The sequence below is a fragment of the Sphingobium estronivorans genome, from assembly GCF_008692605.1.
Classification (GTDB): domain Bacteria; phylum Pseudomonadota; class Alphaproteobacteria; order Sphingomonadales; family Sphingomonadaceae; genus Sphingobium; species Sphingobium estronivorans.
Window position 1 is genome coordinate 1 of sequence record NZ_LFCT01000014.1, and the last position, 111,564, is coordinate 111,564.

Sequence of the window (111,564 nt, forward strand, 5' to 3'; positions counted from 1 at the left end):
GACCGTCACCGCGACGCAACTCGACAATTATGCCCATCATCCCGACATCACGGCCGATGACCTGGCGCAACTGGGCCATGTCGGCGTGGTCGCATCCGATCAGGATGGCGACAGCGCCACGGCGACCGTCAACCTGTCCGTTTCCGACGATGTGCCGTCACTGACGCTCGACGGCCCAACCAGCGTCGTTGAAGGCATGACGGCGACCGGCAGCTGGTCGGAGGTGATCGGCGCGGATCAGCCGGGCGCTTCAACGGAAGTCCTGTTCGGCGGCAACAGCTATGCGGTCGGTGCCGCAATCGATACGGGACTGGGCATTTTGACGGTGAAGGCCGACAATAGCTGGACCTTCGTCGCGAACAACAATCTCAACAACAGCCTCAATCCGTCGATCAGCTTCGACATCAAGGTGACGGACGCCGATGGCGACGTGGCGCAACATAGCCAGACGGTCGCGATCACGGACGGCACCGGCCCGACGGCGGGCGCGCCGCTCAGCCTCCAGATGGACGATCAGAATCTGGCGGGCGGCACGACGCAGGGCAATCCCGATTTCGTGTCGGGCAATGTCGGCTTCACCGCCGGGTCGGATGCGCTGACCGGCTTTGCCTTTGCGACGGACCTTTCCGCTCTCACCGGCGGCCTGACCTGGAACCGGGTCAGCGCCACGCTGATCGAGGGGTGGGACGGCCCGGTCGGCACCGGCACGAAGATCGTTGCGCTGACATTGTCGGCGCCTGCCTCCATCGGCGCGGGCCTTAGCGGCAATGTTCAGGTCGTCGCGACGCAACTCCACAATTATGACAGCCATCCGGGCATCAATGTGGACGACAGCGTCAATCTGGGCAGCGTCGGTGTCGTCGCATCCGATCAGGATGGCGACAGCGCCACGGCGACCGTGAACCTGTCTGTCTCCGACGACGTTCCTCACGCTGTCGACGATGGTCAGATCGCGACGGTCGACGACAATGCCGCGGGCATCGTCATCGGCACGGTGGCGGGCCTGCTCGGCAATGACAGATTCGGCGCGGACGGCGCCGGTACGCCGCCAATCGCGATCGGCACCGGCAGTCTGGGCGGCACCATCGCCATCGTCGGCGGCAACCTTGTCTATACGTCGCACCATAATATCACCGCGCCCTATGCGTCGGTGGGCGAGACGTTCACCTACACCATCAAGGATGGGGACGGCGACACCTCGTCCGCGACCTTCTCGGTCCTGCTGACCGATACGGGGCCGTCGATCGGCGCGGCGGCGGCAAGTTTCATCGTGGATGAGGACGGCCTTGCCAATGGCATGACCCAGCCAGTGACGGGCGACGTCGACGGCGCGGATACGGTGAAGACCGGCACGCTGGCCGGGCTGAACTTCGGCGTCGACGGTCCGGGCAACATCGCGCTGGGCGCGGTGGCCGACACGGGCCTGCGGACGCTGTCGGACCATGTGATCAAGACGGTGTGGGATTCGGTGAGCCATACGCTGACCGGTCAGGATGCGGTGACGGGGACGAATGTCTTCACCCTCCAGATCACCGACGTGGCGAGCGGCGCCTATCGCTTCGAACTGCTGTCGCCGATCAAGCACAGCGATCCGGCGAGCGAGGACAATAAAATCCTCTCCGTCGCGGTGACCGTCACCGACGCGGAAAATGAAAGCGCCAGCGGGACGATCACCGTCACCATCAACGACGACAGTCCGATGGTGACGGCCAGCCTGCCGACCGCAGCTTCGCTGGTGGTCGATGAAACCAACCTGGCGGCGGACACTACCGTCAGCTATGCGGGTAACTTTGCGGTGCTGTACGGTGCCGATGGCAAGGGATCGCTCAGCTATTCGCTGGGCGTCAGTGGACAGGGCGCCGCCACCAACATCCGCGACACCGCCACGGGCAACACCGTTTTCCTCTTCCTGGAATCCGGCAAGGTCGTCGGCCGCGAAGGCACCAGCTCAGCCAATGCAGCCGGCGGGCCGGTCGTGTTCCAGCTCACGGTCGATGCGCTTGGCGCGGTGACGCTGGATCAGCAGCGCGCCGTGCTGCACACGCCCGATACCGGCCCCAATCAGGCCATCGGGCTGGATGTGGGCGCCCTTATCACCCTGACCGCGACGGCGGTGGACGGCGATGGCGATGCGGTGAGCCAGCAGATCAACTTCGGCCAGACCATCAGCTTCCTGGACGATGCCGGTACGCTCGGCGCCTTCAGCAACATCACGGTGGTCAACGGCGCCAATGTCGTCGGCAACGGCACCTTCAGTTATAATCCCGGCGCCGATGGGCATGGCAATTTCACCATCACCGCCCCGACGCTGGCCGGCATCACCTACAGCACCACGCAAAACGCCACGGGCGCGCTGCTGACGGCGACCAGCGATCCCGATGGACCGGGGGGCAATCCGCCGGTCACCGTCTTCACGCTTCAGGTGAATGCGGACGGCACTTCGGTTTTCACGCTGGTCACGCCCCAGGCGGCATCGAGCGAGACGATCTCGCTGCTGGGCCTTTCTTCCGGCGGGCCGACGCCATTCCTCGAAACGCCGGATGGGCGGGTCGAATTCACCGGCAGCGGCAGCGGCGTGAACTCCTCCACCCAAGGCTTCGGCATTGCCAATCAGTTTGTCGCCAATGGCGAGAGCTTCACGATGGAGTTCCACAACCCCGGGCAGGCCGGCAATCAGGCCGCCAATGTCAATCCGGAGATGGTGAGTTCCATCGTCCTCAAGAATGACAGCATCAACGGATCGCTGAACATCAAGGTCACGGTCTATAATGACGTGACCGGCCAGTCGGAGGTGGTCTACACCAATCTTGCCGTCACAGGATCGTCGACCACCATCGATCCCGTGATGTCGGAGTTCAACCGCGTTTCCGTCGAGGGCGTGGGCGGCAGTGGGCAGGGCGTGCGCTTCACCACGCTGGTCCTCAACAAGACGATCCTGCCGGCCGATGTCGACCTGCATTTCACCGTGCAGGCGACGGACAAGGATGGCGATGTCACCACCACATCGCCGCTCAACGTCTTTGTCGATGCGACCAGCCCGACGCCGCCAGTGGCGATCGACCTGAATGGCGACGGCCTGCATTTCGTAGGTCTGGCCGCCGGAGTCAGCCATGATTATGGCAGCGGCGCGGTGGCGACGGCATGGGTGTCGTCGGATGATGGGCTGCTGGCCCACGCCACCGGCAACGGGCTCGACATCATGTTCACCGACGATGCCAAGGGCGCGACGAGCGACCTTGAGGGGCTTCGCCTTGCCTATGACAGCAATGGCGATGGCAAGCTGGATGCGGGCGACGCCGCCTTCCATGAATTCGGCGTCTGGCAGGATGCGAACGGCAATGGCGTGGTCGATCCGGGCGAATTCAAGTCGCTCACCGATCTTGGCATCGCATCGATCGATCTGACTGCCGACGGCAAAGGCTATCAGGCCGCAAATGGCGAAGTCACGGTTCTGGGCGAGGCGAGCTTCACCCGCACGGACGGCACCAAAGGCACGGTCGGGGACGTGATCTTCGCTACCGGCAGCAGCAGCGAGGCAAGCAAGACCGCGGAAAATACGTCCGCCGGTCTCAACCAGGCGCTGGTCGCGGCCAGTCTGGTCGCGGCGGTTGGCGCGGCCGAGACGGTGCAGGAAACGCAGCCTGCGTCGACCACCCAGCAAACCGCGCCGGTCGTGACGGAAACCGCTCCGGCCAGCAGCGCCACGGCGGAGCCGACGGCGGCCGAGAGCAAGGACAGCGCGCTCGCGCCGGCCGACGATCAATCGGCGCGTCAGGCTGAACAGCCCGCTCCACAGACAAGCCATGCCAGCGAGGAAGCGGCACCGGATCATGCCCGACTGTCGGGTGGCGGCGCGGCGCACACTCAGGCGGCGGATGCGGCGCAGACGGATCATCCTTCGCCGGGCGATCATCAGGGCCTGCTGGCGCAGTCGATCAACCTGCCTGCCTTTGACGGCAATGCGGCGGCGGTCCTGGCCGCTGCGGTCCATGGCCCGGCCGGACCGGCAGGCGCGAATGCGGCGGCGGAGGTCGTGAAGGAAGCGCTGGGTACCCATGACGCGCCGAATATCGATGCGCTGCTGGCGGCCTTGCCGGGCGGTGCGCATCCGGTGGCTCCAGTCTTGTTGAACCCGGTCGCCACAGAAGCGGTCGACAGCGGCCATCTGGCCGCGGCCGCAGCCATCTTCCACGCGGCGATGGCCGCGCACGAAGCCATGGCGGTCGCTCATGGCTGAGCCGGAAACGAACCTACCTCGCGGGGAATATTGGGGAGAGTGATGATGCGAAATGCGTTGGGGAAGGCGGCGGCTGCCGGGTTGGCGACCGCCATGCTGACGAGTGCGGCCTGGGCGGCGCCAGCTTCGCCCTTGCTGCAACTGGGCAAGTCCGAATTGAACGATGCGCTCAGAAGCCGTTATGACACGGCGGTCAAGGCCGCGGGCGACACGAGCGTGCGCGCCGCGCAGGACAGCCGCTGGACCTATGCGGTCGAGGCGAAGAACCAGTGCGGCATCGCCATCGGTTTCATCAAATCCGGCACGAAGGATGCGGACAGCATCAACAAGTGCGACGACTTTGTGGCCCGCCTCTCGGCGCCGCCACCGCCGCCGGTGTCGGCAGCTTCAGCCCCACCCGCGCTGGACTGTACGGCACCGGCGGTGTCCATCTTCTTCGACTGGAACATGGATACGCCGCTGCCCGAGGGCGTGAACACCGTCAACGCGCTAACGCAGACGGCGGCCCAGTGCGGCTGGAAGCGCTTCGGCGTCACCGGCTACACCGACACGTCGGGCGGCACCCGGTATAATGACGGGCTGTCGCTGCGCAGGGCGCAGAATGTGGCTGGCCTGATGAGCCAGGGCGGGGTCGCGATGGGTGCGATGACCGTCACCGGCCTGGGCGAAACCCAGCTCAAGATCGAAACCGCCGATGGTGTGCGCGAACCGATGAACCGTCGGGTCGAGATCACCGCCAGCGCGAATTAAGGGGAGGAAGGCATGACCATCATGCGCAAGACCTGCGGCAGCCTGATCGCCATTTGCGCGGCTGCCATGGTTTCGACGGGCTGGGCCCAGACCACGGATCTGAAGAGCGCCATTGCGGCGGCCATCGACAGCCACCCGGAAATCAACCAGGCGATCCAGAACAAGGAAGCCATAGAGTTCGAACGCGAGCAGGCGCAGGGCCTCTATCTGCCGCGCGTCAGTGTCGAGGGGTCTGCCGGCGTCCGCCGTCTGGATAATGCCACGCGTCGCGCCCTGAACCTGGATAATGAGACGCTCTGGCCGCTCGAAGCCAGCGTGACGGCCGAGCAAACCGTCTGGGATTCCGGCTATCGCAGCGCGGAAAAGCGGCGGCAGGCGGCGCGGACCGACGGCGCCGCGCTGCGTGTCGGCGAACGCTCGCAATTCGTGGCGCTGAACGTCACGCGCCAATATCTGGACTATATGCTCCAGCAGCGCGTCGTCGCAGCGTCGGAGGATAATATCGCCTTCCACCGCAAGCTGCTGGGCGACCTCAGCGAAGGCGTATCGAAGGGGTCGATCAGCATCGCCGACCAGCAGCAGGCCGAGGAACGGATGCAGGCGGCCCTCGTTCGCAAGAGCGAGGCGGAGCAGGACATGACCAATGCGGCCATCCAGTTCCGCACCCTGACCGGCCTGTCCATCGATCAGGTGACGATGCCCGATCCCGTCACCAATGCCGTTCCGCCGACTCTGGACGAAGCCATTGCCGCCGCGCGGACCAACAATCCGCTGGTTCGCGAGGCCGAAGCCGACGTGCAGGCGGCCCATGCGGTGGTGGATGAGGCGAAGTCGGAGCTTGGGCCGACGGTTGCGGTGGAAGGCACCGGCCGCGTGGGTCAGGACATTGACGGCTTCCGGGGCAACACCAATGATCTGCAGGGGCGGGTGGTCGTCCGCTGGCAGCTCTATAATGGCGGCATCAACCGGGCGAAGGTCCAGGAAATGAACCGCCGGACGAGCGAGGCCCGTTTCCGCCTCAGTCAGCGCCAGCGCGAGGCGGAGGAAGATGTCCGCACCGCCTGGAACCGCTGGGACACGGAAAAGAAACGCGTCAACGACCTGTCGCGGCAGGGCATGGTATCGGACAGCCTGCTGGTCTCCTATCGCGAGCAGTTCAATGTCGGGCGGCGTTCGTTGCTGGACGTGCTGGATTCGCAGAACACGCGTTTCAACACCCAAGTGCGGACGGAAACGGCCCGCTTCTCGGAGATTTTCGCGCAATATCAGATACTGGCGGCGACCAACCAGTTGCTCGACACGCTGGGGATTGCGGCGCCTTCGGATGCCAAGGCAGAGGCGCGCAAGAAATATGATGTCCCGGACCTGCCGCCCGCTGAATTGCAGCGGCGGCGCTATCCGGGTTGAGCATTTCGAAGCCGGCTGGGAACAGCCGAAGGCTCGCGAAATGCGGTGAAAGAAGCTGATCCATCTTTGGGGCTATCCGGGCGCAAGTCCGGATGGGCGGGTAAACAATGTTGGAACGAAGCACATTAAGTCTGGCCGAATGGCTGGACCATCAGGGCACGCCCAGCGACGAGTTGGTTGAGAGCATCGCCCATGCGGCGCGGCATTTCGACCGGTCGCCGGGGATCGTAAGCCTCCGCGCGGGCCTTGCCGTCGATGAATCCGGGCGTTTGCCCTTTCATCAGGCGGAATCCGCGCTCGATCAGATCGGTCTTTTGAGCGATCATGTCCGGGGTCGGCTGGACAAATGGCGGCCCGGCAATCTGCCCGCCATCCTGCCGCTGCGGGGCGGTCGCTTCCTGCTGCTGCTGGATGTGCGCGCCGGCGACGCGCTGGTGCAACTGCCCCATGCGACCGAACCGGTCTGGGCGCCGCTCAGTGATCTCGACAGCCATTTCACCGGCGAGGCGCTGGTCGTCATGGCCGATCATGGCCGCGAACGCGCCGAGGAACGCCCTTGGGATGAACGCGCCCGCCAGCACTGGTTCTGGCGTGAGGTGTGGCGGGCACGCGGCGCCTTCGGTTATGTCATGCTGGCGGCGGCGATCATCAACCTGCTCGCCTTCGCTTTGCCGCTGTTCACGATGAACGTCTATGACCGCATCATCCCGAACAAGGCGGCATCCAGCCTTTGGGTGCTGGGCGTCGGCGTGATGCTGGCCTTCAGCCTCGACTTCGCGCTGCGGATCGCCCGCGCAAGGCTGGTGGATGAGGCCGGGCGGGAGATTGACGAACGCCTGTCGCAACGGCTGTTCGAAAAGGTGATGAACACGCCACTCGCCAGCCGCGCGGGCAGCACCGGCGCTCTTGCGCGGCGGGTGTCCGAGTTCGAATCCGTGCGCGAATTCTTCACCTCGACCACAGTGGTCCTGGTGGTGGACATAGCGTTCCTCTTCTTCTTCGTCGCGATCATCGCGCTTCTGGGGGGCTGGCTGGCCATCGTACCGGTGGTCATGATGGGGATCATGGCGAGCGCGGGATTTTTCCTGCAACGGTCGATGGCCCGCCTGTCACGCGATGCGCAGGCGGACTCCAGCCTGCAAAGCTCCGCACTGGTCGAAGCCATTGGCGGCATCGAGACGCTGAAGGCGTGCCGCGCCGAGGGGCGGATGCTGGATCGCTGGCGCCGCTATGCCCGGATGAGCGCGGCGACGCAGGAAAAGCTGCGGCGGCTCTCTTCGAAGAGCGTCACGCTGGCCGCCCTGTGCCAGCAGGTGACGAGCATCGCTCTGGTCATCGGCGGTTTCTATATGTTCGCGGCGGGGGAGATTTCCATGGGCGCGATCATTGCCATCGTCATGCTGGCGGGGCGGTCGCTGGCGCCTGTGGGACAGCTGGCCTTCGTGATCGTACGGGCGCGGCAGGCAATGACAACGCTGGACAGCCTCCAGACGCTGATCGACCAGCCCGACGAGCGGCTCGACGGCGCGCGGGGCATCATACCCAAGATCCGCCAGGGCGCCATCGTCATGCAGGGGCTGGAATTCGCCTATCCCGGCGCCAGCCAGCCGAGCCTGCGCGGAATCGACCTGCGCATCGAGCCGGGCGATCGCATCGGCCTGATTGGGCGCGTCGCTTCGGGCAAGTCGACGCTGGGCCGGGTGATCTGCGGCCTCTATCCTCCGGCGGGTGGCGCGATGACCATCGACGATGTCGATAGCCGCCAATATCATCCGCACGAACTGCGCTCCGCCTTCCGCTATGTCGGGCAGGATGCCGAACTGTTCAGCGGATCGGTGCGCGAAAACCTGCTGCTCGGCGCGCGCGAAGCCGATGACGAAAAGCTGCTGGAGGCGCTCGAACGCTCGGGCGCATTCCGTTTCTTCGGACACGATGCGGCGGGGTTCGATCTGCACATCGGTGAGCGCGGCAATCGTCTGTCGGGTGGCCAGAGGAGTTTTCTGGTGCTGGCGCGCGCGCTGGTGGAACCGGCAAAGCTGCTCTTCCTCGACGAGCCGACCGGCGCAATGGACAATCAGACCGAAAATCTGTTCATCGACCATCTGGAAAAGGCGCTGGAGCCGGACCAGACGCTGATCGTGTCGACCCACCGCCATGCGTTGCTGCGGATCGTCGACCGGCTGATCGTGATCGATCAGGGCGTGGTGCTGGCCGACGGCCCGCGGGATGAGATCATCGGCCAGCTCCAGCGCGGAGCCGGGCAATGAGCGCGCTGGTTCGCAGCGTCGGTATCGCCGCGCCGGTGGCGCTGGCGGCGGCGACGGCAGCATTTTGGCATCATGCGCCGCCGCGCCCCGCCATGCACGCGAAGATCGTGGAATCCGCGCCGGCGATCCCGCGCCAATATCTGGCACTGGTTGCCCTGACGGAGCAGGCCGATCCTGCCGTGGAGGGCGATAGCATTGAAGGGGACAGGGCGCGGGAAGAAAATCAACGCCTCGGCTTTGCTGGCGGCGCGATCAGTGCGGCCAAGCCTTTTCGCGCCCTGGCGATGGCGGAGGAAGATCATGAACGCGCGCTCCAGTGCCTGACGCAGGCCATCTATTATGAAGCCGCCCGCGAACCCGAAAGCGGCCAGCGCGCCGTCGCGCAGGTGGTGTTGAACCGGGTGCGCCATCCGGCCTTCGCCAAGACGGTCTGCGGTGTCGTCTATCAGCGCTTCGATGCGTCGGTCTGCCAGTTCAGCTTCGTCTGCGACGGGTCCCTTGCACGGCACCCGCTGCCCGACCTCTGGAGTCGGGCGAAGCGGATCGCCGCCGATGCCTTGAATGGCCGGGTCGAAAAGGATGTTGGCACCGCGACCCATTATCACGCCGATTATGTCTTTCCGCGCTGGGCGCCGCATCTGGCGAAGCTGGCCCAGATCGGCGCGCATATCTTCTACCGCTGGCCGGGAGGATGGGGCCTGCCGGGCGCCTTTACCGGACGCTATGCGGGCGGTGAGCATATTCCCGCCTTCGACCCGACGCGCTTCGTCGCGGCGCCGCAGCCGATCATCGACTATCCGCCCGTCGCGGCCCTGCCGGAACGGCGGGCGGCCAATGATGTCGGCGGGCGCATGGACCCGACCAAGGGATGGAAGCTCTCCCTTCCCGATCCTTCGACAAGCGGCGGCGCGTTGAGCGAGATGCTCGCCCGCCAGCAAAAGGCCGCGCCAGTGACTCTGGCGGCCGACAACCACCATATTCAAGGGGTGCAACCATGATTTCGCGCTGGATAGGCTGGCTGCGGGGGCAACCGGGCAACAAGCAGGTGATCCTCTACAGCGGCGGCGGCATGCTGGTCTTCCTGATGTGGGCCAGCCTGGCGCCGGTGGATGAGGTGACGCGCGGGCAGGGCAAGGTGATCCCGTCCAGCAAGGCGCAGGTCATCCAGAGCGCGGAGCCGACCACTATCGAGGAAATCCTTGTCCGGTCGGGGCAGAAGGTGAGCAAGGGGCAATTGCTGGTGCGACTGGACGACGCCATCATGGCGTCGGAACTGGGGCAGCTTCAGGCGGAGACGCGTTCGTTGACGGCGCGGGCTGGCCGGCTGGAGAAGGAAGGCACCGGCGCGGGCGCGATCTGCGCGGCGGGGGCCGATGGCCGGATCGCGCCCGAATGCCAGCAGGAACAGGCACTGGCGCAGGTGCGCGAGTCAGCGCTGCGCAGCAAGCAGGACGCGCTGGCCGCGCAGGTCGACCAGCGCCGCCGCGAACTGGGCGAGGCGCAGGCGACCATCGAGAGCCTCGGCGGCAGCGTCGGCCTGGCGCGCAAGCGGGTGGAGATGTTGGAACCGCTGGCCGCCAAGTCGATCGTTCCGCAGACCGAACTGCTCGATGCCCGGCGCGAACTTGTGGATGCGCAGGGACGGTTGAACGCGGCGCAGCAACAGGCCTCGCGGGCCTCCGCCGCGATCCGCGAGGCGCAGGCGCAGCTTTCGGAGGCGAATTACCAGTTCCGGCAGGATGCGCTCAACGAACGCAGCCAGTTGGAAGCCAAGATCGCCGTGAACAGCGAGTCTCTTCGGGGCGCAAAAGGGCGGGCGCAGCGAGCGGAAATCCGTTCGCCCGTCGATGGCGTGGTGAACGATGTGCAGGTGACGACTATCGGCGGCTATGTCAGCCCCGGGCAGAAGATCATGCAGGTCGTGCCCGTCGGCGAGAAACTGTTGGTCGAAGCGCGGGTAAAGCCCAACGACATCGCCTTCATCAAGACTGGCGACCGGGCAGTAGTGAAGGTGACGGCTTACGACTTCTCCATCTATGGCGGCCTGACCGGAACGGTGCAGCAGGTGTCGGCCGACAGCGTCTATGACGAAGCGACGCGGGAGGCTTATTTCACCGTGGTCGTGGAGACCGATCGCGCCTGGCTTGGATCGGGCGCCCACAGGCTGCCGATCACGCCGGGCATGGTGTGCGACGTGGAGATTCTGACCGGGCGCAAGTCCGTGCTGGCCTATCTGTTGAAGCCGATCATGAAGGCGCGGTCGGAGGCGCTTCGGGAACGATAAGCGTCAACGCGCCGCGAACTGTACCGGCTGCGGCGTCGTTACCCGATAGCCATGGGTCCAGCGGCCAAAGGCATTGAAGCTCATGATCGGCCGATAGTCGCTGACGCTCGACGAAGGCAGCACCCGGTCGGTCATATTGTCGAGGATCATCAGCTCTCCGCCGATCCGCACCGCCAGCACGGCATGATCGGCCTGCCGGACCAGATCGCGGGCGATGACCAGGAACATGGCGCGCCGGTCGAAACCGGCCGCTTCAAGCAGCTTCATCTTGGCGACGGCATAATCCTCGCAATCGCCGGTGCCGCTTTGCAGCGTCCGGGCAGCGGAGGCCCAATCGTCGCCGCCCGCCCGGTCATCGACGAAGCGCAGCCGCCGGTTGACCCAACTGTTGATCAGCTCCACCTGCTGTTGCCCCGATCCGCTGCGAGCGGCGGTGACGATAGCGCTCCAGACACCCTTGCCGGGCAGGGCGGCCGAGACGGAAGCCCATTTGCGATCCAGCAGGCTGTGGGAAATCAGCATGGCGACCGAGCCGAACACATCGGGCTGACCGGTGCGCGGCAAGGGCTGGCCCGCGATCACGGGAAGCGGGCGAGCGGGCATGACGAAGCCGCTCGCCTGCGGGCCGCTTGCCTGCGGGCCGCTTGCCTGCGGGCCGCTTGCCTGCGGGAACGTCGTCGCCGTGGAGTCGGCGAGGAAACCGCGCATGAAGCCCGGCACCAGTTCCGGCTGGCGATAGCTGGTTATGGAGAGTTGGACACCCTGCAACTGCCAGCCTGGGAGCTTGCCGAAGACGTCGCCGAACCGCCGGTCGTTGACGATGGCATCCGGTGTGGCGGGCTGCATCATCCAGTTGGGCTGCATGGTTCCGCCCTGCTGCGCGCTGATCGCCGCCAGACGGCTCATGCCGCCGGCCAGCAGATTGGCGGAAATGCGGTCGACGGGCGCATAGGCCGTCTGCGCCACGGCATGGCCGCCGCCAGCCATGGCCAGCAGGGCGGGTGCGGCGCGATAGGCGGCAAGACGAAGGAGCGGGGCTAAGCCTGACATGCTTGCCCATATCGCGCCAAAGATTGAACATCCGGTGCGCCGCGCTGGTTAACGCGGCGCTAGGCATGAATTGGGGAAGGGGTCAGGCGTCGATGCTTTCCTCATCGACGGTCGCGGCATTTTCCTGAATGAAGGCAAAGCGATGCGCCGGATTGGTACCCATCAGCCGGTCGACCAGTTCGCGCACCTGCTGCCGGTCCTCGACATCATCGGGCAGGGTCACGCGGATCAGGCTGCGCGTTTTCGGGTCCATGGTCGTTTCGCGCAACTGGCCCGGGTTCATCTCGCCCAGCCCCTTGAAGCGGCTGACCTCGACCTTCTTGCCCTTGAACTCCTTGCGCAAAATCTGTTCGCGATGCGCATCGTCCTTGGCATAGAGGCTCTTGCCCCCCGCGACCAGCCGATAGAGCGGCGGTTGCGCCAGATAGAGATGCCCGCGCCGCACCAGTTCCGACATCTCCTGAAAGAAGAAGGTCATCAGCAGCGTCGCGATATGCGCGCCGTCCACGTCCGCGTCGGTCATGATGACGATGCGTTCGTAGCGGAGGTTGTCGGGATTGCAGTCCTTGCGCGTGCCACAGCCCAGCGCCAGGATCATGTCGGCAATCTCCTGATTGGCGAGGATCTTCGCGGTGTTGGCAGAGGCCACGTTCAATATCTTGCCGCGCAGGGGCAGGATCGCCTGCGTTTTGCGGTCGCGCGCCTGCTTGGCCGAACCGCCCGCCGAGTCGCCCTCGACCAGGAAGATTTCCGCGCCCTCCGGATCGTCGTTCGAACAGTCGGTCAGCTTGCCCGGCAGCCGCAGCTTGCGCGCGCTGGTGGCCGTCTTGCGCTTGATCTCCTTCTCCTGCTTGCGCTTCAGCCGCTCGTCCATCCGGTCGAGCACATAGGCGAGCAGCGCCTTGCCGCGCTCCATATGGTCGGACAGATAATGGTCGAAATGGTCGCGCACGGCATTCTCGACCAGCCGCGCGGCTTCCGGACTCGTGAGCCGGTCCTTGGTCTGACTCTGGAACTGCGGGTCGCGGACGAAGACCGACAGCATGACCTCCGAGGAAGTCACGATGTCATCGGCGGTGATGTCCTTCGCCTTTTTCTGCCCGACCAGTTCGCCAAAGGCGCGGATGCCCTTCACCAGCGCGGCGCGCAAACCCGCTTCATGGGTGCCGCCATCGGGCGTCGGGATGGTGTTGCAGTACCAGCTGTAGGACCCGTCCGACCAGAGCGGCCAGGCGACCGCCCATTCGACCCGGCCCGCGGAATCGGGAAAATCCTGGCTGCCGGAGAAAAAGGCGCTGGTCGCGCATTCGCGGTCGCCGACCTGTTCCTTGAGATGATCGGCCAGACCGCCGGGGAACTGGAACACGGCCTCTGCTGGCGTGTCGTCGGTGATGAGTTCGGGCGCGCATTTCCAGCGAATTTCAACGCCCGCGAACAGATAGGCTTTCGACCGCGCCAGCCGGTAAAGGCGGGAGGGCTTGAACTTCTGCTCCCCGAAAATCTCATGGTCGGGGATGAAGCTGACTGCTGTACCACGCCGGTTGGGCGCGGCGCCGACCTTCTCCAGTCCGCTGGTCGGCAGGCCCTGCGCGAAACTCTGGCGGAACAGTTCCTTGTTGCGGGCGACCTCGACCACGGTGACGATCGACAGCGCGTTCACCACGCTGATACCCACGCCATGCAGGCCGCCCGATGTGGCATAGGCCTTGCCCTCGAACTTGCCGCCCGAATGGAGCGTGGTGAGGATCACCTCCAATGCCGACTTGCCGGGGAATTTCGGGTGCGGATCGACCGGAATGCCACGGCCATTGTCCGTGATGGTGAGCTTGTTGCCCGCTTCCAAAGTCACCTCGATCCGGGTGGCGTGGCCGGCGACCGCCTCGTCCATGCTGTTGTCCAGCACTTCGGACGCGAGGTGGTGGAGAGCCCGCTCGTCCGTGCCGCCGATATACATGCCGGGGCGGCGGCGCACCGGCTCCAATCCTTCCAGCACCTCGATAGTGGAGGCATCATATTGCGGCGCGGCGGTGGTGTTGGCGGCGAACAGGTCTTCGGACATGGCGACAAGCTATAAGGGAGAGCGCGTCGGGCGCAAGCGGGGGAATCATGTCCTGCGCTTCAAAGCTGTCCGGTTCGGCCGCACGGCGTTCGGCCAGGAAAAAGGGCCGCTCCAGAAGGGGCGGCCCTTTGTCGTTTTCCTGGAGCGCGCTGCGTTAAATCGGACGCAGGTTGCGCGCTCTCAGTTTTGTTGTCGCATCCTTTATGCGGAAAAGCGGTTTCCACCTTTCCGCACGATGCTCTTGGTCAGCGAACGCGCGGCCCGCCAAAGGGCAGCGGCGGCGGCGGGCGGCGGGTGCCGCGCGGAAGCTGCGCCTGATAGGCGCGGCCGCAATGTTCGACGCAATAGGGGAAGCCGGGGTTCACCGCTTCGCCGCAGAAATGGAAGTCCGGTTCGCCCGGATGGCCCATCGGCCATTTGCAGATGCGCTCGGTCAGGTCCAGCAGCGACGTCTTGCCGGCGATTTCCGGGCTGGGCTTGGCGGGCACCAGACGGCGCGGCGGGGCAGGCGGGATCGGCGCCTGCTGGTCGCCGGGACCCTGGCGCAGAAAGCCACCGGGACCGACGGAGATGATGCGCGGCTTCGGCGCGGGGGCTTCCGTTTCCGGGGTTGCCGCGATCGGAGCCGGCGCGGGCGCGACGGGGGGCGCGGACCGAACCGGAGCGGGCGCGGCAGGATGCACGGGCGCCGCTGGCTTGGGCGCTTCCGCCTCGGGGGCAGGCTTGCGCACGGGCGGCGCGGCCTTCTTGGGCGCTTCGTTGGCTTTTACCGGGGAAGGACGCGATTGCAGGCCCAGGCGATGCGCCTTGCCGATCACCGCATTACGGCTGACCCCGCCCAGTTCGTCCGCGATCTGGCTGGCGGTCAGGCCCTTTTCCCACATTGCCTTGAGCTGGTCGATACGCTCGTCGGTCCAGGACAATGAATGACTCCTCAAAATCTTTGCATTCGCGCCCTATATGGGGGGCGCCCGCGCAGGTTCAAATCTGCGCACAACGCCCTTGCGGCACATCAGATGAGCCGATAGTCGATCTGCCCATGAACAACCAGTCCAAAATTGCCCAATCCCCCAATGCGGCCTCCGCCTCGCAGCACCCGCCCTTCCATGAGCCGGGCGAGATGGTCATCCGCAATGTGAACTGGGCCGGGACTCGCGCGCTCTACCGCAAGGAAGTGCGGCGGTTCATGAAAGTGCAGCTTCAGACCATCTGGGCGCCCGCGGTCACGACCCTGATGTTCCTGGTGATCTTCACCCTCGCGCTGGGCGGCGCGAACAAGCAGGTGCTGGGCGTGCCCTTCGCCGATTTCATCGCGCCGGGCCTGATGATCATGGGCATGATGAACAATGCCTTCGCGAACAGCAGCTTTTCCCTGCTGGCGGGCAAGATGCAGGGGACGCTGATCGATTATCTGATGCCGCCGCTGTCGGTCAGCGAATTGCTGCTGGCGCTGGTCGGCGCGGCTGTCACGCGGGCCTTCTGCGTCGGGCTGGCGTTGTGGGGCGCGATGGCGCTGTGGCCGGGCGTGCATGTGACGCCGGCGCATCCCTGGGCCATCCTGTGGTTTGGATTGATGGGCGCGGGGCTGACGGCCTTTATCGGCGTGCTAACCTCCATCTGGGCGGAAAAATTCGACCATGCCGCCGCCATCACCAATTTCGTGATCGGGCCGATGACCTTGCTGTCCGGGACCTTCTATTCCATCGACCGGCTTGCGCCCGCGTTCCGCGCGATCAGCCATGCCAACCCCTTCTTCTACGCGATTTCGGGCTTCCGCTACGGTTTCGTCGCGGCGGCCGATGGGGATGTCGTGGTGGGCAGTCTGGTGCTGCTGGCGCTGAATATCGCTCTTGGCCTGCTGTGCTACACGCTGCTCAAGCGCGGGTGGAAGCTGAAGGCGTGATCAGGTCAATCCCGCGATAACCGGCACGATCTGCGTCAGCGCGAACAAGGCGACAGCCGCGATCGCCCAATAATGCAACCGGGGAAGGGCGCGGTGATCGCGCCCTTCCGATGGTTTCAACAGCATCAGGCCTCGACGCCCGCGCTGCCGACGCGGGTGAGCGAGAAGCCCGCCGCCTCGACCTCCGCGCGGGGATAGATGTTGCGCAGGTCGATCAGCACCGGCTTGTTCATCGAGACGGCCAGCCGCTTCAGGTCCAGCGCCCGGAACGCATCCCATTCCGTCACCAGCACCAGCGCATCGGCGGCCCGCGCTGCGTCATAGGCGTCCTTCGCCATGGTCACGCCCGCCATCATCGGCGCGGCGACCTCCATGCCTTCGGGGTCATAGGCGACGATCTTCGCGCCCGCATCCTCCAGCGCCTGGACGATGGCCAGGCTGGGCGCGTCGCGCATGTCGTCGGTATTGGGCTTGAAGGTAAGGCCCAGCAGCGCGACCGTCCGGCCCCGCGCGTCGCCGCCCAGCGCCTTCACGATCTTGCGCCCCATAGCCCGCTTGCGCAGGTCGTTCACCTGCACCACGGTTTCGACGATGCGGATCGGCGCTTCATAATCCTGCCCGGTCTTGACCAGCGCCAGCGTGTCCTTCGGGAAGCAGGAGCCGCCATAACCCGGTCCGGCATGCAGGAATTTCGACCCGATGCGATTGTCCAGGCCGATGCCGCGCGACACGTCCTGCACTTCGGCGCCGACCGCTTCGCACAGGTCCGCCATTTCGTTGATGAAGGTGATCTTGGTCGCCAGGAAGGCGTTGGCGGCATATTTGATCAGTTCCGCCGTGCGCCGTCCCGTGAACATCAAAGGTGCCTGATTGAGGTTCAGCGGGCGATAGATCTGCCCCATCACAGCAATGGCCCGCTCGCTGCCGGTGGTACCGACCACGACGCGATCGGGCCGCTTGAAATCGCTGATGGCCGCACCCTCGCGCAGGAATTCGGGGTTGGACACGACTTCGATGTCGAGATCGGGGCGAACGTCCCTGACGATGCGTTCCACTTCATCGCCGGTGCCGACAGGCACGGTGGATTTGGTGACGATGACGGTGGGGCCGTCCAGCGATTCCGCGATTTCCTTCGCGGCAGCATAGACATAGCTCAGGTCCGCATGGCCGTCGCCCCGGCGGGACGGCGTGCCGACAGCGATGAAGATCGCATCCGCGCCCTTCACGCCCTGCGCCAGATCGGTGGTGAAGGTCAGTCGCCCGGCCGAGGCGTTGCTGCCGACGAGATGGTCGAGGCCGGGTTCAAAGATCGGCATCCGTCCGGATTCGATCGCGGCAATCTTGCCCGCATCCTTGTCCACGCACACCACATCATGGCCGAAATCGGCGAAGCAGGCGCCTGACACCAGCCCGACATAGCCCGTGCCGATCATCGTGATCTTCATAAAATAACTCAGCCCTTTATTGTGGGGTAGATGGTGTCCGGCCTCTAGCACAGGTCGCTGCGCCTGCGAAAGCACGCGTCTGGAGTACCCCTGTTCAGAGGATGGTTACCATTTTCTGTCAGGGGCTTATCCGGAATGGCGGCTTGCGAAGGGGAAATGATGAAGGTTGCTCTGGTGTTCGGGACGCGCCCGGAGGCGATCAAGCTGTTTCCCGTAATCCATGCGCTGCGGGCACGGGACAATGTGGAGACGCGCGTGATCGTGACCGCGCAGCATCGCGGCCTGCTGGATCAGGTGCTGGAGATTGCCGGCATCGTGCCCGACATCGACCTGGACGTGATGACGCCCAACCAGACGCTGGACGGCCTCACCGCGAAGCTGATCGTCGAACTGGGGCATGCCTTCGACGCGGAAAGGCCCGACCGCGTGGTGGTGCATGGCGACACGCTGACCACCATGGTCGCCAGCCTGGCCGCCTATTACCGCAAGATTCCGGTCGCCCATGTCGAGGCGGGTCTGCGCAGCGGCGATATTCACCATCCCTGGCCCGAGGAGGTGAACCGCCGCGTCGTCGCCTGCATCGCCGACATGAACTTTGCCCCGACTGAGGGCGCTGCCAACGCCCTGCTGGCCGAAAATCGCGCGCCGGGGAGCGTCCATGTCACCGGCAATACCGTCATCGACGCCCTGCTGGCGACGCGGCGGCGCGTGCTGGCCGAGCCTGCTCTTGCCGCCGGTCTCGACAATCTCGCCCGGCGATTCGAGGGCAAGCGCATTGTCGCCGTCACCAGCCACCGCCGCGAGAATTTCGGCGGCGGCATGGAAGCCATCGCTCGCGCCATCGCCGAGATCGCGAGCCGCCCGGATGTGGCGGTGATCTTCCCTGTCCACCCCAATCCCAATGTCCGCCCGGTGATGGACGCGGTGCTGGCGGATAAGCCCAATGTCGCGATGATCGAGCCGCTGGACTATCCCCATTTCGTCCGATTGCTCGATCTCAGCCATCTTGTTCTCACCGACAGCGGCGGCGTGCAGGAGGAAGCGCCCTCGCTCGGCAAGCCGGTTCTTGTCATGCGCGAGACGACCGAGCGACCCGAAGGCGTTTTGGCGGGAACGGCAAAGCTGGTCGGCACCGACCGCGCCGCCATCGTGCGCTCCGTGTTCGAGTTGCTCGACGACGAGGCCGCCTACACCGCCATGTCCCGCGCCCATAACCCCTTTGGCGACGGCCATGCGGCGGAGCGGATCGCGGATGTCATCGCCGCCAGCGCCAGAACGCAAAAGGATTGGCACGAGGCCGCCTGATCCCGGCCGTTACCGAAATTTTCAGCATTTCCAGTCAGAAACCGATCGAAATCATCGACTTTCCAGGATGGCCCATGCCTCTCGACAAGCTCCAGCAGAAGGTTTCCGTCATCGGCCTTGGCTATATCGGCCTGCCGACCGCCGCGCTCATCGCCCGTGGCGGGGCGCAGGTGGTGGGCGTCGACGTCAGCGCCCATGTGGTGGACACGGTCAATTCGGGCCGCGTCCATATCGAGGAAGTGGATCTCGACGGCCTGGTGCAGGGCGTGGTTTCGCGCGGTAATCTGCGTGCCAGCCTGCATGTCGAACCGAGCGACGTGTTCATCATCGCCGTCCCGACTCCGGTGGCGGAGGATCGCGCGCCCGACATCGGCTATGTCCTGAAGGCCGCCCGCACCGTTGCGGAGGTATTGAAGGCCGGCGATACGGTGATCCTTGAATCCACCTCCCCGGTAGGCACCACCGAAGCCATGCGCGACCTCTTTGCCGAACTGCGTCCGGACCTCAAAATGCCGGGGCAGGGGACTGCGGGCGACATCGCCATCGCCTATTGTCCGGAACGCGTCCTTCCCGGCCGGATATTGGTCGAACTGATCGACAATGACCGCTGCATCGGCGGTATCACGCCGCGCTGCGCCCGCAAGGCGCTGGGCTTCTACCGCCAGTTCGTGCGCGGCGCCTGCATCACCACCAGCGCCCGCGCGGCGGAAATGGTGAAGCTGGTCGAAAACAGCTTCCGCGACGTCAACATCGCCTTCGCCAACGAACTGAGCGTCATTGCCGAGCGCATGGACATCGATGTCTGGGAAGTCATTCGCCTCGCCAACCGTCACCCGCGCGTGAATATCCTGCAACCCGGCCCCGGCGTGGGCGGCCATTGCATCGCGGTCGACCCCTGGTTCATCGTCCATGGCGACCCGGAAAACAGCCGACTCATCCGCACGGCCCGCGAAGTCAATGACGGCAAGACCGACCATGTCGTCGCCAAGGCGTCCGACCTCATCGACGAATTTCCGGGCGAGGAGATCGCTTGCCTCGGCCTCGCCTTCAAGGCGAATATCGACGACTTCCGCGAAAGCCCGGCTGTGAAGGTCGCAGCCCGCCTCGCGAAGCGCTATGGCCGCCGGGTCAAACTGGTCGAACCCTACGCCCATGACCTGCCGATGGAGTTTGCCGGAACCGGTGCGGAACTGATCGATCTCGATACGGCTCTGGAACAATGTGGCGTGTTCGTCATTCTTGTCGATCATGATATGTTCAAATCGGTTCCGGTGGACGAGCGTTTCGGCAAGGCGGTCTACGACACTCGTGGTGTCTGGCCCGATCAACCGCGTCGCATCGTCCCGGATCAGGCCCGCATCGCCCTGTGACGGGTCCTGTGATGGGCCATGTGAAGGGGCAGGCCCATGCCCTACAGGTTGCCATCGCCTTTCCACGCCGTTAACCCCGGCCCGAACGGCAGGCTTTTCGCGTGCCGCCTGAAAAGTGCGGGGATTTTAACGGCATGAACCGGCCGATTGACAGCAAGAGCCCGACATTGGCCGCGATAATGGCCTGCGCGCTGCTCGGTGCCTGTTCGACCGTGGAGGATGCGCCCAAGGGGGAGGCGGCCTATGCCGCCATACCGCCAGCCCCAGCCGTTGGCATGGATTACCGCATCTCTTCCGACGACGTGCTGCGCATCCAGGTTTATCATGAGCCTGACCTGTCGCTGGAGGACGCGCAGGTGACGGCGGCGGGCATGGTCCGCATGCCGCTGATCGGGGACGTGTCGGTCGCCGGGCTTTCCGCCAGCGAGGCGTCGGACGTCATCGCCGGGCGATTGGGGGAGCGCTATCTCGTCTCGCCGCAGGTGACGGTGTTCGTGAAGAAGGCAGCCGGCCGTCGCATCACTGTGGACGGCGAGGTGCGCGAACCCGGCCTCTTCCCCATCGACGGACGCATGGGCCTGCTTCAGGCGGTCGCTCTTGCCAAGGGGCCGTCACGGCTCGCCAGCCTGGGCCAGATCGTCGTGGTGCGGCAGGCCGATGGCCAGCGCAAGGCGGCGATGTTCGACCTTTCCGCCATCCGCAAGGGGGAGGCGCCCGATCCGGAAATCCTGCCCGGCGACACCGTGATCGTCGGCCTGTCGCGGGCGAAGGCGATATTGGGCGGGGCGTTGCTGGCGATTCCGGCGGTGGGCGTGGGCTTCATCGCGCTGGACGGAGGACGGTAATGGCGGGTCCGGGCCTTCTGATCGACGCCGACAGCGCCGCCATGACGATGGAAGGGCGCGCCGCGCGCTTTGCCGCAGGGACCAGCGCGGCTTGGGTGGCGATCCGGCGGCATCGCATCATCCTGTTCGCCACCATGGCGCTCTGCCTGCTGGCGGGGGTGGTATTCATCCTGCTGTCGACCCCGGATTATCGAGCGACGGCCTCGGTCGAGGTGGAGGATGTGCCTGCCGGTGCCGCGGGCGCCCCCACCGCGCAGAGGCAGGTCACGCCGACCGACAATGAAGCGATGATGCAGACGGAACTGGAAGTGCTGCGCAGCCGCGCCCTGGCGGAGGATGTGGCGCGCGAACTGGCGCTGGTCGGCAGCCGGACTTTCTTCGACGGCATGAACGTTAGGCGGCCCGATCGCGGCTCCGGCTCGCTCAGCCAGCGACAGGTCGAAACGGAGAAGGTCGTCGGCCTGCTGCGCGACAATCTGAAGGTCGAACTGCCCGGCAAATCGCGGGTCATCCGCATCGGTTTCACCAGCGCCAATCCGGTGCTTTCGGCGCGGGTGGCCAACAGCTATGCCGACAGCCTGATTCGCGCCGATCTGAAGAGGGGCTTCGAATCCGGTGTGCAGGCGCGGCGTTTCTTGCTGGGAGAGTTGGACGGCGCGCGCAAGGATCTGGAGCGGGCGGAACGCGATCTGGCCGTCTATGCGGCCAATGCCGGGGCGATGGTCCCCTCCGAAACGAAGGAAGGCGACGGTGCTGATGCGCCGCCCGAAGGGAGTACCGTCACCCGTCTTGCCCAGCTCAACGCTTTCCGTGCCCAAGCGACCGCGGATCGGATCGCCGCGCAGAAACGCTGGGAAAGCGCGCGCATGTCCAGCGTGGAAACCCTGCCCGAAGTGCTGAACAACGGCGCGATGCAGCAGATTATGACGGACCGGGCGCAGGCCCGCGCGCAGGTCGTGCAGGAACGGCAGTTCCGCAAGGATGCCCATCCCGAAATGCGCGAGGCCCGTGCCCGGCTGGCGGCGCTGGACGATCAGGCGACGGCGATGGCGGGCACGATCCGCGCCTCGCTCAAGGAACAATATGACGTCGCCGTCCATGGCGAAAAGCAGATCCAGTCGGAAATCGCCAAGGTCGAGCGACAGGCCCAGACCGAGCGTGGGCGCGGCGTGCAGATGAGCATATTGGAGCGGCAGGTCGATACCTACCGCCTGCTGCATGACAGCCTGCTCCAGCGCTATCGCGACATGGCGTCGCAGGCCGGCTTCCAGGCCGGGCGCATCCAGCCGCTCGACCGGGCGGCGGTGCCATCGCGTCCTTCCTCGCCCAATATCGGCGTCACCATGCTGCTGGCCTCGCTGGGCGGATTGGTGCTGGGGCTGATGGCCGTGGCCGGGCGGCATATTTTCGACGATGCGGTGACGTCCGCCGATACGCTGGCGGAGCGGGTGAACCTGCCGTTGCTGGGCGCAGTCCCTGCGGGGGAGAAACCGGCGGCGGAGATTTTCGCGCCCATGGCCTCCTCGCTGCTGCTCGGATCGGCGGCGGGCCTGCCGCGCTCGATCCTTGTCACCAGCGCGCAGGAAGGCGAGGGGAAGTCCTCCACCCTGTATGCGCTGGCGAAAGCACTGGCAAAACTCGAAAAGCGGGTGTTGGTGATCGACGCGGATATGCGGCGGCCCAAACAGCACAGCCTGTTCGGCGTCGCGCCCAGCCGAGGGATCAGCGAATTGATGACCGGCCAGGCGAAGATCGACGAGGCGATCGTCGAAAGCGGCGTGCCGGGCATCTCCCTGCTCCCCTGCGGCGCGATTCCACCCAATCCGGCGGAACTGCTCGTCACTCCGGCCATGGATTCGCTGCTGGCGACGGTGCGCGAACGCTATGACACGGTGCTGATCGACGCGCCGCCCATTCTCGGCCTGTCGGACGCGTCATTGCTTGCCGCGAAGGCGCAGGTGACGCTGCTGGTGGTCGAATGGGGCCGCAACCATCATGGTGGGCTGCGCGTCGCCGTGGATCGCCTGCGCCGCGCTGGAGGCGCGATCATCGGCGCCATCCTGACCAAGCAGCAGGGCAGGGCGTTCGAATATGACTATCACCGGGGCGGATAGGACAGGGGGCCTTGCGCGATGGGTTTTGATCGCATCTGAGCGCTGCACTGCACTCCCATTCTTTGACCTTACTCCCATAAGGAAAGGGTCGAGAACCGCTGTTCCCGACCCTCAATCCTGTCAATCCTGTCAGTTCTGTCGCCCGCATCCATCGGGCGATCCGGCGGCTCAGGCGCGGGCCATCAGCCCTTCGACCAGCCCCTCGAACAGCCGCCGACCATCGGTCGTGCCATGGGCTGCCTCGATCACCCGCTCGGGATGCGGCATCATGCCCAGCACATTGCCGGCCTCGTTGAGGATGCCCGCAATGTTCCGCGCCGAACCGTTGACGCTTTCCGCATAGCGCAGCGCCACGCGGCCTTCGCCTTCCAGACGGTCCAGCGTTTCGGCGTCGGCGAAATAATTGCCGTCATGGTGCGCCACCGGGAAGCTGATCGACTCACCGGCATCATAGCGGCTGGTGAAGGCGCTCTGCGCGTTCTCGACCGTCAGCGCGACGTCGCGGCAGACGAAGTGCCCACCCGCGTTGCGCAGCAGCGCGCCGGGCAGCAGGCCGGTTTCGGTCAGCACCTGGAAGCCGTTGCAAATGCCCAGCACATAGGCACCCCGGTCGGCCGCCTTCGCCACGGCCTGCATCACGGGGGAACGGGCTGCCATCGCGCCGGAGCGCAGATAGTCGCCGTAGGAAAAGCCGCCCGGCACGCCGATCAGGTCGAGATCGTCGGGCAGTTCCGTGTCGCGGTGCCAGATCATGGCGGGCTTCGCGCCGGTCGCCGCCTCGAACGCCACGGCGAGGTCGCGGTCGCAATTGCTGCCGGGGAAGACGATGACGGCGCTCTTCATGGCTCAGGCCACCTTTTCGATGCGGTAGTTTTCGATCACCGTGTTTGCCAGCAGCTTGCGGCACATGGCGTCGATATCCTCATCGCTGGTACCGTCGGCGAGGTCGAGCTCGATCAGCTTGCCCGCGCGCACGTCATTGACGCCGCCAAAGCCAAGGCCGTCGAGCGCGTGGTGGATCGCCTTGCCCTGCGGGTCGAGGACACCGCCCTTGAGGGTGACGAAGATGCGGGCTTTCATGGGGCAGGAAACTCCGTAAACTTGCCTTTGGCGCACCCCCTAGTCCCGTGCGCGCGCTCAGGCAAGGCATTATGCTTTTCGCGGTGGTCGTCCTTCCCATGGCCGACCGGCAAAAGCCGCTCCCCTTTGCGCCGCCCATGCTTTAGGCGGGCGTCATGAACCCGGAATATCTTTATTATTTTTGCGCCATTATCGCCGTCATCCTGTCCGGTCTCGCCAAGGGCGGCTTTGCGGGCGTCGGCGCGCTCGCCATGCCGATCATGGCGCTGGGCGTCGATCCGGTGCGGGGCGCGGCGATCATGTTGCCGATCCTCATCCTTCAGGATGCCGTGAGCGTATGGGCGTTCCGGCATAGTTGGGACCGGCATGTCCTGGCCGTGATGCTGCCGGGCATGGCGATGGGGGTTGCCATCGGCTATTTCTTTGCGGCGCAGGTGCCGGAAACGGCGGTGTTGGGCGTGCTCGGGCTGATTTCGACGCTGTTCGGCCTGCAACGGCTCTGGGTCGAGCGCGGTGGGCAGATCGTGCTGCCGTCCACCTCGCCCAATTGGGTTGGCGTGCTGTTTGGCGTGGCCAGTGGCTTTACCAGCCAGATCGCCCATGCGGGATCGCCGCCCTTCCAGATGTGGGTGCTGCCCAAGCGCCTGCCCCGCGACGTTCTGGTGGGAACGACGGCGATTGCCTTTGCGGTGATGAACTGGATGAAGGTGCCCGCTTATGCTGCGCTGGGGCAATTCACGCGGGCCAATCTGCTGGCGACGGCGATGCTGGTGCCGGTGGCGGTGGCCGCGACCTTCGCGGGAGTGGTGCTGGTGCGCCGGGTCGATCCCGCGCGTTTTTACGCGCTGATCTATGTCCTGATGGTGCTGTTGGGAATCAAGCTGATGGCGGATGCGCTGCTCGCCTGAGCAGCGCATCCCGCCGGATCAGTCCTTGCCGCGCTTCTTGCGGTGGGTGTCCAGGTCGAGGACGGTCGTGTCCGCACCCTCGGGCAGCAGGCCCAGGCGACGCGCGACTTCCTGATAGGCTTCGACTTCGCCGCCCAGGTCGCGGCGGAAACGGTCCTTGTCCAGCTTCTCGCCGGTGGCCATGTCCCACAGACGGCAGCCGTCCGGGCTGATTTCGTCGGCCAGGATGATGCGGCTGTATTCGCCATCCCACAAACGGCCGAATTCCAGCTTGAAGTCGATCAGGCGGATACCGATGCCCGCGAACAGGCCGCACATGAAATCGTTGATGCGGATCGCCATGTCGGCGATGTCGTGCATCTCTTCCTGCGTCGCCCAGCCGAAGCAGGCGATATGCTCTTCGGACACCAGCGGGTCGCCCAGCGCGTCGTCCTTGTAGCAATATTCAATCAGCGTGCGGGGAAGTTGCGTGCCTTCCTCGATCCCCAGCTTCTTGCTGAGCGATCCTGCGGCGACGTTGCGCACGACGACCTCGATCGGCACGATCTCGACCTGGCGGACGAGTTGCTCGCGCATGTTGAGGCGGCGGATGAAGTGGGTCGGCACGCCGATCTGGCCGAGCAGGGTGAAGATATGCTCGGAAATCCGGTTGTTGAGCACGCCCTTGCCGGAAATCGTGCCCTTCTTCTGGGCGTTGAAGGCAGTGGCGTCATCCTTGAAATATTGGATGATCGTGCCCGGCTCGGGGCCTTCGTAAAGGATCTTTGCCTTGCCTTCGTAGATCTGGCGGCGACGGGCCATGCGCGCTTCCTGTCTTCCCAAAAAAGAAATGTGCCCCGGCAAACGCGAATCGGAAAGGATCAGCGGGTGCCGGGGCTGCTTGGGCTGGCCCTTAGACCAAAAGGGGCAGGGGTGCAAATGGATGGGTTTTGGCGAGCGACCCGTCAGGCGGTTTCGATTTCCGTCTTCTCCGCGCCATTGCGTTCGACGGCCATCAATCGCGCGGTGAAGTTTTTCCGCCACCAGCTGATGTCCTGCGCTTCGACGCAGTCCATCATCGCGCGCCAGCGGCGTTTGCGTTCATCGAGCGGCATGGACAGGGCGCGGTTGATGGCGTCGGACATTTCTTCGGGGCTGTAGGGATTGATAAGCAGCGCTTCCTTGAGTTGCGTCGCAGCTCCCGCAAAGCGCGATAGGACAAGAACGCCCGGATTTTCGGGATCCTGTGCCGCGACATATTCCTTGGCCACCAAATTCATGCCGTCGCGCAGCGGTGTCACCAGCCCGATCCGCGCGGCTCGGTAAATCCCGGCCAGCTTGTCGCGTGGATAGCCCTGATTGACATAGCGGATCGGGGTCCAGTCGACATCGCTATATTCGCCGTTGATCCGTCCGGCTATGGCATCCAGCGTCGCGCGGATATGCTGATAGCTCTCCACCTCCCCGCGCGACGGTGGGGCGATCTGGGTCAGCACGACATTGCGATGCTGTTCGGGACGGTCCTTCAGGAAACGCGCATAGCCGTTGAACCGCTCCTCCAGGCCCTTGCTATAATCGAGCCGGTCGACCCCCACGATCATCGCACGGTCCTGCAAGGATCGGCGGACCTTTTCGTACATATCCTTGGCGGGTTCGCTGACGGCGGCCTGGGCGAATTCCTGCGCATTGATGCCGATCGGGCAGGCGATGGCCTGGATGGTCCGGTTGCCCAGCGTCACATAATCGCCGTCGACCGTGCCGTTCATTTCGCGTTCGATATAATGGCGGAAGGATTCCAGCCATTCTTCCGTATGGAAGCCCACGACGTCATAAGCGAACAACGTCTGGACGAGCTTGGTATGGTGGGGCAGCGAAACCAACAGGCGCGTGGGCGGCCAGGGGATATGCAGGAAGAAGCCCATGCGGTTTTCATGGCCGCGGTCGCGCAGCATCTGGCCGAGCGGGATCATGTGATAGTCCTGAACCCAGATGACGTCTTCCGGTTCTATCAGGGGGCTGGTGGTGTCCGCGAAACGCTGGTTGACGCGGTTGTAGCCGCCCTCGAAATCGCGCTCATATTCGGCAAGGTCGATGCGGAAGTGGAACAGCGGCCAGAGCGTCTTGTTGGCATAGCCATTATAATATTCGTCGACATCCTGTTCTTCGAGGTCGATGGTCGCGGTCTTGACGCCTTCATCCTCCGCAAAACCGATCTGTCCCGTGAAATTTTCGGTGACTTCCCCGGACCAGCCGAACCAGATGCCCCGGCTTTCGCGCAGGGCTTGGGACAGGGCGACCGCAAGACCGCCCTGATTGCCGTTCTTGCCCGGGCGACTGACCCTGTTGGAAATGACTATAAGTCGGCTCATCGCAGGCACCTCATCGCATCACGCTCCACGGTTTGCTCAAGAGCACGGCGCAGTTGATGATGCCGACCAATGAGTAGGTTTGGGGATAGTTGCCCCACAATTCCCCGCTGACGGGATCGATATCCTCCGAAAGAAGGCCCGCGGAGGTGCGGCGGGAAAGCATCTCCTCGAACAAAGTGCGGGCTTCCTCGGCGCGGCCGGTGCGGTGCAGCGCCTCGATCAGCCAGAAGGTGCAGACGTTGAAGGCGGTGACCGGCTCTCCGAAATCGTCCGGAGCGCTGTAGCGGAGCATGTCGTTGCCGCGCCGCAAATCCTTTTCCAGCGCCTTCAGCGTGCCGACGAACATCGGATTGTCGGCGGTCAGGAAACGCAGGTCGAGCAGTTGAAGCAGCGAGGCGTCGCGCGCATCGTCTTCGAAATTGGCAGAGATCGCGTTGCTGTCGGAACGCCAGGCCGATTGTAGGATGCGGGCCTTCATGACTTCCGCCCGTTCGCGCCAATGGGCTTCTCGCTCCGGCAAGCCCACCGCGACGGCTGCATGGGACAGCCGGTCGCATGCCGCCCAGCACATGACCGCGCTATAGCTGTGCACATGGGCGCGGGTGCGCAGCTCCCACAGACCCGCGTCGGGCTGGTCATAAACCTGCCAGGCGCGTTCGCCCACGGCCTCCAGCGCCTCGAAATCGGGCATGCCGGCCATGCGCAGCAGGCGCTGGTCGATGAAGCCCTGAACGGAGGAAAGGACGATCTGGCCATAGGCGTCATGCTGGATTTGCGAATAGGCGGCATTGCCCACGCGCACCGGCCCCATGCCGCGATAGCCCGGAAGGCAGGCGGCCTCCCGTTCCTGCAGCGTGGCATTGCCGCGCACGTCGTACAGCGGCTGGATATGCCCGCCCCGCGCGCCGTCCACGATATTGCGCAGATAGACGAGATAGCTTTCCAGCACATCCAGCGCGCCGAGCCGGTTCAGCGCCTCGACCGTATAATAGGCGTCCCTGATCCAGCAGTAGCGATAATCCCAGTTGCGCCCGCTATCGGCATGTTCGGGAATACTGGTGGTCAGCGCGGCGACGATCGCGCCGGTTTCCTCATGCTGGCAGAGCTTGAGCGTGATCGCGGAGCGGATGACCGCCTCCTGCCATTCGGCAGGGATGGCAAGGCCGCGCACCCACATCTTCCATTCCAGGATCGTATCGTCCAGCATCCGCTCGACGGCGGGACGCAGGGCGTCGGAAAAGCTCTCATCGGGTCCCATGAAGAAATGCATGTCATGTTCCAGGCGGAACCAGCTTTCCTGGGAAATCAGGCCGATGGGCGCGTTGGTCGAAACGCGCATCGCCATATAGGACAGCACCAGCCGGATATGGTTGGAGCCATAGCTGATCGGCACTTTTTCCGAATGCCAGCTGGTGGTCGGGCGCAGCCTTACGCGGATGCGCGGGCTGCCCGCCATGGGCCGCACGACGCGCGCGAAGGCGACCGGGCGGTACATGCGGCCTTGATGCTTGTGGCGTGGGCAGAAATCGTAAACTTCGATGGCATTGCCCTGCGCGTCGGTCTGGCGGGTAACGAGGATCGGCGTGTTACGGATATAATGCTGCTCGAACTTGATGCAGTTTTCCAGTTCGATTGCCCAGAAACCGCGCGCCTCCGGCGTATCCCATGCCTCGTCGTCTAGCAGGGCGGAAAATACAGGGTCGCCGTCCACCCGGGGCACGCACGCCCACACCATGCGGCCGGCGCGGTCGATCAGCGCGGATGCCTGGCAATTGCCGATGGGCCAAAGATCGAGCGTCCGCTCGGCATCGCCTGGATCGAGCGTCCGCTCGACATGGCCTGGATCGAGCGTCCGCTCGGCATGGCCTGGATTGTCTTTTTTTTGCGTGGCTATCGGTCCGCCCCCCTTGTTCATGCACGACAGGGGCGCCGGATCATCGGATTCAGTCGATGCCAGCGATCCCCTGAGCAAGATAATGCCTGACGGCGGCAACCTGTTCCAAGGAGAATGCGGCGAGCGTCCGCCGGGGCGCGCCGACGAGAATGCCTGAGCCCCCCATTTCGCGCGCCGCGGCGAAGCCTTCCTCGTCGGTCACGTCATCGCCAATGAAGAGCGGTTTTCCGCCAGCCATGGGGGGCTTTTGCATCAGGGCGCGAAGGGCGCTGCCCTTGTCGGCGCCGCCGGGCCGCAGTTCGTAGAGCATCTTTCCGGGTTGCAGGGCGAGACCGAAACGATCCGCCAGTCGTTCGGCAAGCATCCCGGCCTCCCGGCCCCATTGCGGGGCACCCCGAAAATGCAGCCCGACGCTGATCGTCTTGCGCTCGACCAGCAGGCCCGGCTTGCCGGCGGCAAAGTCGTGAAAGGCGGCCTCCGCCTCATCGATGGCGGGCAGGCGGGCGGGGGCATCGACCGCGCTCCCCGGCATGGCGAATTCCAGACCGTGGGTGCCCGCCAGCAGAAACGGACCGAAGCCGAAATCGCGCAGGGTGGCGACCGACCGTCCGCTGACGATGGCCAGGCGGCCATGCAACCGATCCCGCAGGCGGGCGAGCAGGGCCAGCAGCGCATCGTCGATCACCACGCCGTCCGGCGTATCCGCAATGGGAGCGAGCGTGCCGTCGAAATCGAGGAACAGCGCGGCCCCGTTCAGCAGCGCGGGCGGCGGAGCGGGTAAATCGGGAAGAGGGGAAAGATGGGATTCGGACACGCGCGCAAGGTGGCGTCTGACGCGGAATGTGCAAGTCCCGTTGGGCGGTTCTCCTGATTTTTGAGTGGTTTCATCGTTCCTGGGTGCTCCATGGCGCCGACCAGGCGATACGGTGCAACGTGCGGAAGGGCTGCATGAAGGTCGCGAAAAGCTGCTTCAGGAAGGGGCGGTTTTCATGGCCGTGAGGGCACAGCCGGGCGTCGTCGGACAAGCGCATGACGTGATCCTTTTCCATGAGGGAATGGCGAAATGCTTTTGTTTCGCTGGCTTGCTTATCGCCGGTTTCCGTAACGGCCGCCAACAAAAGAGTGGACGGGATATATAAGGCTGACTTATTAGTAAAAGATGAGTCAGCTTCCGCCGCTTTCCGCCGTCCGCGTGTTCGAGGCTGCGGCGCGGCTGGAGAATTTCACCGCTGCGGCGCAGGAATTGGGGATGACTCAGGCGGCGGTCAGCTATCAGGTGAAGGTGCTGGAGGAGCGGCTGGGGATCAGCCTGTTTCAGCGGGCGGGGCGAAAGGTGGCGCTAACCGACAAGGGGCGGGAGATCGCCCCCATCCTCACCCGCGCCTTCGACCAGATGCGGCAAGGGTTCGCCGCGCTGACGCAGGATCATTCGACGGTGCTGACGATAAGCTGCTCGATCAGTTTCGCGCATCTCTGGCTGGCGCCGCGCATCGGGGCTTTCCAGATGGTGCAGCCGGGGCTGGCGGTGCGGATCGATGCGACGAACCGGGTTGTGGATTTCGCCCGCGACGGGGTGGATGTCGCGATACGGGGCGGAGAGGGGACATGGCCGGGCGTGGAGGCGAAGCTGTTGACCCATAATCGGCTGGCGCCACTGTGCAGTCCCGGCTGGCTGGCGAAGAATGGGCCGATTGCCGATGCGCGGGCGTTGCACGCCATGCCGCGCCTGTCGCCTGACGACATGTGGTGGCATGAATGGTTCGCCGGGGTCGATGTGAATGCGGACGGCAGGGCGCTGCCTCCGGGGATCGCGCTGGATTCTCAGGTGATGGAAGGACGCGCCGCCATGGCGGGACAGGGCGTCGCCATCGTCAACCTGTTCCTGTGGAAGGCGGAGGTCGAAGCTGGACTGCTGGTGGAGGCGGTGCCTTCCTATGTACGGGAACGGGCGAGCTATTGGCTGGTCTATCCGTCCCATGCCCGCAATACGCCCAAGGTGAAGGCCTTTCGCGACTGGATCGGCGCGGAGTTCGCGCGCGAGATCGCCGCGGACCCGGAAGGGCGGTATCTGCCGCGCTAAACTTCGTTTCCGTTTTGTCGCGGCGCTGCTATTCCGATCCCGATGACTGATTTTCGCGACCCGTTTGACGCTATCAAGGATCACCCGTTCGACGATGCGCTGTCACAACGCTATCTCGTCTATGCGCTTTCCACGATCACCGCCCGTTCGCTGCCGGACCTGCGCGACGGGTTGAAGCCGGTGCATCGGCGGCTGCTCTGGGCGATGCGGCTGCTGCGGATGGAGCCGGGCGGCGCTTCGCCCGATGTGCTGGTCGCCAATCCGGCGCGCAACACCACCTCCTACAAGAAATGCGCCCGCGTCGTGGGTGACGTCATCGGTAAATATCACCCGCATGGCGATACCTCCGTCTATGATGCGATGGTGCGTCTGGCGCAGGATTTCTCGCTGCGCACCCCGCTGGTCGACGGGCAGGGCAATTTCGGCAATATCGACGGCGATAATGCGGCGGCCATGCGCTATACCGAAGCGCGGCTGACGCAGGCGGCGGCCGACCTGATGGCGGGGTTGGACGAAGGCACCGTCGAATTCCGTCCAACCTATAATGGCGAAGATCAGGAGCCGGAGGTTTTCCCCGGCCTTTTCCCCAATCTGCTCGCCAATGGCGCCAGCGGCATCGCGGTCGGCATGGCGACCAGCATTCCGCCGCACAATGTTTCCGAGTTGATCGATGCCGCCAGCTTGCTGATCGACAACCCCGATGCCGAACATGCCGATCTGATGCAGATCGTGCGCGGGCCGGACTTCCCGACCGGCGGCGTTCTGGTCGACAGTGCTTCCATTATTTCAGAGGCTTATGTCACGGGGCGCGGATCGTTTCGAACGCGCGCGCGCTGGCACAAGGAGGATGGCGGGCGCGGTACGTGGGTTGCAGTGGTCACGCAAATTCCCTTCCAGGTGCAGAAGTCCAAGCTGATCGAGCAGATCGCCGTGCTCATCAACGACAAGAAACTGCCGATCCTGGCCGATGTGCGGGACGAGAGTGACGAGCAGATCCGTATCGTCATCGAACCGCGCGCCCGGACTGTGGACCCGGATGTGCTGATGGACAGCCTGTTCCGGCTGACTGACCTGGAGAATCGCTTTCCGCTGAACCTGAACGTGCTGGATGCCACGCGCACGCCGCGGGTGCTGGGCCTCAAGCCCGTGCTGATCGAATGGCTGAAGCATCAGATCGACGTGCTGGTGAAGCGCGCGCAGCACCGGCTGGAGAAGATCGCGGCGCGGGTGGAACTGCTCGACGGCTATATCATCGCCTATCTCAACCTCGATCGGGTGATCGAGATCATCCGTACCGAGGATGAACCGAAAGAGGTGATGATGGCGGAGTTCAGCCTCACCGACCGGCAGGCGGAGGCGATCTTGAACATGCGGCTGCGCAGTCTGCGCAAGCTGGAGGAAATGGAACTGCGACGCGAGCATTCGGAACTGCTGAAGGAACGCGACGAACTGACCAAGCTGGTTGAAAGCCCGGCGCGGCAGCGGACGCGGTTGAAGAAAGACCTGGCCGATCTGCGCAAGCGTTATTCGCCCGACAGCGATTTCGGGAAGCGGCGCACCCTGGTCGAGGAAGCGGCCCCGGCCCGCGAAATCCCGCTTGAGGCGATGATCGAGAAGGAACCGATCACCGTGATCCTGTCCGAACGCGGCTGGATCAGGGCGATGAGCGGGCATCGCGATCTGGCTTCGGCCGACACGCTGAAGTTCAAGGAAGGCGACGGTCCGATGATCGCCTTCCACGCGCAGACGACCGACAAGCTGCTGCTGGCGACGGAAACGGGGCGTATCTTCACGCTCGGCGCGGACAAGTTGCCGGGCGGGCGTGGTTTCGGCGATCCGGTGCGGTCGCTGGTCGATATGGACGGGACTGGTCATATCATCGCCCTGATGCCCGCGCGGATGGATGGCGAACTGTTGCTGGCGGCTTCGGACGGTCGGGGTTTCGTTGCGGCGATGGCCGATGTGATCGCCGAAACGCGCAAGGGCAAGCAGGTGGTCAATGTGCGGACCGGCGCGAAGCTTTCCGTCGTCCATCCCATCGCGCCGGAAGCGGACAGCGTTGCGGTGGTGGGCGAGAACCGTAAGCTACTGGTCTTTTCGTTGATCGAAATGCCGCGCATGACCCGCGGACAGGGCGTGCAGATGCAGCGTTATCGCGATGGCGGCTTGTCCGACGCCATCGCCTTCCGCCTTTCCGATGGGCTAAGCTGGACCATGGGCGGCGAAACCGGGCGGACGCGGACGGAAGCGGATATGACGCCATGGCGCGTGGCGCGCGGAGCGGCCGGCCGGATGCCGCCCACGGGCTTCCCGCGCGATAACCGTTTCTGACAAGTGGTTTTTCCGCTATTATGATGATGAAATCGGGAATGTCGTTTCCCGAAAATTTACCGATGGGTTCTATCCCCGGACCCTATGGAATCCATGTCGATGCGCAATCGGCCCGAAGATATGCCGAAGATCGAGCTTCCTGCGGGGGCCGATGACGCGCATCTGTCGCACGGCATCGCGATACGCGACTGGCTGGATGCGCTGCCGCATGCGGCGGCGGCTTTTTCATTTAAAAACAATACATTATCGATAGTTGCTGTTAACGATTCTTTCAGGCAGCATTTCAACCTGGACGATGAGAGCAGGAAGCGCCCGCATGCATCGGAATGGCGCAAGCGAATTCTGCGATGCGCCCGGTCGGACAAGGCCTCCGAAAGTTTCGAACTCCGGCGTGACGGAATATTGGGGCCAGAATATTTTTCCTGTGCCGTGGGGCGGTTGCCCGAAGCCGAAGGGCAGCCCAATCTGTTTCTGTTCACGGCGCTGGACCGGACCAGCGATCGGACCATCGAGAAGAATCTGCGGCGGGAATTGCTGTCGGATGGCCTGACCGCCTTGCCCAATCGCACCGGTTTCGGCGAGGAAATCGATGACCGGCTGGCCAACACGCCCTGGCCCGAAAACGCCCAGTTCGGCATCATCGCCATCGACCTCAGCCGGTTCAGCCGGGTCAACGAGTCGCTCGGCCCGATGGCAGGCGATGAACTGTTGATCACCGTGGCCAAGAGGCTGAAGTCCAGCCTGCGGCAGGGCGACGTCCTGGCGCGCATCGGCGGCAATGATTTTGCCATTTTTGCACGTTTGAACAATGGCTTGTCTGACGCTCTTCATATCATTCAGCGAATCAGGGATGCGCTCAGCTATCCGATCCGGCTGAGTGATCTGCAAATCCGGGTGGATTGCGCGATCGGCTGCGCGCTGTCGATCAGCCTTTCCGACGAGCCTGAGGATATTGTCCGCAAGGCGCAGGCGGCGGTGAAGATCGCCAAGCGCAGCGGCAAGGTCGAAATCTATCGCAATGGCGTGCTCAAGGAGGCACAACGGCGCTTCAGCGTGGAAAGCCGCTTGCGGGACGCGTTGGCGCAGGGTGAACTGAATCTGGCCTTCCAGCCGCTGATCCATTTGCAGACGGGCGAGATCACCGGATTTGAAGCGCTGGCGCGATGGAAGGATGCCGAACTGGGGCATGTGTCGCCGGTCGAATTCATCCCCGTCGCGGAGGAAAGCGGCCTCATCACGCAACTGGGGCGCTGGGCGGCCTATGAAGCCGCGCAGGCGCTCAGCCGGTGGGACGCGAAATTTGGCCAGCCGCTGCCGGTGGGCATCAATGTGAATCTGTCGCCCATTCAAATGGCGCGCGACGACGTTGCCTCCATGTTTGAGGAGGCGCTGCGTTATTCGGGCATTTCGGGCAACCGGTTGACGGCGGAATTGACCGAAAGCGCCATCGTTGCTGACCCGGAAAAGGCACGGAAGCTGCTTTTTGCGCTCAAGGACCTGGACATGCCGATCGCCATGGACGATTTCGGCACCGGCTATTCGAACCTTGCCAGCCTGCACAGCCTGCCGATCGACATTCTGAAGATCGACCGCAGTTTCGTCGGTTCGATGCTGGAGGACCGGGACAAGGAAATCATGGTCCGCACCATCCTGTCGCTGGCCGAATCGCTGGGCCTGCACGTCACGGCCGAAGGGATCGAGACGCAGGAACTTGCCCATGCCCTACAGAATCTGGGCTGCTGGCAGGGGCAGGGCTATTATTTCGCGCCGCCGATGGCTGAATCCGATGCCTTCGACTATTGGCGTGCGCGGTGGAATTTCGAGACGGTCTGATCCGCGATGGCGGCGACGCGGGCTTCGTTCGGGAAGCCCTCCGCCACCCATATTTCCTGTATTTGGGCCAGCGCCCTTGCCACGTCCGGGCCCGGCTGAAGGCCGCGCGCGATGAGCGCGCCGCCGCCCAGCGGCAGGCGGGGTGGGGTCCAGCCCTCCAGCATGGCGATACCGTCCAGTGGCGCCGTTGGGTCGAGCAGGATACGGTCGATGGCGCTTTCAACCCCGATGGTGAAGGCAAGGGCGCGCGGCGGGATCGCGGCAACCGGGCCTTCGAGCGCGCTCGTCAAACGTTTGCGGGCTTTGTTGGAGAGTTTGAGCCGGGCGCCCACCGGATCGGCGGTGCGCGGGTCGGGTGGCAACAGGGAAGCGAGCCGGCGCAAAGCTGAAAGGGGGGTGGCGGAAGCGCTTTCACGAGCGAGTAGAACAGCCAGGCGATCCAGCCCGCTTTGGTCGATTTCGGGGATGACCGGCCGCAAAATGCCGCCATCGACCATGAGCCGCAGCGCAGGCAAGGGGGCCGCGACGGACAGGAGTTTGAGCAATTCGTCGGCGATCCGTTCGCGCGACAGCGCCATCAGGCTGTTGGCGGCGGCGCGGCAGGCGTCATAGGCTTGCGGGTCCGGTGCGTCTTGGCCGAAGCGGGCGAGGAAGCGGAAATAGCGCAGGATGCGGAGATGATCCTCCGCAATACGCGCGCCGGGATCGCCGATGAAACGGACGCGATGCGCCTTGAGGTCGGTGACGCCGTCGAAGAAATCGGTGATGTCCCCGGTAATCGGGTCGGCATAGAGGGCGTTGATGGTGAAATCGCGCCGGGCTGCATCCTCTCGCCATTCACTGGTATAGGCGACGGTCGCACGGCGGCCATCGGTGCTGACGTCCCGCCGCAGGGTGGTGATTTCGACCGGCCAGCCATGGATGACGGCCGTAATCGTGCCATGGTCGATGCCCGTCGGAATAGCCTTGATCCCCGCGTCCTGGAGCCGATTGAGGACGGTTTGCGGAGGCAGGTCGGTCGCGATGTCGAGGTCGCTGACGGCAAGTCCGAGCATGCTGTCGCGCACGGCGCCACCGACGAAGCGGGCATGGCCCTGGGCAGCGCCCAGTGCGCCCAGCAGGGCGTCGAGGCCGGGACGATGGCGCCAGTCGGCGTCAGGCAGCAGAGCGGTCATGGCCGAGCCTCCGCGAGAGATTGGCGAGGATGGCCGCAGTGATACCCCAGATGCGGCGCCCTTCCCACATAATTTCGTAATAATGCCTTTCAATACCCTGAAATTCTATCTTTTTCCTGATCCTGTTGGCGGGGTTAAGGGCGAAGGAGAGGGGCAGTTCGAACAGTTCCGCCACCTCCGTTTCCTGCGGGATGAGGGGCAGGTCAGGCGGGATCACGCCCAGCACGGGGACCACATCGAAGCCAGTGAAGGTATGATAACGGTCGGAGGTGCCGATGATGTCGACCAGATTTGGGGCCAGGCCGATTTCCTCTTGCGCTTCGCGCAGTGCGCCGGCGATTTCATTGGGATCGCTGACATCGACGCGACCGCCGGGGAATGCGATCTGCCCGGCATGTTGGCGCAGCTTCGCGGAGCGCTGGGTGAGGATGAGGCCGGGTTCGGGACGGTCGGTGATCGCAATCAGGACGGCGGCGGGCGCCAGCACGATATCGCCGTCGATGCGCGGGTCGCGGGTGTCCGACAATTCCAGGCCGACCTCGCGTTCATGCCCTTCCCGCAAGGCGGCGCGCAACCGCTCCGCCAGGGTCATGCCGACCCGTCCAGCGCGAAGAAAGCGCCGTCGCTCCACAGGCCGATAGTGTCGGCATTTTCATCAAGCGCGAGGTTCATCAGTTCATAATAGACACTGCGCGCGATGAGCGCGTCCAGACCGCCGCGAACATGGAGATAGGGATGCGGACCGTCGGGCGTTTCGCGCAGGGTGAGCCTGTTGTCGGGACCGGCGGCGACCAGATCGCCGGTATTGAGCCGAAAGGCCATGCTGCGGCCCCGGCCTTCGCCCTGGGTCTTGAGCTCGACGGCGATGAAGGGAGCGTCCTCCACCGCGATGGAGAGTTTTTCCACCGGTGTGACGAGGACGTAGCTGCCATCGGATTCGCGGCGCAGGATGGTCGAGAAGAGCCGAACCATGGCTTCGCGGCCGATGGGAGAACCCTGATGGAACCATGTGCCGTCGCGGGCGATGCGCATGTCGCTGTCGCCGCAATGATCGGGATTCCATTGCTCCACCGGCGGCAGGCGCTTCTCGTTCAGCAGGCGCGCAATATCGGGCAGGGACAGGCTGGCGAGATCGGGGGGTGGCTCCATCGGCATGAGGTCGAGATAGGAGCGGGAGCGCGCGAAGGCAAAAGGGAAATTTCAGGCCCGAACAGCGATCCGGGGGCCGAGCATGCCCTGGCCGCTTATCGGGCGGCCATCGACGGAAAGGGCCAGCAGGCGGCGCGCTTCGAACGGGCCGGGACAGTCCCAGCCGCCGGTGCCCTCCGCCGAAAAGCCCCAGAAACGACCATAATATTCAGGATCGCCGATCATCATCAGCGGATCGCTTTTCTGCGCGCGGGCGGCGGTGACGACGGCATCCATCATCGCGCGGCCATGGCCGGTGCCTTGCGCGGACGGATCGACCGCCACCGGGCCGACCATGACGAGCGGCGTCTGGCTGCCGTCCTGATGGGCAAGGGCGACCGGCCAGCTTTGCAGCGATCCGATGAGCTGGCCCTTCTCATCCTCGATCCCGAAAGAGAGTTGGGGCAGCCAGGGCATGCCATCGCGAATCAGATAGGCGGTGCGGCCGTGCCGGTCGGAGCCGAAGGCGGCATCGAGCAGCCGTTCGATCGCATCCTGCGCCATGATGTTGAGGGGCACTATCACAGACACGTCTTGCCGATCCGTCCTCAATGGCGCATGGACGCGCCGAGAGCGGCGGGCTTTAGCGCCTGCTTCGCAAAATAAAAGTCTAAACTGGATCCCGCCCGCAGCAGGCCATATTTGCAGCAGGCAACGACCGAATGTGGCGAGATATGAACAGCGGATTTGACGATTTTCTGACGTTGGAGGTGAATAATCTGGATGTGGATGTCCTGACGGGCATCTATTCGGAGGAGACGCACCTGCCCCAGCCGTTGCGCATTTCCATCCGCGCGAAGTTGAAGATCGCGGATCATTATGAGCCTGACACGCCGCTGTCGCGGTCCAAAAACTATATGGACCTGAAGCATGCCGCGACCAGCGCTTTGCCCGAAGGGCAGCATTTCACGCTGATCGAGGCGGTCGCCGACCATATCGTCGACACCATCTTCCTTCAGGACGACAAGGTCAGCCATGTGGAGGTGAAGATCGTGAAACTCGCCCTCAGCGAAAAGGGCGAGGAAATCGGAATCACGATGGGGCGCGGGCGGAAGTAACGCTCCAGCCTCTCAGCCTTTGATCAGGCCGATCTCGCGCAGGCGTTCCGTCAGATAATCGTGCGCAGTGATGGGTTGCTCGCGGCGGGGATGGCCCGCATCCACGCATTGCGGCAGCGCGTCGATCAGGAAATCGGGGCGCAGGTGCAGGAAGAAGGGCATGGAATAGCGGGAATAGCCCCGGCGTTCCGGCGGCGGATTGACGACCCGATGGCTGGTCGAGGGAAGAGCGTGGTTGGTCAGCCGCTGGAGCATGTCGCCCACATTGATGGCGAGCGCACCGGGCGGCGGAACCACCGGGAGCCAGTTGCCGTCGCGATCCTTGAGTTCCAGGCCGCCTTCCTCCGCGCCCAGCAGCAGGGTGATGAGGTTGATGTCCTCATGCGCGCCGGCACGGATGCCGGGGGCGTGGGGCGAGACCGGCGGATAATGGAGCAGGCGCAGGATTGAATTGCCATTCTCGACCGGACTGTCGAACCAGCGGTCCTCCAGGCCCAGATAGAGAGCGATGGCGGAGAGCAGTTCGCCGCCGATGCGGTCGAACTCCGCATAGAGGCGAGCGAAGGTTTCGCGAAATTCAGGCAGTTCGTCCGGCCAGATATTGGGCGGCATGGTCTCGCTGAGCGGATCGCCTGCGGGCAGGTCGCGGCCGACATGCCAGAATTCCTTGAGGTCGTTCTCGCTCGCGCCCTTGGCGATCTCCACGCCGAAAGCGGTATAGCCGCGCTGGCCGCCATTATATTTGGCGTCATAGCGCCGCTTTGCTTCCTCCGGCAGCGCGAAGAACTGGCGCGCGAGCGTCCAGCCCTTGTCGATCAGCGCCTGATCCATGCCATGGTCCTTCACCATGGCGAAGCCGAAGCGCTGGAAGGACCCGCCGAAGGCCGCGGCGAAGTCGGCTTTGGTCATCTCGCCCAAGGACAGGACGGGCACCTGGGCCGGCATCGATTGCGACACTTTCTTGTCTCCGAAAATCCATTTGATTGGTCCGGCGCGCCATGGGGCGACGACCAGCTATGCGCGCATCCTTGATCGTCCTTGGCGGCTGATGCAAGGAGAGGTCATGAACTACTGGCTGATGAAATCCGAACCCGATGTCTTTTCCTACGACGATCTGGTCGCGAAGGGAAAGGCGGAATGGGACGGCGTGCGCAACTATGCCGCGCAGAACAATATGAAAGCGATGCGAAAGGGCGACCTGTCGATCTTCTACCACAGCAATATCGGGATCGAAGCCGTGGGCATCATGGAGATCGTCGAGGAAGCCGCACCCGACAGCACGGACGACACGGGCAAGTGGATCGCCGTGCATGTCGGGCCGAAGGAAAAGCTCGCCAGACCGGTCACATTGAAGACCATGAAGGCAGATCCCGCGCTGGCCGACATGGTGATGATCCGCCAGTCGCGCCTGTCCGTTTCCCCGCTGACCGAGGCGGAGTTCCATCATATCGTCAATTTGTCAAAGGCTTGAAGGACGGTTGCGGAAAACGCAATCGGTCGGTCTTTTTTTGCGATTGTCCTTTCCCGATGGCGCGCCATATCCGCGCCAACAAAATAGAATAATTCAGAGGTGTTTGATCGGCATTCACAAGGAGTTTACCCATGCGAATGCTGTCCAAGTTTGTCCTGTCCGCCGTGGTCGCCGCTGGTGCGGTGAGCGCTCCGGCCCACGCCGAAGATGCTGCCAAGCAGCAGTTCACGCACGAAGGTTATACCTATGTGTATGACGTCAAGGACACGAAGACCGGCCAGATGATTTCGGGCCGTCGGTATCCCGATGCCGTCGCCTTCAATCTTTCCGTCAAGAACGGCCGCGTGTCGGGCGTTTCCGGCGGCCAGCAGGTCTCGTTCAAGGTTGAGGACGCCCGCGGCGCCGCTTCCGAATAAGCTTTTCGATCCTTGATCGATAAAAAGGGCGGCTTCCGATGGGAAGCCGCCCTTTTTGTTAGCGGCAGTGGCGCTTGCTGTCGATTTCCTTACCCAGCAATGCGCCGCCCGCAGCGCCCAGGATCGTGCCGGTGGCGCGGTCGCCACGGGTATCGATGGCGCGACCGACCAGGGCGCCGCCAACGCCACCGACAATCAGCCCGGTCGTGCCGTTGGACTTGCGGCAATACATACGACCATCGCGCCCGCGCCATTCGCGATATTGATAATGGCGGCGGGCGTTGGCGCCGTCAGTCGGAATTGCCATCGAAACGGGAATGGCCAGCGAAACGGCGGCCAGGGCCATGATAGCTTTACGCATTGTATCTCCTCCAAAAGGCGTGCTTTGCTGTTCAACCCGTTCATATTGATCGAAGTTGCATGAACCTGCGACAACGGCGCATCGCATTGTTTTCCCTTGGATAAAATCTGGGATGAGGTGAAGAAAGCGCGCGATGAAGCGGAAATCGGGCGGCCATTCCTCCCCCTTTCAGAGCTCCGTAAAAAATTATCCGCAATTATCCACAGCTTTACGGGGAATCTGCCTTTGAAGCGCAAGATTCCGCTTTGAGCGACTCGCTTTTGGTGAGAGCATTCTCTTATCGGAAAGGACGGGAGACAGAGAAATCTGGATGCTAAAGTCAGTGAGAAATCAGTGACTTGAAGGACTTTTCGAACGTCGGGAAGGAAGCATGGACCGTGAGGAAAATGCGGAAAGCCGATGGTTCTCAATGGACGATGCTGTGCACGCGCGAAAGTGAACGTCGGGCATCGAATAAAGAGAACAGGCTGCGGGAGACCGGCCGCCCGGCCGAGCAAACGGAGCCAACACGATAGAAAAGCCTTTCAGGCAGACCTATCGCGCGCCGAGTCCGATGATCGCATCTCGAAAGAGAAGCGGATCGAGAGACGCGACGGAAGTGGGGACCGGCAGCAATGCCGGCCCCCATTTTGCGTTTCGGGATGGATCATACAGGGCGGGATGTTTCATTTATACCATCGCGCTCGGTCTTCGACCGATCAAAAGTGGGTTTCGCTCAGGCGCCGGGCGGGCTTTACCAAGTTCCAATGAGTCAAACTCATCGCGCCTTGGTATTAGAGCATCGTTCGAAAAAGTGGGCGAGCCGGAGGCGCGTGACTCCGAGCTCGGGTTTTTCGTAAAAACGATGCGACAACAAAGGAGGTGAGCAAGCGGCCCGTGTCCGATTGAGCGCAGCTTGCTCTAGGGTGTGTGGGGATTTAGCCCATGGCGGGCTGCAAATGCGGCTTTCTGCGCTTCCGGTGCTCACCTACTTTAAATACGCTGCGCGCCGGTTCTCGAACGCCACCATTTTCGCCTCACCCTGAACTCATTCCCTCACCCTAGGCGAGTTTTCGTGCCCGCTCTCTCCACGCCTCCGCCAGCAGGGGCATGTCGGCCAACATTCTCACGGCGTCGGGGTCGCTCTTGTGGCCGCCTCCGATCAGCAGACGAAACACCCGCGCAATCGACCAGTCCGGCAAAGGCCGTTCGAGCAAGGTCATTTGCAGGCCCGACTTTGCTTCGCCCTCCCGAACAACCCGGAAATAAATTCCGCAGCGCGCCGTCTTCACGACCGTCGCCATAATGTCCTTTTCCCCGAAGCGATGATCCAGCTTCCAGCAGGGTTGTCGGCCATGGCTGACCTCCACCACCGCGCTGCCCAGCGAGAAACGGTCGCCCAGGCAAATTTCCGCCTCCGTCATCCCGCTCGAGGCGATATTCTCGCCAAAGGCGCCGGGGGCATCGAGCAACCGATGCCCCGGCTTACGCTCGCGCCACCAGTCATAATGGTCTTGCGGATAAAGATGGATCGCTTTGTCCCAGCCGCCATGATGCACCGTGTCGGCGACGCTATCGCCTTCGACGCCCAGCCAGCCGATCCGCACGGCGCCGTCGACGGGTTTCTTCGCGATGGCGCTATAGTCCCCGTCCCGAAAGGGCAGGGGTGTTCCCGTCAACAGGGCGTTGATGGTCATGCATGTGTCGGTCATGCCCCAGATTGCCACAGGCGCTGGGCGAAGGCCAATGCCCTTAGGCCGCGGACAGTTCCGATCCCAGTTTCAGCACCTCGCTGCCGCTGTCGGTCGTCACCAAATAGGCCGGGTTCCGGCTGGAGCCATTGCGGCGAATGACCGTGCCCTCGATCGTGCGTTCGACCTGCCGGTCGAAACGCTCGGCGATCCGTCCCCGGCCGACGCCCTGTCCCCAGTTCCACCTGACCCTTGTTCCTTTGCGAAAGCTCTCGGTCATTTTCAGCATTCTCTCCTAAAAGGGGCAACCGCGCCGGCCGGTCCTCATTGCTGCCATCATGCAAAATTCACCGATCCGATCCGGGTTCCCTTGGGTTTTGCGATTGGCTGCGGTAAGGGCGGCGGATGGATGTTAAGGGGCTTCGCGTCGCGCTCTTCAGCGGCAATTATAATTACGTCCGCGATGGCGCGAACCAGGCGCTCAATCGCTTCGTGGGCTATTTGCTGCGGCAGGGAGCGGCGGTGCGCATCTATTCCGCCACCACGGACACGCCCGCTTTCGAACCCACCGGTGATCTGGTCAGCGCGCCTTCCGTCGCAGTCCCTGGGCGTCGCGAATATCGGATTCCCTATCGCATGTCGGCGGCCGTGCGCCGCGACCTGAAGGCTTTCCGTCCGAATTTGGTTCATGTTTCCAGTCCCGACCCGCTGGGACATCGCGCCGTCGCCTGGGCGCGCAATCACGGGCTGCCCGCGATTGCCTCGGTCCATACGCGGTTCGAAACCTACCCGCGCTATTACGGACTCGCTTTTCTGGAGCCGACGATCGAATCGTTGCTCCGCCGCTTCTACCGCCGCTGCGACGCCATCGTTGCGCCGTCCGAATCGATGGCTCAACTCCTGCGCGAACAGCGGATGAGCTATGATGTCGGCATCTGGACCCGCGGCATCGATCGGGAGATTTTCCATCCCGGCCGTCGCGACATGGCCTGGCGCCAGTCCTTCGGCATAGCGGATGACGAACCCGTCATCGGCTTTATCGGCCGTCTCGTGATGGAAAAGGGGCTGGACGTCTTTTCCGACACCATAGACCATCTGGCGACCAGGAATGTTCGCCACAAGGTGCTGATCGTCGGGGAAGGCCCCGCCCGCGAATGGTTCGAGAACCGGTTGCCGAATGCGGTATTCACCGGATTTCAGAAAGGCCCTGATCTGGGCCGCGCGGTCGCCAGCATGGACATGCTGTTCAACCCCAGCGTCACCGAAACCTTCGGCAATGTGACTCTGGAGGCGATGGCTTGCGGCCTGCCTACCGTCGCGGCTCGCGCCACGGGCAGCGAGAGCCTTGTCACCGAAGGCGTCACCGGGCGCCTGATCCGTCCGGGCGCGATCACGGCCTTTGCCGACGCGCTGGCCGCCTATTGCACCGATTCCGCCGCACGGGCCGGCGCCGGGGCCGCCGCCATGCGTGAGGCGGAGCGCTATGGCTGGGATCAGGTGAACCAGGCGTTGGTCGATACCTATGTCCGCATCATCCGTCAGCGTGAACATGGGGCGCTGGTTCGGTCCAGTCCCGTTCCCTGACCAAAGCATTCCCTGAAAGCCAAAGCGCTCCTATATCGAGGGCGATGCCCGATCTTTTCGCTCCCGATGACCTTCCCACCACCAATCCGGCGGATGCTCCGCTGGCGGACAAGTTGCGCCCTTGCACCCTCACCGATGTGGTGGGGCAGGATCATCTGACCGGCCCGGAAGGCGCCATCGGGCGGATGGTCGCCGCCGGACGCCTGTCATCGATCATCCTCTGGGGGCCGCCGGGCACGGGCAAGACCACCATCTCCCGCCTGCTGGCCGATGCCGTCGGCATGCGTTTCGAGCCGATCTCCGCTGTCTTCTCCGGTGTAGCGGACCTCAAGAAGGTTTTCGCCACTGCGAAGGACTATGCCCGGCGGGGCGAGAAGACGCTGCTGTTCGTCGACGAAATTCACCGCTTCAATCGCGCCCAGCAGGACAGCTTCCTCCCTTTCGTGGAGGACGGCACTGTCACGCTGGTCGGCGCGACCACGGAAAATCCGAGTTTCGAACTCAACGCCGCGCTTCTCTCCCGCGCGCAGGTGCTGATCCTGCGTCGCCTTGACGCGAGTGCCCTGGAACAGCTCCTCGACCGTTCAGAGGCGTTGACGGGCCGTCCCCTGCCACTCGACGCCGCCGCCCGCGAAGCGTTGTTGGCCAGCGCGGATGGCGACGGGCGTTTCCTGCTCAATCAGGTGGAAACACTCTATTCCATCGACATTCCCGAACCGCTTGACCCCGCAGGGCTGTCAGCGTTGCTTCACCGGCGCGTCGCGGTGTACGACAAGGATCGGGAGGGTCATTACAACCTCATCTCCGCGCTGCACAAAAGCCTGCGCGGGTCCGATCCGCAGGCCGCGCTTTATTATCTCGCCCGCATGCTCACAGCGGGGGAGGAGCCCCTCTATGTGCTACGCCGTCTGGTCCGCTTTGCCGTGGAGGATATCGGCCTTGCCGACCCGCAGGCCGTCGTCCAGTGCCTCGCCGCCAAGGATAGCTACGAATTCCTTGGGTCGCCCGAAGGGGAGCTCGCCATTGTGCAGGCTTGTCTTTATTGCGCGACGGCGCCCAAATCCAACGCCGCCTACAGCGCCATGAAATCGGCGTGGAGGTCCGCCCGCGAAACCGGCTCGCTGATGCCGCCGCAGAACATCCTGAACGCCCCGACCAAGCTCATGAAGAATATCGGCTATGGCAAGGGCTATCATTACGACCATGATGCGGAGGAAGGCTTTTCCGGCGACAATTACTGGCCGGAGGAGATACAGCCCCAGACTTTCTATGCCCCGACCGAGCGGGGCTTCGAAGCGCGCATTGCCGAGCGCATCGCTTATTGGAACCGCCTGAGAGCCGAACGCCATACGCAATGACCCCGCGTTTCGCCCGCTATGCCGTGATCGACTGGTCGGGCGCCAAAGGGTCCCGCCACAAGGGCATAGCAGTCGCCCTCTGCGAAGCCGGAGAGGCGGTTCCCACGCTCCAGCATCCCGAAGGCGGCGGCTTCTGGTCCCGGCAGGCGGTCGCCGACTGGTTGATCCGGGTGGCCCATGAAGCGCCAACTCTGTTCGGCTTCGATTTCAGCTTCGCGCCGCCCTATGTGGCCCGTGCAAGCTATCTGCCCGGCGATGACGTGCCGATCACCGGTCCCGCCTTCTGGGCTTATGTTGACGGTATTTGCGAGGATGAGGATCTGGGCGCGGCCAGCCTGCTCGAACGCACGCACCGCCGTCATTTCTATTTTGGCAAGGCGGACGGCGTGAAGGCCGACTTTATGCACAACCGTCAGTGCGAAGCCCATTACAACGCCCAGGGCGGAGGCAAGCCCTCCACTGTCTATGATGCCATCGGCGCCGCGCAGGTGGCCAAGGCGAGCTTTGCCGGGATGCGCCTGCTCCACCATGTCCACGCCCATGTGCCGGTCTGGCCCTTCGACCCGCCGCGTCCCATCGGCTCGCTGATCGTCGAAATTTATACCAGCATAGCCGCTCGCGCCGCCGGCCGCCCAAAGGGCAGGGCGAAGATGCGCGACCTTGCCGCGTTGAACGATGCGTTGCTCGCCGTCGAATCGCAGCCGCATGAAGGGCTGCCCCCCGACGACCACGGCGCCGACGCGATCCTGACCGCCGCCTGGCTCCGCCGCGCGGCGCCGCGGCCGAGCCTGTGGAAGCCGCCGTTGCTGACGGAAAAAATCGCTGCAACAGAGGGCTGGACGTTCGGCATCATCTGATAGTAAGGCGCGTCCGTCCGAAAACGGACGCGCCGGATTAGCACAGCGGTAGTGCAGCGGTTTTGTAAACCGAAGGTCGGGGGTTCGATCCCCTCATCCGGCACCATTCACTTTCACTTGGCGAGTTCAGCCTCGATGGCCGCGATCAGGCCCGCGTCATCGGGCGCGGTGGTCGGCGCGAAGCGGGCGGCGACGGTGCCGTCCCTGGCGATCACGAACTTCTCGAAATTCCAGAGCACTTCCGGCTCCTGCGTTGGCGTCATGCCATAGCCTTGCAGCTTTTCGCGGAAGGTGGCGGCGTCGCCCTGCGCGCTGGGCTGGGCGCTGGTCAGTGCGGCGTAGAGCGGGTGCTTTTCCGGGCCGGTGACGACGATCTTTTCGAACATCGGGAAGTCGACGCCGAAATTGGTGGTGCAGAAGGTCGCGATCTCGTCATTGCTGCCCGGTTCCTGCGCGCCGAAATCATTGGCGGGGAAACCGGCCACCACCAGGCCCTCGTCCTTATACTGGCCGTAGAGCTTTTCCAGCCCCTCATATTGCGGGGTCAGGCCGCATTTGGAAGCGACGTTGACCGCCAGCACGACCTTGCCCGCATAGTCGGCAAGGCTGGCGTCGGTGCCCTTGATGGTCTTGAGGGGGATTTTCTGAATGTCGGTCATGCGGCTCTCCTTGGAAATTGAGTGAACCCTGTCATCATATGGCGGCGCCGAAAAGCCTGCCTGCTCCAGCGGTTACGGCCATGGCCAACACGCCCCAGAAGGTGACCCGCGCTACGGACCGTGCCCAATGGCCGCCGCCCAGCCATGCGCCGATAAACCCAAGCAGCGCCAGGCAAAGGAGCGAGGTCAGGACGACGGACGTGATCGCGGTGGAACCGGGGCTGATGACGGCAGCGAGTACGGGGAAGATGGCACCCGCAGCGAACGTGGCGGCGGAGGTGAGAGCTGCCTGGATCGGGCGGGCGGTGCTGACTTCGGAAATGCCCAGTTCGTCGCGCGCATGGGCGGCGAGGGCGTCGGCGTCCATCAATTGGGTCGCCACCTGTCCGGCTAAGTCGGGCTTGAGGCCGCGGGCGATATAAATATCGCGTAATTCTTCCCATTCCACATGGGGTTGTTGGGCAAGCGCCTTCTTTTCCTTGGCGAGATCGGCGTTTTCCGTATCGGACTGCGCGCTGACGGACACATATTCTCCCGCCGCCATCGACATGGCGCCCGCGAACAGCGCGGCGATGCCGGAAAGGAGAATGGCGTCCCGCGAAGCGCCGGAGACGGCAATGCCGGTCAGCAGGCTGGCGGTCGAGACGATGCCGTCATTGGCGCCCAGCACCGCGGCACGGAGCCAGCCGACGCGGTTGACATAATGGACGGCGTGATGGCCGTCTATCACGTCCCTGTCCTGCATCACGCTGGTCTGTTCCATGCGCCTTTCCCCTGATCGCGCCCATGGCTACCAGATGAGAGGATCGGCGCAAGGGCTTCTAGGCGCTGAGACCTTCGGCCTTTTCCGCCAGTTCCAGCCAGCGTTCCTCCGCCGCGTCCTTTTCGGCGCGGGCTTTTTCGATGGCCTTGGTAAGCGCGTCGAACTTGCCGGGATCGCGGCTGTAGAGATTGGGATCGGCCAGCGCGTCCTCGTCGCGGGCGATGGCGGCCTCGATCTCCTCAATGCGTTTGGGGATCAGGTCGAAATCGCGCTGGTCCTTGTAGCTGAGCTTGGTCGCGGCGGTTTTCGGCGGAGCCGGCGCGGCGGTCTTCTTCTCGGCCCTGGGCGCGTTCTTCGGCTGGCGTTTGGCGACCCAGTCGGCATAGCCGCCCACGATCACGTCGATCGTGCCGGAGCCGTCGAGGCCCAGCGTCACCGTCACCGTGCGGTCGAGAAAGTCGCGGTCGTGGCTGACGATCAGCACCGTGCCGTCATAGTCGGCAATGACCTCCTGAAGCAGGTCGAGCGTTTCGAGGTCGAGATCGTTGGTCGGTTCGTCGAGGACCAGCAGGTTCGATTCGCGGGCGAACTCGCGGGCGAAGAGGAGCCGAGAGCGTTCGCCGCCCGACAGGGTGCCGACCCGCGCCTCTGCCAGCGAGGGATCGAAGAGAAACTCTTTCAGATAGCCATGGACATGCTTGCGTACGCCACGCACATCGATCCAGTCGCCGCCTTCGGCCAGCACGTCGCGCACCCGCTTGTCCGGCTGCATCAGGCTGCGCTGCTGGTCGATGAAGATCATGTCGAGCGACTTGGCCTGTTTGACCTGCCCGGAGTCGGGTTCGCTTTCGCCGGTCAGCAGTTTCAGCAGCGTCGTCTTGCCCGCGCCGTTGCCGCCGACGATGCCGATCCGGTCGCCGCGCTGAATACGCAGGGAGAAGTCCTTGATGACCGTGCGGTCGCCGAACTGCTTCGTGACATGTTCGGCGGTGATGACGCTCTTTGTCTTGTTGTCGTCGGCGGCGACGGCGATCTTCGCGACGTCCTGCGGCCCGACCATGGCGGCGCGCTGGGCACGCATTTCCCAGAGCTTCGCAAGGCGGCCCTGGTTGCGCTTGCGGCGGGCGGTCACGCCGCGTTCCAGCCAATGGGCTTCGATCTTGAGCTTGGCGTCCAGCTTTTCGGCGGCGCGGGCCTCCTCGGCATAGACCGCTTCCATCCATTCCTCGAAACCGCCGAAACCGATCTCGTTGCGACGGATGCCGCCCCGGTCCAGCCACAGCGTCTGGCGGGTCAGGCGGGTCAGGAAGGCGCGGTCGTGGCTGATGACGATGAACGCGCCATTATAGCGGCTGAGCCAGCCTTCCAGCCAGTCAATGGCATCGATGTCGAGATGGTTGGTCGGCTCGTCGAGCAACAGCAGGTCGGGTTCGCTCGCCAGGGCACGCGCGATGGCGGCGCGGCGGCGCTCGCCTCCCGATGCGGTGGCGGCGTCGCGATTGAGATCGGTGCCGAGTTGGCTGGCAATGGCATCCACCTCATGGGCGGGCGGCGCGAACTGGCCCGCCAGCGCAAAATCGCGCAGCGTGGCGAAACCGGAAACGTCGGGGTCCTGCTCCAGCATGATGACGCGCGCGCCGGGACGTGCCGAGCGGGTGCCTTCGTCCGGCTCGATCTGGCCGGCGATGAGCTTCAACAGTGTCGTCTTGCCCGCGCCGTTGCGGCCGATCAGCGCCAGCCGATCCCGTTCCCCGACGAAAATGTCGAGATTGCGGAAAAGCCAATGGGTGCCCTGAGAGAGGCCAAGATTTTCGAAGGAGAGAATGGGAGCCGCCATGGGCGTGCAGCTAAGACCTTGTGGGCTTCGGGGCAAGAGGGGGAACCGGAAGCTTTCTGACGGCTTTCAACGCGTGTCAGCGTCCATTCATCGCATCCGTCACAATAGACGTGCATCGCTTTTTGAGGAGAAAGCCCTGTGAAATCAACGCTCGCCCTGATGGCCCTTGGCGCCGTGCTGCCGACCGCAGCCCTTGCGCAGACCAGCGTCACCATCGCGGAAACCGCGCCGATCGTGACATTGAACGTTACGGAAACCGTCGAAGCCGCGCCCGACATGGCCACGGTCGGCACCGGTGTCCAGACCCGCGCGCAGACCGCCGCACAGGCCATGCGCGACAATGCGGTGCAGATGGACAGGCTGATCGCGGCGCTGGTGAAGGCGGGCATCCCGAAGAAGGACATCCAGACCAGCGGCATCAATCTGTCGGCGCAATATGACTATAGCAATCGCGATGGGCAGCCTTCCGGGCCGCGCTTCATCGGCTACGAGGCGTCGAACCAGCTTTCGGTGAAGCTGCGCGACATCAAGAAGGTCGGCACGCTGCTCGACACCATGGTCGATGCCGGGGCGAACAATGTGAACGGGCCGAGCTTCTCGATCAGCGATCCGGCGCCGATGCTGGTGCAGGCACGGGCAGCGGCCCTGAAGAGCGCCAGGACGCAGGCGGACTTCTACGCGCAGGCGGCGGGCTATCGCGCTGCGCGGCTGGTGTCGATTGCGGAGAGCAATAGCGGCGGCAATCCGCCCATGCCGATGATGGCGGCGGCGCGGTTCAAGGCCGATGCCGCGCCCGCCACGCCGGTCGAGCCGGGGCAGGTCGGGTCGTCAGTGACGCTGACCGTGCAGTACGCGCTGGACAAGTAAGCAGGGCTTGACCGTCGGGAGGAAGCGTTTCGGGCTGAAACCTCCCCTCCCGGCGGGTCGTGCCATGGACCACTGGCGCTGAGGGGCGGCTCTCCCTATAGCTGGCCCATGGCATCGACCGAAAAGAATAAGAAATCCGCCGCTTCCCGCGCCAAGGTGCGGCCTGCCGGTTTCCCCACGCGCGAACAGGTGATGGATTTCATCACCTCCGCCGATCAGCCGGCGGGGAAGAGGGAGATCGCGAAAGCCTTTGGCCTCAAGGGGGCGGAGAAGATCGCGCTCAAGGCGTTGCTCAAGGACATGGCGGATGAGGGGCTGGTCGACATCGGTCCGGCACGGGCCTTCCACAAAATGGGCGGCGTGCCCAAGGTTACGGTGCTGCGGATCGTCGATGTCGACGACACCACATTGATCGCGACGCCGGAGCGCTGGGAGGCGGAGGGGCAGCCCGCGCCCCGGCTGCGGGTGGTGGAGCGCGGCAAACGCGGTGCGCTGACCATCGGCGACCGGATTTTGGCGCGGACGGAAGAGGCGGGGCGCGGCTGGGTCGCGCATCCGATGAAGAAGCTCGCCAAGGCCAGCGAGGAATTGCTGGGCGTGGTCGAGGAAGGCGAGGGCGGCAAGCTGTGGCTGCGGCCCGTCGACAAGCGCATCCGCCGGGACACGCCGATTTCGGACGTCGGGACAGCGAAGAAGGGCGATCTGGTGCTGGCCGAGCCGGTGGGCAGGCCGCCGCGGATCAGCGCGCGGGTGACGGATATTCTCGGCGATCCCTTCGCGCCGCGCAGTTTCAGCCTGATCGCGATTCACAAACATGGCATTCCGCATGTCTTTTCGGAGCGGGTCGAGGAAGAGGCGGTCACGGCTTCCGGACTTGCCCTGCACGAGGAGAAGCGGGAGGATTTGCGCCATCTGCCCATCGTCGCCATCGATCCGGTGGATGCGCGGGATCATGACGATGCGGTCTGGGCGGCGCCGGATGACGATCCGGCCAATGTCGGCGGCTATAAGGCCATCGTCGCGATTGCGGACGTCAGCTATTATGTGCGGCCGGGGAGCGCGCTGGATCGCGAGGCGAGGAAGCGGGGGAACAGCGTCTATTTCCCCGATCTGGTCGTGCCGATGTTGCCGCATCAGCTTTCCTCCGACATGTGTTCGCTGCGGGCGGGTGAGGATCGGGCGGCGATGGCCTGTCATCTGGTCGTCGATGCCGCGGGCAAGGTGAAGAGCTGGCGTTTCTCCCGCGCGATCATCCGGGTGGCGGCCGTGCTGGCCTATGAGGATGCGCAGGCGGCGATCGATGGCGAAAAGCCGCTCGACCTGCTGGAGGCGGCGCTCAAGCCGCTTTGGGCCTGCTGGGCGCTGCTGCGCAAGGCGCGGGACAAGCGGGAGCCGTTGGCGCTGGACCTGCCTGAGCGGCGGGTGGTGCTGGATGAGTTTGGGAAGATCGTCAGCGTGACGGTGCGCGAGCGGCTCGACGCGCACATGCTGATCGAGGATTATATGATCGCCGCCAATGTCGCGGCGGCCAAGGCGCTGGAACAGAAGAAGGCGCCGGTCATGTATCGTGTCCATGAGCCGCCGAGCCGGGACAAGCTGGTGGCGCTGAAGGATTATCTGGCGACCTTCGACATCGAATTCGCGCTTGGGCAGGTGGTGAAGCCTTCGACCTTCAACCAGTTGATAAAACGCGTCGGGGAAGCCGAGGAAAAGCCGCAGATCATGGAGCAGATCCTGCGCAGTCAGACCCAGGCCTATTATGCGCCGTCCAATCTGGGGCATTTCGGGCTGGCGCTGGGTTCTTACGCGCATTTCACCTCGCCGATCCGGCGTTATGCGGACCTGCTGGTGCATCGGGCGCTGGTGGGCGCCTATGGGCTGGAACTGCCCGCGCCCAAGGGCGGTGTCATCCCCGACCGGTCATCGTTGAGCGGCGAGGATATGGAGAATATGGGCCGCGTCGGCGAGATGATCAGCCAGCATGAGCGGCGCGCCATGGAAGCGGAGCGCGAGACGATCGACCGTTATGTCGCGGCGTTTCTGGCGGCGCATGTGGGCGATCTGGTCGAGGCGCGGATCACCGGGGTGCAGAGCTTCGGCTTCTTCGCGACGGTCGAGGGGCTTGGCGGCGATGGGCTGGTGCCGGTGTCGACGCTGGGCGACGAGCGCTTCTTCTATGACGAGGCCGGGCGCGCGCTGGAGGGCGTGGAGAGCGGGGATCGCTATACTGTCGGGCAGCGCTTGCAGTTGCGCTTGGCGGAGGCGGACCCGATCAACGGGGCGTTGCGCTTCGAATTGCCCGATGCCTTGCCGCAGCGGCCGAGCTTTCGGAAGGACCGGGCAAGGCCGGGGATCAAGCGCGGGCGGCCCGCCAATATCCGGCATATCGGGGCGAAGCGGGGGAAGCATCGGCGGTGACGGGCGTGGGGATCAACTCAGCCGGTCGATGGCTTCGGCATCCAGGCCACCGGGGATGATCATGATCGGGCAGGGCAGCTTGCCCGCATCGGCGCCCGCAAAGTGCGAGACGAGGACGCCCGGAGGGCCGCTGGCCGCGGCGCCCAGCACGAGGGCGGCGACATCGTCCATCTCCTCCAGCGTGCGGCGCACGACCGTTACCGGATCGCCCTGCCGCACGGTGATGCTCGGGCGGATGCCGGATTCGTCGGTGAGCGTGCCGGCGGCGCTCGTCACCAGCGCTTCGGCCCGTTGCAGGGCTTCATCCTCCATGGTCGCCTGCACGCCGCCCCATTGGACGAACTCGGCGGGCGGGATGAGTGCCAGGATACGAACCGCGCCCGCCGTCTTGGCGGCGCGGCGGGCGGCGAAGCGGAGTGCCGTTTCTGCCTCGGCCGATTCGTCGACGACAACCAGATATGTCCGCATGGCTTGCCCAATCCGAAGTCTGAAAATCCCGTTTGCCGGGACGTTATATTGGCTCTCTGTACCCATCTGGTTAATAGCGAACCAGTGTGGTGAAATGTGGCTTAATATCGGGCTCAGCGCAAGCCATGGCCTTGACCGTCCCGGATAAAGCGCCGAAACGGCTGTCATCGCCCTGCGCTCTATAAGATGAGAGGCCCCCAGTTCATGAGCAAAACGATCCAGATGCCCGCGCTGTCCCCGACCATGGAAGAAGGGACGCTGGCGAAGTGGCTGGTGAAGGAGGGCGACACGGTTTCGTCCGGCGATCTGCTGGCGGAGATCGAGACCGACAAGGCGACGATGGAGTTCGAAGCGGTCGATGAAGGCGTCATCGCCAAAATCCTGGTGGCCGAAGGCTCCGAGGGGGTGAAGGTGGGCACCGTCATCGCCATTATCGCCGAAGAGGGGGAGGATGTGTCGGCGGCCGCTGCCGATGGGGCTTCGGCGCCCAAGGCGGAAGCGCCCAAGGCCGATCCGGTTCCGCCAAAGTCGGAAAGCGCTGCTCCGGTGGCCGCAGCCGCCGCCAAGGCGGAGCCCGCGCCCGCAAAGGTTGCGTCCGGCGACCGGGTAAAAGCCAGCCCGTTGGCGCGCCGTCTGGCCGAAGCGAAGGGCATCGATCTGACGGCCCTGTCGGGTACCGGTCCCAATGGCCGCGTCGTGAAGGCGGATCTGGAGGGCGCCGCGCCCGTTGCCCGGGCCGCTGCTCAGGCTCCGGCCGCCGTGCCGGTGGCTACGCCTGCCGCCGCGCAGGATTTCGGCATTCCACATGAGGTCATCAAGCTCAGCGGCATGCGCAAGACCATCGCGCGCCGCCTGACCGAGTCCAAGCAGCAGGTGCCGCATATCTACCTGACGGTCGATGTGCAGCTCGACAAGCTGCTCAAGCTGCGGAGTGAGCTGAATGCCGGTCTGGCCTCGCGCAACGTCAAGCTGTCCGTCAACGACCTGCTGATCAAGGCGCTGGGCGTGGCGCTGATCCAGGTGCCCGAGTGCAACGTGCAGTTCGCCGGCGACCAGATGCTCCAGTTCAAGCGCGCCGACATCAGCGTCGCCGTGTCGATCCCCGGCGGCCTGATTACGCCGATCGTGACCGGGGTCGATAGCAAGGGCGTCGCCGCGATTTCGACCGAGATGAAGGATCTGGCGGCCCGCGCCAAGGACGGCAAGCTGAAGCCCGAGGAATATCAGGGCGGCACCGCCTCGCTCTCCAACATGGGGATGTTCGGCATCAAGCAGTTCGAAGCCGTCATCAACCCGCCGCAGGCCATGATCATGGCGATTGGCGCGGGCGAGAAGCGCCCGTTCGTCATCGACGATTCGCTTCAGATCGCGACGGTCATGTCGGCCACGGGCAGCTTCGACCACCGCGCCATCGATGGCGCTGACGGCGCCCGGCTGATGAAGGCCTTCCGCGAACTGGTCGAAAATCCGCTGGGAATGCTGGCCTGATGGCGGGCGTGGAGGAACGGCCGCCGGAGGACAGCCCGGCGGTGCGCGTCATCGCCATGCCGGCCGATACCAATCCCTATGGGGATATTTTCGGCGGCTGGCTGATGAGCCTGATGGACTCGGCTGCGGGATCGGTCGCGGCCCGGCACAGCCATGGGCGCGCCGTGACTATTGCCGTCGAGGGCATGACCTTTCTGCGGCCGGTCGTCGTGGGCGATGAAGTGTCGGTGTTCGCCAAGCTGGTGTCGGTCGGGCGGACGTCGATGAAGATCGCCGTCGAAGCCTGGCGCCGGACCCGCCATGACGACCGATCCTACCGCGTGACGAAGGCCACCTTTACCTTTGTGGCGATCGGTGAGGATCGCCAACCCCGTTCCGTGCCGTCCTTTACCCCTGCGGCGGACTGACCTTCATCTTCCTGCACAGAAGAAAGATTATCAATGGCTGAGAATTACGATGTCATCGTTCTGGGTTCCGGCCCCGGCGGCTATGTAGCCGCGATCCGTTCGGCGCAACTGGGGCTGAAGACGGCCATCGTCGAGCGCGAAAATCTGGGCGGCATCTGCCTCAACTGGGGCTGCATCCCGACCAAGGCGCTGCTGCGTTCGGCGGAAATCTATCATTATATGCAGCATGCCAAGGATTATGGCCTGGTGGCTGAAAAGATCAGCGCGGACATCGAAGCCGTGGTGAAGCGCTCGCGCGGGGTCGCCAAGCAGCTCAACCAGGGCGTCACGCACCTGATGAAGAAGAACAAGATCACCGTCCATATGGGCGACGGCAAGCTGGTCGCGAAAGGCAAGCTCAGCGTCACCAAGGACGGCAAGACCGAGGAACTGACGGCGAAGAACATCATCGTCGCCACCGGCGCCCGCGCCCGCGACCTGCCCTTCGCTCCGGCGGACGGCAAGCGGGTGTGGACCTATCGCCATGCGATGACCCCGCCGGAAATGCCGACCAAGCTGCTGGTCATCGGTTCGGGCGCCATCGGGATCGAATTCGCCAGCTTCTACAATGATATGGGCGCTGAAGTGACCGTGGTCGAGATGCTGGACCGCGTGGTGCCGGTCGAGGATGCAGATGTTTCCGCATTCCTCGAAAAGGCGCTCAAGAAGCAGGGCATGACCATCATGACCGGCGCGGGTGTCGAGAAGCTGGAAGTCGGGGCCAGTGGCGTCAAGGCCGCGATCAAGGGCAAGGACGGCAAGATCGTCAATGGCGAATACAGCCATGTCATCGTCGCCATCGGCATCGTTCCCAATACCGAGAATATCGGGCTGGAAACGCTGGGCGTGAAGACCGAACGCGGCCATATCGTCACCGACCCGAGCTGCAAGACCAATGTGGACGGCATTTGGGCGATCGGCGACGTGACCGCTCCACCATGGCTGGCGCACAAGGCGAGCCATGAGGGGGTGATCGCGGCCGAGGCGATTGCGGGCAAGCATCCGCATGCCATGGACGTGCGCAACATTCCGGGCTGCACCTACTGCCATCCGCAGATCGCCAGCGTCGGCCTGACCGAAGCCAAGGCGAAGGAATCCGGTTATGAGGTGAAGGTCGGGATGTTCCCCTTCATCGGCAACGGCAAGGCGATTGCGCTGGGCGAGGCCGAGGGCTTCACCAAGACGGTGTTTGACGCCAAGACCGGCGAATTGCTGGGCGCGCATATGATCGGCGCGGAAGTGACCGAGATGATTCAGGGCTTCACCGTGGGCAAGACGCTGGAGACGACCGAGGCGGAATTGATGCATACGGTCTTTCCGCATCCGACCATTTCGGAATCCATGCATGAAAGCGTGCTGGCCGCTTATGGGCGCGCGCTCCATATCTGATCGGCGTAAAGTCGTGACAAAGGGCGCGGGAGCTTTGGCTCTCGCGCTTTTTTGCATTTTCGGGATTGCGCTGGCGCAGAGACACGGGCTGTTCGATGCGCTGAACATCGGTCTGATGGGGATGGCGGGTCGGGCGCGGGACAGTATCGCGGGGAGCATCGGTACCGCGATCATGCAAATGGCTTCGGCGGTGGGCGGGACAGCGGGGCGGCTTATCCTGTTGGGGCTTTGCCTGCTGGGCCTCTGGAGGCGAGGGCGTGCACGGGCTTTCTGGCTGCTGGGGGTGGTGATTGGCGGTATGCTGCTCAACCTCGCGCTCAAGCAGGGTTTTGCCGCACCTCGGCCCGATTTGCTGCCGCATCTCGACATGGTCGACAGCTATAGTTTTCCCAGCGGCCATGCTGCGGGGAACATGGTCTTTTTCGGGGCGCTGGCAATGCTGGCGGGGCGGCGTTCGACCTATGTCGCAGCGGGACTGGCGATCGCGCTCATCGGAATCAGCCGGGTTTGGCTGGGCGTGCATTGGCCGAGCGACGTGCTGGCGGGATGGATCGAAGGGTTGGGCTGGCTGGTGCTCTGTGGCGTCTGGCTACCAGCGCGGCGAGGGCAGGATGAGGGCACGGGAGAGGCTGTGATGCGGGGGCATGCCGTCAGCAGTGACGAAGCCATGGACCCAGAAGCTGTCGAAGGTGGTCGCGGCGGCGATTGACAGCAGCAGCAGCGCCGATCCGGCGAACAGCATGTGGGCGCCTCGGACCGGTTCTGCGGGCATGAGGGCGAGCAGGACGAGCGGCATGATCGGCAGGAAATAACGACCCTGCGTCCCCTGGATATAGTCCGCACCGAGCGGTGTCCCGGTCAGATACATGGCGGTTTCGATCAGCAGCGCAGTGCCTGCCGCGATGGCCAGCCACCAGAGTCGCTGGCCGAGGGAGAAGCGCATGGTCGAGGCGCTGAGGATAGCACCGCCGAGCATCAGCAGCGCCAGCGGATAAGCGAGCAGCGGCAGCAGGATCGCGTTCCAGCCGAACCGGCCGACGAGTTGCAACGCATAGACCGGCGCGCGCTCCACGATGCTGGTCGCGAGTATATGGAGATAGGCCAGCGGATCGCGGAGGATCACCGCCAGTTGCGCGGCCAGCGGCGCGGTCGTGACGGTCTCGCCGGTCTTGCGCGACACGATATGGTAGAGCGCCTGACTGCCGCCGGAGAATTTCATCCAGAGGAGGAAGACGGTCGCGCCCAGCGCCATGGCGGCGAGCAACAGCCATGGGCCAGGATTCCGCCGGTTGTCCGGCCAGCGCAACCCTGCCGCCATCAACGGCAGATAGACGCCCTTGGCAAGGGCAAGGAGCGGCGCGGTCAGGAAGAGCGCTGTATTCTTGATGGGTGTCGAGTGGGTGAAGCCGATACGAAGCGCGAGGGCGAGACCGAGAAAACCGACGCTGTTGATGATCGCATCCGGCGAGAGCGACCCGTTCTGATAGCAGAAGGTCGGCAGCAGCGCGGTCGCAAGCATGGCGTTGCGGCCGAAGGGAATCAGGGTCAGCGCGGTGCCGAGCAAAGCCAGCGCGATCAGGGCATTGACGACCCGGCCGCTGTAGAAGGCGCCGAGGCGGGGGAGGCCGAGGCGGTCGCCGGCTGCCAATCCCGCCGCGCCGGGCGCATAGAGGGTCGGGGCATAGTTGGCGACGTTGGGGAAGTCCGCGAAGCCGCGATCCTTGGCGCCTTTCTCCTCGGCAGTCCATGCGTGGGACAGCATGGCTGGGTCGAACAGGCGCGGCGTGGCGGAAGCGCTGGTCGGGAACTGAACGTCGTGCAGGTCGATGGCGGATCGGGGCAGTTCGGCGCCGATCATTGCGCCGCGCTGCTGCGTCAGGACATGGCCTTCGGAGAGAAGCAGCGCTTTCATATAATGCTGGTTTTCGTCCGGGGCCTGAAAGGGTGGCGTGGTACAGGCGAAGAACAGGGTGAAGAGGCAGGTGAGCGCGAAGAGCCGCTTTTCCAGGCCGGTCCATGGCGCACGATCCATCGATACGCGCCTTGCCGCCGCCGCTGCCCGTCTTTCCTGTCGCATCTATCCCCCCTGCCGATCGGGCGGGAATTAACGCCAAGCGGTTAATATTTCGGAGGCCTGGCCGATCCGCATCAATCACAAAGTCGGGCCGGGGTAAGCCTTCGGTAATTTTTACACGCCATGGGCGAGGCGGGAGGAATAGCATGTATGTCATTGACTTCCGGCATGATCTCAATCTGCTCGACATTCGATGGACGGGCATCTTCACAGATGAGGTGATCGCCGATTATGCGCGGCTGCTGAAACGGCAATTCATCGAACAAGGATTCCAGCCGGGCTATTTGCTGCGGATGGACGTGACCGACAGCGCGGTCCAGACGCAGGACGCGGTGGGCTCTTTCGGCCGCAATCTGGGGGATTTCCCCAAGGCGCGGCGCATTGCCATCGTGACGCCCAGCGTCATTGCCCGGATGCAGGTACGCCGGGTCATGACCCAGCCCTATTTGCGGATATTCTCGCTGGCCAAGCCTGCGCTCAAATGGTTGCTGGCCGAGGCGGAACCGGCCGGCGGGCATGGACCCGCCGGGGTTCCTGATTAAGACATCGCTTTAAAGCGAAGAAATGGCGCGGTTGATCTGATGGCATGGGATCAACCGCTATCGGATCAATTGTCTTCCTCGATCGCCTTTGCCGCCGGTGGATGAAGGCGCAGGCGGCTGACGCGGCGGCCATCGCTGGCCAATACTTCCAGTTTCCAGCCGCTTTCCTGATGCTCGACGATTTCGCCTGGTTCGGGCACGCGACCGGCAATCACGAAGGCAAGGCCGCCCAGCGTGTCGACATCTTCCTCGATATCGGCAAGCTTTTCGTCGATTTCCTTGGCGACATCTTCCAGTTCGGCGCGGGCATCGGCTTCCCAGAGGCCGCCTTCCAGCGGAACCAGCATTGCCTCGGGTTCCTCGTCATGCTCGTCCTCGACTTCGCCGACGATCTCCTCGACGAGATCCTCGAAAGTGAGCAAGCCTTCGGTGCCCGAATATTCGTCCAGCACGATAGCGAGATGGGTGCGCTTGGCGCGCATTTCCGCAAGCAGGTCGAGCGCGCCCATGCTTTCGGGCACGTAGAGCGGCTGGCGGATCAGCGGTTCCAGGCTGTCCGGAACCGGGGCTTTGCCTGCAAGGATCGCAAAGGCGTCGCGGATATGGATCATGCCGACGATGGTGTCGAGCGTGTCGCGATAGACCGGGATGCGGCTATGTCCCGCTTCCGCGAACAGCGCGGCGAGGTCGGCGAAACTCGCCTTTTCCTCAATGGCGATGATGTCCGCGCGGGGGACAGCCACGTCATCGACCGTATGTTCGGAAAAATGAAGGAGGTTGCGGACCATCTGGCGCTCGATCGCCGACAGGTCGCCCTTGGCTGGATGGGACGTGCGTTCGTCCTGCTCATCCTCGTCATATTCGTCGAGGGTATCCTCCAACTCCTGGCGGAGGCTGGGGCTTTCTTCCTCACCGAAGAGCAGCGACTTCAGGCCGCTCCATAAACCGCCCTCGTGGCTACTACTGTCCGGTTCCTTAGAACCGTTGCCGTCCTTAGGACTGCCTTCCGCCATTTTACTTCCTGTTTCCTTTTTTAGCGATCCCCATAGGGATCGGAAATACCCAGGCTGATCAGCGATTGCGTCTCAAGAGCCTCCATCGCTTCGGCCTCGGCATCCTCCATATGATCATATCCCAGCAAATGAAAAGTCCCATGAATGATGAGATGGGTCGCATGGTCGGTAATGGAGATGCCTTTTTCTGCGGCTTCGGCGGCACAAACGCCCTCGGCCAGCACAATATCGCCCAATATGACTTCGCCGTCGTCGGTGTTGGCGGTGGCTTCGAGCAGATCGGCCTGCACCATCGGGAAGGACAGGACGTTGGTCGGCTTGTCCTTGTCCCGATAGACGCGGTTGAGCTGATGAACCTCCTCGTCGGTCGTGAGCTTGACCGCGACCTCGTACAGCGCTTCGTCCGCGGCGAAGGCGGCATAGGGGCTGTGCGTGATCGCGGCGACGACGGCGCGCTGGGCCAGCAATTCCCAATCGGTATCGGGCCAGCCCTGATCGTGGAGGACGGCGACTTCAATCATTTGCTGGTAACTCCACGAAAGAACAGGGTTTTAGGCATCCGGCCCCTCATAAGCCTGGACGATGCGGCCGACGACCGGGTGACGGACGACGTCGCTGATGCCGAAGGGCACGACTGAAATGCCGTCCACGCCTTCAAGGCGTGCCACGGCGTCGGCCAAACCGGAAATGCCCGGTTGCGGCAGGTCGACCTGGCGCGGGTCGCCGCAAATGACCATGCGGCTGCCTTCGCCGAAGCGAGTGAGGAACATCTTCATCTGCGCGACGGTGGTGTTCTGCGCCTCGTCCAGCACGATGAAAGCGTTGGCGAGCGTCCGGCCGCGCATGAAGGCGAGAGGGGCGATCTCGATCTCGCCGGACGCGATGCGGCGTTCGACCTGCTCGGCGGGGAGCGTGTCGTAGAGCGCATCGTAGATCGGGCGGAGATAGGGGTCGACCTTCTCCTTCATGTCGCCGGGCAGGAAGCCCAGGCGCTCGCCCGCTTCGACGGCGGGACGGGAGAGGATCAGGCGGTCGACGCTGCCGGTGATGAGCTGGCTCACCGCCTGCGCGACGGCGAGATAGGTCTTGCCGGTGCCTGCCGGACCCAGCGCGAAGATGATGTCGTTGCGGGTGAGCGCTTCCATGTACGTCACCTGCGTCGCGGAGCGCGGGACGATGGTTTTCTTGCGCGTGCGGATCATCACCTTGGGCGGTTCGGCCACATCATGGCGGATGATTCCGTCCAGCGTCGGTTCGGCGGACATGGCGATGACCGCCTCGACCGCACCGGCGTCGATTTCCTGACCGGCGACGATGCGGTTGTAGAGGCCCGTCATCACGTCGCGGGCGCGGGCGGCGGCTTCGGCTTCGCCCTCGATCTGGAGCTTGTTGCCGCGTGCGGCGATATAAACGCCGAGGCGATTTTCGATGGCGACCAAATTCTGGTCATATTGACCGAATAGCGCGCCCAGCAAATGCGGGCGGTCGAAACTGACCTCCAGCCGGGCGCGTTCGGCGACCTCGCTGCGGTGGTTCTGGTTCGGTTTTTTCGACATTCAGCAGCCTCCCTCTTCACCCGTCACACTCGCATGGGCGAGTATCCATCTCCTTCTCGTTGAGCCTGGCGGACAGGTTCGGAGATGGGTTCCCGTTGCCACGGGAACGACTGGTTTTGGGTTCAAGCGGCCTTCCTCCTGCTGGGTTCGCCGGCCAGACTGTTCGGGCCGGCGCTGATGATGTCGACTTCGATCATGTCGCCGATGCTGAGTTCCGGCGCGGTGACATGAACGGATTGGAGCCATGGCGTCTTGCCGATGAGCTGGCCGGGATGGCGGCCCTTGCGCTCCAGCAAGATGTCGGTGGTGCGACCGACGGTGGCGGCATTGAATTCAACCTGATGGCGGTTGATCAGCGCCTGAAGGCGGGCGAGGCGTTCATCCATTACTTCCGCTGGAATCTGGCCGTCCATGTCAGCGGCGGGTGTGCCGGGGCGCGGACTATATTTGAAGCTGTAGCATTGGGCGTAGCGGACCTGTTCGACGATCCTGAGCGTATCCTCGAACTCGGCGTCGGTCTCTCCCGGGAAGCCGACGATGAAGTCGCCCGACAGCGCGATGTCCGGGCGGGCCTGACGAACGCGTTCGATGATGCGAAGATAGCTGTCGGCGCTGTGGCTGCGGTTCATCGCCTTCAGCACCCGGTCGTTGCCCGACTGCACCGGCAGATGGAGGAAAGGCATCAGCTTGGGTTCGTCGCCATGGGCGGCGATCAGGCCGTCGCTCATGTCATTGGGATGGCTGGTGGTGTAGCGGATGCGCTTCAGGGCGTCGATCTTCGCCAGTTCCCGGGCAAGGCCGTCCATGCCCTGCATCCGGCCCTTGTCATCCTCGCCCGTCCAGGCATTGACGTTCTGGCCGAGCAGGGTGATTTCGCGCACGCCGCCGTCGACCAGCGCCTTCGCTTCGTCGAGGATCGCGGACCATGTGCGGCTGATTTCCGCGCCGCGCGTATAGGGCACGACGCAATAGGTGCAGAATTTGTCGCAGCCTTCCATGATCGTCAGGAAGGCGGTGGGGCGCGCCTGTTTGGTGCGGGCCGGCAGGGCGCCGAATTTCGAGGCGAGCGGCATGTCGGTGTCGACGGCCTGCTCGCCGCGCCCGGCCTTGTCGATGAGGTCGGGCAGGCGGTGATAGGCTTGTGGGCCGACGACGATGTCGACATTGCGGGCGCGGCGCTGGATTTCGCTGCCCTCCGCCTGCGCGACGCAACCGGCGACGGCGATCATCGGACGACTGCCATCCTCGCGCGTCATGCGGCCGATGTCGGAATAGACCTTGTCCACCGCCTTTTCGCGGATGTGGCAGGTGTTCAAAATGACGAGATCCGCCTCGGGGCCGTCGGCGGCGGCGGTCATGCCGCACTCGCCCAGCATCTCGGCCATACGCTCGCCATCATAGACGTTCATCTGGCAGCCGAAGGATTTGACGTGGAATGTCGCTGGAGTCTTTTGGGCGTCGTACCGATTCATGCGGTCCAGCTATACAGGCGGCGCGTTGTTAGGGGAAGGCGGCAGGTGCTTTGTCAGGCTCGCCGCGATCCTTTCCTGCGTTACCGCCGCCAATGCCTTGCGATCCGGGCAGATTGCGGGGTCGAACGGCTCCAGGAAGCGCAGGGTGACATCCAGGCGGCCCTTGCGTTCCAGCAGCTTTTTTGCATTGGCGCCCGCCGGCTCGTTGCTGTGCCAGGCGATTTCGGGCGTGGCCGTGCCATAATCGATATGGACCGGCTGGATTCGCACCGAACGGGGCGGCGGGAGAAGGACGGATAGCAGCGAGGGTTTGAAGGGCAGCAGGCCGGTTCCGTCGCTGGTCGTGCCTTCGGGGAAGAGCGCCACCGGTTGATGCCCGGCCAGTGCCGCGCGCAGCGCGTCGATCTGCGAAGACAGCGCGCCGCGTCGGTTGCGGGCGACGAACAGCGTGTTGTTCTGTGCAGCGAGCCAGCCGATGACCGGCCAGCCCGCTATGCCGTCATGCGCGACGAAGGCGGTGCCGGTCGCGCCGCCCAGCGCCAAAATATCGACCCAGCTCACATGATTGGCGATGATGAAGCTGTCGCCTTGGAAGGGGTGCCCCTCTATCCGCACGCGCGCGCCGACCGAGCGCGCCGCCAGCCCCAGAAAGCGTCGGGGCCAGGGCGATCGTTGCCCGGCAACGCGCCAGAGCAAATGCGGGATCAGGCAGAGCAGCAGGCTGCCGGCCAGCGCCCCCGTGCGCGTCATGCGGCGAAGTCGGGCCAAGCTGCCTCAGTTCTTGCGGTCGAGTGCGACGCCGTACAATTCCATCCGGTGATCGACCAGACGGAAGCCGAGCTTTTCGGCGATCTGCTTCTGCAACTGCTCCAGTTCCGGGTCGACAAATTCTATGACATTGCCGGTTTCGACGTCGATCAGATGATCATGATGGGATTCCGGGGCCGCTTCATAGCGGGCGCGGCCGTCACCGAAATCATGGCGGTCGAGAATGCCTGCTTCTTCGAACAGGCGAACGGTGCGATAGACGGTGGCAATGGAAATGCCCGGATCGATCGCGGAAGAGCGCCGGTGCAATTCCTCCACGTCGGGATGGTCGGTGGCGTCGCTCAGCACCTGGGCAATGACGCGGCGCTGTTCGGTAATGCGCAGGCCCTTTTCATGACAAAGGGCTTCGACGTCGATCTTGCGGTTCATGCAGGCTCACTTAAACTGGAATTTGTGTAATCGGCTGGAGCCTAGCGGCTTTTGCCATAGCGTAAAAGGGGGCGCGCTGCCCGCGCACCCCCTTTTGCATGAGTTGTGCCCCTTTCGGAGACCGGAATTATTTGGCGGGACGGGTACGGCGGCGCTTGGTGCCCAGGCCGATCTTCTTCGCCAGGCTGCGGCGCTGTTCCGCATAATTGGGGGCGACCATCGGATAGTCGGCCGGCAGGCCCCATTTCGCGCGATAATCTTCCGGCGTCATCTGATAATGAGTCATCAGGTGGCGCTTCAGCATCTTCAGCTTTTTGCCGTCTTCCAGGCAGATGATATAGTCGGGCTTGATCGACGAGCGGACCGACACGGCGGGTTCCGGCTTCACTTCCGGCACGACCGCCGGGGTGCTCAGGCCCGAAAGCGCGGCGTGAACATTCTGAATCAGCGTAGAAACGTCAGATACGGCGACGCTGTTGTTGGAGACATGAGCCGCCACAATGTCCGACGTTAAAGTAATGAGCAGTTCGCTCTGTGCGGATTCGGTTTCCATTTATTTTTTCCTGCGAAGGCTATTTGGTAGTGCGACCCGCCCGAGGAAATCATTTCAGGAGCGGTACGGGTCAGCTATACCCATGGTTTCTTTTTGGCAAGAGGCTATTCCGGTTATCTAAGCATATCGATACGAAAACTCAGGGCGTCGTAAAGTTGTCCATCGTTACCGCGATAGTAACCGGGACGACGGTGTACATATTCGAACCCGATCTTTTCATATAGTCTGATTGCTGTATTGGATGCCCTAACTTCCAGATTCATCGACGTAATGCCCCGTCTGCGCGCTGTCTTGAGGCTGTCGACCAGCAGCGTCTCGCCGACTCCCCGTCCGCGCCAGAGCGGACTGACTGCCAGCAGCAGCAATTCGCATTCGTCCAGCACGGAACGCACCAGCGCGAATCCCAGCGGCGCGGCATCGACCCGCGCGATGGTGAGCCATGTGCCGGGCATCGTCATCACGCCCGCCAATTGCGCCAATGTCCATGCCTCGCCATAGGCCGGATCGAAGCCGCGGACCATGACATCCATGGCATCGCTCATCGCATTGCGCTCGCCTTCGTCATAAGTGTCGAGAGTGAGGCCGGGGATCATGGCGCCGTCCGGTCCGCCATGGGGCGCGCATCCGCGTCCCGGCAGTAAATGGGGGAGGGCGGCAGGGCCGGGAGGGCTGCGATCAGCGGATAAGCGGCGGCATTGGGATAGAGGCTGACCGCCGTGCCGTTCCCGCGAGCCGTCACCAGCGCCTCCGCGCCGGTGCCATATAGTATCAGATGGTCGAGCTCCATCGCCAGCGTCGCAATCGGCGTGGAGGCGGGGCTGGTGAGCGGCGTCAGCCCATCGGCGGAAAAACTTTGCCAGAACAACTCGCCATGACCGCCGGTGATGGTGACGGTCATGGGGCCGTTGCCATGGCCTGCCGCCGCCATGGCCGAGATCAGCGAGAGGGCGCCATAGCCGTGCAGCGGCACGCCCCAGGCCAGAGCCAGCGCGCGAGCAGCGGCGATGCCGATGCGCACGCCGGTGAAGCTGCCGGGCCCCACATCGACGGCGATGGCGTCGGCCCTGCCCCCATCCGGCAGGGCGGCGATGGCGGGCAGCAGCGCTTCGGCATGGCCGCGTCCGACGATTTCGTGAAAATGGCCGATGGTCGCGCCGTCATCGAGCAGCGCCACGGACAGCGCCTGCGTCGCGGTGTCGATGACCAATATGCGCAAGGAAGACCCCCGTAATCCGTTCCGCCCGGTGGGCGCCTGAATCAGCGGTTAGTCGATCAGGGCCGGTTTGCCAATCGGCCGCCCGTTCCTAGACGGCCTGAACCTCGGTCACTTCGGGTACATAATGTTTGAGCAATTGTTCGATGCCGTTCTTGAGCGTTGCCGTGGACGAGGGGCAGCCGGAACAGGCGCCGTGCATCCGCAAGTAAACAGTGCCCTTGTCGAAGCCGCGATAGACGATGTCGCCGCCATCATTGGCCACGGCCGGGCGAACCCGGGTGTCGATGAGTTCGCGAATCTGCGCGACGATTTCCGCGTCTTCGGGATCGTCGGCAAATTCCTCCTCTTCCGGCACGAAGATTTCGCCCGCCGAACCCGGTGTGAAGAGGGGCATATTGGCCGAGAAATGGTCGAGCAGGACGGAAAGGACGTCCGGCTTCACATCGCGCCATTCCGAACCCGGCGCGATGGTCACGGAAATGAAGTCGCCGCCGAAGAACACGCCGGTCACATCGCCCAGGCCGAAGAGCGCCGCCGCCAGAGGAGAGGCCTCCGCCTCTTCCGGCGTCGCGAAATCGCGGGTGCCCATTCCCATGACCACGCGGCCGGGAATGAATTTGACGGTGGCCGGATTGGGCGTCGCTTCGGTCTCGATCAACATGCGCGCTATGTGGAGAGAAGAGTGCTCAAGATCAAGCTTTCGTGGTAAATTGGGTGCCGGAACTTCGATTGAGCGCCGTCAATTTGAGTCTTTGGCGAAGACACGATGGAGCAGAGACATGGACAATGAAGCCGACATCCGCCGCCGTTTCTGGACCGAACTGTCCCAGAGCCCGTTTTTGATGGTGGAACTGCAAGGTTCCCATCAGCATAGCATGCCGATGACGGCTCAGCTCGATCCGGGGGCGAGTCATTGTTTCTGGTTCTATACCACCCGCGAAAACCGGCTGGCGGCCGGCGGCCCCGCAATGGCGCAATTCATCAGCAAGGGACATTTCCTGTTCGCCTGCATCGACGGAACGCTGGTGGAGGAGACGGATCCGGCGGTGATCGACCGCTATTGGACGCATGACGTGTCTGCCTGGTATCCCGGTGGGCGGCAGGACCCGCATCTGATGATGCTGCGCTTCAATCTGGGCCGGGCGGAAATCTGGCGGGCCGACATGTCGCTGGGCGGGATGTTCAAGCAGATGTTCGGCGGCGACGTGCGCGAAGAGATGCGCGGCAAACATGTGGAAGTGACGCTGTGACGGCGGTGGCTCCTGACCTTTGCAGGGCCGCTTGCTTTTTTCCGCTTTTCCCATCATAGGCGTTGCAACGCAGCAGTTTGGGCTTCATCGCCCCCTTCAGCGATTGGCAGCGTGATCGCTCCGGCCGGAACAGGCATCGGGGCCGGCCAATGAAAGTCTGCGCCAAGCTTTGAGGCTTCCCATTTCACGCGGGTCGTTTCGTAACCCGCCTTGCGTCCCGGCCATGCCGGATGGCGCCGGGGCTGACTTCGTGAGTTTTTCTATGCAATTTACTGACCTTGGCCTTGCCGAGCCGATCCTGAAAGCGCTGGCCGCCAAGAAATATGCGGTGCCGACGCCCATCCAGAGCCAGGCCATTCCCGTACTTTTGAAGGGCAAGGATCTGTGCGGCATCGCGCAGACCGGCACAGGCAAGACGGCGGCCTTTGCGCTGCCGAGCCTGGACCATTTCGCCCGTAATCCCAAGCCGACGCCGTTGCAGGGCTGCCGCATGCTGGTGCTGTCGCCGACGCGTGAGCTGGCCGCGCAGATCGCGCAGAGCTTCCGCGATTATGGCCGCTTCCTGAAACTGTCGGTGGAGGTCGTCTTTGGCGGCGTGCCGATCAACCGGCAGATCCGGGCATTGGGCCGGGGCGTCGATATTGTCGTGGCGACGCCGGGGCGTCTGCTCGACCTGATCGATCAGCGGGCCTTCACCATCAAGGATACCGAGATTTTCGTACTCGATGAAGCCGACCAGATGATGGACATGGGCTTCATCCATCCGTTGAAGCGCATCGCCAAGCTGCTGCCCAAGGAGCGGCAGAATCTGTTCTTTTCCGCCACCATGCCCTCGGAGATCGAGGCGCTGGCGGCGCAGTTCCTGAACGATCCGGTGAAGGTCAGCGTCGCGCCGCAATCGACGACGGCGGAGCGGGTGCGCCAGCAGGCCACCTTCGTCAACCAGATGGAAAAGCAGGCGTTGCTGAACCTGACGATCAGGAGCGAGGATATCGACCGCGCGCTGATCTTCACCCGGACCAAGCATGGCGCGGATCGCGTCGTGCGCTTTCTGGAGGGCGCGGGGATTCAGGCTGCCGCGATCCATGGCAATAAGAGCCAGGCGCAACGGACGACCGCCTTGCAGGCTTTCCGTCATGGGCATGTGAAGCTGCTGGTCGCGACCGACATCGCGGCGCGCGGGATCGACGTTTCGGGCGTGTCCCACGTCATCAACTTCGAACTGCCCAATGTGCCGGAGCAATATGTGCACCGGATCGGCCGCACGGCGCGCGCCGGAGCGGAGGGGGTCGCCATCAGCTTCGTGGCGGACGATGAACGGCCCTATCTGAAGGCGATCGAACGGGCGACCAAGATCAAGCTCGATATCGTTCCGCTGCCGGAGAATTTCGTGGAGGCGGTCCGCAATCTTCCCAAGGCTGCGCCGCAGCGCAAGGGTCGCGAGCAGACGCCGGAACAGAAGGCCAGGCGGGCCGAAGGGCAGCGCCGCTATCAGGACCAGCAAAAGCAGCAGCCGCGCGGCAATGCCGAGCGGGCGCATCGCCCGGATGGCGATGCCAAGCCAGCCAAGAAGAATGTCCGGCGGCGGCGCGGGGGCGTCGGCGCGCACAAGGGCGCCGTACAGAAGACCGGCGGCCGCTAAGGTCTCTTCAAGGTAAAATGGAAAGAAGGGCGGGACGGCGCGTTCCCGCCCTTCTCTTTGTCAGTGGTCATTCAGGAAAATCTCTTTAGGCTATGGCCTCATGAGCTTTTCCTTCCGGCGTTCTGCCGCTTCGCTGTCCGTCCTCGCTTTGCTGTTGTCGGGCGTTTCCGCGCCGCTGGCTGCGAAAACCGACCCGGTCACGACGTCCACGGCGCCGGGTTCGACCAAGGCGCAGGTCAGGCCGTGGCTCTATGAGAATAGCGATGTGCCGATCGATCCGGCGTGGCGCTTTGGCGAACTGTCCAATGGGCTACGCTATGCGATCCGCCGCAACGGCGTGCCGCCGGGGCAGGTTTCGATCAGGCTGCGGATCGATGCCGGATCGCTGATGGAGCAGCCCGATGAACTGGGCTACGCCCATTTCATGGAGCATCTGAGCATGCGCGGCTCCCGCCATGTACCCGACGGCGAATCCAAGCGCATCTGGCAGCGGCTGGGCGTCACCTTCGGCAGCGACAGCAATGCGCAGACGACGCCGACCGGCACGACCTATGCGCTCGACCTGCCGCAGGCGACGCAGGCGAGTCTGGGCGAGAGCCTGAAAATTCTCGCCGGGATGATGATCGACCCCAATATCGTGGACAGCGCGGTCAATGCCGAGCGGGCGGTGGTGCTGGCGGAAAGGCGCGAGGGCGAGGGGCCGCAGATGCGGATTTCCGACGCCACGCGGCAGCATTTCTTCGCAGGGCAACCATTGGCAGATCACAGCCCCATCGGCACGGTGGCGACGTTGAACGCCGTCACCGCAGCCAAGATGGAAGCGTTCCACCAGCGCTGGTATCGGCCGGAAAATGCGGTGATTTCCATCGCGGGGGACATCGATCCGGCGATGGCCGAGCAACTTCTCAAGGATAATTTCGGGTCCTGGACAGTAGCGGGCAAGGGCGCGCCGCTGCCCGATTTCGGGGAGCCGGATGCGAAGGCGCCCGCGACCAGGGTGACGGTGGAGCCGGGTGCGCCCACCGGCCTGACCATGGCATGGCTGCGGCCGTGGAAGCCGCATGCCGACACCATCGTCTACAATCAGGACAAGCTGACCGACATGCTGGCCCTGCAGATCATCAACCGCCGGCTGGAACAGGCCGCGCGGGGCGGAGGCAGCTTCCTTCAGGCAAGCGCGGATCAGCAGGACATCAGCCGTTCGGCCGACGGTACCTTCATCACCATCGTTCCGACCGGCGACAATTGGGAAAAGGCGCTGTCCGACGCCCGCGCTATCATCGAGGATGCGAAGGATACGCCACCGAGCCAGATCGAGATCGACCGGGAATATGCCCAGATGGACACGGCGTTCGCGATCCAGGTCGAAAATGCCGATACCGAAGCGGGGGCCAAGCAGGCGAGCGATCTGGTAAGTGCGGTCGATATTCGCGAAACCACGGTCAGTCCGCAGGCGGCGCTCGACATTTTCCGCTCGGGCAAGCCGGCGATGACGCCGCAGAAAATATTGGATTCGACGCGGCGGCTGTTTTCGGCGGGCGTATTCCGGGCGATGCTGATTACCGGCAAGGTGATGCCGGGCGTCGATGCGAAACTGGCGGCGGCGGTCGCCGCGCCGGTCAAGGCGGCGACCAATGCGCGGCTGGGCGACAAGGTCGTGACCATGGCCGACCTGCCCAGGCTGGGCGCGCCGGGCAAGGTGGTGTCGCGCACGCCGGTCGGCCTGCCGGGGATGGAGAGCATCGTCTTTTCCAATGGCGTCAAACTGACCCTCTTCGCCAATGATGCCGAGACGGAGAAGGTGCGGATCAACGTCCGCTTCGGTCATGGGCAGCAGGCTTTTTCACCGACCAAGCCGGTGCCGGGCTGGGCGGCGGACTATGCGTTGGTGGCCAGCGGGATCGGGAAATTGGGCCAGCGGGAACTGGATGACCTGACCAACGGGCGGCGCATGGGGATGGATTTCTCCATCGACGACGATGCCTTTGAATTGCAGGCGGTGACGCGCCCGGCGGATTATAAGGACCAGTTGCAGCTCTTCGCGACCAAGCTGTTTGCGCCCGGTTGGGACCCGGCCCCGATTGCCCGGGTCAAGACCGGGGCGGGGGTGGCCTATGACGCGATGGCGCGGGCGCCGGATTCCGTGCTGGCGCGCGATCTCAACTGGTTGCTGCATGACAAGGATGTGCGCTTCCGCACCCCGTCGCGGGCGGAGATTGACGGGCTGACGCCGCAGGCTTTCCGCGCGACATGGGAACCGCTGCTGGCTTCGGGGCCGATCGAGATCCAGATTTTCGGTCAGGTAAAGGCGGACGACGCGATCGCGGCGGTCGCGGCGACTTTCGGCGCTCTGCCGCCGCGGCCCGACGTGCCAGTCCCCGCGGCGAACAAGGCGATGCGTTTCCCGGCCCATGTCGAAACGCCCGTCATCCTGCGGCACAAGGGGGATAAGGAGCAAGCGGCGGCCGTCATGGCTTGGCCTACGGCGGGCGGCTTTACGCTGACGAAGGAGGCGCGGCAGCTCGAAATCCTGACCCAGATCTTCAACGATCGCCTGTTCGACAAATTGCGCTCGACCGAGGGTGCGGCCTATTCGCCCAGCGTCCAGAATAACTGGCCATTTTCCTATGAAAGCGGGGGATATATCCTCGTGACCAGTCAGGTTCGGCCGGATCGCATCAACTATTTCTATGGCGTGGTGAAGGATACGGCGGCGGACCTCGCCAAGAATCCGGTGAGCGAGGATGAGTTGCAGCGCGCGGTCGCGCCGATGCGGCAGTTGCTGATGCGCGCCAGCACTGGAAACGCGTTCTGGATGAACCAGATGGAAGGCGCCACGCATGACGCGCGTTATGTGCAGGCGATGCAGACGATGTCGCAGGACATGCTGACGGTGACGGCTGCCGATATTCAGAAACTGGCCGCCAAATATCTGGTGCCGGGCAAAAGCTGGTCGGCGGTCGTCCTGCCCGAAGGGGTCGCGGCGAAATAAGCGAATGCGTCCCGGCGTCAGGCCGGGACATAGCCTTTCTGTTCCAGAATCTGGCTGTAAAGGCGGACATATTCCATATGGATCGCCCGGATTTCCGGATGGCGCGAACGTTCGGCCAACTGTCGGTTGCGGTCCAGCCGCGCTTCAAAATAGCTGCGGTCGAAAGATGTGCCGAAAATCATGATCATGTCCTGTCGAAAAAGGTTTGAGGACAAAATGCGCCGTCACCGCCCCGGTTTCGGCGGCGCACATGATTTTATGCTGCAATGCGATAAAATGACGGGAAGCTGCGCCCGACCGATCAGCCCATGGCGCGGAGCGCCGCGACAAACATATGGGCCGCCTGTTGGGCGGTGCGTTCCGCGCTGAGTTCAGGTCCGGACAGGCTGCGGTGGCCCAGCCCGAAAATGCAGGCGAGGATGACTTCCTCGGCACCCCTCAACATTTCGCCCGACAGGTTCGGATTGACGGTGCGAACGATATCGCCAAGCGATTTGCGGGCCTGAACGCACATATCCCCAATGCTGTTGCCGACACGAGGGTTGCGGAAACTTTCAGCCAATATGTCGAAGGACAGGGCCTCGTGAGGGTTGTCCGTCACCTCCAGCAACAGCAGTTCGAAGGTGCGTTCCGCATCGATTTCGCCATCCTCCAGCCGTTTTTGCAGGCTGCGGATCAGAGCCTCGCGTTTGCCGGTGTCAGCGGCCGCGATGGCGTCGATAATATCTTCCTTCCCTTTAAACAGCCGATAGATCTGACCGACCGAAACCTGGGCGGCGGCGGCCAGTTCCGACATTGCGGTCTGGTGAAAGCCATGAGCGGCAAACAGGTCGCGCGCTGCATCCAGAATGCGCTCCCTCCCGCTCCGCTCATGTTGCACTGCAACCAAAATTTCGTCCCTCGACTTTTTACTCTTGAACAAATTGTGGCATGTTCGTACTTGCGGTGCAAGCGGAATGAACGTTCATTCCAAATTCTCGAGCATGAAAATGGAGCATCGGCTGATGCAAAAAGGGATTGTTGTGGGGCTTCTGGCCTGCGTTTCCATCGCGGCGCTGGGCGGTTGCGGCGAAAAGCAGCAGCCTGCGCCGCCGCCGCCCGCAGTGGGCGTCGTGACGATGAAGGTCGAATCCGCGCCATTGATGAACGAACTTCCCGGGCGCATCGTCGCTGTGGAAACGGCAGAGGTCAGACCGCAGATCAATGGCGTGATTCGCCGTCGCCTGTTTGCTGAAGGCGCCTATGTAAAGGCTGGGCAACTGCTCTACGAGATTGAGGACGCGCCTTATCGGGCCGCTCTGGGGCAGGCGCAGGGCGCGTTGGCGAGGGCGCAGGCGTCGATTCGCGCGACCGCCCTGCAGGCGCAGCGCTACAAGGATTTGGTCGGCATCAATGCGGTCAGCCGGCAGGAAGCGGATAATGCCGCCGCCTCGGCCCAACAGGCGCGCGCCGATGTCGCGGCGCAACGCGCATCGGTGCAGGCCGCGCAGGTGAACCAGAATTTCACGCGCATCCGGGCGCCGATTTCAGGTCGCATCGGGCGGTCGCTGTTCACGCCGGGCGCGCTGGTGCAGGCCGGGCAGGCGGATGCGCTGGCGACGATCCAGCGGACTGACATGGTCTGTGTCGACGTCACCCAGTCGGCGGCCCAGATCATCGATCTCAAGCAGGCGATGAAGGCTGGTGGCGTCAGTATCGATCAGGGCGCGCGGGTGCAGTTGCTGCTGCCCAACGGCAGTGTCTACCCCATTGAGGGACGGCTGCAATTTTCCGAAGTGACGGTCGATCCCAGCTCCGGCGCGGTGACGCTGCGCGCGACCTTCTCCAATCCGGACGGCCTGTTGCTGCCCGGCATGTATGTCCGCGCCAGGCTGATCGAAGGGCGGCGGACGCGGGCCATCCTCGCGCCGCAACAGGGCATCACGCGCGATCCGCGCGGCCGGGCGACCGCGATGGTGGTCGGCGCCGACAACAAGGTGGAAGTGCGCGAGGTCGAGACCGACCGGCCGGTGGGCGACAAGTGGATCGTCACCAAGGGGCTGAAGACCGGAGACAGGCTGATCGTCGAAGGGCTGGTCAACCTGCGACCCGGGACGGTGGTTCAACCCGGCAGGCCGCAGCAGGTGACGGCCGGCAAGGCGCCGACCGCGCAGACGCCGGTGCATGGCGGGGCGAAATAAGCCATGGCCCGCTATTTTATCGACCGGCCCATTTTCGCATGGGTCATCGCCATTGTCGTCATGCTGGCGGGACTGCTGGCCTTGCGGTCGCTGGCCGTGGCGCAATTCCCGGAAATCGCGCCGCCTTCCGTTTCGATTTCCACCACCTATCCGGGTGCGAACGCGGAAACGCTGGAAAGCACGACGACGCAGATTATCGAACAGCAGCTCAAGGGCATCGACAATCTCCGCTATTTCTCGTCGAGCAGCGATTCCGCCGGCAATCTGAACATCACCCTGACCTTCGAGCAGGGCACCGACGCCGACATCGCGCAGGTGCAGGTGCAGAACAAGCTGGCGCAGGCGACCCCCTTGCTGCCCCAGGAAGTGCAGCAGCAGGGGCTGCGCGTGACCAAGTCCACCTCAAGCTTCCTGATGGTGATGGCGGTCTATGCCGATGACGGCATCCACGACCAGCAGGATGCGGGCGACTTCATCGCCTCGACGCTTCAGGACCCGATCAGCCGGGTCGGCGGCGTGGGCGATACGCAGCTTCTGGGCGCGCAATATGCGATGCGCGTGTGGCTGGACCCCTATAAGATGGCCAATCTGGGCATCACCGCCGGCGATGTGAAGGCGGCCATCCGGGCGCAGAATGCGCAGGTTTCGGCGGGCCAGATCGGCGGCACGCCCTCGCCCCAGGGGCAGGCGCTGAACGCCACGGTCACGGCCCAGTCGCGCCTCCGAACGCCGGAACAGTTCCGCCAGATCATGCTGCGCAGCAACAGCGACGGATCGGTCGTCCATCTGTCCGACGTCGCGCGCGTCGAACTGGGTTCGGAAAATTACAGCTTCAGCGGGCGGTTCAACGGACATCCTGCCGCGGGTTTCGGCATCAAGCTGGCGCCCGGCGCCAATGCGCTGGACACGGTGGAGGGCGTCAAAAGCCGAGTCGCCGAATTGTCCAAGACCTTTCCGGGCTGGGTGAAATATGACTTCCCAGTCGATAATTCGACCTTCGTGAAATTGTCGGTGGAACAGGTCATCCATACCCTGTTCGAAGCGATCCTGCTGGTCTTCGTCGTGATGTTCCTGTTCCTCCAGAACTGGCGCGCCACGCTGATCCCGACCATTGCTGTGCCGGTGGTGCTGCTGGGCTCGCTGGCCATCCTCTACGCGGCGGGCTTCACCATCAATACGCTGACTCTGTTCGGCATGGTGCTGGCCATCGGCCTGCTGGTGGACGATGCTATCGTCGTGGTCGAGAATGTCGAGCGCATCATCCAGGAAGAGGGCCTCAGCCCCAAGGAAGCCGCGAAAAAGTCGATGGACGAGATCAGCGGCGCGCTGGTTGGCATCGGTCTCGTGCTGTCGGCGGTGTTCCTGCCGATGGCGTTCTTCGGCGGGTCGACGGGCGTCATCTTCCGCCAGTTCTCCATCACCATCGTCTCTTCGATGGTGCTGTCGGTCATGGTTGCCTTGATCCTGACCCCGGCGCTCTGTGCGACGATCCTCCAGCCCAAGGGGCATAGCCATCAGTGGACGGGCTTTTTCGGCTCGCGCTTCGGCCGCTTCTTCGACTGGTTCAACCGGACCTTCGACCGCAATGTCGTGCGCTACGGCAACAGGGTGGAAAAGATCGAGCGGCGCTGGGGCCGGACCATGCTGGTCTATGCGCTGATCGTCGTCGGCATGGGGCTGATCTTCCTGCGCTTGCCGGGCGGGTTCCTGCCCGATGAGGATCAGGGGATCATCATCAATCAGATATCCCTGCCGACCGGATCGACGCTGGAGGAAACCGAGCGGACGCTGGCCAAGGTGCGCGACCATTATCTGATCGACGAGAAGAAGAATGTCGCAGCGGTCTTCACCATTTCCGGCTTCGGTTTCGTGGGGCAGGGCCAGAATGTCGGCATCATCTTTACGCGATTGAAGGACTGGTCGGTGCGAAAGGGCGCCGATAACAAGGCTTCCGCCGTTGCCCTGCGCGCCAACCAGGCCTTCCGCAAGATTTCCGCCGGCATGGCAATCGCCTTCGTGCCGCCCGCGGTGCAGGAACTGGGCAACGCGACCGGCTTCGACTTCCAGCTCGTGGATCGAGGCGGGCTGGGGCATGACAAGATGGTGGCGGCGCGCAACCAGTTGCTGGGCATGGCGGCGGCCGACAAGCGCTTGGCGCAGGTGCGGCCCAACGGGCTGGACGATACGCCGCAACTCAAGCTGAACGTCGATCAGGCGGCGGCGGGCGCGCTGGGGATCGCGCAGGCCGACATCAACGACACGATCAGCACGGCGATGGGCAGCAGTTACGTCAACGACTTCATCGACCGCGAGCGCGTGAAGCGCGTCTTCGTGCAGGCCGATGCGCCCTTCCGCACGACGCCTGAATCGATCGGCGCGCTGCATGTGCGGGGCAGCAGCGGCGCGATGGCGCCGATCTCCTCCTTCGCGACGACGCAATGGATTTATGGCCCGGCCAAGCTGGAACGGTTCAACGGTGTGCCTTCCATGCAGATCATGGGCGCGCCCGCGCCGGGCGTTTCGACAGGCGACGCGATGAAGGCCATGGAGGAACTGGCGGGCAAGCTGCCGACGGGCGTCGGCTATGAATGGAACGGCATTTCCTATGAGGAGCAGACCTCGGGCGGGCAGGCGCCGGCGCTTTATGCGCTGTCGATGCTGATCGTGTTCCTGTGTCTCGCGGCTTTGTATGAAAGCTGGTCGGTGCCGATCGCGGTGATGCTGGTGGTGCCGCTGGGCGTGTTGGGCGCGGTGATCGCGGCGACGCTGGTGGGTCTGAACAACGACATTTATTTGCAGGTGGGTCTGATCACGACCATCGGTGTGTCGGCCAAGAACGCGATCCTGATCGTCGAATTCGCCGAAGGAAAGATGCGTGAGGGACTGTCACCGGCAAAGGCGGCGCTGGAGGCGGGTAAGCTGCGCCTGCGGCCGATCCTGATGACCAGCTTAGCCTTCGTCTTCGGCGTGGTTCCGCTGGCGGTGGCGAAGGGCGCCGGGGCGGGTGGTCAGAACGCCATCGGCTGGGCGGTCGTCGGCGGCATGCTGTCCGCAACGATACTCGCGATCTTCTTCGTGCCGGTATTCTTCACCGTGGTGAAGCGGTTGTTCCGCGAACATCATGGCAAGGATGAAACCGGACACGAGGATAGCGCTCCGCTGGCGCCGCAGGAGGCTTAAAGGACAATGAACAAGATCAAGCTCTTCCCGGCCGCTGCTTTGGCCCTGACGCTCGCCGCGTGCGACATGGCGCCCAAATATGTCCGGCCCGCGCTGCCTGTTCCCGAGGCCAGTCCGCAGGGTCCGGCCTATGCCGGGGCGCAGGGGCAGGCGATCGTCCCGGCGGATACGGCGTGGAAGGATTTCTTCGTCGATCCGCGCCTTGGCCGGGTGATCGAGACGTCGCTCGCCAATAATCGCGACCTGCGCGTGGCGCTCGCCAATGTCGAGCAGGCGCGGGCGCAATATAAGGTGCGGCGGGCGGACATATTCCCGACCCTTGGCGCCAATGGCAGCGCGACCTATCAGGACTCGCCCTTTTCCCAGGCGGGGTCGGGGCGAACCGACATCTATTCCGCTTCGGTTGGCGTGTCGGCCTGGGAAATCGACCTGTTCGGGCGGGTACGCAATCTGAGCAAGGCGGCGCAGGAGCAATATTTCGCGTCGGTCGAGAACCGGAACGCGGCGCAGACCGCGCTGATCGCGGAAGTGGCCAATGCGTGGCTCAGCATGGCGGCGGATCAGGAGCGATTGAAGATCGCCCGCGATCTGGAAAAAGCCTTCGGCCAGACGCTGGACCTCACCAGGGCGCGCTTTGCAAAGGGGATCGCTTCGGAACTGGAGGTGAGACAGGCGCAGACCAGTTACGATCAGGCCCGGTCCGACATCGCCCAGGCGACGACGCTGGTCGCGCAGGACCAGAATGCGTTGAACCTGCTGGCTGGAACGACGGTGCCGGCGGACGATCTGCCGATGGCGATGCCGGAGGAGGATGTGACGCTGGCCAATCTGCCGGCCGACCTTCCTTCCACGACTTTGCTCCGGCGGCCGGACATCATGGCGGCGGAGCATCAATTATTGGCGGCCAATGCCAATATCGGCGCGGCGCGGGCGGCCTTCTTCCCCAAAATCTCGCTGACGGCGGCTTTCGGGACGTTGAGCCTCGGCCTTTCCAACCTGTTCAAGTCGGGCAGCGAAAACTGGTCGGTGGCGCCATCGGCGAGCCTGCCCATCTTCGATTTCGGGCGCAATCAGGGCAATCTGCGCTACGCGCGGGCGACCTATGACGCGATGGTCGCAACCTATGAAAAGAGCGTTCAGACCGGCTTTCGGGAGGTCGCCGATGCGCTCGCCCGGCGCGGCACGATGACGGCGCAACTGGAGGCCCAGACTTCGCTGCGGGACTCCGCGCGCGTTGGCTATCGCCTGTCGGAGGCGCGGTTCCGGGCAGGGATCGACGCTTTCCTGACGACGCTGGACGCGCAGCGGACGCTTTATAATGCGGAACAGAGCCTGTTCGCGACGCGGTTGACGCGGGCGACGAACATGGTCGAACTGTATCGTGCCATGGGCGGCGGCCTCCGTTAATCTTTGACCGCAAGCTGCGGGAAGGCAGTTCGTCTGCCGTGCCCTATGGTTCACGCCAGCAATGGTGGAAAGGATAGGACATGAGCTACGCATATAGAATGATCGCGTCGCCGGTCGGCGACCTGACGCTGGTGGCGAGCGAAAAGGGGCTGGCGGCGGTCCTTTGGGAAAATGACGATGCCGGACGAGTCAGGTTGGAACCGCGGATCGAGTCCTGTGCGCATCCCGTGCTCGGTGAGGCAGGACGGCAGCTAAGCGAATATTTCGCCGGGCAGCGGACCGCGTTTGACCTGCCGCTCGATTTCAAGGGCACCGATTTTCAGCGGCGCGTCTGGGAAGCTCTGCTGACCATCCCCTATGGCGAAACGCGCAGCTATGCCGATGTTGCGAGACAGATCGGAAAGCCGTCCGCCTGCCGAGCCGTGGGTGCGGCGAATGGCCGCAATCCCATTTCGATCATCGCGCCTTGCCATCGGGTCGTTGGCACCAATGGAGCGCTGACCGGCTTTGCAGGGGGTCTGAAGGCCAAGCAATATCTGCTTGGGCTGGAAGGGCGATTGTTCGGGGCCATTTAAAAATGGCGCACCCAAGAGGATTCGAACCTCTGGCCTTTGCCTTCGGAGGGCAACGCTCTATCCAGCTGAGCTATGGGTGCGTATCGCTACTGCGAAGGGCCGCTTAGCAAAGCCCAATCGCTCGCGCCAGCACCAAAATCACCTCAGGCCAATCTTATTTCGCCATTTTCTGCATCGGCTGGAATTTGCCAAGGCCGCAACTGGCTCCGCGCTGCAATCCGTTGGTCTGGTAGAGGACCGTGATGATGTCGACCGAGCAGAGTTGCGACAGGCTGGTCTTGTACATGAAGCGCTTTTCGAAGCCCAGGCTGGGGCAGCTGTCGGGCAGCGTGTTCCTGTAGACCTGTCTGCCATTCATGATGAAATCGATGGTGCGGTCGTCGCGGACGTCGGTGGACCGAATCGACGTGATCTGGACGCAGTCGACCGGCTTGCCGACGGGTACGAGATTATCGGGCGCGGACTTGGCAAGCGCTGGGCCCGCAACGCATGCCAGTGCCATGACCAGCGCGAGCCGATGGGTGCGATGGGTGGACATGATGTCTCTCCTTATAACTATAGGGATGACGACGCGCTAACGCTTCATCCGTTATTTCGCTCCGTCTAGCATCGTTTGCCTGAACCGCACGATAATCAGTTCGGCGTTCCGGGAGCCGGCGTCTTGGGCTTGAAGCGGCAGAGGTCAGCCACGATGCAGCGCCAGCATTCGGGCTTGCGCGCCTTGCACACATAGCGGCCATGCAGGATCAGCCAGTGATGCGCATCGCGGCGGAAGGGGCCGGGGACGCGCTTTTCCAGTTTCAGTTCCACCGCCAGCGGTGTCTTGCCGGGCGCAAGGCCGGTACGGTTGCCGACGCGGAAAATATGGGTGTCGACCGCGAATGCCTCCTGCCCGAAGGCGGTGTTGACGACGACATTGGCGGTCTTGCGCCCGACGCCGGGCAGGGTGGTCAATATGTCGCGATCCTGCGGCACTTCTCCATGAAAATCGCGGACCAGGATTTCCGACAGGGCGATGACGTTCTTTGCCTTCGCATTGAACAGGCCGATGGTTTTGATATGCTGTTTCAGGCCCTCTTCACCCAGGTCCACCATCTGCTGCGGCGTGTGGACGTCGCGGAACAGGGCGCGGGTCGCCTTGTTGACGCCGACATCGGTCGCCTGCGCCGACAACACGACCGCGACCAGAAGCTGATAGTCATTGCCATATTCCAGTTCCGTGCGCGGAGCCGGGTTGGCTTCGGCAAGGCGGCTGAAAAATTCGAAGATCTGGTCCTTTTTCACGCGCTTAGAGGCCCAGAACGCCCTTCATGTCATAGCGGCCGATGGGCTGGCCGATCAGCCATTGCGCGCCCTTCACGGCGCCGCGTGCGAAGATGATGCGGCTTTCGGCGCGATGGCCGATCTCGATCCGCTCGCCTTCGGCGGCGAATATCACCTGATGGTCGCCGGCAACCGAACCGCCGCGCAATGCCGCGAAACCGATGGCGCCCTTGGCCCGTGCGCCGGTGATGCCGTCGCGGCCCCGTTCGCTATGATCGGCAAGGGTGATGCCGCGCCCGCGCGCCGCAGCTTCGCCCAGCAGCAGCGCAGTGCCGGATGGCGCGTCGACCTTGTGGCGATGGTGCATCTCGACGATCTCAATGTCCCAATCGTCGCCCAGGCGCGAGGCGGCCTGCTCCACCAGCGCCGCGAGCAGGTTGACGCCAAGCGAGGTGTTGCCGGTCTGGAGGATCGGGATATGCCTGGCGGCCTCGTCGATCAGGGCGTGATGCGCGGATTCAAGTCCGGTGGTGCCGATCAGGACCGGCTTCTGCGCGGCGATGCAGGCATCGAGATGGGGTGACAGCGCGCCGGGCACGGAAAAGTCGATCAGCACGTCGCTCGCCTCCGCCAGCGCGAGCGGGTCGGTCGTGATGGCGATGCCGGGAGCCAGTTCGCCCTCGGCGCTGCGATCGGTGCCTCCGGCGATGTTCAGCCCGGCTTCCTGCGCGATCTGCGCAATGGCGCGCCCCATGCGGCCTGCTGCCCCGAAAATGCCGATGCTGGTCATGGTTCTTTCCTTCTTGTGTCCCGCTGGCCGATGCCAGAGCGGGGGGGCTTTGTCATCCCTTGGCGAACGGCTAGAGAGGCAAGGATGGACGACATTCGCAACATCGTGATCCTGACCGGCGCGGGAATCTCCGCCGAGAGCGGCCTTGCGACCTTTCGCGGGCCGGACGGGCTGTGGGAAGGACATCGGGTCGAGGATGTCTGCACGCCCGAAGCCCTGGCGCGCGATGCGGCGCTGGTGCACCGCTTCTATGACGAGCGGCGGGCGAAGCTGGCGGAGGTGACGCCCAATGCCGCGCATGAGGCACTGGCAGCTCTGGACGCGCAGTGGCCGGGAGAATTGCTGATCGTTACGCAGAATGTCGACGACCTGCATGAGCGGGCGGGCGCCAAACGGCTCATCCACATGCATGGGGAATTGCAGTCGGCGCTTTGCGCGGCTTGCGGAAAGGCGATCCGCTGGATGGAAAGCTTGCCGCCGGCGTCCGTTTGCGATGCGTGCGGGCGCCCCCATTTGCGGCCGGACATCGTGTTTTTCGGTGAAATGCCCTACGAGATGGATGCCATCGACGCGGCTTTGCGGCGGGCCGACCTGTTCGTGTCCGTGGGAACCTCCGGGGCGGTCTATCCAGCGGCGGGGTTCGTACAGACGGCGCTTCATGCAGGGGCGCGGACGCTGGAGCTTAATCTGGAGCCTTCGGCCGGGAGTTTCTATTTCGAGGAAAGCCGCATGGGACCGGCGAGCGAATTGGTGCCAGCATTGGTTCGGGATTTGCTGGCATGACGGGCCATGCGCGAAGGTTCGCGCGGAGGCCCTGACGTCGCATGATCCGAATCGCTTCAGCGGTGCATTTCAGCCGATGTCGATCAGCGGGGCGGAAGTTCCGGGGGAGCGCGGTCGGGCTGATCGAAATCGGGCCTGGCCGGCACGATTTCCGGCGGCTCATTGGCGGGCGTCTCTTCGGGCGTCGCGGGGGCCGGGGTTTCCGGGGGGGACTGCGGCTCGATGATGTCGGGCGGCGGTACGCCGTCGGGGGTGGGAGCGGGTTGGGTGGCCATGGCTGTTTCTCCTCTTTAAAGAGGTACGCGCGGCTTGCGGCAGGGTTCCGAAGCGAGTTATCCACCGGTTGTCCACAGGCTTGACCCTCGGCCCTTGCTTCGGGGCACGCTTTTCTCTATGCCGCGCCGACCGGCGACCGATGCGGGCGTGGCGAAATTGGTAGACGCGCCAGATTTAGGTTCTGGTATCGCAAGATGTGGGGGTTCGAGTCCCTTCGCCCGCACCAGTGCGCCAGACTGATGGATGCGCAGGCGCCAACGAAATTCAGCTGAAGAAAGCGTTTGAGAGAAGAGATGCAGACTGTTGAGACGTTGAACGAGGGGCTGAAGCGCGCCTACACCGTGACCATCACGTCGAAGGACATCGACGCCCGCGTGGAAAAGGAAGTGGCCGCGATCGCGCCGCAGGTTCGCATGCCCGGCTTTCGTCCTGGCAAGGTGCCCGCCAACCTCGTCAAGAAGATGCACGGCGAATCGTTGCAGCGCGACGCGCTGAACAGCTCGATTCAGGACAGCATCCAGAAGCTGATCGCCGACAACAAGCTGCGTCCCGCGATGCAGCCGTCCGTCGAACTGGATGAAGGCTTTGAATTCGGCAAGGATGCCGAGATCAAGGTTGCGCTGGAGGTGCTGCCCGAAATCGCCGCGCCGAGCGTCGAAGGCCTGAAGCTGGAGCGCCTTACCGTCGAAGTCGCCGACGCCCAGGTGGATGAAGCCGCCGGCCGCATCGCGACCCAGCAGGGCGCTCTGGAAGAGCATGCCGCCAGCCACAAGGCGAAGGACGGCGACACGCTGTCCATCGATTTCGTCGGCAAGATCGACGGCGAAGCCTTTGAAGGCGGCTCGGCCGAAGATGTGAAGCTGAAGATCGGCGCAGGCCAGTTCATTCCCGGCTTCGAAGAGCAGCTGGCCGGGGTCAAGAAGGGTGAGGAAAAGGTCATCGCCGTGACCTTCCCCGAAGATTATGGCGCGGCGCACCTCGCCGGCAAGGAAGCGACCTTCGACATCACCGTCAAGGCGATCCTGAACGCCGACAAGCCCAAGCTGGACGATGATTTCGCCAAGTCGCTGGGTCTGGAAGGTCTGGACAAGCTCAAGGAACTGCTGAAGGGCCAGATCGAGCAGGAACATAATGGCCTGACCCGCACCTATATGAAGCGCAAGCTGCTCGACCAGCTCGCCGCTTCGCACGATTTCGACGTGCCGCCGAGCATGGTGGAAGCCGAGTTCAACCAGATCTGGGCGCAGCTTCAGCATGAAGCCGGGCATGAGGAAGATCCGGAAGCGGCGCTGGCCGAAATGGAAGCGGAAAAGGAAGATTATCGCGGTATCGCCGTGCGCCGCGTCCGCCTGGGCCTGTTGCTGTCGGAAATCGGTCAGGCGAATGGCGTGGTCGTGTCGGAACAGGAAATGAACCGCCTGATCATGCAGGCTGCCCAGCAGTACAGCCCCCAGGATCGCGAGCGCTTCGTGCAGTATGTCCGTCAGGACCCGATGGCCGCCGCCCAGCTGCGCGCGCCGCTCTATGAGGACAAGGTTGTCGACTTCCTGTTCGACAAGGCCGAGATCACCGACCGCGCCGTCAGCCGTGAAGAGCTGGAAGCCGCTATCGAAGCCGAAGATGGCGATCTGAAGCCGCACGTCCATGGCCCGGGTTGCGGTCACGATCATGATCATGACGAGAAGCCCAAGGCGAAGAAGGCTGCTGCCAAGAAGAAGGTAGAGGCGGACGACGCCGCTCCGGCTGCTGAAGCGGAAGTTGCCGAAGAGGCGCCCGCCAAAAAGGCCCCGGCCAAGAAGGCGGCCGCCAAGAAGAGCGAGACCGTTGCTGAGGACGCTGCGGCCGAGGACAAGCCCAAGGCCAAGAAGGCTCCTGCCAAGAAGGCTGCCGCCAAGGCTGAATAAGACCCTTTCGGTCTGACTGGATAAGCGCCCGGCTTCGTCAGGAAGCCCGGGCGCTTTTCATATTCCCGCGCTTTTCATTTCGGTTCTGGCATGGCAGACGAAATATTAATCAGGTCCGTTCATGTCGACAGGGGGCAGGGCGCCAAAAAGGTTTGTGGTCGATGAAGGAATTTCCGGCAGTGGACAGCGGGATGGGGATTGCCGCGCCGCGGATCGCGGTCATTCTGCCCTGCTATAATGAAGCGGGCGCCATCGTGCAGACGGTGCAGGATTTCCGTCGCGCGCTGCCTTCGGCGGAAATCTACGTCTTCGACAATAACAGCACTGACGGCAGCCGCGAACTGGCGGCCGGGGCAGGGGCCGTTGTTCGTCGCGTTTCGCAACAGGGCAAGGGCCATGTCGTGCGCCGCATGTTCGCGGATGTGGATGCGGACATCTATATCATGGCCGATGGTGACGCGACCTATGAGGCCGCCGCCGCGCCCAGGATGGTCGCGGCCATGCTGGGCGACAATCTCGACATGGTCGTCGGTTCGCGCAAGAGCGAGATCGAAGAGGCCTATCGGCGGGGGCATCGTTTCGGCAACTGGGCGCTGACCAGCTTGTTGAAGCAGCTGTTCGGGCGCAGTTTCACCGATATTCTTTCGGGCTACCGCGTCTTTTCCCGGCGTTTCGTGAAGAGCTTCCCCGTTCTTTCCGCCGGTTTCGAGATCGAGACGGAAATCAGCGTTCACGCGCTGGAACTTGCCATGCCCGTGGCGGAGGTCGTCACCGCTTATGGCGCGCGGCCGGAAGGCTCGGTGAGCAAGCTCAGCACCTATCGTGACGGCTGGCGCATCCTGCGGACGATCATCACCCTTTACCGTATCGAGCGGCCGATCCTGTTCTTCGGACTGATCGCCGCATTGCTGGCGGCGGCGGGGCTGGTTCTGGCGGCGCCGCTGATCCTGACCTATATGCAAACCGGTCTGGTGCCGCGCTTTCCCACGGCCATATTGGTGACCGGCCTCATGATTCTCGCCACGCTTTCGGGAATGTGCGGGCTGATCCTCGATACCGTCGTGCGCGGGCGGCGGGAGGTCCGGCGGCTTGCCTATCTGGCCTTCAAGGCGCCGGCCGATTTTGCCCGGCGCGACTGACCGGACCCTAGCGTTTCACGCGACCCCTTGAACGATCTGTCTTTTGTCCCGATGTAGGGTTGGGCAAAAGCAACACCCTGAAAGAGCAAAATGACCGATATCATGTCCGATCCCATGGCCGCTCTGGTCCCCATCGTCATCGAACAGTCGAACCGGGGCGAGCGCAGCTTCGATATTTATTCACGCCTGTTGCGCGAGCGGATCATCTTCGTGACCGGGCAGGTCGAGGATCACATGGCCTCGCTGATCGTCGCCCAGTTGCTGTTCCTTGAGTCGGAAAACCCGAAGAAGGACATCTGGATGTACATCAACTCGCCCGGCGGCGTGGTGACGTCCGGCATGGCGATCCACGATACGATGAAATATATCCGTCCGCAGGTCGGCACGGTCTGCATCGGCCAGGCGGCTTCGATGGGCAGTTTCCTGCTCGCCGCCGGGGAGCCGGGGAAGCGCATCGCGCTCAGCAACGCGCGCATCATGGTGCATCAGCCTTCGGGCGGCGCGCAGGGCATGGCCTCCGACATCGAGATCCAGGCGAAGGAGATCCTGCGAATCCGCAGCCGCCTGAACAATCTCTATGTTCAATATACCGGCCGTTCGCTGGAGGAAGTGGAACGGGCGATGGACCGCGACACTTTCCTAGAGGCGGAGGAAGCCAAGGCGTTCGGTCTGGTCGATGAAGTGTTCGACCGCCGCCCGGCGCTGCCGGAAACGACCGAAGGCTAAAACAGAGGTTTACCGCACGCGCCCTTTTCTCCCCTTGTGAAACGGGCGCGTCGCGGTCTAGGATGATCCTAGGACCACCATATCCCTCGGGCGGGCGACTGTTCGCCTGAAAGAGGGAAGAGAGATTGGCGAATGACTAAGCTTACGGGCTCCGATTCTAAAAGCACGCTTTACTGCTCCTTCTGCGGCAAGTCGCAGCATGAGGTGCGTAAGCTGATCGCGGGGCCGACCGTGTTCATCTGCGATGAGTGCGTGGAACTGTGCAACGACATCATCCGCGAGGAGACCAAGGGCGGTCTCGTCGGCAAGAAGGATGGCGGCGTGCCGACCCCGCAGGAAATCTGCGATGTGCTGGACGATTATGTGATCGGCCAGAACCGGGCGAAGCGCGTCCTGTCGGTCGCTGTCCACAACCATTACAAGCGGCTCAACCACGGTACCAAGCCGGGCGAGGTGGAACTGGCCAAGTCGAACATCCTGCTCGTCGGGCCGACCGGCTGCGGCAAGACGCTGCTGGCGCAGACGCTGGCCAAGACGTTCGACGTGCCCTTCACCATGGCTGACGCCACCACGCTGACCGAGGCGGGCTATGTCGGCGAGGATGTCGAGAATATCATCCTGAAGCTGCTTCAGGCGTCCGACTATAATGTCGAGAAGGCGCAGCGCGGCATCGTCTATATCGACGAAATCGACAAGATCAGCCGCAAGGCGGAAAATCCGTCGATCACCCGCGATGTTTCGGGCGAGGGCGTGCAGCAGGCGCTGCTCAAGCTGATGGAAGGAACGACCGCTTCGGTTCCGCCGCAGGGCGGGCGCAAGCATCCGCAGCAAGAGTTCCTTCAGGTCGACACGACCAACATCCTGTTCATCTGCGGCGGCGCGTTTGCGGGTCTGGAAAAGATCATCGGCGACCGTCTGGAAGCCAAGTCGATCGGCTTCGGCGCGCATGTGGCGGCACCGGAGGAGCGCAAGACCGGCGAACTGCTGCGGCAGAGCGAGCCGGAGGATTTGCTGAAATTCGGTTTGATCCCCGAATTTGTCGGTCGCCTGCCGGTGATCGCGACGCTGGAAGATCTGGATGTGACCGCGCTGGTCAAAATCCTGGTCGAGCCGAAAAATGCGCTGGTGAAGCAATATGCGAAGTTGTTCGACATGGAAAATGTCGAACTGAGCTTTACCGATGATGCGTTGACCGCGATCGCCAAGAAGGCGATCGAGCGCAAAACGGGCGCTCGCGGCCTGCGTTCGATCCTGGAGGCGATCTTGCTGGATACCATGTTCGATCTGCCTTCGATGGAAGGTGTGGGCGAAGTCGTGGTCGACAAGGATGTGGTGGCCGGGAGCAAGGAACCAATTCGCGTATTCAGCGAAAAGGACAAGCGGGCCGAAGACGCCGCCTGACCGGAACTCATTAAGCATTAGAAATAAAAGGGCCGGCGAAATTCGTCGGCCCTTTTTGCTATGTTGTGCCATCGCACAAAATTTTGCGGCGCAAAATTATATTACTGTAAAATTCCTGCATCACGAAAAAATGAATTAAATCGAATAGATAATTCGAATTCTCAGCGGTTTCGGCGGCGACGCCGCTCTGTGTCACGGCAATGCGGGGGCCTGGACCTTCGATACGATTGACGGATTCCAGAACAAGCATGCGGCCAATTTCGTCTACAGCAATGCCAACACCGGCAATCCCAGCGACGCGGCGGTCAACTTCCATTATATGAGCTATGCCCTCGGCCTGCAGGACCGCTGGCCGTCCGCGCTACATCTCAATCGACGGCACCGCGCTATCCGACATTATCCTAACCAATTTCGACAAGGGCCGTTCCTATGCCGGTACCGTGCGTTTCGACAAGTCGTTCAATTTCGGTCTGGCGATCAGCGCCGCCTATAGCTGACAGGATGTGAAGGACAATGCGGCGGCCACCTCTTCGCAGGCAACCTCGCTGTATCGCTACACCGTCTTCGCCGATCCCAACCCGTCGGCCTCATTTCAGGCAGCGATCCAGTCCATCGCGCTGGACGATGCCGATGCGGGCGGCGATGCTGTTGCCGTAGTGACGGGTGAAGCCGTGGGGATCGATCGCTTCGCGCTTTTTTGGCAGGGGCAGTACGGCGGCGAGCCGGGCTGCTTCCGGGCGGGAGAGGCGGCTCGCATCATGGTGGAAATAGCGTAGCGCGCCCGCATTGGCGCCATAGGTGCCGATACCCGTCTCCGCGACGTTGAGATACACTTCCATGATCCGCCGCTTGCCCCAGATGGTTTCGATAAGGAGGGTGAACCAGGCTTCGAGCCCCTTGCGCAGGAAGCCACCGCCCTGGAAGAGGAAGACATTTTTCGCTGTCTGCTGGCTGATCGTCGATCCGCCGCGGATGCGGCCACCGCTGGCATTGTGGCGCATGGCCTGGGCGATGGCGACGGCGTCGAAGCCATGATGGCTGCAAAAGCGGCTATCCTCCCCCGCGATGGCGGCGCGGGCCATGTCGGGGTCCATCTCGTCCAGGCTCATCCAATCCTTGGTGATGCCATGCGGGTCGAAGATCATCGTCCATGTCACCGGCGGTGGCACGAAGCGGTAGATCACCGCCATCAGCAGCGAGAGGGCAATGAAGCCGCCGAAAATCTTGAGAGGAAGGCTGATCCAGCGGGAGCGGCGGCGCGGAGCGGAAGTCTTTGCGAGCATGGCGCTGTGGTAGCGCGATCTCCGGCCGGTTCAAGCGCGCGCTGTGGCGAACATCAGATGCCGCCCGGCACGGCAGGCCAACCCCCTTGTTCCAACGCGGCGCTGAGATCGGCGACGCAGCGGTCCAGCGCTTCCCCATCGGTCGAGCGGATCACGAAATTGGCGCCTGTCCGGCCCTCGCGAAAGAAGGGATAGCTGCCGATCTGGCATCCCTCATGCGCGCGCTCGGTGGCGCCGAGCAGGTCCGCGATCTCGCTTTCCGCGACCCAGCAGCCGATGCTGGCCGACAGCACCGGCAGGCCGCCTTCCAGTGTGCCGGTCAGGCTGTCCAGCATTCCGGCGGTGATATGCGGCACGCCGGCCATGATGAAGATATTGCCGTGCCTGATGCCGGGCGCGCCCGACATGCGGTTTTCGATCAGGCTCGATCCGGCCGGGACCCGCGCCATGCGCAGCCGCGCATCGGTCAGGCCGCCGCGCGTCTCATAATAACCCGACAGCATTGCCCGCGCCTCGGCATGGATTTCCACCTCGACGCCCAGTGCGCGGGCGATGGCATCGACGGTGATGTCGTCATGGGTCGGCCCGATGCCACCGGTCGTGAACAGATAGTCGTTGCGCGCCCGCAGCGTGTTTACCGCCTCCACAATGGCATCGCTGTCGTCGGCCACGACGCGCACTTCGCACAGGCGGATGCCCTGCACGTTGAGCCAGGTGGCGATCTGAGAGACATTCTTGTCCTGGGTGCGGCCCGACAAGATCTCGTCGCCGATGACGACCAGCGCTGCGGTCCAGATGCGGTTGGGATCGGCCATGAGCAGGCCATAGCCTGTGCCGCGCGCCATGCCTAGTCCGGGAGGCGACCCCCCTCGCATTATGGCGCGTCTCCGCCTATAATCGGTGTATGACCGAATATATGACGATGACGGCGGATGCGCCGATCTCCCGCTCGACTGCGATCAAGCTCTATGACGCGGCCGGTTTCGAAGGCATGCGCAGGGCCGGGCGGCTGGCGGCGGAGATATTGGACGCGCTGGTGCCGCATGTCGTGCCGGGCGTGACCACGGGCGAACTGGACGATATTGTCCGCCGCATGACGCTGGACGGCGGCGGGGTGCCCGCGACGCTGGGCTATCGCGGTTATACGCATAGCTGCTGCATCTCGCTCAACAATGTCATCTGTCACGGCATTCCGGGCGATTACAAGCTCAGGGACGGCGACATCCTCAACATCGACGTGACGCCGCTGGTTGATGGCTGGCATGGCGACAGCAGCCGCATGTATATTTGCGGCGAGACCTCCATCAAAGCCCGGCGGTTGGTCGAAGTGACCTATGAGTGCTTGATGCTCGGCATTGAGCAAGCAAAGCCCGGCAATCATCTGGGCGACATCGGCCATGCTATTCAGCGCCATGCCGAAAAGCATCGCTATGGCGTCGTCCGCGATTTTTGCGGCCACGGCCTGGGCCGCGTGTTCCACGACAGCCCGGAGGTGGTTCATATCGGTCGCCCCGGCACCGGCCCGGAATTGCGCCCCGGCATGTTCTTCACCATTGAGCCGATGATCAACATCGGCAAACCCGGCGTGAAGATGATGGAGGACGGCTGGACGGCGGTGACGCGCGATCGCACGCTGTCGGCGCAGTTCGAACATAGCATCGGCATCACCGAGACGGGCTGCGAAATCTTCACGAAAAGTCCCACTGGTCTCAACGCGCCGCCCTATACGCTCTGAATATCGCAGGCCTGCCCAAAAAATGGGCGATGGATCATGATATTGCCCGGATTCCGGGCAATATGGACAAAAGTTGCTGCATCGCGGAAAGCAGTTTCCAGCGATTCGCCGTTTGGCATGGTAATTGATTAGGACGATGGGCGGCGCGTGCCTTTGGGGGGCATGGTGATCGTCACTCGGCAGGAACGAAGGGCGGAATCACTTCCGCCGAGAAGCGCGCGTTTGGTTGGGGTTACTAAAGATGAAAAAGATCGAAGCGATCATCAAACCGTTCAAGCTCGACGAAGTGAAGGAGGCCCTTCATGAAGTCGGCGTGTCGGGCATCACCGTTACCGAGGCGAAAGGCTTTGGCCGCCAGAAAGGGCACACCGAACTCTATCGCGGCGCCGAATATGTGGTCGACTTCCTGCCCAAGGTGAAGCTTGAGGTGGTCGTCGACGATTCGCTGGCCGAACGGGTGGTGGAGGCGATCTCTTCCGCCGCGCAGACTGGCCGCATCGGCGACGGCAAGATCTTCATTTCCAATATCGAAGCGGCGGTCCGCATCCGCACCGGCGAACGCGACAGCGACGCCATCTGATTTTCAACAGGTTCTCGCCGGCTTGCAGTTCTGGCGGACGCATATCAACGCACCCCTTCGGGGGGGTATTTTTTGAAAGAAGGGCAAGTTCACATGGCCAACACGCCTAAAGACATCCTGAAGATGATCGAGGAAAAGGAGATCGAATGGGTCGATCTGCGTTTCACCGATCCCAAGGGCAAGTGGCAGCACCTGACCATGGTTTCGACGGTGCTGGGCGAGGATGAACTGAGCCAGGGCCTGATGTTCGACGGTTCGTCGATCGAAGGCTGGAAGGCGATCAACGAGTCGGACATGATCCTGAAGCCCGACCTTGACGCCGTCTATGTCGATCCGTTCAGCGCCACCCCGATGCTGATCCTGTTCTGCGACGTCGTGGAACCCGACACCGGTGAGCTTTATGCCCGCGACCCGCGTTCGACCGCGAAGCGCGCGGAAGCCTTCGTCAAGTCGGCTGGTTTCGGCGACACCATCTATGTCGGGCCGGAAGCCGAATTCTTCATGTTCGACGACGTCCGCTTCAATTCGGCCTATAATGAGTCCTTCTACAAGATTGACGACATCGAACTGCCGACCAACACCGGCCGCGAATATGAAGGCGGCAACATGGGTCACCGTCCGCGCGCCAAGGGCGGCTATTTCCCGGTTGCGCCGGTCGATCCGGCCACTGACATCCGCGCCGAGATGGTCACCACCATGCTCGAAATGGGCCTGCCCTGCGACAAGCACCACCATGAGGTGGCTGCTGCCCAGCACGAACTCGGCCTGACCTTCGGTACGCTGGTCCAGACCGCCGACCGCATGCAGATCTATAAGTATGTCGTGTGGAACGTCGCTCAGGCCTATGGCAAGTCGGCGACCTTCATGCCCAAGCCGATCGCTGAAGATAACGGTTCGGGCATGCACACCCACATGTCGATCTGGGACGGTGGCAAGCCGCTGTTCGCGGGTGAGGGCTATGCCGGTCTCTCGGATATGTGCCTCTACTTCATCGGCGGCGTCATCAAGCATGCCAAGGCCCTGAATGCGTTCACCAACCCGACCACCAACAGCTACAAGCGTCTGGTGCCGGGCTTCGAAGCACCGGTTCTGCTGGCCTATTCGGCTCGCAACCGTTCGGCCTCCTGCCGTATTCCCTACGGCGCGGGCGCCAAGGCGAAGCGCGTGGAATTCCGGTTCCCCGACGCGATGGCCAACCCCTATCTGTGCTACGCCGCGCTGCTGATGGCCGGCCTCGACGGCATCGAGAACAAGATCCACCCGGGTTCCGCGATGGACAAGAACCTGTACGACCTGCCGCCGGAAGAACTGAGCCAGGTGCCGACCGTCTGCGGTTCGCTGCGTGAAGCGCTGAACTCGCTGGCCGCCGACTACGACTTCCTGCTGAAGGGCGACGTGTTCACCAAGGACCAGATCGAGGCTTATCTCGAACTGAAGTGGCCGGAAGTTTACCGTTGGGAAATGGCGCCGTCGCCGGTCGAATTCGACATGTACTACAGCCTCTGATCCGTTCGGACTGTTGGAAAAAGGGCTCGGTCGCGAAAGCGGCCGGGCCTTTTTCATAGGGAAGAATGGTCGTCATTCAAAATCCGCAGGTCGCCCATTGTCGGGAACGTCCGAAGGGTGGACAACGGCGGAATGTCGCGGGCGCGCGCTTTGCCTGCCGCCGATTTGGTCGCGGCGCTTGCGGCTGAACTGACCGCGATCCGAAGGGGGTTAATGCGCGTCCGGGATCGATGCGCCGAAGAGCAGCATCGGTTCGCCCGCTGGGGACAGGGCGATCTCCCCGCCTGCGTTACTGACCAGCGTGCGGACCATCCAGGCGGCTGAAGTGCGCGATGCCAGTCCCTCTGGCGGCAGCGTTCCCGCCAGCGCCGAACGCAGATCGGGATCGAGTACCAGCTTGGGTCCTTCCGCCCGCACCACGATTTCCGTGACGCCCGGCCGCCGTTCTGCGCCGATGTCGAGCTGTCCGCCCCGGACCAGTGCATCGCCCGCGATCAGCGCGAGGTTCAGCAGCACCTTCGCCGGCAGTTTGTCGAGCATGTCCTCCTCGACCAGCCAGCCGATCTTCACCCGGCCCGAGCCCGCGAACATGCCCTCTATGGCGACGCGGGCTTCGTGCGTCGGCACCGCGTCGCCGAAGCCGCCCGCCGATCCGAAGGCGAGACGGAAGAATTTGAGCTTGTTGGCCGACGTCTTGGCACTGTCCGCCAGCAGGTCCAGGCAGCGCTGCCGCATTTCTGGGTCCGTCTCGTCCGCCATCAGCTCAAGCCCGTTGTTGAGCGCGCCCACAGGGCTGAGCAGATCGTGGCACAGACGCGAGCAGAGCAGGCTGGCAAATTCGATGGCGCCGGTTTCGATGCTGGCGGTTTCGATGCTGTCGGTCGGATTGGTCATGAAGGTTCGCTGCCGCCGGAGAAGGGAAAGGAAAGGGCGTGAAAGGCTAATGCGCTGCCCCGCCGCATGATGCAAGCCCGGCCCACCGCCTTTCCTTCACATGATATCGAGCAAAGCCTCAACAAATCGTGCATCTTCTCGCGGTCCCGTGGCGACCCACAGCCGCGCCGCGCCGCCCCCGACGATCAGCCACAAACTGCCGTCCGGCGCTGCGCAGGCAGCGTCGGTGGCGGAGGGTGCCGCCGTGCCGCCGGGATGGGAGTGATAATGGCCGACGATCTGTGGCCCGCCATCCCGCGCCGCCCGGTGAGCGGCGATCAGAACCGTGGGGTCCAACTCGAAATGACGGGTCGGGTCGGGCGCGACATTGGCGGCGGGCAGGATCGCCTCGATCCCGTCTGCTTGCCCGAAGAGCAGGCCACAGACCTCATTCGCGTCCGCTGCCGCTTCGGACATGATTTGTTCCAATAGTCCTCTTGCAATTCTGGCCTTCATTCCTACATCCCTACGCAATGATTTCGGGGGTTTCCATCATTGAAGCGACGATAGGGGAGGCGCAGGATGGCATGCGGCTCGACAAGGCGCTTGCCGAATTGGTTCCCGACCTGTCGCGCGAGCGGTTGAAGGCGCTGATCGTCGAGGGGCAGGTGATGACCTCCGGCCGTGCGCCCAATCCTTCCATGAAGGTGGCGGTGGGCCAGGCCTTCGCCATCGCCGTGCCGCCCCCGGTCGAGGCTGAAGCGGTGGCGCAGGACATTCCGCTCGCCATTGTGCATGAGGATGCCGAACTGATCGTCATCGACAAGCCGGCCGGGCTGGTGGTTCACCCAGCGGCGGGCAATCTGGACGGCACACTGGTCAACGCGCTGCTGCATCATTGCCAGGGGCAGCTGTCCGGCATTGGCGGAGTGGCAAGGCCCGGCATCGTTCATCGCATCGACAAGGATACTTCCGGCCTCTTGGTCGTTGCCAAGTCAGACCGTGCTCATGAAGGGCTGTCGAAGCAGTTCAAGGACCATAGCATCGACCGGCTTTATGCCGCGATCGTCTATGGCGTGCCGCAGCCGGGCGCGGGGATGGTGGATACGTGGATCGGCCGTTCCGACGCCGATCGAAAGAAGATGGCCGTTCATCGGGAAGGGCGTGGCAAACATGCCGTGACCCATTACCGGACCGTGCAGAAGCTGCGGGGCGCGGCCTTGGTCGAATGCAGGCTGGAAACCGGGCGAACGCATCAGGTTCGCGTCCATATGGCGCATCTGGGGCACCCCTTGATCGGAGATCCGGTTTACGGTAGAGAAAGAAAAGGTTTCAAATCGATACTGGAAACGCTGGGTTTCAAAAGGCAGGCATTGCACGCGAAAAGGCTGGGGTTCATACATCCTGTAACGGGTGAAAGCCTTAGCTTCGACAGCCAGATTCCCGCCGATATGCAGGAACTGTTAAGCGAGCTTCACGTATAGGTTTGGATAAGTTTGCGACGGCGCTTCGAACGCCTCTTCTGGGTTCCGCCGCGCATGAAAGGGAAAGGTGACGACATGGCCGGAAAGACCAATGTCCCCGCGGTTCCTGCGCTGGGCGGTGAAGCCAGCCTCAACCGCTATCTGTCGGAAATCCGCAAATTTCCGATTCTGACGCCCGAGCAGGAATATATGCTTGCGAAGCGCTATGCCGAGCATGCGGATTCCGAAGCTGCGGCGCAGCTCGTGACCTCGCACCTGCGTCTCGTGGCGAAAATCGCCATGGGGTATCGCGGTTATGGCCTGCCCGTCAGCGAACTGATCAGCGAAGGCAATATCGGCCTGATGCAGGGCGTTAAGAAATTCGAACCGGATCGCGGCTTCCGCCTGGCGACCTACGCCATGTGGTGGATTCGCGCTTCGATCCAGGAATTCATCCTGCGGTCCTGGAGCCTTGTGAAAATGGGCACCACCGCCGCGCAGAAGAAGCTGTTCTTCAACCTGCGCCGGATGAAGAACAATATCGAGGCTTTCGAGGATGGCGACCTGCATCCCGATGACGTGAAGAAGATCGCGACCGATCTGGGCGTCACGGAAGAGGAAGTCGTGTCCATGAACCGTCGCATGGCGATGGGCGGCGACACGTCGCTCAATGTGCCGATGCGCGAGGATGGCGAAGGTCAGTGGCAGGACTGGCTGGCGGACACCGATCCGCTTCAGGATGAGCGCGTAGCTGACCGGCAGGAAAGCGAAATGCGCCATGACATGCTGGTCGAGGCGATGGACGACCTCAACGATCGCGAGAAGCATATTCTTGCCGAGCGCCGGCTGGCCGAAGAGCCGAAGACGCTGGAGGAGCTGAGCCAGGTGTATGGCGTGTCGCGGGAACGCGTCCGCCAGATCGAGGTGCGGGCTTTCGAAAAGCTGCAAAAGGCGATGATGCGGATCGCGGGCGACAAGCTGAGCAAGATGGCGCGGTTGGCGACCGCCTGACCCGGTGCAAGAGAGACAAGGAAAAAGCCCCGGAGCGATCCGGGGCTTTTTCTTTTGTCGGCGATGGCTGACAGGGAAGGGGGGTTATTTCCCCGCCCGGCTCCGGTCGCGGATGGTGCGGAATTCGTCGCCCGGCGCCCAATTGGGCCAGTCGGTGGTGTTGGCCAGTGCCCGCCCGACATCATAATAAAGTTTCAGGTCTGCTTTCACCCCGCTCCAGTCCCATTTCGGGTCATATTCATCCTTGGGGCCGTGATAGCGATGTTCCTCATAATCCTTGGCCGCCGCGGCGCCTGCCGCCGGGCCGCCCTTCACCAGATCCTGCCCGCCCTCGAAATAGAGCATCGGCACGCCATGCTTGGCGAAGCTGAAATGATCTGAGCGATAGTAGAAGCCCTTTTCGGGCGTCGGTTCGGTGCTCGCCACCCGCTTCTGCGCGGCGAGCGCCCGGTCGAGATAGGCGTCGAGCTGTGATTTGCCCTTGCCGATCACGACCACATTTTTCGCAAGCCCGGCCATGCTGAGCGCGTCCATATTCACCCCGCCCACGGTCTGTCCCAAAGGGAAGACGGGATGGTTGCCATAATAAGCCGACCCCAGAAGGCCCGATTCCTCCGCTGTCACGGCCAGGAACACCTGGCTGCGATCGGTCGGACCGGCCCGCACATTGGCTTCGGCCAGCGCCACCAGCGCCGCCGTTCCAGTCGCATTGTCGATCGCGCCGTTGCAGATGTCGTCGCCGTCCGGCGCCGCTTCGCAATGGCCCAGATGATCCCAATGTGCCGCATAGAGCACATATTCATTCGGCCGCGTCTTGCCCGGCAGCAGGGCGACGACATTTTTCGAGCTATGCTTGCGGATGGCGTTGTCGAAGGAGACGCTGGCTTTCACGCCCTTCAGCGGCACCGCCTTGAACCCGCGCTTCTTCGCCGCCGCCATCAGCGTGTCCAGGTTGAGGCCGGCGCTCGTCATCAGCGCGGCCGCCTTGTCCTTCTGTATCCAGCCAATGGCGGCGGACTGGGCGGCATTGCCGTTGGTGCTGTCCGCGACATGCTGGGCGCCGCTCCAACTCGATTGCACGACATTCCAGCCATAGGCGGCCGGCACGGTGTCATGCACGATGATCGCCGCCGCCGCGCCCTGCCGCGCGGCCTCCTCGAACTTGTAGGTCCAGCGGCCATAATAGGTCATCGCCCGGCCACCGAACGGGCCGCTGAGCGTCGGCGATTGATAATCGGGATCGTTCACCAGAATGATGACCGTTTTGCCCTTCACATCGACGCCGGCATAGTCGTTCCACTTCTTCTCCGGCGCATTGATGCCATAGCCGACGAAGACGACGGGACTGTCCTTCACCTCGATATGCGGTTGGCCGGTGCGATAGGTGGCGATCACCATGTCGGGCCCGTAATTGGCGGAAACGGCGCTCTTGCCCCCAGTGAACCGCAGCGGCGAGACATTCTTTGCCGCGATCTCCACCAACGGCACATCCTGGAACCAACTGCCCTTGTTGCCGGGCTTCAGGCCCAGCGCCTCGAACCGTTGCACCAGATAGGCGAGGGTCTTTTCCTCGCCCACGGTGCCCGGCGCACGGCCTTCATAGGCGTCGGACGAAATTTCCTTCACGACCTCCTTCATCGTGTCGATGGAAGGGCCGTTGTCGGATGAAGCGGCGGCAGCGGACAGGGCGCAGGACAGAGCGACCAGCGGCAGCGTGAACTTGGCGAAGGACTGGCGCATTTCAGGAACCTCGACAGGAATTGGCGCGGATGATGGCATCGTGCGCGGGGGGCTGCAAGCGTGAGCCGTTGACAGTTTTACTGCCGTATATATTCGTGATCCCGCAAGGGGGGATTTCATGCAACTGAAGTATTTCGGCTTTTTGATTATGGCCGCGTCGGCCATGCCGGCCCATGGGCAAAGCCAGGCGGCGAAGGCATTCGGCGCGCGCGCTCTTATCGACGTCAGTATTTCCCCGGACGGCAAATCGATCGCGTTGGTGGAGCCGCTGGCCGGACGCGGTTCGGTCGTGTCGGTGGCGCCGGTCGACGGAAGTGCGGCGCCCAAGCCGGCCCTGCTGTCGGACGGTAAGGAGGACAGGCTGTTCAACTGCGCCTGGCCGGGCAATGCGCGTTTGGCCTGCAACGCCTATATGATCAGCGCCATCTATGGCGAAAAAATGGGATGGACGCGCATGCTGGCCGTCAATTCGGACGGCAGTGACCTAAAGGTCCTGAGCGCGCGCGGAAATGACGAAGCATTGGGCTTCGTTCTGGGCGGCGGGAACATCATCGACTGGCTGGGCAAGGATGGTGCCGACAGCGTGTTGATGGACCGCTATTATGTGGCGGAAAAGTCCACCGGCCGGATGATTTCCAATCAGCGCGAAGGCTTGGGCGTGGACCGGGTGAACATCCGCACGCTGGCCCGTACGATGGTGGAACCGCCGCGTGGCGATGCAGTGAGCTACATCACCGACGGACACGGTAATGTCCGCATCATGGTTACGCGCCCAAGGACGAACCTGGGCTATGGCGGCCATCGCTACAATTATTTCTATCGCAAGAAGGGGGAGCGGGAATGGCTACCGCTCTCGACACAATCGGTGTCGGGGATCGTGGCGACGGGGTTCGAGGCCTATGCCGTCGATCCCGATCTGGATGTCGTCTATGGCGGCGATACGGTGGATGGACGGAACGGCATCTACACGATCAGTCTTGACGGCAGCATGAAGAAGGAACTGCTGTTCGAACGGCCGGGCGTCGACGTCAACGATCTGATCCGCATCGGGCGGCACCGGCGTGTCGTGGGCGTCAGTTGGGTCACGGACCGGCGGCAGTCGGTGATGTTCGATCCTGAACTGAAGAAATTCGCGGCGGCGCTGGGCAAGGTGCTGCCCAATGCGCCGCTGGTCACGTTCGTCGATGCCAGCGAAGATGAAAGCAAGCTCGTCCTGCTGGCGACCAGCGATGTCGATCCCGGCAGATATTATCTGTTTGACAAGCAGACCCGGAAATTGGCCGAGATCGCGCCGGTTCAGGAGGCGCTGAACGGCACTCTTTTGTCGGAGGTCAAATCCGTCGCCTATCCCGCGTCGGACGGCAAGATGATCCCCGCTTATCTGACGCTCCCGGCAGGCAGCGACGGCAAGGGACTGCCGGCCATCGTCATGCCTCATGGCGGACCCTGGGCGCGGGACGAATGGGGTTTCGACTGGCTCGCCCAGTTTTTCGCCCATCAGGGCTACGCCGTGCTCCAGCCGAATTTCCGTGGTTCGACGGGGTTCGGCGCGGAATGGCTGGGCGGCAGCGGGTTCAAATCCTGGCAGCAGTCGGTCGGCGACATCGATGACGCCGGACAATGGCTGGTGAGCCAGGGCATTGCAGTGCCATCCCAACTGGCCATCGTCGGTTGGTCCTATGGGGGCTATGCGGCGCTCCAGTCCGCTGTCGTCGATCCGCAGCTCTACAAGGCAATCGTCGCCATTGCGCCGGTGACGGACATTGGCGACCTGCAAACGGAAGCGAAAGGCGATTACAGCCCCGCCACGCTGGAGGCGCTGTTCGGTGACTCGACAGTGGCGCAGGCCGGTTCGCCCGCGCGCCATGCCGATGCCTTTGTCGCGCCGGTTCTGATGTTCCATGGGGATATCGATCAGAATGTGTCGGTCGCCCAATCCCGCCTCATGGCGTCCCGATTGCGGGGCAAGGGTAAGTCGGTCGAACTGGTCGAATATAAGGGGCTGGACCATCAACTTGTCGATGGCGAGGTGCGCAGCCAGATGCTGGATCGCGCCGACCGTTTCCTGCACGATGCGCTTCGCCTGCCGGCCGCGAAACCCTGAGGGAAAAGTCGCAGGCTAAAATGCCCGTTGCGCGGCGGCCCTAGCGGCTGTTTTCCAGCACCGGCAGGTCGGGGCCGGGGATAGCCGAGATGGCGACATTGGCAAACATGACCAATCCCGCGAGGATCATCAGCACGCCGCGCTTGCGGTCGCCCCTTTTCACAATGGCGTGGATACCGCCGCCGGTCAGCGCCATGCCCGCCAGCATCAACAGGGATAAAATCGTGCCCGCCATGAAGCAGGCCATAGGCGGGCGGCTGGAGTGTGGCAATATCGCGGTTCACCTCCTATGAGGCGCCAGAACGAATCAATTTTCTCGTGATTGGACAACCGGCAGTTGAAAATCGCACTCGCTTCCGACCATGCCGCCGTCGATCTGAAGGCGGAACTTGCAGACTGGCTGCGCGCAGAAGGCCATGAGGTCGACGATCTGGGTCCGGCGACCGCGGATCGCGTGGACTATCCCGACTTCGGTTATAAACTGGCGACAGCGGTGGCGTTCGGCGCGGCCGAGCGTGGCATTGCGCTCTGCGGATCGGGGATCGGCATTTCCATCGCCGTCAACCGCAACCCCGCCTGCCGCTGCGCGCTGGTTTCCGAGCCGCTGTCGGCCGCGCTGAGCCGCGAACATAATGACGCCAATGTCCTCGCCCTGGGCGCGCGCCTGATCGGCGTGGACATGGCCAAAGCCTGCGTCACCGCCTTCCTTTCCACCGAATTCGGCGGTGGCCGCCATGCTGGCCGCGTCGAAAAACTGTCCCAGCCCGCGCTGTAAGGAGACTTTGCATGAGCACAGCCACCCTCGACACCCTGTCCGAAATCCGTTCGGAAGGCTATTTCACGCGCAGCCTGGCCGATGCCGATCCGGCGGTCTTTGGCGGCATCGCCAAGGAATTGAAGCGCGAGCAGAACCAGATCGAACTGATCGCTTCGGAAAACATCGTCTCGAAGGCGGTGCTGGAGGCGCAGGGTTCGGTCTTCACCAACAAATATGCCGAAGGCTATCCGGGCAAGCGCTACTATCAGGGCTGCGCGCCGTCGGATGAGGTCGAGCAGCTCGCCATCGACCGCGCCAAGCAACTGTTCAACTGCGGCTTCGTCAATGTGCAGCCGCATTCGGGCGCGCAGGCGAACGGTGCGGTGATGCTGGCGCTGACCAAGCCGGGCGACACGATCATGGGCCTGTCGCTGGACGCCGGTGGCCACTTGACCCACGGCGCCAAGCCGGCGCTGTCGGGCAAGTGGTACAATGCCGTGCAGTACGGCGTGCGCGAAGACACGCACCTGATCGACTATGACGTGGTCGAGGCGATGGCGGTGGAGAACAAGCCCTCGCTCATCATCGCGGGCGGTTCGGCCTATCCGCGCCACATCGACTTCGCCCGCTTCCGCGCCATTGCCGACAAGGTCGGGGCGCTGTTCATGGTCGACATGGCGCATTTCGCCGGTCTGGTTGCCGGGGGCGAGCATCCGACGCCCTTCGGCCATGCCCATGTCGTGACCACCACCACGCACAAGACGCTGCGCGGTCCACGCGGCGGCATGATTCTGACCAATGACGAGGCGATCTCCAAGAAGATCAATTCGGCGGTGTTCCCCGGCCTTCAGGGAGGTCCGCTGATGCACGTCATCGCCGCCAAGGCAGTCGCTTTCGGCGAGGCGCTGCGTCCGGAATTCAAGACCTACGCCAAGGCCATCGTCACCAACGCCAAGGCGCTGGCGGCCAAGCTGGAGCAGCGCGGCCTGGCCGTGGTGTCGGGCGGCACGGATACGCATCTGGCGCTGATCGACCTGCGCCCCTACGGCATTTCGGGCAAGGATGCCGACGAGGCTCTCGAACGCAGCTTCATCACCTGCAACAAGAATGGCGTGCCGGGCGACCCGCTGCCGCCGACCAAGACCAGCGGCATTCGCGTGGGTTCGCCCGCCGGTACGACGCGCGGCTTCGGCGTGGCGGAGTTCGAGGCTATTGGCGACATGATCGCGGACGTTCTGGAAGGCCTGCGCGACAATGGAGAACATGGCGACGCCGCCGTGGAAGCCAATGTGCGTGAGCGCGTCTCGGCCCTCTGCGCCCGTTTCCCGATCTACGAAGGGTAAGAAAAGCCTTGCGTTGCCCCTTCTGCGCTCATGACGACAGTCAGGTAAAGGACAGCCGCCCGACGGAGGATGGCGCCGCCATTCGCCGTCGGCGTCAGTGCGAAGCCTGTGGCGCGCGCTTCACCACTTTCGAGCGGATACAACTCCGCGACATCTGGGTGGTGAAGAGCGAGGGGCGCAAGGAAGCCTTTGATCGCGACAAGCTGGCGCGCTCCATCGGGATCGCCTGTCGGAAGCGGCCCATCGACCCCAGCCGTCTGGAAAAGCTGATTTCCGGCATCCAGCGGCAGTTGGAAACCAGCGGCGACGGCGAAGTCCCGGCGCGGGCGATTGGCGAGATGGTGATGGAGGGACTGAAACGCCTCGACAGCGTGTCCTATATCCGCTTCGCCAGCGTCTATAAGGACTTCACCGACGCCCGCGATTTCGAGGATTTCGCCTCGACCGTGAAGGAAGTCGGGAGTGAGTGAGGCCGTGACCTCCCCTCCTCCCGTCATCGTTCTGGTCCGGCCGCAGCTTGGCGAGAATATCGGCAAGGCGGCGCGGGCGATGCTGAATTTCGGGCTGACCGAGATGCGGCTGGTGTCTCCTCGGGATGGCTGGCCCAATCCAGATGCGGGACCGTCTGCGGCTGGCGCGGATATCGTGCTGGACAAAGCCGTCGTCTTCGAAAGCCTGGCCGATGCGGTGGCCGATTGCGCGCATGTCTATGCGACGACGGTGCGCAAACGGGGCGTGACCAAACCGGTCGTGACCCCGGATGAGGCCGCACGGGAAATTCATGCCGCCACCGGGCGGTCGGCCTATGTGTTCGGGCCGGAGCGGTCCGGGCTGGAGACCGAGGACGTGGCGCTGGCGCGCAAGATTCTGACCGTGCCGATCAATCCCGAATTCGGATCGCTCAATCTGGCGCAGGCGGTGATTTTGTGCGCCTATGAATGGTCGAAGCGCGCGTCCCTGGAGCAGCCCACTGTGGTCGATCTGGGCGAACCGGCGCCGCAGGCGGAGCTGGAGGGGATGATCGAGCAGTTCGAGACGCTGCTCGAAGGCGCGGGTTATTTCTTCCCGCCGGATCGCGCCCCAGCGACCAAGCGGACGCTGCGCAACCTGTTGACCAAGCCGGGCTGGAACCATCTGGAGGTCCGAACCCTGCGTGGAGTGCTCTCGGCCTTGGGGAATCCGCGCGCCCGTTAGCCTCGGATGCGGTCGTATTCCACCATTTCGTAGGCGATGGACGCTTCGACCAGTTGGTCCCAAAGGTCTGCGATGATCTCGGCTGGAGCGCCAAGGCGATCCGCTGCGGCACGGGCGTTCTCAATCACCTGCGCCTTGCGCGCTTCATCGCGGACGGCGCCCCGGTCGGGCTTGATGCGGGCGGCGGCGCGCATATGGGCGAAGCGCTGGTCGAGCAGCGCGACCAGCTGACGGTCGAGTTCGTCCACCCCTGCGCGGACTTCGGCCATGGTCGTGTAACTATCGGGGTTCATGGCCCCGCTGCCTAAGCCCGGAAACAGGCCCTGTCGAGGGTTGACATCATGTCATCGCTTCGTCATAGGCGCCGCTTCGCGATTGGCCCCGCATCCCGGTGAAGCGGCGGCCCTGCCCCTGAAATATGGATCGCAGGCGATACCGGGGACAACGTTAGAAGCAATTGTTTAGGAAATTATCATGTCGAAGCGTTCCAGCGCAAAGTACAAACTTGACCGCCGGATGGGCGAGAACATCTGGGGTCGCCCCAAGAGCCCGGTCAACAAGCGTGAATATGGCCCCGGCCAGCACGGTCAGCGCCGCAAGGGCAAGATGTCGGACTATGGCATCCAGCTGCGCGCCAAGCAGAAGCTGAAGGGCTATTACGGCGACATCACCGAGAAGCAGTTCAAGAAGAGCTACATCGAGGCCGCCCGTATGAAGGGTGACACCGGTCAGAACCTGATCGGCCTGCTGGAGCGTCGCCTGGACGCTGTCGTCTACCGCGCCAAGTTCGCGCCGACCATCTTCTCGGCCCGCCAGATCGTTTCGCACGGCCACATCTATGTGAACGGCGTGAAGTGCAACATTGCCTCGCGTCTGGTGAAGCCGGGCGACGAAATCACCCTGGGCAAGAAGGCGCAGGAAATGGCGCTGGTTCTGGAAGCGCAGAGCCTGCCCGAGCGCGACATCCCCGACTATGTGTCGCCCGATGGCGCCGCCAAGGTCACCTATGTCCGCGTTCCCTCGCTGGACGAAGTGCCCTATCCGGTGAAGATGGAACCGAATCTGGTCGTCGAATTCTATTCGCGCTAAAGCATTTTGAAGTCGGCTGAATAGGCTGACGGCTCGCAAAATGCGGCAAAAATAGCTTCAGCGGCGAATGTCCGAACAAGGAAGGGGCGGTCCTATGGGCCGCCCCTTTTCTTTTGCGTTGCGGACGCGGGATTCGCGCCAAGAAAAAGGGGCCGCCTTTCGGCAGCCCCCTCGGCGTATCAAATCTCGAACGGGATCAGCGGATCGGCGAATCCGGCGACAACCGCATGTCGAGATAATTGTCGACCGACTTCATCAACTGGTCCAGTTCATGTTCGAAAAAGTGGTTGGCGCCACGGATTTCGTCATGATGGATGGTGATGCCCTTCTGGGTGCGCAGCTTGTCGACAAGTTTCTGCACGGCGCTGGCGGTCACGACCTCATCGGCCGTTCCCTGCACGATGATGCCTGACGAGGGGCAGGGGGCCAGGAAGGAGAAATCATACATGTTCGCCGGCGGCGCGACCGAGATGAAGCCGCGAATTTCCGGGCGACGCATCAGAAGCTGCATGCCGATCCACGCACCGAAGGAGAAACCGGCGATCCAGGTGGTCTGCGCTTCGGGATGGAAGCTCTGCACCCAGTCAAGGGCGGCTGCCGCATCGGACAGTTCGCCAATGCCATTGTCGAACGTGCCCTGGCTGCGTCCCACGCCGCGGAAGTTGAACCGCAGCACCGCAAAGCCACGCTTCACGAAGGTCTTGTAGAGCGCCTGGGTGATCCGGTCGTTCATCGTGCCGCCGCCCTGGGGGTGCGGGTGCAGGATCATCGCGACGGGCGCGCGGGGGCGGGGCGGGGGGCTGAAGCGGCCTTCGAGGCGACCTTCGGGACCGGGAAAGATTACGTCGGGCATGGCACCTGTTATGGTTCTGGGCGGCGTGAGGCCGCGAATGGAGACGGCGCAGCAGCATAGGCTGGCGCTGCGCGACAGACCGCCTATATAGAAGTCGCTACCATTTCCGCAATCAATGAGTGTTTTCCGGCCTTGGCCTCCGATCGTCTCTATCTGGATCACGCCGCGACCACGCCCATGCTGCCTGCGGCCAAGGCGGCCATGATCGAGGCGCTGGAGAACTGGTCCAACCCCTCCAGTCCCCATAGCGACGGAAGGGCGGCCCGTGCCGCGTTGGAGGAGGCCCGTCGCCGGATCGGCGCCGCGCTGGGTTGGGAAGGGCAGATCGTCTTCACGTCCGGCGCCAGCGAGGCCATCGCGATTGCCCTGACCCGCGCCAAGGCCGACCGCGTCCTGACCTCCCCTGTGGAGCATGATTCGGTGTTGCGGGTGACGCCCAATGTCGGGCGGCTGGACGTCGATCCCGATGGTATTCTCATTCGTCATTCCAGCACGGACGGGCAGGACGGCGCGAAAACCATTCTCGCCATCCAGCATGTCAACAACGAAACCGGCGTGATCCAGCCGCTTGACGCCATCGCGCGGGAAGGCGTCATCCTCTTTGCCGATTGCGCCCAGAGCGCCGCCAAGCTCCCGCTTCCCCAAGCCGACATGATGGCCATCAGCGCCCATAAATTCGGCGGCCCCCCTGGCATCGGGGCGCTCCTCATCAAGGATCTCGGCCTGATCCATCCCAGCGGAGGGCAGGAACAGGGCTATCGGGCGGGCACGGAAAATCTCCCCGCCGTCCTTGCCATGGCCGCGGCGTTGGAAGCGCGCACCGACTGGCTCCACCGGGCCGCCGCCCTTCGCGCCAAACTCGACGCCGCCATCGAGGATCATGGCGGTCAGATCGTCGCCCGCAATGCCCCGCGCATGCCCGCCATCGCCAGCTACCGCATGCCCGGCCTCTCGGCTCGCGCCCAACTCATCCAGTTCGACCTTGCGGGCATATCGGTTTCCGCAGGCAGCGCCTGCTCGTCCGGCTCGCTCAAGACCAGTCATGTCCTCCATGCCATGGGCTGGGACGAAGTGCAGGCCGGCGAAGTCATCCGCGTCAGCTTCGGCCCCATGACCGGCGAAGTCGACATAGACCGCTTCATCGCCCAATGGACCAAAATGGCCGAGCGCGCCCGATGACCATCTATCTCGACTATCAGGCGACGACCCCGCTCGCGCCCGAAGCGTTCGACGCGATGGTCCCGCTGCTCCGCGACCAGTTCGCCAATCCGCACAGCCCGCATCGGCTGGGCCGGGCCGTCACCGCCCAGGTCGAAATCGCCCGTGCCGAAATTCTGAAGCTGCTTCCCGAAGGCGGCCGCCTCCTTTTCACCTCCGGCGCCACCGAAGCGCTCAACATGGCGATACAGGGCGCACCGGCAGGCGGTATCGTCACCCTTGCCACCGAACATGCCGCCGTTCTCGACACGGTCGAAGCGCAGGGCAGGGCGGGGCGCGCTATCGCCATCCTGCCTGTAGGCCGGGACGGCCTGGTGGACCTCGACCGGGCCGCGCAGGCCATCCGTCCCGGCGTCGCGCTGGTCGCGGCCATGCTGGTGAACAATGAGATTGGCGTCGTGCAGCCCGTTGCCGAACTGGCTGACCTCGCGCACAAGGCGGGCGCCCTGTTCCTTTGCGACGCCGTTCAGGGCTATGGCCGCGTCCCGATTCCGCCTCAATGCGACATAGTGGCGATCAGCGCTCACAAGATCCACGGTCCCAAGGGCATCGGCGCCCTTTGGCTGCGCGACGGCGTGAACCTTTCTCCCATCATCCATGGCGGGGGGCAGGAGGGCGGCCTGCGTTCAGGCACCCTGTCGCCCGCGCTCTGCGCGGGGTTCGGCATCGCCGCCCGCCTGATGCGCGAGCGCGCCGAAGCCGACCGGGCCCATGTCGAATCGCTCTGGACGGTAGCCCGCGCGCTCTTTTCGCAATGGACGCTCAACGGCAGCGCCGACCGGCGCTATCATGGCAATCTCAATCTGCGTCGGGCGGGAGTGGACGGTGCGCGGCTGTTGTCCGAATGCCGTAATGTCGCTTTTTCGCTCGGGAGCGCTTGCGCGAGTGGGTCCGGGCGGCCTAGCCATGTGCTGCGCGCACTCGGCCTGACAGATGCGGAGGCGCGTGGATCGGTGCGAATCGGCTTTGGCCGCTACACGACACTGGCCCAATTGGAGGATGCCGCGGGAATAGTGAATGAGGCAGCCGAAAAATCGGCGCCGTAAATCGGGGAATGTCGCACCATGACCAGGGTAGTCTTCATCAGCGCGGATGGAGAGCATAGGCAGGAAGTCGAAGCACCGGCGGGATCGGTCCTGCTGGACGTCGCTCAGGCCGCAGGCCAGCCGCTGGAAGGTACTTGCGAGGGGCAAATGGCCTGCTCCACCTGCCATGTCATCGTCGATGCCGCCGATTTCCCCAAGCTCAGGCAAGCGAGCGAGGATGAGGAGGACATGCTCGACCTTGCCGCCGCCGCGACGCGCACGAGCCGCCTGTCCTGCCAGATCGTGCTGGACGAGGCGCTGGACAGCCTGACTGTCCGTATTCCCGGCGAATTCTGCAATATGCAGGGGATGTGAATTGTCCAAACGCCTGATGCCTGCCCTATTGCTGCTGCTGGCGACACCTGTTTCGGCGCAGGACACCGCGCCCCGCCCGTCGCTCCTGCCCCCCGCGCCCCGCTATATGGTGAGCGAGTCGGCAATGCAGTCGGTCCGCAATCCCAAAGAGATCGAGGCCGGGACCGGCGGTCGCCTGGGCGTGGCGCTGGTCGACAGCAAGGGCGCACTGATCCTCGGCTTCAACCGCGATGAGCGCTTTGCCATGTGTTCGACCTTCAAGGCTCCGCTTGCCGCTGCCGTCTTGACCGGCGCGGAAGGCGGAAAATTCGGCCTGGAAGGGCAGGTCAGCTTCACCAAGGCCGACATTCTAGATTATGCGCCCGTGGTGAAGAAGAACGCCAAGCGCGGCCGCATGTCGATGGAGGAACTGGCCGCCGCCGCTGTCGAGGCCAGCGACAACAGCGCCGCCAATCTGCTGCTGCCCATGGTCGGCGGTCCCGAGGGATTGACCCGATATATTCGGGCGCATGGCGATATGGTGACTCGCCTCGACCGTACCGAACCTACGCTCAATGAAAATGCGCAGGGGGACGAGCGCGACACCACCAGTCCTGCCGCCATGGCCGGCCTGATGGCGCGGCTGATTTTTACCGATCTGAAGCCGGCAAGCGCGGACAAGCTGCGCGGCTGGCTGAACGCCAGCACCACTGGCGGCAACCGCATCAAGGCGGGCCTGCCCAAGGGCTGGACCTCCGGCAGCAAGACCGGCAGTTGCGGCACCGCCTATAATGACGTGGCGCTGGTCAAGGCGCCTTCGGGCGAGGAATATGTCCTCGCCATCTATCTCGACCGGCCCACGGTGGATTCCAAAGCGGCCGAGGCGGCTATCGCGGAAACCGCTGGCGCAGCCCTGGATTTCGTCGGGAAAACGCAGAAAACGGGGTTGGAATAAGCCAACCCCTTGCCATCCCTTCCACCTTTCGCCATATGCCGCGCCGGGAGTCGGGCGGACGTAGTCGTCGCGAACCTGGTCAGGTCCTGACGGAAGCAGCCACAGTGATTTCGCTGCGGGTCGTTCCGGCTCCCACCTCCATCCAGCTTTTCCGGCTTCGACAGCCTCGCACCAACCCGCTAGACTGAACCGATGTCCGATTCCCCTCAGCCCTATCGCGTGCTTGCGCGCAAATACCGACCGCGCAACTTTCGCGAGCTGATCGGGCAGGATGCCATGGTCCAGACGCTGGGCAATGCGATCCGCCGGGGCCGTCTGGCCCATGCCTTTCTGATGACGGGCGTGCGCGGGGTCGGGAAGACCTCCACCGCTCGCCTGATCGCCAAGGCCCTCAACTGCATCGGCCCGGATGGGCAGGGCGGTCCGACCATCGACCCTTGCGGCGTCTGCGAACCCTGTCTGGCCATTGCCGAGGGACGGCATATCGACGTGGTCGAAATGGACGCCGCCAGCCACACCGGCGTCGACGATGTACGTGAGATCATTGAGGCGGTGCGCTACGCCGCTGTGTCGGCCCGCTACAAGATCTACATCATCGACGAAGTCCACATGCTGTCGAAGAACGCGTTCAACGCGCTCCTGAAGACGCTGGAGGAACCACCGGCGCATGTGAAATTCCTGTTCGCGACGACCGAAGTGAACAAGGTGCCGGTGACAGTGCTGTCCCGCTGCCAGCGCTTCGACCTGCGCCGCATCCCGGCGGAACTGCTTGCCGCCCATTTCGCCCATGTGGTGGAGGCCGAATCGGTCGCCGCCGAACCCGATGCGCTGGCCCTGATTGCGCAGGCCGCCGAAGGGTCCGCCCGTGACGGACTCTCGATCCTCGATCAGGCGATTGCCCATGCCGAAATGGGTGAGGGCGCGCCGATGGTCACCGCCGCTCAGGTTCGCGACATGCTCGGCCTGTCGGATCGCGGCTCGACCCGCCGCCTGCTTGGGCTTTTGCTGGAAGGCGACACCGGTGCGCTGCTGGGTGCCGTGCGCGACCAATATGCGCTGGGCGTCGAGCCGCTGTCGCTGATGCGCGGGTTGCTCGAATTGACCCACGCCGTCACGCTGGTGAAGGCTGGCCGCGACATCGCCAATCCCGGCCAGTCTGTCGAGGAACGCGAAGCGCTGGCCGACTGGGCCTCGCAACTGGGCTTCGCGCCGCTTCATCGTCTCTGGCAACTTCTTCTCAAGGGGCATGATGAGGTCGCCAGCGCGGCATTGCCCATCGAAAGCTGCGAAATGGCGCTGCTCCGCGTGATGCACGCCGCGACCATGCCCGATCCGGGCGAGATCGCCCGCCTGCTCCGCGAAGGTGCGCCCGCCCCGGCGACAGGCCAGGCGCCTGCCGCCGCCGGCGCTCCCGCCGCCCGACTGCCCGCCAGCTTCGAGGATCTGATCGAACTGCTCTATGCCCGTGGCAGAGGCCAGATATCGCAGCATCTCAAGGACTGTGCGGGCGTGTCGCAATATGCGCCGCCACTGCTGGAAATCCGCCTGACCGACCGCTGGTATGGGGAGGGCGATTTCTTCCGTGAAACGGCACGAGCGCTCAAGGATATTACCGGTGTCGCCTGGCAGGTCCGTGAGGTCGAAGGTCCCGTGGCGCCGACGTTGATGGCGCAGGAAAATCAACAGCGCGAAAACGCCCGCGCGGAAATCATGGAAACCCCGGTGGTCAAGGCGGCGCTCACCGCCTTCCCCGATGCCGAGCTTAGCGATGAGCTTGAACAATGGAGCGCAGAGCAATGAAGGATCTGAACGAAATATTGGGCATGGCGAGCCGCGTGCAGGAGGAACTGCAACGCGCGCAGGACAATCTCGACAAGATCGAGGTCGAGGGAGCCGCGGGCGGCGGTCTGGTCAAGGTCCGCGCCTCGGCCAAGGGACGCATCACTGGCGTCTCGATCGACGACAGCCTGATGGCCGTGTCGGAAAAGCAGATGCTGGAGGACCTGATCGCCGCCGCGTTCAACGACGCACGGAAAAAGGCCGATGAAGTCAGCAACGCCGAGATGGGCAAGATGACCGCCGGGCTGCCGCTGCCCCCCGGCTTCAAGCTGCCCTTCTGATCGAATTTATGGCAGGATCAGCCCTTATTCATGATTCCGATCCCATAAGGCATGATTGAACCATGCGGTGACTCTCCCCATAAAGGCGATGAACCGCATGATTGGGCTGAAGTAATCGCCCCGGAGAGTGAATGACTACACAATATCCCCTGCTGCCCCTGCGCGACATCGTCGTCTTCCCGCAGATGATCGTGCCGCTGTTCGTGGGCCGCGACAAAAGCGTGTCTGCGCTCGAATCGGCGATGGA

General features: G+C 63.6%; 108 protein-coding genes, 3 tRNA genes, 1 other RNA gene and 1 pseudogene (1 of these 113 only partly in view). 62 read left to right on the forward strand and 51 right to left on the reverse strand.

Annotated elements, in window-relative coordinates; translation table 11 throughout:
- The 6 genes from F7P65_RS10590 to F7P65_RS10615 all read left to right on the forward strand — a co-directional run.
- A partial coding sequence (locus tag F7P65_RS10590; RefSeq protein ID WP_240334263.1) for a DUF5801 repeats-in-toxin domain-containing protein occupies positions 1–4,237 on the forward strand: 4,237 nt, incomplete at its 5' end.
- A gap of 42 nt (positions 4,238–4,279) precedes the next feature.
- Positions 4,280–4,987 carry an OmpA family protein gene (locus F7P65_RS10595; RefSeq protein WP_240334264.1) on the forward strand — a complete coding sequence of 236 codons (708 nt, stop codon included), beginning with the start codon at positions 4,280–4,282 and terminating at the stop codon, positions 4,985–4,987.
- A 12-nt stretch (positions 4,988–4,999) separates the two neighbouring features.
- A complete protein-coding gene (locus F7P65_RS10600; RefSeq protein ID WP_150291722.1) occupies positions 5,000–6,394 on the forward strand; it encodes a TolC family protein in 1,395 nt (464 codons plus the stop codon).
- A 107-nt stretch (positions 6,395–6,501) separates the two neighbouring features.
- Positions 6,502–8,661, forward strand: a complete 2,160-nt coding sequence (locus F7P65_RS10605; RefSeq protein WP_150291723.1) for a type I secretion system permease/ATPase — start codon at positions 6,502–6,504, stop codon at positions 8,659–8,661.
- On the forward strand, positions 8,658–9,659 hold the full coding sequence (locus tag F7P65_RS10610) for a cell wall hydrolase (RefSeq protein ID WP_150291724.1): 1,002 nt from the start codon (positions 8,658–8,660) through the stop codon (positions 9,657–9,659). Before F7P65_RS10605 ends, F7P65_RS10610 begins: the two co-directional genes overlap by 4 nt.
- Positions 9,656–10,945 (forward strand): HlyD family type I secretion periplasmic adaptor subunit, encoded by a 1,290-nt coding sequence (locus F7P65_RS10615; protein ID WP_150291725.1) that lies wholly within the window; start codon positions 9,656–9,658, stop codon positions 10,943–10,945. The genes F7P65_RS10610 and F7P65_RS10615 overlap by 4 nt, the downstream gene beginning before the upstream one ends.
- A 3-nt stretch (positions 10,946–10,948) precedes the next feature.
- Here F7P65_RS10615 and F7P65_RS10620 read toward each other — a convergent pair whose 3' ends face one another.
- The 3 genes from F7P65_RS10620 to F7P65_RS10630 all read right to left on the reverse strand — a co-directional run bounded on the left by F7P65_RS10620 (position 10,949) and on the right by F7P65_RS10630 (position 14,977).
- A complete protein-coding gene (locus F7P65_RS10620; protein WP_150291726.1) occupies positions 10,949–11,995 on the reverse strand; it encodes a transglutaminase-like cysteine peptidase in 1,047 nt (348 codons plus the stop codon).
- 82 nt (positions 11,996–12,077) lie between these two features.
- The gene (parE, locus tag F7P65_RS10625) at positions 12,078–14,054 is read right to left on the reverse strand and encodes a DNA topoisomerase IV subunit B (protein WP_150291727.1); all 1,977 of its coding nucleotides are present in this window, start codon (positions 14,052–14,054) and stop codon (positions 12,078–12,080) included.
- A gap of 245 nt (positions 14,055–14,299) precedes the next feature.
- On the reverse strand, positions 14,300–14,977 hold the full coding sequence (locus tag F7P65_RS10630; RefSeq protein ID WP_150291728.1) for a GcrA family cell cycle regulator: 678 nt from the start codon (positions 14,975–14,977) through the stop codon (positions 14,300–14,302).
- Between the two features lie 116 nt (positions 14,978–15,093).
- On the opposite strand from F7P65_RS10630, the gene F7P65_RS10635 reads away from it, so the two are divergent.
- Positions 15,094–15,957: an ABC transporter permease gene (locus F7P65_RS10635; protein WP_150291729.1), complete on the forward strand. Its 864-nt coding sequence runs from the start codon at positions 15,094–15,096 to the stop codon at positions 15,955–15,957.
- On the opposite strand, the gene F7P65_RS22500 is transcribed toward F7P65_RS10635, so the two are convergent.
- On the reverse strand, positions 15,958–16,083 hold the full coding sequence (locus F7P65_RS22500; RefSeq protein ID WP_275897556.1) for a hypothetical protein: 126 nt from the start codon (positions 16,081–16,083) through the stop codon (positions 15,958–15,960).
- Positions 16,083–17,402: a UDP-glucose dehydrogenase family protein gene (locus tag F7P65_RS10640; protein WP_150291730.1), complete on the reverse strand. Its 1,320-nt coding sequence runs from the start codon at positions 17,400–17,402 to the stop codon at positions 16,083–16,085. Before F7P65_RS10640 ends, F7P65_RS22500 begins: the two co-directional genes overlap by 1 nt.
- A gap of 159 nt (positions 17,403–17,561) precedes the next feature.
- Here F7P65_RS10640 and wecB point away from each other — a divergent pair, with 159 nt between their 5' ends.
- The 4 genes from wecB (at position 17,562) to F7P65_RS10660 (ending at position 23,036) form a co-directional block, all read left to right on the forward strand.
- On the forward strand, positions 17,562–18,707 hold the full coding sequence (gene wecB, locus F7P65_RS10645) for a non-hydrolyzing UDP-N-acetylglucosamine 2-epimerase (protein ID WP_150291840.1): 1,146 nt from the start codon (positions 17,562–17,564) through the stop codon (positions 18,705–18,707).
- Between the two features lie 74 nt (positions 18,708–18,781).
- Positions 18,782–20,077, forward strand: coding sequence for a UDP-N-acetyl-D-mannosamine dehydrogenase (gene wecC, locus F7P65_RS10650; RefSeq protein ID WP_150291731.1), 1,296 nt, complete (start codon positions 18,782–18,784; stop codon positions 20,075–20,077).
- Between the two features lie 134 nt (positions 20,078–20,211).
- The gene (locus F7P65_RS10655; protein ID WP_150291732.1) at positions 20,212–20,922 is read left to right on the forward strand and encodes a polysaccharide biosynthesis/export family protein; all 711 of its coding nucleotides are present in this window, start codon (positions 20,212–20,214) and stop codon (positions 20,920–20,922) included.
- On the forward strand, positions 20,922–23,036 hold the full coding sequence (locus F7P65_RS10660; RefSeq protein WP_150291733.1) for a GumC family protein: 2,115 nt from the start codon (positions 20,922–20,924) through the stop codon (positions 23,034–23,036). The genes F7P65_RS10655 and F7P65_RS10660 overlap by 1 nt, the downstream gene beginning before the upstream one ends.
- Positions 23,037–23,204: 168 nt before the next feature.
- Here the strand turns inward: F7P65_RS10660 and purQ are convergent, their stop codons facing one another.
- Complete coding sequence (purQ, locus tag F7P65_RS10665; RefSeq protein ID WP_150291734.1) at positions 23,205–23,879, reverse strand: phosphoribosylformylglycinamidine synthase subunit PurQ; 675 nt, start codon at positions 23,877–23,879, stop codon at positions 23,205–23,207.
- A gap of 3 nt (positions 23,880–23,882) precedes the next feature.
- A complete protein-coding gene (purS, locus tag F7P65_RS10670; RefSeq protein WP_150291735.1) occupies positions 23,883–24,116 on the reverse strand; it encodes a phosphoribosylformylglycinamidine synthase subunit PurS in 234 nt (77 codons plus the stop codon).
- A 155-nt stretch (positions 24,117–24,271) separates the two neighbouring features.
- Between purS and F7P65_RS10675 the strand changes: the two genes are divergently transcribed.
- Entirely contained in the window at positions 24,272–25,024 is a 753-nt protein-coding gene (locus tag F7P65_RS10675; RefSeq protein ID WP_150291736.1) for a sulfite exporter TauE/SafE family protein, read from the forward strand.
- Positions 25,025–25,042: 18 nt separating this feature from the next.
- Here the strand turns inward: F7P65_RS10675 and purC are convergent, their stop codons facing one another.
- The 5 genes from purC to F7P65_RS22010 all read right to left on the reverse strand — a co-directional run bounded on the left by purC (position 25,043) and on the right by F7P65_RS22010 (position 30,297).
- Complete coding sequence (gene purC / locus F7P65_RS10680) at positions 25,043–25,825, reverse strand: phosphoribosylaminoimidazolesuccinocarboxamide synthase (protein WP_150291737.1); 783 nt, start codon at positions 25,823–25,825, stop codon at positions 25,043–25,045.
- Positions 25,826–25,968: 143 nt separating this feature from the next.
- Positions 25,969–27,372 (reverse strand): alpha,alpha-trehalose-phosphate synthase (UDP-forming), encoded by a 1,404-nt coding sequence (otsA, locus tag F7P65_RS10685; RefSeq protein WP_150291738.1) that lies wholly within the window; start codon positions 27,370–27,372, stop codon positions 25,969–25,971.
- A 10-nt stretch (positions 27,373–27,382) separates the two neighbouring features.
- Positions 27,383–29,287 carry a glycoside hydrolase family 15 protein gene (locus tag F7P65_RS10690; RefSeq protein WP_275897557.1) on the reverse strand — a complete coding sequence of 635 codons (1,905 nt, stop codon included), beginning with the start codon at positions 29,285–29,287 and terminating at the stop codon, positions 27,383–27,385.
- Positions 29,288–29,315: 28 nt separating this feature from the next.
- A complete protein-coding gene (otsB, locus tag F7P65_RS10695) occupies positions 29,316–30,080 on the reverse strand; it encodes a trehalose-phosphatase (protein WP_150291739.1) in 765 nt (254 codons plus the stop codon).
- Positions 30,081–30,150: 70 nt separating this feature from the next.
- Positions 30,151–30,297 carry a hypothetical protein gene (locus F7P65_RS22010; protein WP_162854597.1) on the reverse strand — a complete coding sequence of 49 codons (147 nt, stop codon included), beginning with the start codon at positions 30,295–30,297 and terminating at the stop codon, positions 30,151–30,153.
- A 128-nt stretch (positions 30,298–30,425) separates the two neighbouring features.
- Between F7P65_RS22010 and F7P65_RS10700 the strand changes: the two genes are divergently transcribed.
- From F7P65_RS10700 to F7P65_RS10710, 3 genes are all read left to right on the forward strand, one after another.
- Entirely contained in the window at positions 30,426–31,346 is a 921-nt protein-coding gene (locus F7P65_RS10700) for a LysR substrate-binding domain-containing protein (protein WP_150291740.1), read from the forward strand.
- Positions 31,347–31,388: 42 nt separating this feature from the next.
- Positions 31,389–33,677, forward strand: a complete 2,289-nt coding sequence (parC, locus tag F7P65_RS10705) for a DNA topoisomerase IV subunit A (protein WP_150291741.1) — start codon at positions 31,389–31,391, stop codon at positions 33,675–33,677.
- 120 nt (positions 33,678–33,797) lie between these two features.
- Positions 33,798–35,510 (forward strand): putative bifunctional diguanylate cyclase/phosphodiesterase, encoded by a 1,713-nt coding sequence (locus F7P65_RS10710; RefSeq protein WP_420853316.1) that lies wholly within the window; start codon positions 33,798–33,800, stop codon positions 35,508–35,510.
- Here F7P65_RS10710 and F7P65_RS10715 read toward each other — a convergent pair.
- The 4 genes from F7P65_RS10715 to F7P65_RS10730 are packed head-to-tail and all read right to left on the reverse strand — an operon-like array spanning position 35,474 to position 38,404.
- Complete coding sequence (locus tag F7P65_RS10715) at positions 35,474–36,685, reverse strand: CCA tRNA nucleotidyltransferase (RefSeq protein ID WP_150291743.1); 1,212 nt, start codon at positions 36,683–36,685, stop codon at positions 35,474–35,476. The genes F7P65_RS10710 and F7P65_RS10715 overlap by 37 nt on opposite strands.
- The gene (locus F7P65_RS10720; RefSeq protein ID WP_150291744.1) at positions 36,666–37,277 is read right to left on the reverse strand and encodes a CoA pyrophosphatase; all 612 of its coding nucleotides are present in this window, start codon (positions 37,275–37,277) and stop codon (positions 36,666–36,668) included. Before F7P65_RS10720 ends, F7P65_RS10715 begins: the two co-directional genes overlap by 20 nt.
- The gene (locus tag F7P65_RS10725; protein WP_150291745.1) at positions 37,274–37,840 is read right to left on the reverse strand and encodes a DUF1285 domain-containing protein; all 567 of its coding nucleotides are present in this window, start codon (positions 37,838–37,840) and stop codon (positions 37,274–37,276) included. The genes F7P65_RS10720 and F7P65_RS10725 overlap by 4 nt, the downstream gene beginning before the upstream one ends.
- 45 nt (positions 37,841–37,885) lie before the next feature.
- On the reverse strand, positions 37,886–38,404 hold the full coding sequence (locus F7P65_RS10730) for a GNAT family N-acetyltransferase (protein WP_150291746.1): 519 nt from the start codon (positions 38,402–38,404) through the stop codon (positions 37,886–37,888).
- 143 nt (positions 38,405–38,547) lie between these two features.
- Here F7P65_RS10730 and F7P65_RS10735 point away from each other — a divergent pair, with 143 nt between their 5' ends.
- Positions 38,548–38,931 (forward strand): dihydroneopterin aldolase, encoded by a 384-nt coding sequence (locus tag F7P65_RS10735; protein WP_150291747.1) that lies wholly within the window; start codon positions 38,548–38,550, stop codon positions 38,929–38,931.
- 12 nt (positions 38,932–38,943) lie between these two features.
- Here the strand turns inward: F7P65_RS10735 and F7P65_RS10740 are convergent, their stop codons facing one another.
- On the reverse strand, positions 38,944–39,888 hold the full coding sequence (locus F7P65_RS10740; protein WP_150291748.1) for an isopenicillin N synthase family dioxygenase: 945 nt from the start codon (positions 39,886–39,888) through the stop codon (positions 38,944–38,946).
- Positions 39,889–39,994: 106 nt separating this feature from the next.
- Between F7P65_RS10740 and F7P65_RS10745 the strand changes: the two genes are divergently transcribed.
- Positions 39,995–40,402, forward strand: coding sequence for an EVE domain-containing protein (locus F7P65_RS10745; protein WP_150291749.1), 408 nt, complete (start codon positions 39,995–39,997; stop codon positions 40,400–40,402).
- 137 nt (positions 40,403–40,539) lie between these two features.
- Entirely contained in the window at positions 40,540–40,818 is a 279-nt protein-coding gene (locus F7P65_RS10750) for a hypothetical protein (protein WP_150291842.1), read from the forward strand.
- A gap of 58 nt (positions 40,819–40,876) precedes the next feature.
- Here the strand turns inward: F7P65_RS10750 and F7P65_RS10755 are convergent, their stop codons facing one another.
- From F7P65_RS10755 to F7P65_RS10765, 3 genes are all read right to left on the reverse strand, one after another.
- Complete coding sequence (locus F7P65_RS10755) at positions 40,877–41,179, reverse strand: glycine zipper 2TM domain-containing protein (RefSeq protein WP_162854598.1); 303 nt, start codon at positions 41,177–41,179, stop codon at positions 40,877–40,879.
- Between the two features lie 1,040 nt (positions 41,180–42,219).
- Positions 42,220–42,870, reverse strand: a complete 651-nt coding sequence (locus F7P65_RS10760; protein ID WP_150291750.1) for an MOSC domain-containing protein — start codon at positions 42,868–42,870, stop codon at positions 42,220–42,222.
- Positions 42,871–42,910: 40 nt separating this feature from the next.
- A complete protein-coding gene (locus F7P65_RS10765; RefSeq protein WP_150291751.1) occupies positions 42,911–43,129 on the reverse strand; it encodes a hypervirulence associated TUDOR domain-containing protein in 219 nt (72 codons plus the stop codon).
- Positions 43,130–43,254: 125 nt separating this feature from the next.
- Between F7P65_RS10765 and F7P65_RS10770 the strand changes: the two genes are divergently transcribed.
- From F7P65_RS10770 to F7P65_RS10785, 4 genes are all read left to right on the forward strand, one after another.
- Complete coding sequence (locus F7P65_RS10770) at positions 43,255–44,433, forward strand: glycosyltransferase family 4 protein (RefSeq protein ID WP_150291752.1); 1,179 nt, start codon at positions 43,255–43,257, stop codon at positions 44,431–44,433.
- 44 nt (positions 44,434–44,477) lie between these two features.
- Positions 44,478–45,791, forward strand: a complete 1,314-nt coding sequence (locus F7P65_RS10775) for a replication-associated recombination protein A (RefSeq protein ID WP_150291753.1) — start codon at positions 44,478–44,480, stop codon at positions 45,789–45,791.
- Entirely contained in the window at positions 45,788–46,648 is an 861-nt protein-coding gene (locus tag F7P65_RS10780; RefSeq protein ID WP_150291754.1) for a hypothetical protein, read from the forward strand. Before F7P65_RS10775 ends, F7P65_RS10780 begins: the two co-directional genes overlap by 4 nt.
- A gap of 31 nt (positions 46,649–46,679) precedes the next feature.
- Positions 46,680–46,754 (forward strand) — tRNA-Thr (locus F7P65_RS10785).
- Positions 46,755–46,761: 7 nt separating this feature from the next.
- On the opposite strand, the gene F7P65_RS10790 is transcribed toward F7P65_RS10785, so the two are convergent.
- The 3 genes from F7P65_RS10790 to F7P65_RS10800 are packed head-to-tail and all read right to left on the reverse strand — an operon-like array spanning position 46,762 to position 49,907.
- Entirely contained in the window at positions 46,762–47,307 is a 546-nt protein-coding gene (locus F7P65_RS10790; RefSeq protein WP_150291755.1) for a glutathione peroxidase, read from the reverse strand.
- Between the two features lie 34 nt (positions 47,308–47,341).
- Positions 47,342–48,070, reverse strand: coding sequence for a VIT1/CCC1 transporter family protein (locus tag F7P65_RS10795; protein WP_150291756.1), 729 nt, complete (start codon positions 48,068–48,070; stop codon positions 47,342–47,344).
- Positions 48,071–48,128: 58 nt separating this feature from the next.
- Complete coding sequence (locus F7P65_RS10800; RefSeq protein WP_150291757.1) at positions 48,129–49,907, reverse strand: ABC-F family ATP-binding cassette domain-containing protein; 1,779 nt, start codon at positions 49,905–49,907, stop codon at positions 48,129–48,131.
- Positions 49,908–50,045: 138 nt separating this feature from the next.
- Between F7P65_RS10800 and F7P65_RS10805 the strand changes: the two genes are divergently transcribed.
- Both F7P65_RS10805 and rnr read left to right on the forward strand, forming a co-directional pair.
- Positions 50,046–50,774, forward strand: a complete 729-nt coding sequence (locus F7P65_RS10805) for an SIMPL domain-containing protein (RefSeq protein WP_150291758.1) — start codon at positions 50,046–50,048, stop codon at positions 50,772–50,774.
- Between the two features lie 108 nt (positions 50,775–50,882).
- The gene (gene rnr, locus F7P65_RS10810) at positions 50,883–53,192 is read left to right on the forward strand and encodes a ribonuclease R (protein ID WP_150291759.1); all 2,310 of its coding nucleotides are present in this window, start codon (positions 50,883–50,885) and stop codon (positions 53,190–53,192) included.
- Positions 53,193–53,204: 12 nt separating this feature from the next.
- Here rnr and F7P65_RS10815 read toward each other — a convergent pair whose 3' ends face one another.
- Positions 53,205–53,660: a universal stress protein gene (locus F7P65_RS10815; protein WP_150291760.1), complete on the reverse strand. Its 456-nt coding sequence runs from the start codon at positions 53,658–53,660 to the stop codon at positions 53,205–53,207.
- Positions 53,661–53,864: 204 nt separating this feature from the next.
- Between F7P65_RS10815 and F7P65_RS10820 the strand changes: the two genes are divergently transcribed.
- The 4 genes from F7P65_RS10820 to F7P65_RS10835 are packed head-to-tail and all read left to right on the forward strand — an operon-like array spanning position 53,865 to position 57,692.
- Positions 53,865–55,148 (forward strand): pyruvate dehydrogenase complex dihydrolipoamide acetyltransferase, encoded by a 1,284-nt coding sequence (locus tag F7P65_RS10820; RefSeq protein ID WP_150291761.1) that lies wholly within the window; start codon positions 53,865–53,867, stop codon positions 55,146–55,148.
- Positions 55,148–55,555, forward strand: a complete 408-nt coding sequence (locus F7P65_RS10825) for an acyl-CoA thioesterase (protein WP_150291762.1) — start codon at positions 55,148–55,150, stop codon at positions 55,553–55,555. Before F7P65_RS10820 ends, F7P65_RS10825 begins: the two co-directional genes overlap by 1 nt.
- A gap of 33 nt (positions 55,556–55,588) precedes the next feature.
- Positions 55,589–56,983, forward strand: a complete 1,395-nt coding sequence (gene lpdA / locus F7P65_RS10830) for a dihydrolipoyl dehydrogenase (RefSeq protein ID WP_150291763.1) — start codon at positions 55,589–55,591, stop codon at positions 56,981–56,983.
- Positions 56,961–57,692 carry a phosphatase PAP2 family protein gene (locus F7P65_RS10835; protein ID WP_150291764.1) on the forward strand — a complete coding sequence of 244 codons (732 nt, stop codon included), beginning with the start codon at positions 56,961–56,963 and terminating at the stop codon, positions 57,690–57,692. The genes lpdA and F7P65_RS10835 overlap by 23 nt, the downstream gene beginning before the upstream one ends.
- Here F7P65_RS10835 and F7P65_RS10840 read toward each other — a convergent pair.
- A complete protein-coding gene (locus F7P65_RS10840) occupies positions 57,573–59,060 on the reverse strand; it encodes a DUF2142 domain-containing protein (protein ID WP_150291765.1) in 1,488 nt (495 codons plus the stop codon). The genes F7P65_RS10835 and F7P65_RS10840 overlap by 120 nt on opposite strands.
- Before the next feature lie 143 nt (positions 59,061–59,203).
- On the opposite strand from F7P65_RS10840, the gene F7P65_RS10845 reads away from it, so the two are divergent.
- A complete protein-coding gene (locus tag F7P65_RS10845) occupies positions 59,204–59,599 on the forward strand; it encodes a SpoIIAA family protein (RefSeq protein ID WP_150291766.1) in 396 nt (131 codons plus the stop codon).
- Positions 59,600–59,664: 65 nt separating this feature from the next.
- Here the strand turns inward: F7P65_RS10845 and F7P65_RS10850 are convergent, their stop codons facing one another.
- The 10 genes from F7P65_RS10850 to F7P65_RS10895 form a co-directional block, all read right to left on the reverse strand.
- Positions 59,665–60,612, reverse strand: coding sequence for a hemolysin family protein (locus F7P65_RS10850; RefSeq protein WP_150291767.1), 948 nt, complete (start codon positions 60,610–60,612; stop codon positions 59,665–59,667).
- 20 nt (positions 60,613–60,632) lie between these two features.
- Positions 60,633–61,133: an rRNA maturation RNase YbeY gene (gene ybeY / locus F7P65_RS10855; RefSeq protein WP_150291768.1), complete on the reverse strand. Its 501-nt coding sequence runs from the start codon at positions 61,131–61,133 to the stop codon at positions 60,633–60,635.
- Positions 61,134–61,163: 30 nt separating this feature from the next.
- Positions 61,164–62,168, reverse strand: coding sequence for a PhoH family protein (locus F7P65_RS10860; protein ID WP_150291769.1), 1,005 nt, complete (start codon positions 62,166–62,168; stop codon positions 61,164–61,166).
- A gap of 122 nt (positions 62,169–62,290) precedes the next feature.
- Positions 62,291–63,640 (reverse strand): tRNA (N6-isopentenyl adenosine(37)-C2)-methylthiotransferase MiaB, encoded by a 1,350-nt coding sequence (gene miaB, locus F7P65_RS10865; protein WP_150291770.1) that lies wholly within the window; start codon positions 63,638–63,640, stop codon positions 62,291–62,293.
- Positions 63,641–63,649: 9 nt separating this feature from the next.
- On the reverse strand, positions 63,650–64,408 hold the full coding sequence (locus tag F7P65_RS10870) for a lysophospholipid acyltransferase family protein (protein ID WP_150291771.1): 759 nt from the start codon (positions 64,406–64,408) through the stop codon (positions 63,650–63,652).
- Positions 64,409–64,414: 6 nt separating this feature from the next.
- Complete coding sequence (locus F7P65_RS10875) at positions 64,415–64,837, reverse strand: Fur family transcriptional regulator (RefSeq protein ID WP_150291772.1); 423 nt, start codon at positions 64,835–64,837, stop codon at positions 64,415–64,417.
- 127 nt (positions 64,838–64,964) lie between these two features.
- Positions 64,965–65,390, reverse strand: coding sequence for a Ros/MucR family transcriptional regulator (locus tag F7P65_RS10880; RefSeq protein ID WP_150291773.1), 426 nt, complete (start codon positions 65,388–65,390; stop codon positions 64,965–64,967).
- A gap of 113 nt (positions 65,391–65,503) precedes the next feature.
- Complete coding sequence (locus F7P65_RS10885; protein WP_150291774.1) at positions 65,504–65,983, reverse strand: GNAT family N-acetyltransferase; 480 nt, start codon at positions 65,981–65,983, stop codon at positions 65,504–65,506.
- On the reverse strand, positions 65,980–66,606 hold the full coding sequence (tsaB, locus tag F7P65_RS10890) for a tRNA (adenosine(37)-N6)-threonylcarbamoyltransferase complex dimerization subunit type 1 TsaB (protein ID WP_150291775.1): 627 nt from the start codon (positions 66,604–66,606) through the stop codon (positions 65,980–65,982). The genes F7P65_RS10885 and tsaB overlap by 4 nt, the downstream gene beginning before the upstream one ends.
- Positions 66,607–66,694: 88 nt before the next feature.
- A complete protein-coding gene (locus F7P65_RS10895; protein ID WP_150291776.1) occupies positions 66,695–67,267 on the reverse strand; it encodes a NifU family protein in 573 nt (190 codons plus the stop codon).
- A 118-nt stretch (positions 67,268–67,385) separates the two neighbouring features.
- Here F7P65_RS10895 and F7P65_RS10900 point away from each other — a divergent pair, with 118 nt between their 5' ends.
- The 3 genes from F7P65_RS10900 to F7P65_RS10910 all read left to right on the forward strand — a co-directional run bounded on the left by F7P65_RS10900 (position 67,386) and on the right by F7P65_RS10910 (position 72,490).
- Positions 67,386–67,856 (forward strand): pyridoxamine 5'-phosphate oxidase family protein, encoded by a 471-nt coding sequence (locus tag F7P65_RS10900; RefSeq protein ID WP_150291777.1) that lies wholly within the window; start codon positions 67,386–67,388, stop codon positions 67,854–67,856.
- A 262-nt stretch (positions 67,857–68,118) separates the two neighbouring features.
- Positions 68,119–69,498 (forward strand): DEAD/DEAH box helicase, encoded by a 1,380-nt coding sequence (locus F7P65_RS10905; protein WP_150291778.1) that lies wholly within the window; start codon positions 68,119–68,121, stop codon positions 69,496–69,498.
- 100 nt (positions 69,499–69,598) lie between these two features.
- Positions 69,599–72,490 carry a M16 family metallopeptidase gene (locus F7P65_RS10910; protein WP_150291779.1) on the forward strand — a complete coding sequence of 964 codons (2,892 nt, stop codon included), beginning with the start codon at positions 69,599–69,601 and terminating at the stop codon, positions 72,488–72,490.
- Between the two features lie 17 nt (positions 72,491–72,507).
- On the opposite strand, the gene F7P65_RS22015 is transcribed toward F7P65_RS10910, so the two are convergent.
- A complete protein-coding gene (locus tag F7P65_RS22015) occupies positions 72,508–72,672 on the reverse strand; it encodes a hypothetical protein (RefSeq protein ID WP_162854599.1) in 165 nt (54 codons plus the stop codon).
- A gap of 119 nt (positions 72,673–72,791) precedes the next feature.
- Positions 72,792–73,379 (reverse strand): TetR/AcrR family transcriptional regulator, encoded by a 588-nt coding sequence (locus F7P65_RS10915; RefSeq protein ID WP_150291780.1) that lies wholly within the window; start codon positions 73,377–73,379, stop codon positions 72,792–72,794.
- Positions 73,380–73,494: 115 nt separating this feature from the next.
- Here F7P65_RS10915 and F7P65_RS10920 point away from each other — a divergent pair, with 115 nt between their 5' ends.
- From F7P65_RS10920 to F7P65_RS10935, 4 genes are all read left to right on the forward strand, one after another.
- Entirely contained in the window at positions 73,495–74,670 is a 1,176-nt protein-coding gene (locus tag F7P65_RS10920) for an efflux RND transporter periplasmic adaptor subunit (RefSeq protein WP_150291781.1), read from the forward strand.
- Positions 74,671–74,673: 3 nt separating this feature from the next.
- Entirely contained in the window at positions 74,674–77,850 is a 3,177-nt protein-coding gene (locus tag F7P65_RS10925; protein ID WP_150291782.1) for an efflux RND transporter permease subunit, read from the forward strand.
- Between the two features lie 6 nt (positions 77,851–77,856).
- The gene (locus F7P65_RS10930; RefSeq protein ID WP_150291783.1) at positions 77,857–79,257 is read left to right on the forward strand and encodes an efflux transporter outer membrane subunit; all 1,401 of its coding nucleotides are present in this window, start codon (positions 77,857–77,859) and stop codon (positions 79,255–79,257) included.
- A gap of 80 nt (positions 79,258–79,337) precedes the next feature.
- Positions 79,338–79,832: a methylated-DNA--[protein]-cysteine S-methyltransferase gene (locus tag F7P65_RS10935; RefSeq protein ID WP_150291784.1), complete on the forward strand. Its 495-nt coding sequence runs from the start codon at positions 79,338–79,340 to the stop codon at positions 79,830–79,832.
- A 3-nt stretch (positions 79,833–79,835) separates the two neighbouring features.
- Here the strand turns inward: F7P65_RS10935 and F7P65_RS10940 are convergent.
- The 4 genes from F7P65_RS10940 to dapB all read right to left on the reverse strand — a co-directional run bounded on the left by F7P65_RS10940 (position 79,836) and on the right by dapB (position 81,885).
- Positions 79,836–79,912 (reverse strand) — tRNA-Arg (locus tag F7P65_RS10940).
- A 74-nt stretch (positions 79,913–79,986) separates the two neighbouring features.
- On the reverse strand, positions 79,987–80,370 hold the full coding sequence (locus F7P65_RS10945; protein ID WP_150291785.1) for a hypothetical protein: 384 nt from the start codon (positions 80,368–80,370) through the stop codon (positions 79,987–79,989).
- A gap of 95 nt (positions 80,371–80,465) precedes the next feature.
- Positions 80,466–81,116: an endonuclease III gene (gene nth / locus F7P65_RS10950; protein WP_150291786.1), complete on the reverse strand. Its 651-nt coding sequence runs from the start codon at positions 81,114–81,116 to the stop codon at positions 80,466–80,468.
- 4 nt (positions 81,117–81,120) lie between these two features.
- The gene (dapB, locus tag F7P65_RS10955) at positions 81,121–81,885 is read right to left on the reverse strand and encodes a 4-hydroxy-tetrahydrodipicolinate reductase (RefSeq protein ID WP_150291787.1); all 765 of its coding nucleotides are present in this window, start codon (positions 81,883–81,885) and stop codon (positions 81,121–81,123) included.
- Positions 81,886–81,969: 84 nt separating this feature from the next.
- Here dapB and F7P65_RS10960 point away from each other — a divergent pair, with 84 nt between their 5' ends.
- Positions 81,970–82,668, forward strand: coding sequence for an NAD-dependent deacylase (locus F7P65_RS10960; protein WP_150291788.1), 699 nt, complete (start codon positions 81,970–81,972; stop codon positions 82,666–82,668).
- A gap of 83 nt (positions 82,669–82,751) precedes the next feature.
- On the opposite strand, the gene F7P65_RS10965 is transcribed toward F7P65_RS10960, so the two are convergent.
- Positions 82,752–82,943, reverse strand: coding sequence for a hypothetical protein (locus F7P65_RS10965; protein WP_150291789.1), 192 nt, complete (start codon positions 82,941–82,943; stop codon positions 82,752–82,754).
- A 142-nt stretch (positions 82,944–83,085) separates the two neighbouring features.
- Between F7P65_RS10965 and F7P65_RS10970 the strand changes: the two genes are divergently transcribed.
- The 5 genes from F7P65_RS10970 to clpX all read left to right on the forward strand — a co-directional run bounded on the left by F7P65_RS10970 (position 83,086) and on the right by clpX (position 88,114).
- Positions 83,086–83,170 (forward strand) — tRNA-Leu (locus F7P65_RS10970).
- Between the two features lie 67 nt (positions 83,171–83,237).
- Positions 83,238–84,848, forward strand: coding sequence for a trigger factor (gene tig / locus F7P65_RS10975; protein WP_150291790.1), 1,611 nt, complete (start codon positions 83,238–83,240; stop codon positions 84,846–84,848).
- Between the two features lie 161 nt (positions 84,849–85,009).
- Positions 85,010–85,987, forward strand: a complete 978-nt coding sequence (locus tag F7P65_RS10980; protein ID WP_150291791.1) for a glycosyltransferase family 2 protein — start codon at positions 85,010–85,012, stop codon at positions 85,985–85,987.
- Positions 85,988–86,077: 90 nt separating this feature from the next.
- Positions 86,078–86,713, forward strand: coding sequence for an ATP-dependent Clp endopeptidase proteolytic subunit ClpP (gene clpP, locus F7P65_RS10985; protein WP_150291792.1), 636 nt, complete (start codon positions 86,078–86,080; stop codon positions 86,711–86,713).
- Between the two features lie 132 nt (positions 86,714–86,845).
- Positions 86,846–88,114, forward strand: coding sequence for an ATP-dependent Clp protease ATP-binding subunit ClpX (gene clpX / locus F7P65_RS10990; RefSeq protein WP_022683954.1), 1,269 nt, complete (start codon positions 86,846–86,848; stop codon positions 88,112–88,114).
- 58 nt (positions 88,115–88,172) lie between these two features.
- On the opposite strand, the gene F7P65_RS10995 is transcribed toward clpX, so the two are convergent.
- Positions 88,173–88,430, reverse strand: a complete 258-nt coding sequence (locus F7P65_RS10995) for a hypothetical protein (protein ID WP_150291793.1) — start codon at positions 88,428–88,430, stop codon at positions 88,173–88,175.
- Positions 88,431–88,440: 10 nt separating this feature from the next.
- Between F7P65_RS10995 and F7P65_RS22020 the strand changes: the two genes are divergently transcribed.
- A complete protein-coding gene (locus F7P65_RS22020; RefSeq protein WP_162854600.1) occupies positions 88,441–88,611 on the forward strand; it encodes a hypothetical protein in 171 nt (56 codons plus the stop codon).
- 90 nt (positions 88,612–88,701) lie between these two features.
- Here F7P65_RS22020 and mtgA read toward each other — a convergent pair whose 3' ends face one another.
- Together mtgA and F7P65_RS11005 are read right to left on the reverse strand one after the other, a co-directional pair.
- Entirely contained in the window at positions 88,702–89,397 is a 696-nt protein-coding gene (gene mtgA, locus F7P65_RS11000; protein ID WP_150291794.1) for a monofunctional biosynthetic peptidoglycan transglycosylase, read from the reverse strand.
- Positions 89,398–89,450: 53 nt separating this feature from the next.
- Positions 89,451–90,212, reverse strand: a complete 762-nt coding sequence (locus F7P65_RS11005) for a competence/damage-inducible protein A (RefSeq protein WP_150291844.1) — start codon at positions 90,210–90,212, stop codon at positions 89,451–89,453.
- An 89-nt stretch (positions 90,213–90,301) separates the two neighbouring features.
- On the opposite strand from F7P65_RS11005, the gene map reads away from it, so the two are divergent.
- From map to glnA, 3 genes are all read left to right on the forward strand, one after another.
- On the forward strand, positions 90,302–91,132 hold the full coding sequence (map, locus tag F7P65_RS11010; RefSeq protein WP_150291795.1) for a type I methionyl aminopeptidase: 831 nt from the start codon (positions 90,302–90,304) through the stop codon (positions 91,130–91,132).
- Between the two features lie 241 nt (positions 91,133–91,373).
- Entirely contained in the window at positions 91,374–91,712 is a 339-nt protein-coding gene (locus F7P65_RS11015) for a P-II family nitrogen regulator (RefSeq protein WP_150291796.1), read from the forward strand.
- Between the two features lie 93 nt (positions 91,713–91,805).
- Positions 91,806–93,218: a type I glutamate--ammonia ligase gene (gene glnA, locus F7P65_RS11020; RefSeq protein WP_150291797.1), complete on the forward strand. Its 1,413-nt coding sequence runs from the start codon at positions 91,806–91,808 to the stop codon at positions 93,216–93,218.
- 210 nt (positions 93,219–93,428) lie between these two features.
- On the opposite strand, the gene F7P65_RS11025 is transcribed toward glnA, so the two are convergent.
- A complete protein-coding gene (locus tag F7P65_RS11025) occupies positions 93,429–94,112 on the reverse strand; it encodes a histidine phosphotransferase family protein (RefSeq protein WP_150291798.1) in 684 nt (227 codons plus the stop codon).
- Positions 94,113–94,208: 96 nt separating this feature from the next.
- Positions 94,209–94,607 (reverse strand): M67 family metallopeptidase, encoded by a 399-nt coding sequence (locus F7P65_RS11030; RefSeq protein WP_150291799.1) that lies wholly within the window; start codon positions 94,605–94,607, stop codon positions 94,209–94,211.
- 17 nt (positions 94,608–94,624) lie between these two features.
- Here F7P65_RS11030 and F7P65_RS11035 point away from each other — a divergent pair, with 17 nt between their 5' ends.
- Together F7P65_RS11035 and rpoH are read left to right on the forward strand one after the other, a co-directional pair.
- Positions 94,625–95,575 (forward strand): RluA family pseudouridine synthase, encoded by a 951-nt coding sequence (locus F7P65_RS11035; RefSeq protein ID WP_150291800.1) that lies wholly within the window; start codon positions 94,625–94,627, stop codon positions 95,573–95,575.
- A 75-nt stretch (positions 95,576–95,650) separates the two neighbouring features.
- Positions 95,651–96,565: an RNA polymerase sigma factor RpoH gene (gene rpoH / locus F7P65_RS11040; protein ID WP_150291801.1), complete on the forward strand. Its 915-nt coding sequence runs from the start codon at positions 95,651–95,653 to the stop codon at positions 96,563–96,565.
- 84 nt (positions 96,566–96,649) lie between these two features.
- On the opposite strand, the gene F7P65_RS11045 is transcribed toward rpoH, so the two are convergent.
- Positions 96,650–98,305, reverse strand: a complete 1,656-nt coding sequence (locus F7P65_RS11045) for a M28 family metallopeptidase (protein ID WP_150291802.1) — start codon at positions 98,303–98,305, stop codon at positions 96,650–96,652.
- Between the two features lie 118 nt (positions 98,306–98,423).
- Here F7P65_RS11045 and F7P65_RS11050 point away from each other — a divergent pair, with 118 nt between their 5' ends.
- Positions 98,424–100,409 carry an alpha/beta fold hydrolase gene (locus tag F7P65_RS11050; RefSeq protein WP_150291803.1) on the forward strand — a complete coding sequence of 662 codons (1,986 nt, stop codon included), beginning with the start codon at positions 98,424–98,426 and terminating at the stop codon, positions 100,407–100,409.
- A 40-nt stretch (positions 100,410–100,449) separates the two neighbouring features.
- Here F7P65_RS11050 and F7P65_RS11055 read toward each other — a convergent pair whose 3' ends face one another.
- On the reverse strand, positions 100,450–100,644 hold the full coding sequence (locus F7P65_RS11055) for a hypothetical protein (RefSeq protein WP_150291804.1): 195 nt from the start codon (positions 100,642–100,644) through the stop codon (positions 100,450–100,452).
- A 102-nt stretch (positions 100,645–100,746) separates the two neighbouring features.
- Between F7P65_RS11055 and rpiB the strand changes: the two genes are divergently transcribed.
- The 4 genes and pseudogenes from rpiB to F7P65_RS11075 form a co-directional block, all read left to right on the forward strand.
- Entirely contained in the window at positions 100,747–101,184 is a 438-nt protein-coding gene (rpiB, locus tag F7P65_RS11060; RefSeq protein WP_150291805.1) for a ribose 5-phosphate isomerase B, read from the forward strand.
- An 11-nt stretch (positions 101,185–101,195) separates the two neighbouring features.
- Positions 101,196–102,509, forward strand: a complete 1,314-nt coding sequence (glyA, locus tag F7P65_RS11065; RefSeq protein ID WP_150291806.1) for a serine hydroxymethyltransferase — start codon at positions 101,196–101,198, stop codon at positions 102,507–102,509.
- Positions 102,510–102,517: 8 nt separating this feature from the next.
- Positions 102,518–102,979 (forward strand): transcriptional regulator NrdR, encoded by a 462-nt coding sequence (gene nrdR / locus F7P65_RS11070; protein ID WP_022682631.1) that lies wholly within the window; start codon positions 102,518–102,520, stop codon positions 102,977–102,979.
- Positions 102,980–102,986: 7 nt separating this feature from the next.
- Positions 102,987–103,703: pseudogene (locus F7P65_RS11075) on the forward strand (RNA methyltransferase); the annotation flags it as partial.
- Here the strand turns inward: F7P65_RS11075 and F7P65_RS11080 are convergent.
- Positions 103,700–103,996: a chorismate mutase gene (locus tag F7P65_RS11080; protein ID WP_150291807.1), complete on the reverse strand. Its 297-nt coding sequence runs from the start codon at positions 103,994–103,996 to the stop codon at positions 103,700–103,702. The pseudogene F7P65_RS11075 and the gene F7P65_RS11080 sit on opposite strands and share 4 nt — an antisense overlap.
- 181 nt (positions 103,997–104,177) lie before the next feature.
- On the opposite strand from F7P65_RS11080, the gene rpsD reads away from it, so the two are divergent.
- Complete coding sequence (gene rpsD / locus F7P65_RS11085; RefSeq protein ID WP_046762747.1) at positions 104,178–104,792, forward strand: 30S ribosomal protein S4; 615 nt, start codon at positions 104,178–104,180, stop codon at positions 104,790–104,792.
- Positions 104,793–104,988: 196 nt separating this feature from the next.
- Here the strand turns inward: rpsD and F7P65_RS11090 are convergent, their stop codons facing one another.
- Positions 104,989–105,645 (reverse strand): alpha/beta hydrolase, encoded by a 657-nt coding sequence (locus tag F7P65_RS11090; protein WP_021319762.1) that lies wholly within the window; start codon positions 105,643–105,645, stop codon positions 104,989–104,991.
- 132 nt (positions 105,646–105,777) lie between these two features.
- Here F7P65_RS11090 and F7P65_RS11095 point away from each other — a divergent pair, with 132 nt between their 5' ends.
- The 8 genes from F7P65_RS11095 to lon all read left to right on the forward strand — a co-directional run.
- Positions 105,778–106,824 (forward strand): cysteine desulfurase family protein, encoded by a 1,047-nt coding sequence (locus tag F7P65_RS11095; protein ID WP_150291808.1) that lies wholly within the window; start codon positions 105,778–105,780, stop codon positions 106,822–106,824.
- Positions 106,821–107,909, forward strand: a complete 1,089-nt coding sequence (locus F7P65_RS11100; RefSeq protein ID WP_240334266.1) for a cysteine desulfurase family protein — start codon at positions 106,821–106,823, stop codon at positions 107,907–107,909. Before F7P65_RS11095 ends, F7P65_RS11100 begins: the two co-directional genes overlap by 4 nt.
- Before the next feature lie 18 nt (positions 107,910–107,927).
- Entirely contained in the window at positions 107,928–108,263 is a 336-nt protein-coding gene (locus F7P65_RS11105; protein WP_150291810.1) for a 2Fe-2S iron-sulfur cluster-binding protein, read from the forward strand.
- Positions 108,264–108,279: 16 nt separating this feature from the next.
- The gene (gene blaSGM, locus F7P65_RS11110) at positions 108,280–109,197 is read left to right on the forward strand and encodes an SGM family class A beta-lactamase (RefSeq protein WP_150291846.1); all 918 of its coding nucleotides are present in this window, start codon (positions 108,280–108,282) and stop codon (positions 109,195–109,197) included.
- Positions 109,198–109,239: 42 nt separating this feature from the next.
- An RNA gene (gene ffs / locus F7P65_RS11115) (signal recognition particle sRNA small type) lies at positions 109,240–109,337 on the forward strand.
- A 52-nt stretch (positions 109,338–109,389) separates the two neighbouring features.
- Positions 109,390–110,997: a DNA polymerase III subunit gamma/tau gene (locus F7P65_RS11120; protein WP_150291811.1), complete on the forward strand. Its 1,608-nt coding sequence runs from the start codon at positions 109,390–109,392 to the stop codon at positions 110,995–110,997.
- Complete coding sequence (locus tag F7P65_RS11125) at positions 110,994–111,317, forward strand: YbaB/EbfC family nucleoid-associated protein (RefSeq protein ID WP_150291812.1); 324 nt, start codon at positions 110,994–110,996, stop codon at positions 111,315–111,317. The genes F7P65_RS11120 and F7P65_RS11125 overlap by 4 nt, the downstream gene beginning before the upstream one ends.
- 131 nt (positions 111,318–111,448) lie before the next feature.
- Positions 111,449–111,564, forward strand: the 5' portion of a protein-coding gene (lon, locus tag F7P65_RS11130) for an endopeptidase La (RefSeq protein ID WP_150291813.1). The gene runs 2,281 nt beyond the window's last position; 116 of the gene's 2,397 nt are visible here — the first part of the coding sequence; it begins with the start codon at positions 111,449–111,451; its stop codon lies off the right edge, out of view.

What these genes read in the sequence shown, in the direction of transcription:
- F7P65_RS10880 (WP_150291773.1), bottom strand. Translation starts at nt 65,390, where the DNA reads ATGGAAACCGAATCCGCACAGAGCGAACTGCTCATTACTTTAACGTCG.
- F7P65_RS10720 (WP_150291744.1), bottom strand. Translation starts at nt 37,277, where the DNA reads ATGACCCTGGCGGAGCGGTTGCGCGCCGCCTTGCGGGAAGGGCATGAA.
- F7P65_RS10745 (WP_150291749.1), top strand. Translation starts at nt 39,995, where the DNA reads ATGAACTACTGGCTGATGAAATCCGAACCCGATGTCTTTTCCTACGAC.
- F7P65_RS10675 (WP_150291736.1), top strand. Translation starts at nt 24,272, where the DNA reads ATGAACCCGGAATATCTTTATTATTTTTGCGCCATTATCGCCGTCATC.
- F7P65_RS11005 (WP_150291844.1), bottom strand. Translation starts at nt 90,212, where the DNA reads ATGGCCGATCCCAACCGCATCTGGACCGCAGCGCTGGTCGTCATCGGC.
- F7P65_RS10815 (WP_150291760.1), bottom strand. Translation starts at nt 53,660, where the DNA reads ATGCGGACATATCTGGTTGTCGTCGACGAATCGGCCGAGGCAGAAACG.
- F7P65_RS10860 (WP_150291769.1), bottom strand. Translation starts at nt 62,168, where the DNA reads ATGTCGAAAAAACCGAACCAGAACCACCGCAGCGAGGTCGCCGAACGC.
- F7P65_RS10655 (WP_150291732.1), top strand. Translation starts at nt 20,212, where the DNA reads ATGAACCGGCCGATTGACAGCAAGAGCCCGACATTGGCCGCGATAATG.
- F7P65_RS22020 (WP_162854600.1), top strand. Translation starts at nt 88,441, where the DNA reads ATGCCCTCGGCCTGCAGGACCGCTGGCCGTCCGCGCTACATCTCAATC.
- F7P65_RS11090 (WP_021319762.1), bottom strand. Translation starts at nt 105,645, where the DNA reads ATGCCCGACGTAATCTTTCCCGGTCCCGAAGGTCGCCTCGAAGGCCGC.
- F7P65_RS10710 (WP_420853316.1), top strand. Translation starts at nt 33,798, where the DNA reads ATGCCGAAGATCGAGCTTCCTGCGGGGGCCGATGACGCGCATCTGTCG.
- F7P65_RS10795 (WP_150291756.1), bottom strand. Translation starts at nt 48,070, where the DNA reads ATGGAACAGACCAGCGTGATGCAGGACAGGGACGTGATAGACGGCCAT.
- glyA (WP_150291806.1), top strand. Translation starts at nt 101,196, where the DNA reads ATGAGCACAGCCACCCTCGACACCCTGTCCGAAATCCGTTCGGAAGGC.
- ybeY (WP_150291768.1), bottom strand. Translation starts at nt 61,133, where the DNA reads ATGATTGAAGTCGCCGTCCTCCACGATCAGGGCTGGCCCGATACCGAT.
- F7P65_RS22015 (WP_162854599.1), bottom strand. Translation starts at nt 72,672, where the DNA reads ATGATTTTCGGCACATCTTTCGACCGCAGCTATTTTGAAGCGCGGCTG.
- clpP (WP_150291792.1), top strand. Translation starts at nt 86,078, where the DNA reads ATGACCGATATCATGTCCGATCCCATGGCCGCTCTGGTCCCCATCGTC.
- F7P65_RS10845 (WP_150291766.1), top strand. Translation starts at nt 59,204, where the DNA reads ATGTATGTCATTGACTTCCGGCATGATCTCAATCTGCTCGACATTCGA.
- purC (WP_150291737.1), bottom strand. Translation starts at nt 25,825, where the DNA reads ATGGCCCGTCGCCGCCAGATCTACGAAGGCAAGGCAAAGATCCTTTAC.
- F7P65_RS10725 (WP_150291745.1), bottom strand. Translation starts at nt 37,840, where the DNA reads ATGCCGATGGAGCCACCCCCCGATCTCGCCAGCCTGTCCCTGCCCGAT.
- F7P65_RS10635 (WP_150291729.1), top strand. Translation starts at nt 15,094, where the DNA reads ATGAACAACCAGTCCAAAATTGCCCAATCCCCCAATGCGGCCTCCGCC.
- F7P65_RS10835 (WP_150291764.1), top strand. Translation starts at nt 56,961, where the DNA reads ATGGGCGCGCGCTCCATATCTGATCGGCGTAAAGTCGTGACAAAGGGC.
- F7P65_RS11030 (WP_150291799.1), bottom strand. Translation starts at nt 94,607, where the DNA reads ATGAAGGCCAGAATTGCAAGAGGACTATTGGAACAAATCATGTCCGAA.
- F7P65_RS10600 (WP_150291722.1), top strand. Translation starts at nt 5,000, where the DNA reads ATGACCATCATGCGCAAGACCTGCGGCAGCCTGATCGCCATTTGCGCG.
- F7P65_RS11080 (WP_150291807.1), bottom strand. Translation starts at nt 103,996, where the DNA reads ATGAACCCCGATAGTTACACGACCATGGCCGAAGTCCGCGCAGGGGTG.
- F7P65_RS10790 (WP_150291755.1), bottom strand. Translation starts at nt 47,307, where the DNA reads ATGACCGACATTCAGAAAATCCCCCTCAAGACCATCAAGGGCACCGAC.
- F7P65_RS10735 (WP_150291747.1), top strand. Translation starts at nt 38,548, where the DNA reads ATGAACAGCGGATTTGACGATTTTCTGACGTTGGAGGTGAATAATCTG.
- F7P65_RS10620 (WP_150291726.1), bottom strand. Translation starts at nt 11,995, where the DNA reads ATGTCAGGCTTAGCCCCGCTCCTTCGTCTTGCCGCCTATCGCGCCGCA.
- F7P65_RS11050 (WP_150291803.1), top strand. Translation starts at nt 98,424, where the DNA reads ATGCAACTGAAGTATTTCGGCTTTTTGATTATGGCCGCGTCGGCCATG.
- F7P65_RS10930 (WP_150291783.1), top strand. Translation starts at nt 77,857, where the DNA reads ATGAACAAGATCAAGCTCTTCCCGGCCGCTGCTTTGGCCCTGACGCTC.
- F7P65_RS11035 (WP_150291800.1), top strand. Translation starts at nt 94,625, where the DNA reads ATGATTTCGGGGGTTTCCATCATTGAAGCGACGATAGGGGAGGCGCAG.
- map (WP_150291795.1), top strand. Translation starts at nt 90,302, where the DNA reads ATGACCGAATATATGACGATGACGGCGGATGCGCCGATCTCCCGCTCG.
- rnr (WP_150291759.1), top strand. Translation starts at nt 50,883, where the DNA reads ATGGCATCGACCGAAAAGAATAAGAAATCCGCCGCTTCCCGCGCCAAG.
- F7P65_RS10850 (WP_150291767.1), bottom strand. Translation starts at nt 60,612, where the DNA reads ATGGCGGAAGGCAGTCCTAAGGACGGCAACGGTTCTAAGGAACCGGAC.
- F7P65_RS11105 (WP_150291810.1), top strand. Translation starts at nt 107,928, where the DNA reads ATGACCAGGGTAGTCTTCATCAGCGCGGATGGAGAGCATAGGCAGGAA.
- F7P65_RS10690 (WP_275897557.1), bottom strand. Translation starts at nt 29,287, where the DNA reads ATGAACAAGGGGGGCGGACCGATAGCCACGCAAAAAAAAGACAATCCA.
- F7P65_RS11100 (WP_240334266.1), top strand. Translation starts at nt 106,821, where the DNA reads ATGACCATCTATCTCGACTATCAGGCGACGACCCCGCTCGCGCCCGAA.
- F7P65_RS10885 (WP_150291774.1), bottom strand. Translation starts at nt 65,983, where the DNA reads ATGATCCCCGGCCTCACTCTCGACACTTATGACGAAGGCGAGCGCAAT.
- F7P65_RS10770 (WP_150291752.1), top strand. Translation starts at nt 43,255, where the DNA reads ATGGATGTTAAGGGGCTTCGCGTCGCGCTCTTCAGCGGCAATTATAAT.
- F7P65_RS10960 (WP_150291788.1), top strand. Translation starts at nt 81,970, where the DNA reads ATGGACGACATTCGCAACATCGTGATCCTGACCGGCGCGGGAATCTCC.
- F7P65_RS11025 (WP_150291798.1), bottom strand. Translation starts at nt 94,112, where the DNA reads ATGACCAATCCGACCGACAGCATCGAAACCGCCAGCATCGAAACCGGC.
- F7P65_RS10900 (WP_150291777.1), top strand. Translation starts at nt 67,386, where the DNA reads ATGGACAATGAAGCCGACATCCGCCGCCGTTTCTGGACCGAACTGTCC.
- rpsD (WP_046762747.1), top strand. Translation starts at nt 104,178, where the DNA reads ATGTCGAAGCGTTCCAGCGCAAAGTACAAACTTGACCGCCGGATGGGC.
- F7P65_RS10820 (WP_150291761.1), top strand. Translation starts at nt 53,865, where the DNA reads ATGAGCAAAACGATCCAGATGCCCGCGCTGTCCCCGACCATGGAAGAA.
- F7P65_RS10615 (WP_150291725.1), top strand. Translation starts at nt 9,656, where the DNA reads ATGATTTCGCGCTGGATAGGCTGGCTGCGGGGGCAACCGGGCAACAAG.
- miaB (WP_150291770.1), bottom strand. Translation starts at nt 63,640, where the DNA reads ATGAATCGGTACGACGCCCAAAAGACTCCAGCGACATTCCACGTCAAA.
- F7P65_RS10925 (WP_150291782.1), top strand. Translation starts at nt 74,674, where the DNA reads ATGGCCCGCTATTTTATCGACCGGCCCATTTTCGCATGGGTCATCGCC.
- F7P65_RS11055 (WP_150291804.1), bottom strand. Translation starts at nt 100,644, where the DNA reads ATGGCGGGCACGATTTTATCCCTGTTGATGCTGGCGGGCATGGCGCTG.
- F7P65_RS10910 (WP_150291779.1), top strand. Translation starts at nt 69,599, where the DNA reads ATGAGCTTTTCCTTCCGGCGTTCTGCCGCTTCGCTGTCCGTCCTCGCT.
- wecC (WP_150291731.1), top strand. Translation starts at nt 18,782, where the DNA reads ATGCCTCTCGACAAGCTCCAGCAGAAGGTTTCCGTCATCGGCCTTGGC.
- lpdA (WP_150291763.1), top strand. Translation starts at nt 55,589, where the DNA reads ATGGCTGAGAATTACGATGTCATCGTTCTGGGTTCCGGCCCCGGCGGC.
- F7P65_RS10700 (WP_150291740.1), top strand. Translation starts at nt 30,426, where the DNA reads ATGAGTCAGCTTCCGCCGCTTTCCGCCGTCCGCGTGTTCGAGGCTGCG.
- F7P65_RS10605 (WP_150291723.1), top strand. Translation starts at nt 6,502, where the DNA reads ATGTTGGAACGAAGCACATTAAGTCTGGCCGAATGGCTGGACCATCAG.
- F7P65_RS10775 (WP_150291753.1), top strand. Translation starts at nt 44,478, where the DNA reads ATGCCCGATCTTTTCGCTCCCGATGACCTTCCCACCACCAATCCGGCG.
- otsA (WP_150291738.1), bottom strand. Translation starts at nt 27,372, where the DNA reads ATGAGCCGACTTATAGTCATTTCCAACAGGGTCAGTCGCCCGGGCAAG.
- F7P65_RS11120 (WP_150291811.1), top strand. Translation starts at nt 109,390, where the DNA reads ATGTCCGATTCCCCTCAGCCCTATCGCGTGCTTGCGCGCAAATACCGA.
- mtgA (WP_150291794.1), bottom strand. Translation starts at nt 89,397, where the DNA reads ATGCTCGCAAAGACTTCCGCTCCGCGCCGCCGCTCCCGCTGGATCAGC.
- blaSGM (WP_150291846.1), top strand. Translation starts at nt 108,280, where the DNA reads ATGCCTGCCCTATTGCTGCTGCTGGCGACACCTGTTTCGGCGCAGGAC.
- F7P65_RS10905 (WP_150291778.1), top strand. Translation starts at nt 68,119, where the DNA reads ATGCAATTTACTGACCTTGGCCTTGCCGAGCCGATCCTGAAAGCGCTG.
- F7P65_RS10825 (WP_150291762.1), top strand. Translation starts at nt 55,148, where the DNA reads ATGGCGGGCGTGGAGGAACGGCCGCCGGAGGACAGCCCGGCGGTGCGC.
- F7P65_RS10800 (WP_150291757.1), bottom strand. Translation starts at nt 49,907, where the DNA reads ATGGCGGCTCCCATTCTCTCCTTCGAAAATCTTGGCCTCTCTCAGGGC.
- clpX (WP_022683954.1), top strand. Translation starts at nt 86,846, where the DNA reads ATGACTAAGCTTACGGGCTCCGATTCTAAAAGCACGCTTTACTGCTCC.
- F7P65_RS10980 (WP_150291791.1), top strand. Translation starts at nt 85,010, where the DNA reads ATGAAGGAATTTCCGGCAGTGGACAGCGGGATGGGGATTGCCGCGCCG.
- F7P65_RS10965 (WP_150291789.1), bottom strand. Translation starts at nt 82,943, where the DNA reads ATGGCCACCCAACCCGCTCCCACCCCCGACGGCGTACCGCCGCCCGAC.
- rpoH (WP_150291801.1), top strand. Translation starts at nt 95,651, where the DNA reads ATGGCCGGAAAGACCAATGTCCCCGCGGTTCCTGCGCTGGGCGGTGAA.
- F7P65_RS10945 (WP_150291785.1), bottom strand. Translation starts at nt 80,370, where the DNA reads ATGTCCACCCATCGCACCCATCGGCTCGCGCTGGTCATGGCACTGGCA.
- F7P65_RS10660 (WP_150291733.1), top strand. Translation starts at nt 20,922, where the DNA reads ATGGCGGGTCCGGGCCTTCTGATCGACGCCGACAGCGCCGCCATGACG.
- F7P65_RS10640 (WP_150291730.1), bottom strand. Translation starts at nt 17,402, where the DNA reads ATGAAGATCACGATGATCGGCACGGGCTATGTCGGGCTGGTGTCAGGC.
- F7P65_RS10610 (WP_150291724.1), top strand. Translation starts at nt 8,658, where the DNA reads ATGAGCGCGCTGGTTCGCAGCGTCGGTATCGCCGCGCCGGTGGCGCTG.
- purS (WP_150291735.1), bottom strand. Translation starts at nt 24,116, where the DNA reads ATGAAAGCCCGCATCTTCGTCACCCTCAAGGGCGGTGTCCTCGACCCG.
- F7P65_RS10760 (WP_150291750.1), bottom strand. Translation starts at nt 42,870, where the DNA reads ATGACCGACACATGCATGACCATCAACGCCCTGTTGACGGGAACACCC.
- wecB (WP_150291840.1), top strand. Translation starts at nt 17,562, where the DNA reads ATGAAGGTTGCTCTGGTGTTCGGGACGCGCCCGGAGGCGATCAAGCTG.
- F7P65_RS10595 (WP_240334264.1), top strand. Translation starts at nt 4,280, where the DNA reads ATGATGCGAAATGCGTTGGGGAAGGCGGCGGCTGCCGGGTTGGCGACC.
- F7P65_RS10755 (WP_162854598.1), bottom strand. Translation starts at nt 41,179, where the DNA reads ATGCGTAAAGCTATCATGGCCCTGGCCGCCGTTTCGCTGGCCATTCCC.
- F7P65_RS11045 (WP_150291802.1), bottom strand. Translation starts at nt 98,305, where the DNA reads ATGCGCCAGTCCTTCGCCAAGTTCACGCTGCCGCTGGTCGCTCTGTCC.
- F7P65_RS10840 (WP_150291765.1), bottom strand. Translation starts at nt 59,060, where the DNA reads ATGCGACAGGAAAGACGGGCAGCGGCGGCGGCAAGGCGCGTATCGATG.
- F7P65_RS11125 (WP_150291812.1), top strand. Translation starts at nt 110,994, where the DNA reads ATGAAGGATCTGAACGAAATATTGGGCATGGCGAGCCGCGTGCAGGAG.
- parE (WP_150291727.1), bottom strand. Translation starts at nt 14,054, where the DNA reads ATGTCCGAAGACCTGTTCGCCGCCAACACCACCGCCGCGCCGCAATAT.
- dapB (WP_150291787.1), bottom strand. Translation starts at nt 81,885, where the DNA reads ATGACCAGCATCGGCATTTTCGGGGCAGCAGGCCGCATGGGGCGCGCC.
- F7P65_RS22010 (WP_162854597.1), bottom strand. Translation starts at nt 30,297, where the DNA reads ATGCGCTTGTCCGACGACGCCCGGCTGTGCCCTCACGGCCATGAAAAC.
- F7P65_RS11015 (WP_150291796.1), top strand. Translation starts at nt 91,374, where the DNA reads ATGAAAAAGATCGAAGCGATCATCAAACCGTTCAAGCTCGACGAAGTG.
- glnA (WP_150291797.1), top strand. Translation starts at nt 91,806, where the DNA reads ATGGCCAACACGCCTAAAGACATCCTGAAGATGATCGAGGAAAAGGAG.
- F7P65_RS10920 (WP_150291781.1), top strand. Translation starts at nt 73,495, where the DNA reads ATGCAAAAAGGGATTGTTGTGGGGCTTCTGGCCTGCGTTTCCATCGCG.
- F7P65_RS22500 (WP_275897556.1), bottom strand. Translation starts at nt 16,083, where the DNA reads ATGCTGTTGAAACCATCGGAAGGGCGCGATCACCGCGCCCTTCCCCGG.
- F7P65_RS10875 (WP_150291772.1), bottom strand. Translation starts at nt 64,837, where the DNA reads ATGAACCGCAAGATCGACGTCGAAGCCCTTTGTCATGAAAAGGGCCTG.
- F7P65_RS10895 (WP_150291776.1), bottom strand. Translation starts at nt 67,267, where the DNA reads ATGTTGATCGAGACCGAAGCGACGCCCAATCCGGCCACCGTCAAATTC.
- F7P65_RS10935 (WP_150291784.1), top strand. Translation starts at nt 79,338, where the DNA reads ATGAGCTACGCATATAGAATGATCGCGTCGCCGGTCGGCGACCTGACG.
- F7P65_RS10995 (WP_150291793.1), bottom strand. Translation starts at nt 88,430, where the DNA reads ATGGAAGTTGACCGCCGCGTCGCTGGGATTGCCGGTGTTGGCATTGCT.
- parC (WP_150291741.1), top strand. Translation starts at nt 31,389, where the DNA reads ATGACTGATTTTCGCGACCCGTTTGACGCTATCAAGGATCACCCGTTC.
- F7P65_RS10750 (WP_150291842.1), top strand. Translation starts at nt 40,540, where the DNA reads ATGCTGTCCAAGTTTGTCCTGTCCGCCGTGGTCGCCGCTGGTGCGGTG.
- F7P65_RS10780 (WP_150291754.1), top strand. Translation starts at nt 45,788, where the DNA reads ATGACCCCGCGTTTCGCCCGCTATGCCGTGATCGACTGGTCGGGCGCC.
- purQ (WP_150291734.1), bottom strand. Translation starts at nt 23,879, where the DNA reads ATGAAGAGCGCCGTCATCGTCTTCCCCGGCAGCAATTGCGACCGCGAC.
- tig (WP_150291790.1), top strand. Translation starts at nt 83,238, where the DNA reads ATGCAGACTGTTGAGACGTTGAACGAGGGGCTGAAGCGCGCCTACACC.
- F7P65_RS10715 (WP_150291743.1), bottom strand. Translation starts at nt 36,685, where the DNA reads ATGACCGCTCTGCTGCCTGACGCCGACTGGCGCCATCGTCCCGGCCTC.
- F7P65_RS10765 (WP_150291751.1), bottom strand. Translation starts at nt 43,129, where the DNA reads ATGACCGAGAGCTTTCGCAAAGGAACAAGGGTCAGGTGGAACTGGGGA.